Below are 115,343 nucleotides of genomic sequence, written 5' to 3'. Positions count from 1 at the left end.
GCCTCGGAACCGATCCCGCGCTGATCGGCGCGGCCTTGTTCGGCCCGGTCCCCGATTCCGGGGCGCTCCAGGTGGTCGCGGCGCAGCTCGAATGGATCGAATCGGAGGTCGGATGAGACGCCCTCGCCCCACCCTTGTCCGGCCAACGGCAGGCGGGAACTCCCGCGAACCACAGGAGATGCAATGACCAGCACCGAGACCACCCCGACGGCGGAGCAAGCGGGCGCCGCGTTCCACGCTCTGCGCGCCGAGATCGGCAAAGCGGTGGTCGGCAACGACTCCGCGGTCATGTACCTGGTGCTCGCCCTGCTGTGCCGGGGCCATGTGCTGCTCGAAGGCGTGCCGGGGGTGGCGAAGACGCTGCTGGTGCGTGCGCTGGCCACGGCGCTGGACCTGGAGCACGCGCGAGTGCAGTTCACCCCGGACCTGATGCCCGGCGACGTCACCGGGTCGCAGATCTACGATCCGCACTCCGCGGAGTTCACCTTCCGGCACGGTCCGGTGTTCACCAACCTGCTGCTCGCCGACGAGATCAACCGCACGCCGCCGAAAACCCAGTCGTCGCTGCTGGAATCGATGGAGGAACGGCAGGTCTCGGTGGACGGGAAGCCGCAGCCGCTGCCCGATCCGTTCGTCGTGGTCGCCACCCAGAATCCGATCGAGCAGGAGGGCACCTATCCGCTGCCGGAGGCGCAACTGGACCGGTTCCTGTTCAAGGTGGACATCCACCTGCCCGGCCGCGACGACGAGTTCCGCATTCTGCAACGCCACGCCGCCGGCTTCGATCCCCGCGATCTGACCGCCGCGGGCTTGCGTCCCGTGGCGGGCCCCGAGCACATCACCGCCGCCCGCGCCGCGATCGCGCAGACGACGATCAGCCCAGAGGTGCTCGCCTACACCGTCGACGTGTGCCGGGCCACCCGCACCTCGCCCGCCGTGCAGCACGGCGCCTCGACCCGCGGCGCGACCGCGCTGATGGCGGCCTCGCGCGCGTTCGCCTGGCTCAACGGTCGCGGATTCGTCACGCCGGACGACGTGAAAGCCGTCGCGGTCGCCGTGCTGCGGCACCGTCTGCATCTGCGTCCTGAGGCCGAGCTGGACGGCGTGACCACCGAGGGCGTGCTGTCGTCGCTGCTGCTGTCGGTTCCGGTCCCGGTGTAGCCGATGGTCGTCACCGGTCGGCTGGCCGCCGCGGCAGGCGTGGCGGCCCTGTTCGTCACCCTGGTCCTGCCGTCCCTGCTCGGCGTGGTGGTGCTGACCTCCGTCCTGGCGGCCGGGCTGCTCATCGACCTCGCCGCGGCCGGGCGGGCGCGCGACCTGACACTCTCCCGCGAGGCCATGACCACGGTGCGGCTCGGGCGCTCCGCCGAGGTGGAGCTCGTGGCGGTCAACACCGGAACCCGCGTGCTGCGCGGCACGGTGTGGGACGACTGGCCCGACAGCGCACGCGCCGAACACCGTGCGCACCGGCTGGATCTCGCTCCTGGCACCAAGGTCCGGCTGCGCACCACGCTCACGCCCACCTACCGGGGCGATCGGGTCGCGGGCCAGGTCACGGTGCGGCTGCTCGGCCCACTCGGACTGGCGGGCAGGCAGACCAGGCGCAGCGTGCCCGCCCGGATCCGCGCGCTGCCCGCGTTCCGCGCCGAGCGGCTGCTGCGGTCGAAAGTCAAACGGTTGCAGCATCTCGACGGCCGCAATGTGGCCAACCTGCGCGGGCAGGGCACCGAATTCGACTCGTTCCGCGAGTACGTCGCCGGGGACGACGTGCGCGCCATCGACTGGCGCGCCACCGCCCGCGCCACCGACGTCCTGGTCCGTACCTGGCGTCCGGAGCGCAACCGGCACATGCTGATGCTGCTGGACACCGGGCGGGTCAGCGCGGGCCGGGTCGGTGACGGCACTCGCTTGGACGCGAGCATCGAGGCGGCCCTGCTGCTGGGCGGTCTGGCGGCGGCTGCCGGGGACTCGGTCGACCTGCTCGCCTTCGACCGCCGACCGCGCGCCGAGGTCCGTGGCGCCGGTGGAAAAGGGTTGCAGCTGAAACTGATGCACGCGATGGCGGGCATCACCGCGGCCCTGGTCGACACCGACAGCTCCGGACTGGTGCGGGCGGCCATCCAGCGCACCCGCCGGCGCAGCTTGGTCGTCTGGTTCACCAGCCTCGATGGTGCGGCGGTCGAGGAGAACCTGTTGCCCGTGCTGCCGGTTCTCGCGCAGCGCCACCGGGTGCTCATCGTCTCGGTGACCGACCCCGATGTCGCCGCGGCAGCCGTTCGGCGCGACACCCTGCCCGACCTCTACGCGGCGGCCGCGGCCGAATCGGTGCTGGCCGAACGGGCGCTGGTGCAGGAATCGCTACGCCGCACCGGGATCGCGGTGGTGGCGGCGTCCCCGGCACGATTGCCGGAAGCCCTGGCGGACGAATACCTGGAACTGAAGCAGTCCGGCGCCCTCTGAGGAGGATCATGTTCTCATGGCCTCGGATCTCGCCGCCTTCGTCCGCGGATTGCCCAAAGCGGAGCTGCATCTGCATCTGGAAGGGACGCTGGAGCCGGAGCTGAAGTTCCGCCTCGCTCGGCGCAACGGCATCGAACTGCCGGAGAAAAGCGTGGAGGAGGTCAAGCAGACCTATCGATTCCACGACCTGACGTCGTTCCTCCGGGTCTACTACCCCGCGATGGGCGTACTGCAGCGCCCGGAGGATTTCCACGATCTCGCGTTCGACTATCTGCGCCGGGCACACGGGCAAGGCGTGCGTCATGTCGAGCTGTTCTTCGATCCGCAGGCGCACACCGGGCGCGGCGTTCCCTTTCCCTCGGTGATCAGCGGATACCGTTCGGCGATCGCACGGGCGCGGCGCGAGCTGGGGATCTCGGCCGAGCTGATCCTGTGCTTCCTGCGCGACCATTCGGCGGAGTACGCCATGGCGACGCTGCTGGAAGCGCTGCCGTACAAGAGCTGGATCGTCGGCGTGGGGCTCGACTCCGACGAGCGCGGCAACCCGCCGAGCAAGTTCGCCGCCGTCTTCGAGCGTGCCCGTGCGGAAGGGTTCCTCCTGACCATGCACTGCGACATCGACCAGCCGGATTCCGTCGAGCACATCCGCCAAGCGCTGGAGGATATCGCCGTCGACCGCCTCGATCACGGCACGAACATCGTGGCGGACGACCGTCTGGTGGAACTGGCGAAGTCCGGGGGAATCGCGCTCACCTGCTGTCCGGTGTCGAACTCGTTCGTCACCGCGCAGATGAAGTCGGCGGAGATCGTCGGCCTGCTCGATCGCGGCCTGACCGTGACGGTCAACAGCGACGACCCCGCGTACTTCGGCGCGTACGTGGCCGACAACTACCTCGCACTCGCCGAGCAGGCCGGCCTCGGGATCGATCGGCTGGCCGAGTTGGCCAGGAACTCCTTCCGCGCCTCCTGGATCACGCCCGCTCGCCAGGACGCCTTCGTCCGCGAGGTCGACGACTACGTCGCGGCGTACGGCTGACCGGCGCGCGGCGGCAGCGGCGGGAACACCGGGAACACCGGCGGCGGCAGCACCCGGCGCTGTCGTTCGGCGATGACCGCGCCGAGGATCTGTAGCGGCGGACAACCGGTGGGCGGCGCGACACGCAGCCGCCCGCACACCTCGGACACGAGCGCCGTGCCCAGATGATGTTGCGCCGCGGGCGTCAGCGTACGGAAGCGCGTCAGGTACTGCCGCACCGCCAACGCCAGATCCTCCGGTAGCCCGGCCAGATCCAGCTGGGCGCTCCACCCGGTCAGCCACGGCGGCGCGATCGCCAGCGCGGGCGGCGGCAGCGGTCGTTGCGCGTGCACCACCACGGTGCCGGCGAGCACGTCACCGATCCGGCGCGCATGCGGCGAGCACATCGAGGTGAGCACCGCGATGGCGCCGAACCCGCCGAGCATCCAGAAATCGACGATCGCGCCCGCCAGGCCGCGGGTGAGCGCGTGCCGGAAGTCGATCGGCCCGCCGTCCTCGCGCACCACGCGCAGCCCGAGCATCAGTTTGCCCAGTGTGCGTCCCCGCCAAGCGGTCTCACAGGTCACCGGGTAGCCCACCAGCACGGTCACGATGGTGACCAGCATCACCACATCCAGCCAGGCCGAGTCGACGCCCGCGGGCAGCAGCAGCGTGACGATCGCGAACAGCAGCACGAACGCGAGCGTGCACTGGGCCAGCACGTCGATCAGGAACGCGCTGGCCCTCGTGGGGATCCGGGCGATCGGCAGCTCGAGGGCCACTGCTTCGCCGGTGGTGAACTCAGCCATGTCGATAGCATTCTTGCGACCGGCGGGAGTGGGAGGCAACCGAATGGACGTGGACGCATACAGCCTGGCGCACCGCAGGGCGTGGGACCGGCTCGACTACTTGTCCAAACGGAGCAAGCTGACCGGGGCGGAGGCGGACGAACTCGTCATGCTCTACCGCCGCACCTCCCAGCAGCTGGCGCGGCTGCAGTCGCACAGCCCGGACCCGGAGCTGATCGCCGGACTCAGCGCGCTGCTGGCGCGTGCGCGGGGCCGGGTGCTCGGGACGCGAGCCGACACCTGGCAGGAGATCGGCCGGTTCTTCAGCCACCGCTTCCCGGCGGCGCTCTATCGCTCGTCGCCGTGGTGGGTCGGCGTGGCGGCGGTGTTCCTGTTCGTCTCGGCCGGCTTGGCCGTCTGGGTGGACCGGTTCGATTCGGCACGCGAAGTGCTCGGGATTCCGAGCGACACACGGAGTCTCACCGCACCGGGCGGCGCGTTCGAAACGTACTACTCGGAGCATCCGCAGGGGGCTTTCGCCGCGCAGGTGTGGACGAACAACGCGTGGGTGGCGGCGATCGCCTTGTTCACCGGGGTGCTGATCCTGCCCGCGGTCTACCTGCTGTTCATGAACGCACTCAACCTGGGCGTCAGCGCCGGGCTGATGGCCGACGCGGGGCGGCTGGATTCGTTCTTCGGCTTCATCCTTCCGCACGGCACGCTGGAACTGACCGCGGTTTTCGTAGCGGGCGGCGCGGGGCTGAAACTCGGCTGGACACTGATCGATCCCGGTCGGCTCAGCCGGGTGGAGGCGGTGGCCAGGCAGGGCCGGGCGACCGCGACCGTGGCGCTCGGCCTGGTCGGCGTGTTGCTGGTGTGTGGCTTCATCGAGGGGTTCGTGACGCCGAGTCCGCTGCCCGCACCGATACGCATCGCGATCGGGTTCACCGCCGAGGCGTTGTTCCTGGTGTACGTGTTCGGCGTGGGGCGGCGTGCGGTCAGGACGCAGGCGAACCCGGCTGGCGTGACGAGGAGCGATGGACTCTCCACTGTGACGCAGCCAACATTCAGCACACCCTGAGCGACACAGTCGGGACAATCGGCAGCTACGTGGCTTCCAGATCGCTTCGGTACTCCCCCATTTGAGTTCCGCTGGCCGCAGCGAGTCGTGCTCGAGCTGCGGCCAGCGTTACCGTCAACTCTACACAATCGTTATCCCTACGCAACCCTCCCCGCCGAGGTCAAGCGTATAAAGCAGCGCTCCAGCAAACCCTTGCGGAACCACTCTCCGACCCCGTGTCAGCTAACCGCATGCGACCCGCGCGCTCGCCGTTTCGATCGCCCGGCACCGCGTCGGCGAGACCGGCGAAACACTCACCCGGAATCGGCTTCGCAATAGCTCGGAAACTTCTCCGTGCCGTTAGCCGGGCCAGAAGATAGACCTCTCCATGGTTGCTGACAGGGCCTCCCACCTGCACGTTCATTTGCACTAAATGTCAGTTGCTGACACTCCCGCGAAAGAAAGAGACCACAAGTTTGTTTACGCGGTAATAAACCGGGTAAGGACATAGTGGCACGCGAGGAAGACCGGCCAGTTCCCCGACAGGCTCGGGATTAACCGGTCGGAGAAAAGGGGCCGATCCGACCGGTTCGTCCGCTCGATTCAGCACCTCGGCCGCAACCGTAACGAGGTATGTGATCTTCGCCTCACTCCCCTCGCCACAGGCCGGAACCTCGCGAAATCGACACCGCGACACCCGAGTTCGAGAGACGCACGTCACAGTCCGACGACCGGCCGCGACCACCGTCGGGCGGCCCGAGATGTTTCCGCGGCACAACCCGAACGGCGATCCGCGGCCAAAGGCTGAAGGCAGACCGCGGGTCAGCCCACGCGCAGAATTCCGGTGATCGTTCCTTGCAGCAGGTGGCCGTCCTGGGTGATCAGCGGCGCGGTTTGGAGCGGATCGTCGACGATGGTGCCGGGAAGGGGGTGCGAGGCGGTGATCGCACCGGTCTCCGGGTCGAGGGCGGTGAACGTGTACCCGTCGAGGGGCGTGGTGTGGTCGGCTCCGACGCGGGCGACCGTGTACAGCTGCCCGTCCGCGGTGGACAGGCGCGGTACGGCCGCACTGCGAATCGTGTTCTCCCACACCACGCGGCATCCATCGCCGGTCACATCGACGCGCGTCATCCCACCCGTGAACGGCGCGCTCGCCGGCACCGCCGGTCCCGCGCCCTCGGGGAGTGCCGGGTACGGGTATCCGTACGTGCCGGCCACGAAGACCGAACTGCCGATCCCGATCGGCGAGTTCTCGCTGCCGGGGCCGCCTTTGCCGAGCACCGGCGCCGCACATATCAATTGGCCGGTCCCCGAGCGGAATACCAACGCGTGCACCTGTCCGTCGGCGTTGTCGACGATGGTCAGGTAGTCCGCGCCGGTCGCAGGGCCGAAGTAGGTGGGTGTGGAGCCGGTGCCCCAGCTGAGCTGCCCCGGCTTGCGTGCCGATCCGCGGTCGTAGGCCGCGCGCCACACGATCTCCGGAATCCCGGACGTGGCGACGCGCAGTTCGTACAGCGCGTGCGTCGTCGCCACCGCGACATGCCCGCTCGGCGCCGCCGAGATGCTGTTGGCCACGCGTTCTCCGGTGGGCAGCGCCAGCGTCGACACCTGACCGGCGGCGGTGACGAATCCGACCACGCCCTGGCCGGTCGCGAACCACACATTGCCCGACCAATCCGGTACGAGACCGGTCACATCGTCCCCCGGCGGGAGCACCGAGCCGAGATCGGCGGCGTCCTCGCTGATCAGCCGCCAGGCCCCCGCCGCGTCCCGCTCGTGCCGTATCCGGAGCAGCCGGTCGGCGCCGTCCACGACCACCAAGCGGTCGTCCTGGTCGAGGTAGGCATAGACGCCGCCGAGCAAGCTGCCTTTGGTCAACGGCAGCGCCGCGAGCGAGCCCGCCAGCGGCCCCGGTGCCGCGGGATCGAGCAGCTGCACCGTCGGGGTCTGTCCCGCGATCGCGGTGCACAGGGCCACCACGAGACGGTCCGACCCTTCCAGCAGCGTGGGACACGCGGAGGCCAGTGGATACGCCGCGACCGTCGCGGCGCGGTCGCCGGGCCCGGCGAGCGCGGTCACGTCCGAGGACCCCGCGTCGCCGTGCATGGTCGCGGTCCCGGCCGGCCCGAGGAAAGGGTTCGGCGGCGCGAGCGGCCCCCACGGCGCGGCAGCCGATGCGGGCTGACCGGACAGCAGAGCCAGCGCGCAGGCGGCGAAAACGATCATCGGTCGGCGCATAGCGGTCGTCCTTCGCTGGGCAACGCGGTATCCGAACGGATACCAGGGGAACAGTATTCGGACATTTGCCGCGGCGGCCGGTACGGCAGGGCCGATACGATGACGACCATGAACTCCGTTCGCGCCCGCCTGCTGTCCACCCTCGCCGGTCAGCTCGGCAATCCGCACGGCGTGCTCGGCAAAGGTGTCGCCTTCCTGCTCAATCGCGGCAACAAGGTCGCCATCGCCGGGGCGGTCGAGGCCACGGGCGTCGCACCGGGCGCCACCGCCGCCGACGTCGGATTCGGCGGCGGCGCAGGGCTTTCCCTGCTGCTCGATCGGGTCGGCGCGGACGGCGTGGTGCACGGTGTGGAGATCTCGGCCGACATGCTGGCCCGGGCACGCTCGGGCCATGCGAGCGACCTCGACTCCGGTCGCCTGCGCCTGGCCGAGGGTTCGCTCACCGCGCTGCCGCTGGCGGACGACAGCCTCGACGCCGCGATCACGGTGAACACCGTCTACTTCGTGCCGGATCTGGCCGCGGCCTGCGCCGAGCTGTCCCGGGTGGTCCGGCCGGGCGGCCGGTTGGTGATCGGCATCGGCGATCCGGACGCGATGGCGAAACTGCCGTTCACGTCCTACGGCTTCACACTGCGTCCGGTGCCGGAAGTGATCGCGGCGCTGGAACAGGCGGGCTGCGATGTCGAGCACCGGCCGCTGGCGAACAAGCCGATCCCGCATCACCTGCTGGTCGCGACCCGCCGCTGACTACATCAGCGCGCCGCCGTCCACCCGGATCTCGGTGCCGGTCATGTACCGCCCGTCGTCGGAGGCGACCATGGCGACCACTCCGGCGATGTCCTCCGGACTGCCCAGCGCGCCACCATTGAGCCATCCGGTCATCCGGGAGAACAGCTGCGGATCGAACCCCTCGGGCTGATCCAGGATGGACTTCGTCGTGATACCGCTGGTGATGCCCGCCGGAACGATGTTCACCGCGCGCAATCCCTGCTTGGCGTACTCCAGGGCGATGGCGTGGGTGAAGGCGTTGACGCCGCCCTTGGACGCGGCGTAGGAGGCGAGGTAGGGCGCCGCGCTGAAGGCCGCCGTCGAGGAGATGTTGACCACCACGCCGCGTCCGGTGTCCAGCAGAGCGGGCAGCGCGGCCTGGGTCATCAGGAAGGTACCGGTGAGATTCACCCGGATCACCTGGTCCCAGACTTCGAGCGGCATCTCGTGGGTGCGCGCCGGCCGCAGGATGCCCGCGGCGTTGACCAGCACATCCAGCCCGTCGAGGAACTCCAGCGCCTGTCCGGTCGCCGTGCGCACGGACGCCGGATCGGCCGTGTCGACTTCGACGGTTCGCAGGCGTTCGGCGCCGTCACCAGCCTTTCCCGCGGTGGTCGCCAAGCCCGCCGCGTCGATATCGGCGGCGACCAGCTGCGCCCCTTCGTCCAGCAACCGCAAGGCGATGCCCTGCCCGATGCCGGAGCCGGCTCCCGTCACCAGCACGCGGCGTCCGTCAAATCTGCGCATGCCAAAAATTAGAACACGTTCTCGTCGAGCGTCAAGGCACTTCGGTCGCTGCCCGCGATTCGCAGCACCATGGCGGCCGTCGCCGCGCCGTACGCGTGACTGGCCGCCGCGGGACGGCCGGCCGGGTAGTTGGAGCGATGCGTGACCACCACACCGTTGGGCAGGGTCACGGTCTTGTCGGCAACGGTGGCGACACAATTGCCGCCCGCCTTCGCTACGAGATCCACGACGACGGTCCCCGGCCCGAGCAGGTCCAACGCCTCCTGTTCGAGCAGGCGCGGCGCCCGGGATCCGCGGTGCACGGCGGTGCAGACGACGAGATCGGGTCGCGTCGTGGCGAGCGATTCCAGCAGCGCCGCGTTGTCGTCCTGGTTCGGAACGAACTGCCCTGCCCCCGCCTCGAAAGCGGCGTCCCGCTGCGCGAGGCGATTACCGACCGCCGTCGGCTTCTCGTCGTCGAACGTGCGCGCGGCCGCGATCGCGGCGAGCCCGGCCACCCCGCACCCCAGCACGAGAGCACGCACCGGGCGCGTGAGCCGCGGCGCGGCCAGCAGTCGCCTGCCTTCGGCGTAGCCCACCGCGCCCGCGATCCGGCTCATCGTGGACAGCGCATCGAACTCGGTGGTCGCGGCCTCGCGCGGCACCCAGTCGAAGGCGACCGACTCGATGCCGCGGCCGCGCAACCGGTCGATCTCGTCGCGGCGATAGTGCGGATCCTGGAAACCGACCAGCGTGGTCCCCGCGCGCAGCGGCATCGAATCCAATGCGAACGCAGGCGGTTTCACCCAGACCACGATGCCCGCCCGCTCGAAGACCGTCGCGCGATCCGCGACAACGACCGCCCCCGACGCGCGGTAGGCCGCGTCGGCGAAACCCGCGCCCTGCCCCGCGCCTTCCTCCACGACAACCTGCAGGCCAGCCGTCGAAAGCGTGCGCACTCCCTCGGGCGTGAGCGCCACACGGGCCTCCCGCGGAGCCGTCTCGCGCAGCACCCCGACGATCACGGCGCGGCCCGGGGATCGGTGGCCAGGGCGGTCAGGCCCCGAGTGGCGAGCGCATCGCGATAGGTGAGTCCGTCTGCGATGTCGCGGATCAATTGCTCCAGCCGGTCGAACAGTTCCTCGATCAGAGCGGGCGATTCGTGTCGCGGCGCTTTGCGCGGGGCCAGGATGTTCAGCCGGATGCCGGGACGCAGCGAGCCGGTCCGGTCCAGCGCGACGCTGTCGACGCCTGCCACGGCGAGCACCATGTCCTCCACCTGCGCGCTGGTGTGCACGCCCGCCTGGTCGAGGAGCGCGCGATCGAACACGACCGAGACGAACATCCCTTCCGGACTGCCCAGCGGTCGCAGCACATCGGCCCCGAGCCGGGCGTTGATCGCGGCGATATGGCCGCAGGCCCGATCGATCTGCGCGCGCATCAGCGTGTGGTTGCGGTCGAAATAGTCTTCGGGTGTGTGCTCCAGGATCGCGCGCGCCAGGTGGGTGGTCTCGCGCTGGAACGAGATGGTGAGCCGTTCCCGGATCCGCTCCAGCCACGCACTGTCCCCTGTGCACGCCGCGCCCATCTTGCAGGGACCGAAGGCGTTGTAGCCTTTCGAGTTTCCGGTCAGCGTCAGTACCACGTCGTACAGCCGCCGGATGCCCTGCTCGGTTTCCACGTGCAGCGCGGCGATCGGGATGTGCGAGGCCACCAGCCGGTCGAAGGCCATATCGCAGATGACGGGCACGCCGCAGTCGAGCAGAACCCGCCCGATCTGCGCCAGCTCGGCAGCGGTGTAGCCGGCGACCACCGGGTTGCCCGGCAGCGTGAGCAGTACGCCGCACAGTTCGCCCGTCGCACGCAGCTCATCAAGGCAGCGGGCCAAGCGGGCCGGGTCGATCTTGAAGGCGTCGTCCGGAGCCACCGGGCACGACACGATCCGCAAGCCGAACTTCTCCACATGGATGCTGGAGCTCTTGTAGAACCCCTCCGGGCACACGATGACCCCGCCGGGCCTGGCCAGGGTGGCGACGGCTTCCTCGAGCAGCATGGTGCTGGAATACGGGCAGACGATCACCTCCTCCGCGCGCACCCGGACCCCGGGCACCCCTTCCACCGGATGCGACAGGCGCTGGAAAAGCCTGCGGGCCGCCAGCTCGCGCAGGATCAGCGGCTGTCGCTTGTCGTACAGCCGGCCGTCGAGATATTCGGCGGAGGGCGCGATGTGCAGGCTCTCCCGCCACGCACGGTCCAGCGCCGCGACGGCGTGCGCGTCCGGCGCCCGGCCGGTTTCGCCGTGGTAGGCGTCGATGACACCCGTGTAGCGGCGGCCGCCGGTCCCCGCGAACCAGGCGTCCCGGGAAAGGCGCCCGCGCACTTCCCTTTTCCTGGCCTCCGAGCGTTTGGTCAGCGTCGCCAGGTCGGCGAGGGGATCGGTGAGCACCTGGCTCTGAGTCACGGCACCTCGCCTTCTGAAGAGTCCCCTGGTGCGGACATGGCGTTCCACCGCTCCTGCAGTGCGGCGCGGAACAGGCTGCGGCAGTTGCCTTCGGTGAGTCGTTCGAACTCCGCCAACGGCGGTTGCGCGACGATCTGGTCGACCACGATGGCCGTCCCCGCGCGCCTGAGGTCGTAGAGTTTCTCGAACCGCCGGACCGCGAACGCGACGTCGTGCTTCAGCACCGAGAAGCGCGTCGCGACCCTGGCCTGGCGCGAGTAGTCGTACTCGCCCACCGCGACGTAGCGGTCGTCGACCACGAGCATGCTCTGCGCGTTGCGCGCGTACTCGCGCTTGACCAGCACGCTCTCCACGCCCGAGCGGGCCTGTTTCCAGAGTTTGTCGTCATAGGGCCAGACATCCGAGATGTCGTCCAGCACATACATGCGCCGCACATCGATCTTCGGCGGATGGGAGTTGTCGGCGAGGCGCAGGATCGCCGCGTGATAGTCGTCGCCCACGTCACCGCCGATCGTGCCCAGATCCGCGGTGTGGATCGCGCGCACCGACGCGGCGGCCTGCTCCAGGATCGTCAGCCAGTCGGTGACGGTGTTCCATTCCCATACCGTGGCGCTGCGCGACGGAATCTGCGCGAGGATCTCCTCGGCCCGCTCCAACTGCCGATCCGCGATCAGGCGCAGCGGCTCGATCTCCGCTCGCGCGCCGGAGGCGTCGATCAGGCTCTGCGCGATACCCAGTGCGCGCGCGACCGATTCGGGGTCCTTGCCCAGCAGGACGTTGAATCGCATTCGCAGGTCGTAGTAGGCGCTGCCGGCCGGATCGGTGGCGGGATCGGCGCTGCCGTCGGTCGGCAGTTCCGCACCCAGGGCCAGGCTCAGTCGTTCCCGCAGCGCCAGCGGCGGTATGCGGCTGCCGTTCTCGATCTGCTGGATGAGACTGCGGGAGCAGCCGGCTCTGGTGGCGAGCGCCGCCTGGGTGTAGCCGCGTTCTAGGCGTAGCCTGCGAACCAGGTTGCCGACCTGCTCGTGCGAGCCCGAGTCAGCCATGCCGTGTCTCCCATCCTGCACCTTGCATACGCATGCTCACGAAGTGTCACGATGCGACATTCTAATCATCAAGTGTCAAGTGGCGGCTGACGAATCGCGTTCGCCGAATTTCGTTGTCAACGCGAGATCCGGCCGCGCGAGCGGCCTCCCCCAGCCGCGGGAGGCAAGCGCTGCCACATAGGCTCAGAAGCGCGCTCCGCAAGCTCTTCTCACCCCCGAAAACTGATAAGTGCGCAGAAACGCGACAAGCACTGAGCCATAAGGCCATATCAGAGCCTAAAAGCTTATTTAATATCATCACAAAGCGTTAAAGCTTCGTTGACAGCATGAGGTGGCCGTACCTAGCCTGGTTCTCGAAGCCATCGCAATTCGACGTCGGCGCAGAGGTTTTCCGCCCCGCCGGCCTCGGGTGGCCCGATAACTCTAGGGAGGTGCCGGATACGGATACCTCACCATGGCGCGGGCCGGGCCGCGCAGGCATCGCCTGTGGCCGGGTGTGACCATCCCACCGACACCACTCGCGCCGATCTCCCGAAGCATTCGGGCACCCAGCAATTCAGGCACGGACGAATCCACCGCGTTCGGGCCGTGACCGAGCACGGTCACCGCACACCGGCCGACGGTGGGTCCGCGTCATCCCGAAACAGAGTGAATGAGAGCGGATCATGGCACTCGACATCACCCATTCGATCATTACCAGCGACATCACCCCGGAAAGCGCTCGGCTGCTTCCCTTTTCCACCGGCGCGGCCTGGGAGCTCAGCTGGCTGCCCACCGTCACCCTCACCCGCGAGCAGGCCGTGAGCGGGATGGTGCTCGACGAAATGCTCAGCGATCCCGGCACCCTCACCAGCGACCTCGCACGCGAACTGGCTGGCATCCGCGCCGCGGAGCTGGGCATCTCCCTGCGCGATGCGCTCATCCGGCTGTACGTCCGCATCGCGGAGCGCGACAACGAGGGCGCCTGTTACGCGCACACGCCGCTCCCGGCCGCCTGAGCCGACCGGAACGCCGTCGACCGATCGGTTCGCCGACGACTCCGGCCGTTGCCGGGCACTTGCGTGCGGCAACGCAGCGGCGAACGATTGACTGTGCGCCGGCCGCGATCGCGGGCCGTACGGTGTCACACCCGCGGTGGACCACGATGTGACGGCCCGGCGGCACCGCGGAGTGATCACTCCGCCTCAGGAGGAACCGATGTTCATCCAAGTCATTCAAGGCAAGGCCGCCGACCCGGCCCGACTGCGTCAGTGCATGGATCGGTGGAACGAGCAACTGCAACCGGGAGCCGTCGGCTATCTCGGCACGACGAGCGGGCTGTGCGACGACGGGACCTTCCTCGCGCTCGCCCGATTCGAATCCGAGCAGGACGCTCGCCGCAACAGCGAGCGCCCGGAGCAGCGCGCCTGGTGGGAAGAGACCGAGAAGTGCTTCGACGGGCCGGTCACGTTCATGGACTGCGCCGATGTCACACAGTGGATGGGTGGCGGCTCGGACCGCGCCGGATTCGTGCAGGTCATGGCAGGCCACACGCGTAACGCGGGCCGGATGCGCGAGATCCTGACCCAGGCGAGCGATCGCTTGCACGAGGTTCGCCCGGAGATCCTCGGCGGCACGCTGGGGACCTACGGCGACGACGGATTCGTCGAGACCGTGTACTTCACCTCCGAAGCCGAAGCACGCGAACACGAGAAGATGGAGATCCCGGACGATCTGCGGTCGCTGTTCGAGGAGGAGAACGAACTCATGGCCGAGGTCGCCTACTTCGACCTGCACAAGCCGACGTTGACGTCGCCACAGAGGTAACCGGCTTCGCCGCACATTTCGCATCGAACCGAGCCCACCCTCGATCCTTCCCAACACCGAGAAGACCTACCGCCCTATCGGGACCGTCAGATAGGACAATGTCTTCTCTCGGTGTCGTTGACGCAGGGTGAAGGGTTTGCCGCGGTATGGCTCAATCGTTGCGGGTGGATACGGACCTGCTGCGAGCGCTGACCCCGGAACTCGCCGCAATCGCCGACGCGGCACAGCAGGAACTGGCGCGCCTGAAGGACCGACTCGCCACCGAGGGCCAGTGCTGGGGCGACGACGAACCGGGCCGGGTCTTCGGCGACAGTTACGAGCCCGCGGCCGAGAAGGGAATCACCGGATTCGAGAACCTGGTCCACAATCTGCGCGGAATGAGCAGCAGCGTCGCCGCCGCCGGCGACGCTCTGCAGGACCAGGATCAGAACATCGGCTCCCAGCTCCGCAATCAGGATCCATTCGGCTACAACCCTGTCGTCGGCCCTCCCTACGATCAACCGCGATGGCAGAGCCCGGAACCGTTGCGACCCTCCTCCGCGCCGGACGTCGCCGATCCGAATTCCGCTCCCCGCGCCACCGCCCCCGACCAGACGCCCGACCCCGATGCCGCACGGCCATCGGAGCAGCCCGGTTACCAGCCGGGCGGCAACCCGGTCGCGCCCGCTCAGCCGTACCCCGGCGACTACGGCCCGAACAACAGTCCCTACCTGCCCGACCAGCAGGCGTCTCCCGGCGCCACCCCGACGCCTTCGGTACCGGACCGCCCGGCGCCGAACTCGCGAAACGCCGCGCCGACCGGGCAAAAGCCGTCGTCGCCCGCCGCTGCCACACCTTCTGCTGCCACACCTCCCGCAACCAACCCACCCCCGGCCGCGGCAACCCCCAAAGCCGGCGCACCCGATCCGGCGGCCGAGCGACGACCCCCGGAAAACCGACTGTCGAGGCCACCTGCCCAATCACCTTGGCTACGCAACGCCCCTGGTACGCCCTGGTCGCGGAGCGCACCCGGAAGCTCCGGGCCGGGTCAGGTCTATCCACCGCGTCGCAAGGGTCCCGACCCCGGCGCGGCGAGACCGGCCGAACCCGGCAAGGACACCAAACAGCGCAAGCCGAAGCCGGTACCGGCGGAACCGAAGCGCTCCCGCGTGCGAACCGACCCGGATGCCGTGGCCGCCGCGGAAGCGCTTGCCGCGCGCCATAACCTCCGGGTCGTCGGATTCGGCAATTCCGGCGTGGCGAAACACACGGTCGACGAGATCGCGGCAGCCGTCGACCACATCCGGGGCAAGTACCCGTTCGTGCGGCCGGCCGGGATCGAGATCACCGATCTTCCGGACGGCGCCGTGTCCCGTGTGGTGTGGGAGCGCACAATCGACGAGGGGGAAGACCCGGTCGTCGGCGGATGGATTCTGCTCGACCGGGTGACAGCGGCGAATCGTGTGCTGCTGGCCGAAAAAGTCGATGCCGCACTCCGCTCGGGCGAGCGTGTAGCCGGGTCCGACGAGCGACCGATGTATTCGACCGTCGTGCGCGACCTCGGCCGGATTCTCGAAGCGGGGGCCGGTCCTCACGTCCGGCAGTCGGCGCACCGGTCGTTGATCATGGAGTACCGGCGCGTCAGCGGGCCGTGGGATCGCGGCGACACGCTGGCGGGGGTTGTTCGCGGTTACCGGGAGTGGCGCGCCCAGCTGATCCGCGCTTGCTTCTCCGGCGGCGGTTTCGATCCCGTTGCGGCGGTGGTGGAGGCGTTCACCGAGGTCGAGCTGCGTGGTGATGCCGCGTGCGGGCCGGCGAAAGTGCTGCACCGAATGGTCGTCGAACACGCCCGCGGGCAATCGAGCGCCTAGTGGTGCAGATTCCGGACTATTTCCCCCAGTGGCTGACCGATCTGGTGCTGGGGCACTTCCCGGAGGGGGATCCGGAGGCGATGCGGCGCAGCGCCGATGCCTGGTCGGACGCGGCGAACGGGCTGGTCCCGGTGCTGGCCCGGCAGCGAGCGGCGTTGGAGCAGTTGGAGAAGGCGGTCGAGGGTGCGACGGGTGCGGAGATACGGGAGCAGTACCGCAAGATCGTCGCCCACACCCAAAGCCAGATCGAGTTCAACAACGCCATGGCCAAGCAGTTGTACGACAACGCCACGGCCATCGAGTACCAGCAGTACGTCATCATCGGCATCGCGGGAGCGCTGCTGGCCCAGGTGATCATCGATATGGCGCTGCCTCCGCCGGGCAGTATCGCGAAGATGATCGCCGATCGTGCCGAGGCGAAGGTGGGGATGGAACTCGCCAAGCGCGACTTGGTGCTGGTCATGCTGGGAAAGGCCGCGCGGTTCGTCACCGAGCACCCACGACTGGTGCTGGCGGCGAAAGGTGTGTTCTTCGGGACAGCTGTCGGTGGCGGCGTTCCCTATGCCGCGCAAAAGGTTCAGATCGCACAAGGCGAAGCCGACCGCGCCCGCGGTCGACAGGACGATTCCCGAAAGACGGTGGATTGGCAGAAGGTCAAGATCGGAGCGGCGGCCGGCGCCGTGGGTGGGTTGGTCGGTGTCGAGGTCGGCCGTCGCATCGCGCCCGCGGCGATCCGGGCGGGCGGGCGCGTGCTGGGCACCGTCGCCGCCGGCGGCGTGGGCGGTATGGCCGGTGGCTTGGCGGGCGGGGTGACCGCATGGGGATTGACCGGAGGTGAACTGCGCGGCAAGGACCTGGCCGCCATGGTGTGGACCGGGTTCGGCTCCGGCATGGCGGGCTCGATCGGAGCGTCGGTGCGGGCCGCGCGGGCCGGGGCGTACACCGGGACGCCCGAGAATTCGGGGGCACCCCCCGACGCTGCGCCGATGGCCAGGATTTCCGCGCCACGGGATGGTCAGCCACCCCAAACACAGACAGCGGCCCCTGAACCCACATCCACCACCAGTCGGATGGACCCGCCGAGCGGGAGAATTCCCGAGCCGCGCTTGCGGGATGGCTCTACGGGCCGGCCCGAGGACCTGACTCCGGACATGATGGCCGAAGGCGATCAGATCTTCCGCGATCTGTTCGACAACGCTGCCGGACCCGAGCGCGACGCCCTCGTCGCGTTCATGCGAGGCGACGGGCCGGGACAGTCACCGGAGCAAGGCGGCGGAATCACACCGAACGCTCCGGACCACCCATCAGGCGGCCCGAACTCCCCCTCGCACCCCTCCTCACCGGCATCCCCTGGACGCCGCGGCGGGTGGCCCGCGTGGAACATGTCCGAGCCCGCGCAGGGCTCGGTCGCGGTCGCCGCGCCCCCCGAAGCAGGTCCGGCAGCACCGACTCCGTCCCGCCAGTTCCAGATCAGCGAGCCCCAGGTGCGCCCGGAACAGCGGGCCATCGATGTGGTCGCGGGAGAGACGATCGGACAACCGACCAGCGAGATTCTCGTCGGCGACGACGGCAGTGGTGCATACGTGATCGAGCACGGACCTGCCGGGGAGATGCGTCTGGTGGAGCTGGGGCAGGCCGGCGGTGACACCTTCCAAGACGCGCCGAATCCGCGGTCGACCGGCGAAACTCTGGACAAGCCCGGGCCCGTGCGCGAGGAACAACCCGTCCTCGACCCCGATTTCGACTTCGCCCGGCTCGAAGCGGAATTCGCGGAGAACCCGGCGCCGGCTGGTGCGGATACCGCCGCCCCCTCGGTGCACACACCGGCGAAGGCCACGGACTCCGCGCCGTCGCCGCTCACCGCTCCGGAAAACCCCGTGTCGCCCGCGAGCACCGAATCCGCATCGAATGCCGGAACCACGCCGCACGCCGGGAACGACATGCCGACTTCCGGCACGGCGACCAGCGTTCCGAGCCCGAAGGCCGAGCCCGCGCCGAATGCGACCGCAGAACTCAGGAACTCCGCCACCCAAACGAACCCATCGAAGGCGGCGCCGGAGGCGACGCGCTCGACGCCGCCTCCCAGCAGGCCGGAAGCGAGCGGCACCACGCCGCACGCCGGTGGACCGACACCACCTCCGGGGCCCCCGCGAGGCGTAAACCCCCTCTCTTACGCCGCACCGGCAGCGTTGGCGGGCCACGCGCCGGATGTCTACGACCCTGCCGCCCACGCGAACCCGCCGACAACACCGTCTCCGGCCGCAGGGTTCCTGACAACCGATCCCGGAGAAACCTCGCAGAACGCCGTAACCCCACCGGCCCCCGTCGCCGCAACCGGCCGGCCGGGAACCGACGACGAACCCGATGCCGATCCAGAGGAGTTCCCCACACCGCCGGGAACCGTCGTGGACGACCCCCGGGAGCACAACGTCCAGAAAGACCCGCGGGAGCACAGCGTCTGGGAAGACCCGCGGGAGCACAACGTCCAGAAGAAACCGTCTGGGGACTATGTCACCATCCCCGGCGTCTCCTACCCGCTGGAGGACGAACCACCCGCCGACGCCATACCTGTCATACCGCGCCCGCCGGCGTTTACTCCCCTACCCGACGATTCCGTCGGCTTGGCCCGCACCTCCCAGAACCCCGACAACCCCGATCCCGCATCGCCACGCCCCCCGGATGTGCTCAATCCCCTGTCGGATCGTCATCCCGCCGCGCCGGGAACCAATCTGGACGCGGGGCTGGACAAGCCACCCGCAGCACCCGTCATGCCCGCCCGGTACGCGACCGAACCGAGCCCCGATGCCCCCGGCGCGCCGCAGAAACCGGCGAGCCCCCAGCTGAACCCACACTCCCTCGAATACAACGAGGACCCCAGCCGCCTTCCAGCCGTAGGCGGACTCCCACCGTTCCAACCTGCGCCGCAACCGAAGGGAAAGTCGGAACGAAAGCGCCTCGTCACCCGGATGGGTGGCGATCCCGACAACAAACGCAGACGTCCCCGCAAACAACCCCCGCCCGAACCTCCACAGCCACCGCCGAGTGTGCGGTCCGATCTCGAGGACTCCAAGCCACGTCAACAGGAAAATGGTCGGAAACAGTCGAAGCAGGCTGAAGAGCACAGCACCGTCGCCGTCGAGGGCTCCTTCAACCGCATAAGGGATGGAATCACTGCCGCCTATCGTCAATCGGAGGGGGTGGGAGAGCTCCACCCGGTGAGCCAGGCATTAGGGCGAATGGCCCCGGCCGACCTGCTCACTCTCGGCGAGTTGAGTCCGCTCGTTCGCCGCCGCGTAATAGACGCGGCACGCGCGGCACACGAGGGCAAGGAACTCACCCCTCTACAGAGCGACTCGATCCGGACATTCGCCCGCTTGCTGCCGATGGAGCCGCTGGACAGCACCGGCACACTGACCGATCTCGAGCTCACCGAGCTCCGACTGGTTGCGGAGGACAAGTCGCTCCGAGAAATCGGAGTTCTGCTCGGACTGAAGGAAACGACGGTCCGGGCGCACATCGGGCGCATCGAACACAAACTCGGCGCGCAGGATCGGGTAACGGCGGTGGTGGCGGCCCTCCGACGCGGCATCCTGCCGCACACGCAGGAGGAGAACGCCGACCCAGACCATTCAACCCTGCCCGAGTTGACTCCTCGCGAAATCGAAGTGCTGACTCTGATCGCGGATGGCAAATCGAGCACCCAAATCGCGACGGCGCTCGGGCTTTCCGCGGACACCGTGAATGCCCATGCCGACCGCATTGGCGACAAACTCGGCTCGGGCACACGCGCGGGAATGGTCGCGGTGGCAGTGAGCACGGGCATCCTTCCCCGCACGGTGGAAGCAACCGCTCCCAACGCTGTCGCGCCGGAACTGAAGGCTCGCGAAATCGAAGTACTCGCCCTGGTCGCGGCAGGCATGACGAGCGCCGAAATAGCCACGGAACTAGGTCTGACCCAGCAGACTGTGGAGTCCTATGCGTCTCGAACCAACCGCAAACTCGGTGTGGAAACCCGCGCCGCATCGGTCGCGGTAGCCATACGCACAGGAATCCTGCCGACCGGGCCCATCGTCACCGGCGGGTCGGGAGCTGCGGCCGGCAAAGCCGACCTGGCTCCTCGCGAGATCGAAGTACTCACCTACGTCGCAGAAGGCAAGGACGACAACGAGATAGCGGCGGCGCTCGGCGTGACCCGCCAGTCCGCGAAAACCTACGTGTACAACATCAATCAGAAGCTGGGCACTCATCATCGCGCGGGAATGGTGGCGGCGGCGCTCCGCGTAGGCCTTCTCCCCCTCACCGAGTCGTCGGATAGCGCCGCGGCTCATACGCCTCCAAAAGGGGGCGGCGCCGTTCCCGGAAGGAGCCGGCGAACCGGACCACCGCATGGCGCTGTAGACGCCTACTATGACCCGGATCAAGATTCGGCACTCGGACTACCCGCGCGACGCGATGTGACGGCGGGCCATGTACCCAGCGACGTGCCCCGGTGGGCAATGGGCTTCAACCGGAACCCCGACAACGGCGCGGAGTGGGGCCACACCGCAAACCCACCCGGCTCCCGCACACAACAGCCGGACGACGGCACCGACATCACGGTGGAACGAGCTCGAGAATTGCGGCACCAGCTGCAGGACACGGTGATGAGCGATTGGCCGGTCCAGAATCACGCCGAGGCGGCCGAGGTCATGATCGCGGCACTTCTGCGGGCTACGCAAGGGGCCGCGGTGATTCAGGTGACGAACGGCGGGGAGGGAAACGACCGGTGGATATCGGTCGATGTCACCGACCAGAGCCGGGAAACCCCGGCGCGCGACGAGCAGTCGGTTGCATCGACCGACTCCGGTCGAGCAATCGAACTGGTGGAGCGGTTGTCCGGCACATGGGGTTTCGAGTTACGCGCGAACGGGGAACGAACACGGTACTTCACGCTCTTCGCGGCTCCGGGGCAGAACGACCCATCGAAGGTGACGCCCGAGTCGGCAGCGGAATTGGTACTCCAGCGCGGTGAAGTCCAGGCCGGTACCTCTACGGCCCGGCGGATGGCACGCGAGTTGCTGGAGCGCGCAGGCGCGGACGACAGTCTGATCGACGACGTACAGCTGGCGGTGTCGGAACTGGTCGGCAATGTCAGCCTGTATGCCAAGCAGGGCGGCGCGGAGATACGGGCATGGCTGCTCGACGATAAGTTGCGGGTGGAAGTCGCGGACGCGTCACGCGGTCTGCCGAAGTGGCGACCGGAGAGCGACGTCGAGCAGGACGACAACGCGACACCGTTGACCGCGGTCGACCGGGGCGCTCAGGACGCGCTGCTCGCCCGTTTCACCCTCGACGACTTGGACGCCGCCGACTCCGACCCGTTGGGGGAGCGTGCGGACGGAACCCACGGCCGGGGCTCCGGGATCATCGCGGAGCTCGCGACCGCGCGCGGGGTGGACCTGGCCCGTGATGGACGGCCGGGCAAGACGGTCTGGATGGAGGTCCAGTTATCGCGCCCGCCCGTGGCAGACGAGGTGCCCCGCCAACAGGTCACCAACCCACACGTCGAGGATGCGGCCCGATCGTCGGATTCGACCGCGGACGATCCGGACAGTGCTGCCGGGCAGCCGGACACAGGCACAACACCGCCACGGCCACAGCACGGTGATCCGGCGGTGCTTCGATCGCTGCGTAATCAACACGGGCAGAACGTATTCCGTGAGGTATTGGACAGGCTTGGAGTTCCGGCTTCGCCCGTCGGCCGGGATGTCGCGCCGCTGGTGCTGCTGGCGCAAGAGATCAACGGCATCGTGTTCGGGTTCGCGGACAGCCGAGAGTGGCAGGTACCCGAGGGGACGGATGTCGGCGAATGGTTGCGGGGCGTCGCGGGCGAAGTAGTGGACCGGTGGCGCCAACTGAATTCCAACCAGCGCAAGCTCATTCTAGAGGCTCTGAACGCGCGGCGACGTGGCGCAGACATCAGCCTGCTACAGCGCGGCGCGCTCGACAGATTGGCGCTGCCCGCGCCGGTGGAGCGCAACGTCATCGCTCCAGAGCCCGACGTCGAAGACGCCGACGCTGCTCCTGTCACACCCGATCCGGAGGCGACGGCGGCAGCCGTGCGACTGGAGGCCGAGCGCCGAGCGGCCATCGCCGAGGTCGCCGCTGATCTCGGCGTCGGTACCGACATCGTCGAGATGGTGCTGCAGGGCCGGTCCGCGGTCGCCGAGCAAGCCGTTGCCCAGGTGCGGGAGGCGGCCGATCGCCTCGGGTATTGGAACCAGGTCACGAAACCTGACGTGGCCCGCGCCGCGGGCGTCAGCTTGACCACAGTCGACAAGGTGCTGGGCAACGGGCGCGGCACAGTGGACGACCACACCAGACAACTGGTGCTCACGGCAGCCGCGGAAATCGGCTACACCGGCCGGATCACCCGCGCCGCAGTGGCCCGCGCGGCCGGCGTCGGCGTATCGACCGTCGAGAAGGTTCTGCGCGACGGACCCGTGCTGACCTCGGAGACCGCGAACGTCGTTCGCGACGAACTCCGCCGTCGCGGGCTCCTCCAGCCGCCTTCGGACCGAGGCTTGCCCCGCGCCGGCCAGGTGGCTGCCGAGGCAACCGCGGTCGAGGTTGCCGAGCGGGCGGGGGTGTCCCCTCAGAAGGTCTACAGCGTGCTGCGCGGCGAGGGCAGCCGCGATCCGGAAACGGCTGCCCGCGTATTGGAAGAGGCCGATGCGGCTGGATTCCGACCCCAGTCCGGTGGTGCGCCGGAGCTTCGGGCGGTTACCCATGCCGCGCTGCGCCGCGCCACCGAGGACCTTCCCGCCGAGGTGGCGGAGTACGTCACCCTCCGCTATCTGGAGGGTCGCTCACCGGAGGGCACCCGGGCCGCTCTCGGTCCGGACGCGGATATCGACCAGCTACACAGATCCGCCCTCTCCTATCTCGGTGCCTTCTTCGCCGCTGAACTCAGTGAGAACGTCGTGGTGTACGGCACCGTGCGGGAAGCCACTGTCGCGGATGCGGCGTGGCTTGCCGGAACAACCACCGATACGGCGGCCCGCGCGCTCGCGGGCGACGAAGTCAACGAAGAGCCGGCGAACCGAGTAGTGGAGGCGGCAGGGCGGATCGGCCTGCTCGGCGATTCGACTCCGGGCTCCGAGCCGAATGCGGCAACAGGGCTGGTTTTCGAGAAGGAACCGGAGCCGGGTATCGGTCTCCCCGGGGCAGACGTGATGCAGAACCGGGCTGCTCGACCGAAGCTCGCGGACAGTCCGGACCATGCCACATTGGCTCGAGTGGCCCAGGCGGCCGACGTCGACATAGCGACTACGCACTGGGTTTTGCTCGGCGGATCCGGTCCTGGCCCGGACACGGTTCGCCAAGTGCTCGATTCGGCCGATGGCCTCGGGTACCCGTACCGGCCGCAGGCAACCGGGGCGCCGGATCGCGTGGACGGGCAGCGGCCCGTGACGGTGCCGGATGTGGCACAGCGAGCCGGCGTGACCGACATGGAGGTCCAGAGGGTACTCGGCGGCGCGATTGTCGATCCGACCATCACCCGCCGAGTGTGGGACGCCGTCAGCGTACTTTTACCCGAGTCCGCGATGCCCCTACACGCGGATAAGGTCGCTGTCCCACGCGGGGCGCTGGAACGTGCCATCGGCCGGCTTCCGGAGAGGCTGGCTACCTATGTGACGCTGCGTTATCTGGACGGACTCACGCCCGCCCAAGCCACAGCCGCCGTGGGGCTTGCGCCGCAAGCATCCCAACGAATCGGCCAAGCAGCGATTCGTCAACTGTCGGACCACTTGCAAGATGCAATCGATGTGGATCTGCCACGCCAGAGCGCCTTACGACGCGTACGGATCGAAGACGTGGCTCAGGCGGTCGGGGTCAGTAGTATCGCGGTCCACCGCGTACTCCAGGGCAATGAGGTACTCGAGCCGGATATCGCCCGCCGGGTCTGGGACGCGGTGGGCCAACTGGGTTTCCGACAGCTGCGCTATGCGAGCGATCCGGTGCCGAATGATTCCGACGCCCTCACCGGACTGGTTTTCGCGCCCAGCGCAACGGCCGGTCAAAGTCTCAGCGGGAGGCTCCCGCAGACGAGTTCCGGCCCTGAGACGACCCAGCGCCTGGAGGAATGCATCGACCACGTGTCCCGGTCACTGTGGGCACTCGGCTACGACGCCCAAGCACCCACGACAGGCAACAACAACTGGCGCGCACTCGAGGCAGCCATCAAAGCCGGACTGGAAGAAGAACCCACCGACGACCCCATGGGGTCGGTCATTGCCGACATCCGAGACCAGCACACGAAAACCGACACCGCAGTCATCCTCGTCGACAACGGCCAAGAAATGCACGCCTACCTCGTCACCGACGCCGCCGACGAAATAGTCGTCTTCGACATCCTCACCCGCGACGACGAGACCGGCACCCCCGGCATACGCCACCACGACAACTGGACTCCGTCCTACCTGCGCGTCGAAGCAGCATTCGTCGCCAGATTCGAATCCGACAACAGCAAACTCAAAGCCCTCACCCAACCCTCCGGACCCACCCCACAGCGAGCAGTACCCCGCGAAGGCCCCATCACCGGCCCACCCGCCGACAACACCCCAGAGAACGATCGGTTGGGCAGCCCCTATGGTCAGGGCGCCCCAGCTTCGTATGCTGAGCTTCGCGACTGGGCAACCACGCTGCACGTCGAGGACGCACAAGCTCTACTCGCCGACATGCATGCCAGGACGAAGGCTCACCTGGCGGCCTTCAAGGACGGCGACCCGCCGCCGACGGCGGAGATGATCGGCACGGCACGAGCATTGAACGCGCTCGTATGGGAACAGTTGCGGCGGTTTTACGAAAACACGCACACCGGACCCATCGCGGTCTACCCGAAGCTGTTCGATGTCGCACGGGATTTGGCGGCCCGGCTTGCTGAAGCCGAACATCTGTATGCCGCGGCGAGCGATGTGTTCAACGTCGCCGGGACCCTGGTCGAGAACGTTACGGATTATGCGGAGACGACGTTCGACGATCTCGGAAACGAAGTGAACTTCCTCCATAGTCTTCCGCAACACGTGGGGCGCATGGCGCACTATATGAAACGGGCCTTGGACGCCGTGCCGTGGGCTGAAGAGGGCTCGTTCGCCCGCGACGTCGAGCCCAGCGCCGCGCACCACGGTCCACTCAGCAACGCGATCACCCAGATATCCAGCCTTATGCTTTATTTCGAGGCCATTCGGGAGAATTCCGGCACGGACTGGTCGGAGCATCTCGACGGCTATCTCGTCGATCGGTTGGAAACCTCGTTCGACTCCGATCTCCTTCATGCGCTTCGGTCGCTGCCGCTGGAAGCAGCGGCGTTCGCGAACGCGCAGACCGGCGGCGATCAGGCTTTCGCTGCCACCGCGGCACCCTACTTGTCCCACCTGACCACAGCGGTCGAACACTATTTGACGCGCAGCAGGGATGCGGCCCACGCTTTCGAACTCCTGCACCAGGGAGTCGAAGCATTCGCCGCTACGGCGGCCCGCCTGCCGGATTCGCAACCCGCGCGCGATGCCGCCCAGACGATGCAGTCACTGCACGAGCAAATGGCCGATCTGCGCGAGCGGCTACAGCACTACGAGCGAGCGATCATGATCCGTGGTCGCACCAGCGCCCTTCTCGAGGACGACCCGGCATTCGCCGAAGCATTCGGCCGAACGCTGCGCGAGCTCGAGGCCATGGCCATACGCAGCGACGCGCCGCCCGCGCATCCCGAACAAGCAGCCGAAGACCCACGCAGGCCCGAGGACAAGCCTCTGGTCCAGCAACTGCTCGCAGCTGTCGATGCGGAACTGCTGGAATTGGTTCGCGAGGGCGTCAAGGCCGAACGTGATGCCGCTCTTGTCGACGATACGAGCGACGCCGTGCCCCCGGCGGACAAGGCCCGTTTCCGGAGATTGGACGTCATGCTCGGGCACCTCGACGGCTTACGTGCCGTGCTCGGGCAAGCGGAGGTGACTGTCGCACCGGACCGGCTCCGCTTGCTGGTCCACCACTACCATGCCGCCGCCGAATGGCTGGCCGCGCTGCAAGATGCGAACAATGCCACAAACGGGCAGGTGTACCCGTCCCTCGATGAGCAGAAGCGGCTGGCGGCGGGAGCGGTAGCCCGCTATCGAGCGGCCGGCGAGGCGGTCGAGCGAATCATGGCCGAGCTGCTCGCTGCGCCATCGAACTCGTCGCCGAGCTTCGGTTTCCTGGGCTTGCTGGCCACTGTCGACCTGCGCGTCGTCCAGTTGGTGCGCGAAGGCATTCGGGCCGAACATGACGCCGTCCGAGACGCGCACGCCGGTGCGGAATCGGCACGTGCTCAGCAGCTGCGCAACGTGCTGGACCACCTCGATGATCTGGTGATCGCGATGCAGCAGACGAATACGGCTGTGCCACGTGAACGCCTCACGCTCCTGGTCGACCACTTCAATGCGGCGAAGGAGTGGCTGGCCGCGTTGATGGACGCGAGAAACGTAGCCGATGGGCAGGTCTATCCGGACCTCCCGAGAAAAATCCAGTCGGCAACCGAAGCCGTGAACCGCTATCGAGCGGCCGATGTCCGCGTCACCCAGATCCAGGCCGAGCTCCACGCGACAAGGCGGGGTGATATCGAGTCCGGCCGTCGCGGTCCGGCAATGGAAAGCAGAGCCGAGAACGAATCACCCCCCGTGCGTCCGGCACAGGAAGGTCCGCCGCAAACCGACGTACCGCGAGAACGACTGGACGCATATATCAAGCTCGGGGAACTTCAACCCGGTACACCCGAGCATGATCGCCTGGCCACCGACCTAGCTCGACTCGATGCACTGGCCCACCGCTGGCTCACCTTGGAACTCGGCGTGCTCGTCTTGGAGCACCAGCTGGCCGCACCGGATCTCTCCCCGGCCGCTGTGGCCGACCTGACCCATCGACGCGACGAGTTGCGTGCCGAGGTCGATCGCGCAGGCCGGGCGCTGGCCCCGAGGCACACCGACCCGGCCGCTCTGCGCGGGACGCCGCCTCAGGCGCGTGCCGACTCGATCATGCAGCCAGAGGAGGCACGACTGGCGTTCCAGGTGGTCAACGACCGCTACGGACGACAAGTCGTCACCATTCCCACCGGTGTCCGGGATGGAGCTCTCATCCACTCCCGAGGAGATCTCGCGCAGGCAGTGGGTGACGACAACCTGCATCAGCTCACCTCGCTGACCGAAGTCTTCGACCTCGTCGACCAGATGCCCGCCAAAGCGACCGCGATCGTGCGATTGCTGTACGTCGCCAATATCGACGGGGTGCTGGTAATGACCAAGGACAGCGGCGGCCCGGTCATCGAGATCAACCCCGCCGTGGCCCGATTGCGGCCAATCGATCGCGCCACGGGCGCAACACGATTCGATTCGTTCGTCCGTAAAGCCTGGGTTGCCCTGTTCGACGAGAACGGTGTGCTGATTCCCCCTGCGGAGTCGAACCCAGGCGATGGCATTGCTCCGTCAACGGGACCAAGCACACCGAACCCGACGACAAGACCGCCACAGCGCGACCCCCGCATCGCCACGCCCTCGGCATCCCAGCAAGGCGGTGCACCTCACCCTCGCCTCGCGACGCCGCCGGTATCCGCACCCGAACCAGCAGAGGGAGCAAAAGCCCACCTACCGGCTCCGCCGCAACAGGTCGTGTGGCCGACGGCACCCACCGACCCGCCCGAACCAGAAGAGGCAGCACAACCCGACCTGGTGGGTTGGCCCGAGTCAGGACAAGCACAGCCCCCTGGTTCGCCCCACCCGGCCGGTGGGGATCCAGACCAACCACTCGGCTCGCCCAGTTGGCGGGATCATTACGAAGTCGATCTGACCTCAGCCGCCGGCGTGACCGATCGGGGCGGGCAACCCGCTCTGCCTGAGGGCGACGTAGGATCGGTCGAACAACGCAGCGCCCGCGAACGCGACCCGCTCACCCCCACCCGTTTCAGTGCCGCCGGCGCAGCCGACGAGACCACTCCGGCGGACACTTCCCATGACGACCGGGTTCCGGGGTCTCCGGACACAGCGGCGGATGACACAGTGGTCGAATCCGACGAAGACGCTGTGGACATCCCCTTTTACGGCTTGGATCGGAACGGTCGATACGTAGAATTCACCTTTGATCAGGTGCTCATCAAGCCGGTGTTGAACCCCGACGGCCGGCTCAAGGGTATCGTGCTCCCCTCGAGGGGGCGGGATTACAAGATCATTCATGCGTGGGCGGCAGCGGCTGCTGCCGGAGGCGGTTACCGGGAATTCGCGCAGGCGTGGCCCGCATCGAATGTGAGGACCCGGCAGTTGGGAGTAGCGCCAGGCTGGTGGCGGGACACCCAAACCGAGCCGGCCGGGTGGTATGACCCGGAGAACCCGCTGGAGCCGATCATCGTGGTTGGGCATGCATCGGGGAGCGGCTACACGGTCGTGATCAAGGACCCGACGACGCAGCGGTTCCAGACGGTCAAGGTGGACGGAATAATATTCGGGCGGTTGGTCGAGGCCAGCGAGGCGTTCCAGACCGCGTACCGGGAGCATCCAGGCAGCCCGCTGCTGTTGATATCGTGCAGTGCTGCGGCCCCGCACGGACACGCACACCGCCTGATGGCGCGGTACCTGCAGCGCCAAGGTATCAAAGCAGACGTTTGGGCACCTCGGGACTGGGTGTTCACCGGCGCCAACGGCGTACTCGGCGTTCGAATCGAAGTCGCCGACGACGGCACCTTGGTCCCACCGTTCGTAGTCATCCGAGCAGCTCGCGACGCCGAGCATGTCATTCCTGCGATCTCGACCGGCGCCAGCGCACAACCGGCGCCGAAAGGCTATCCGAGCACGCGGGCCGGCTTTCTGGATGCCGATCCGGGACGCGTAGCCCGTGCTGACGGCGCTCCCCTGGAGTCGGCGCCGTTCGGGGGAAGAACAGTGCCCGTCGACGGTCCTCACGTCTTCCACACACCGCACCAGGATGTGCCGGGCGCCGGGTGGTCGGCGTCTCGGCAGATCCACGGTGGTGTCACGGTCGCCGATATCGCCCACGTGGTGTTCCATCGAGAGCCTCCGGACGAGGACCTGCAGGCCGCCCTGACCGAGGCGGGCATCCCTTGGTCGATGGCCTCGGGTTATCGGAGCGAGCCGCGAGAGCTGTCGAACGCTGCACCATCGCACCGCCCGGATCCTCACCCCACCGCCCGCCCGGTCCCTCGACATCAGGGACCCGTGCGCCCCGGGGAGACGATGGAGGGCCCGGCCGTCGTCGAGGCGGTTCCCTCCGCGCGTCTATCTGTGCGCGCAACCGACCCAGCCACAGAGGGTTCCGCGACTCCTAGGGTTTCGGTCCGCCCAGCAGCCGGGCCCTCCTCCGCCGTGGACGATGTCATGCAGGGAACCATCGTCGTTCGAGAAATCGAAGGTTTCGGCGGCGACAACCCGACCTCGGTGGGCGGATTGGTGACCGCAGTGGCTCCGGAAAGCGGTCCGAACCACTTGGTCCTCCACGCGGTGGAAGCACGCGGTCCCGCGCACGGACAGCTGGCCAAAAAGGTCCGGAGTCCGTGGCTGATCAGCGTCGAAACCGAGGGCTGTACCGCGCAGTGCAATATTCGGTGGCGAATTCACGACGACGGACGCCTGCACGGGTTCGTCTCCTACTCCGACCCGGATGTGCACAATCCGCACTTCGACAAAATAGGTAGGTTGATCGACGCCGCGTTGCTGGACCGGTTCCCGGACCGGGTGATCGAGGTCGTCTACAACTTCGACGCCAAAGCTCCGCAGGTGGTGCGGAATCTCGGGCCCGGGACCGCGCCGGAGCATCCTCGGGCCGCTGAAACGCCGTGGAGCAGCCAGAAGCCGCCTGCCCGCGCCGCCGCGGAGCCGGATTCTCCTCGGCCCGGCAGGCCGACGCCCTGGCAGCGAACTGCGTCGGCCGAACCCGGTGTCGCCCCTGTCGAGCCCGAGGCCGCCTCGGCTCCGGCAGCCCGAACCCAAGGGGTCTCGGAGGGCGCTTCCGTCGACCACTCGCCGGACGGCGAGGCGTTGACGGCGGTCAAGGCAGCGGCCAAGGCGGCTCTGGATGCGGCCGCCGACGGGGACAAGCGCCAGCTCAAACGGCTGCGGCGGACCATACGGCAACTCGGCAACCCCGATTATGAGCAGTACCTCGAACTCCGTTTCCTGCAGGGCCTGACGGTTGCCGACGCGACGGCCACGATCAGCGGCGACCGTACGGCCGATGCGGTCAAGTCGCTACGCCGCCGCGCCGTGCGCGCACTCGCCGAGATCCTTCCGCTGACACCGCCAGTGCTGACCGAAATCCTCGATGCGGCAGCGCCGCGGACGGGGCTGGCAGAGCACGCCAGCCGATTCGGCTGGGATAAGACGCTGACCCTACGGTTGCGCGCGACGATTCAGTCGGGTCAGCTGAGTGAAGGGCGCTCGTTGCCTACAGCGATGGCCTTCGCCGAGCATCTGGGCATATCGGAAACCCCTATCGGTAACGCGTATCGGCAGCTCGCCCACGAGGGCTACGTGGTGATCAAGGCTGGTGGCGTCGGAGCAACGGTGGCGAGCCGCGGCAAATGGCCCAGCGCGCCGGAATCGGACGCCGGTTGGCTGGTTACCGCCGAGGAGTTGCTGGAGATCTTCACGGCGACGTCATCGCTGCAGGAACTGGATCGCGCGGCCGAAAGCAGCGAGCAGATGGTTTCCTCCGCTTTGCGCCAGGCGATCCTGTCGAACCAGCTCCGGGAGGGCCAACTGCTGCCCACGACAGAGCAACTCAGTTCCTATCTGCCGATGTCGAGAGGCCCTGTAGCCAGGGCGTATCTACAGCTGAGGATCGAGGGATACCTGGTAACCAATCCCTGGAAGGGCACGACCACGGTGGCGGGGCCGGACCGATGGCCGACCACGTCCACCACGAATCAACCGGCGACGGATGAAGCGCAAGCAGCCCAGGGCGTGGCCTTCCCTGCCTCCGTTCCGGAAAAGTCGAGCCCGCCTTCTGCGCCGATAGCACCGCCCAGAGGGCACGGCCTGTCCGATCTCGACATCAAGGTGCTCGAGCTGGCCGCCCAGGGCCGATCACGCGCGCAGATCGCGGAGGGCGCCGGAATCGACCGGAAGCAAGTGAGCTACCGCCTGGAACGCATTCGGGTCCAGCTCGGGGTCAACGGTGGCCGTGACGAGATCGTGGCGGTAGCCAAGCAGAGACGAATCATCGGCACCAGCGATGACCCGCAAACGCCGAGTGCGCAACGCAACGCCTCCACCACCGCGAATCTCTTCACGCAGAGCAACGCAATGCTGGAGTGCCTCCACTTTGTAGTCGAAATATTGCAGGCACTCGGCCACGACACCGCACTGTCTCCCGACGGCAACGACGCGCGTGCCATGGAAGCCGCCGTGCGGGCACAACTCGTCGAGGTCGACCTTCCCGCCCCGAGCACCGAACAACCCGGTGCGCCCGACCCACTCGCATCCGTCTTCGACGACGTACAGAACAAGCGAGACGGAATAGACACCGTCGCCCTCGTCGTCACCGACGGCCACAAAAACCATGCGATCGTGGCCACGAATGTCGAAGGCACTGTGCTCGTCTTCGACTCCCTCGTCGAAGGCCCACAGAAAATACGCACGCTCGAAACCTGGAAATCTCTCTACACGAACGTCGCCAACGCATGGGTCGCCCGCTTCGAATACACAAGCGGACTGACGCCGCACGCCGAACCTATTCCCGACAACCCCGAACGATCGCTCCCGGAAGGCCCGATCGAAGGCCCGCCCAGCAAGTTCGAACCTCCGCTGCCGGTGAATCCATGGCCGGACGAGGCTGCGGTTGCCGCGGTACGGGATCTGCCGGCGAATACAGTCCATCTCAATCCAGAGCTGACCCTGGATTTCTTTCCGTTCTACGCCTCCGATGGCCTGCGCACCCCGGAGGACGTGGAGGCGGTCGCGGCGGCCGTCGGCGACATGATGCGGGAGCGAGGCTGGCGAGACCGGGCTGGAATCGAAGCCGCATCCGAGTTGGTGCGCGTCGCTGGACTCAACGCGATGACGTATATGGAGACCTATTCCCGCTCGCTGCAGCGGTCTGGTGTCGAGTGGTGGGACGAACAGAGGGCCTTGCAGGACATGAAGGCGAGGCTCAGACTGCGGATGTCCACGCAGGCCGATTCCCGATCGCTGTACGTGGCGTTCGAGGTCGACCAATACCGTCCCGAGCGATTCCCCGAGATCGAGTTGTTCACCTGGTATGCGCCGCTGTTCAGCCATGCCCAGGTCGGAGCCGAGGTGCGGGGACTGCTCGACTCGGCCACCGTGTCGGGCGTCGAGCAGTGGGGTGAGGTCTGGGCCCGATTCGACGAACCGCGGCCGGATCCGATCGGCGACAGCGTCATCGAGCCACAGCCGCAGGGAGATCTCGCGGCGAAGGCTCGCATCGTTCGCAAACTTTACGACGATCACCACATCCGTTTCCTGGGGTGGGAGGACTCGGTGATCACCGTGCAAGCCGTCGAATCCGTCGACCGTGCGCTGCGAGACCGGATCGCGGAGTACGGCGGGCGATTCGCTATCCGGTACTTCAGATTCGACGACGAAATCGAGGGCTTCGGCCTGACCCAGAGTTTCGGCACCACAACTCCTGATACCAAGGATTACTACGTAACGGTCACGCTGAACAGGAAAATCTTCACCGACCCGGAATTCGCGCGGGCGTGGGCGGAGCAGGTTTCGAACCACCGTTGGGCGCAGTCGGCCGAGGACATGATTTACCAGTTGACCCACCATGAGTTCATTCACGTGGTAGCGGACGAGGGCAACTGGGCGCTCCATGATTTGGCACCGCCGATGTTGCGGGCAGCCTACGAGCTATATCGTGAACTGGATCTGATACCGGCCGATGTCGGGTTCACCGAATGGCTTGCCCTGCTGCCCCACTACGCACTGCTGTCGTTCTCGAACCCCGTGACGGATACGTTCGACCCGATCGAGGGTGTGGCGGAGGGGGCCAGGGCCGGTGCAGTCGAATCATCGTTGCCGTTGACTCATCCGGCGCGAGTGCTGCACTGGCTGACGGTGACACGTGACGGATCCTCGCCGGCAGAGTTCTTGGCCCGATGGGCACAGCGGCAAGCGTTTGGCGACCCGGACATATCGCTGCTTTTGCAGGACTTCCGCGACGTCACCGGCCGCGACGACATCGCGATACCATCCCGTCTTCGTCCGGGGGATACGAGAGTGGACGTCCTGGCGGTCGCGACCGGCGGACAGCCGCAGGACTTCACCGACGCCGGGGAGATCGAGGCCCGGTTACGAATGTGGGACGAGTCGTCGGGCAGTCGTGGCGACTGTGTCTCGGTGCTTGTCGTCGCGCCGGGACAAGATCCCCACCTGCTGGTGCGCCGCGCCTCCCCGGACGGGACGACGCGGATCGAATTGCGAAATCCGGTCGAGGGCGTGCTGCATGCCAATCACGTGCCGTCCATGGGATCGCCGACACCACGCGGCGTGCAGGGGATGTTCTTCGATGAGTCCGGCGCGGCAATCACCGTGCCGCTCGGCCCGGGAGCGGAGAAGGAAGGCAACGAGTCCGAAGCGATTGCGGAAGCCACCGCTGATGACCGCACCGCGCCGCAAGCGTCCGCGGCCGAGGTCGAAAGTCGGCACTTCGACCCTCACGTCGACCCCGCCGTAGCGGCCGGGCTCGCCCCCGAGCGCTTCCGCCACCCCGCAGGCAGGCGCAAGTTCGGGATCATTCCTCCTGACGCCCATCTCGCATTCCACCACAACCCCGAAAACGGCCGGGACTGGGGCGACCACGAACCCGGACCGCGAAATCGGCAAACTCCGAACCACACTGAGACACCCCGCGCGACCAACCCCGGCAAAAGTCCGGCGGACAGTTCCGATCCGGCTCCAGCGGCCTCCGCTGTCCAACCCTCCCCGAGTATCCGTCGTGCGCTCGAGACCGCCGAGAGCGAGGCGGACGAGATAGTTGCCGAAGCCTTGTATCAGGCCCGGAAGCTGGGCGTCGATACCACAACGCTGCACCGGAAAGAGCCCGCGGAGATCGAGCAGGCGATCGAAGGTCTGCAGCAGCGGCAACACCGGCGATTCCACGCGGTACTGCGCCGGCTCGTCGCCGACGACGTGCTGGCGCGTGTGCTTGCCGACGAGGAACCCTCGCGCATGCTCCGGCGGCATTACGAAAAACTGGAGCCGCAAATCGAAGCGGTCCGAAGGTATGTGTTCGAAGTGCGCAGGGCGTTGTCGATACTGGCCGCCCGCGACGTGCTCGCAGCCGAAGGAGCGAAGCCATTCGTCGATGACGACGGGAAAGTGATCGAAGGAATCGGAGTGGCGCCGGGAAATCGCGTCGTCGTCGCATCACCGTTCCGAAATCAGCAATTCCTCTTGGACGAACAGGTCCCGGGATTCCGCAAATTAGCGGCGCAGCGCGGGATAACGATCGAGTACCGTCACGTTCTGATCGACGAGAACGGCCGGCTGACCGTCGAACCGATTTCCGGCGTTCACACCGAGCCGGAGCCCGAGATCCACGTCTACAGCGACCGCGCGCATACCGCCTGGCTGAACAGCCTCACTGATGAACGCAGTTTCGCCGAAAAAGTGCAAGATGCGTACGAATCGGGTGAGCTCATGCGTACGCTTCTCAAAGGCGACTCGGGAGACCGAACGATGTCCGAGTCGGTCTGGCTGGTCACCTACCGAAACGGTTACCAGCTGATCGAGAAGACGGTCCGCGATGTGCTACAGGCCGATGCCGAAGAGTTGGGGGCACGAACTCTCGCGGATGTCGGTGCGCGCCCGCCCGGTCTGCTGCGCGCTGCCGAACGGGTACTTCTCGTGGAATACGTGCCCGGTTTCGACGCGGACTCAGCCATGGGGCCGCATGCGGAAGATGCCTGGAATTACTTCTTCTATACTCCGAGCGCGATGCGTCTCGGGTTGGGCGACATGCTGATTCGGCCATGGGACCGGCACGAAGGCAAGAACTGGCGGCTCCAAAGCGGCTTCATCGTTCGTCCTATCGACAACAGCAACGCCTACCAGTACAACAGGCCGCCGGAGGGGTTCACCCTTCATTACGGGGCCACGGACTACAGCGGCGAGATCGTGTGGCGGCAGCACCATATCTCGCGTGCGGAACTCGCGGCCGACCGGCGACGGATAGAAGCGTCGGAACGGGAATACAACAGGCTCGGTCGACGGTGGTGGTATCGCGTAGTGCTGTACACCTTCGCGCAAATCGAGAAGAACGCGGAAGACGACTCCGCACAATCGAGGATCGAACCCGCCAAGGCGATGGAGCTGCTGGAAGAGATCCGCGACCGCCTGGCCGCCAAGCTCCGCCTTCCTGGTCCATACGACGCGAGGACCCAGCAGGAGTGGCGTGCGGCCGTCGAATGGCTGTACAAGCGAACGCGCCGCCTCGACGACACCCGATTCGATACCTCCGCGATTCGCAAAGATCTCTGGACCCTCGACAAGCTGGTCAAACTGCACCTGCACCAGCAGCTGAACGAAGTGAGCGCCGACAAGCTAGACGACAAGTGGGTGAGCGACAACGAAGTCGGCGGGACACCGCCGACGCTGATCGACGCCTACTTGGACGGCCTCGCGCGACGGTTGGCCGATCTGGAGGAAGGAACGCGGTATCCCGACCCGAACGGCGAGTCCGACGCGGAGTGGCAGGCGCGCTTCGAGCGCGAGATCCGGAACACGACGAGTTCGGTGACGCTGCCCGACGGCGCCCTCGGTACCGCGGCCGACTCGCTGCGATCCTGCATCCCCTACCTCGTCCGCCTCGCCGATGCAATCGGCCATGACAACACCCAACCCGTCCCGGACGACGCGAACACCTGGCTCGACCTGGAAACCGGCATCACCGCGCAACTGGTCGAGGTCGCCCCACAACACATCGCCGCCGAGCCCACCGCCGACGAATTCGGACCCGCCGACCCTCTCCGCAGCATCGTCGACACCGTCCGAGACCCCGACCACCCAGCAGACGCGGCGGCGATCGTCGTCGACAACGGCGAGGACGCGCACGCCTACCTCGTCACCACCGTCGACGAGGACGTTTTCGTAATCGACTCCCTCATCCCGAGTCCCGGCATCCGCCCCTACGAACGATGGAGCCCCAGCTACCACCACGTCGAGAAAGCGTTCGTCGGCTACTTCACCCGCGAAAACGGTGCCCTCACACCACTGCACGATCCCATACCGGACCATATCGACCGGTCGCACCCGCAACGCCCGATCACAGGAGCGCCCCGAACACCGGACCACGGGTCGGCCGAGAACGGGAAAGAAACGGCGGTGGCCCGGGACCGGCCGGCGATCGACAAGAACGCATTGCCCAAGGTCAAAGCGGCCTTCGAAGCCGCGCTCGTCGCGGCGGATGAGGATGACAACACGAAGCTCGAACAATTGCACGCCGCCCTCCGCCGGGTCCGCAACGAGGACCAGCGGACTGTTCTCGAGCTCAGGTACCTCCGGCATCTGACCTTCGCTGAGATCGGCGACGAAACCGGCGGATACCGGAGCGAGAACGCGACCAAACACTTGCATCACCGCGGTGTGCAAGCGTTGGCCAAGATTCTCGACGAAGAGGCCGATCCGGAGACCAAACGGCTGACTCCCGCCGAATTGCTCGAGGTCTTCGCCGTGACGTGGACCCGAGAGGAATCGGCGCCGAGTGGCGCCCGCGGGTGGCGGGACACAGTGGTCTCCAAGTTACGCCAGGCGATCCTTTCGGGGAGATTGGCCGAGGGGCGGACGCTGCCCCCTGCGAGCGACCTCGCGGCACAACTGGGCACGTCGTCGGCATCCGCCGTGGCGGCCGCATACCAGGAGTTGGCCGCGGAAGGGTATCTGGTGAGCCGCAGGAAGGCAGGCACCCGGATCACGAGTCGAGATAAGTGGCCCGTCCAGGCTTCCGTCGCCCCCGCGGCCATCGAAGTGGGCGTTACAAACACGGGTTCGCTCCGGCACGTGGTGCCCAGCGACGTGGTCACAGCCGAAGTCGTCGGGAACGAGCACAGCTCCGCACTGAATCTCCGGCGCTGTATGGACCATGCGTTGCAGGCTTCAGGCCAGAGCGGGGTATCGATCCCGACAGGTCCGAACGGCGAACCACAGCCACCCGCAGCGTTGGTCGTGGCCACTGTGCAGACAAAACACTTCACCGGAGTTGCCCTCGGCGAGGCACAAGCGATTCGGGCCATCGGTCTCGACGCGAAGCGGCATGTCGCCCTTCGGACCGACCTGATGCTCAGAATGACTCAACCGGAAGAGCGCTCTCGCATGCGCGAGCTGATGCACACGCTCCCCGCGGTGCACTGGGATCAGGTGCACATCTGCGCCAAGGAGAACGTTCTCGACCTCCACTCGAAGCTGACCGGACACCAGTTACGGCACAACCAGGTGGAAGTCACCTTCCACCCCGATACCGACGACGGCACGACCGGGACGTTCCAGGCGCAATTGCCGGTCGACGCTCGGGCGGCAGTCGACACGGTGTATCAGGGCCGCTTCCGCATACAGAACGGCACGGTCGTCACCGCGATCACGCTGCGAAACGGCGGCGATGCCTCCGAGCATGCGGACGGCCCGGATGGTTCCGGTCGGTCGGCGCCACCGGAAGTGATTGCGGGACCACGAGACACCGAATCCGGTGATTCCTCCCCCGCAGAACCAAGGCCCCAAGGCGGGCCGGTACCGGAAGCGAACGGCGGTGGTCTCGCCCGTGGCGACCAGCCCGCCGCGGCAACGGCGGAACCTACGCCAACAGACAGCGAGCAAGTGACCACCATCGGCGGTCGCGATGCCGACCCCGACGCGGTATCAGCGCTGGATCTCGTATCGCTGACGAGCACGCAACTGATCGAACTGCTGCGCAGCGGCCGGATCACCAGCGTGCAGTTGACCCAGCTGTGTCTGCACCGCATCGAAGCGCTTTCGGCGTTGAACGCGGTGATCGGCATCAATCCACGAGCGCTCGAGGAGGCTGCCCGCGCGGACGAACTGCGCCGAACCGGCGCCGCGCACGGCCCACTGTTGGGGGTGTCAGTCCTGATCAAGGGCAACATCGACATCGCGGGCATGCCGACCACCGCAGGCTCGGCGGCTCTGGCGGACTCGTACCCCGCCACGGACGCCACGCTGGTTACGCAATTGTGTGCGGCCGGCGCGGTGATCCTAGGCCACGGCAATCTCACCGAGTTCGCGTTCTACCTGAGCAGCACGTTGCCTCCTGGATACAGCTCCTATGGCGGTCAGACCCTCAATCCAATCGACTCGTCGCTGATACCGGGGGGCTCCAGCTCAGGATCTGCTGTCGGTGTCGCGGCCGGGCTTGTGCCGCTCGCCGTCGGCACTCAAACAACCGGGTCGATTGTGGCTCCGGCCAACTGGAACTCGATTGTCGGACTCAAACCCACTGTCGGTGCTGTGTCCCGCACGGGCGTCGTACCCATCGCCACCACCCGTGATACGCCAGGAGCGATCAGTCCGGACGTCACCGGAGCCGCGATGTTGTTGACGGCGCTCGTCGGCGTCGATCCGCAAGACCCTGCCACCGCACACAATCCCCTGGCAGGCCACGATTTCACCGCGGATCTCAATCCGGCAGCCCTCCGCGGTGCCCGGATCGGCGTTATGACGTTGGGAATCCCGTCAGAGGATTCCGCACAGCGCCCCTTGTGGGAAGCGGCGCTGAATACGCTGGAGGCCCAGGGCGCAACCCTGATCACCGTCGACCTGGACACCTCACACAGCTTCAACGGCAGCGACCCGGACTGGTCGAGTGTGTTCTCCTACGAATTCAAGCGGGATCTGAACACCTACCTCTCGCGGCTGCCCCCCAACGCCCCGATAAAGAATCTGGCCGGCATCATCGCCTACAACAAGGCCCACGCCGAGAAAGCGCTGAAGTACGGCCAAGACCGCGCCCTCGCCGCGCAGGCGATGGACCTCGACGCCAACAGCATCGACACGGCGAAATACCACGCAGACCTCCAGTTGGACCTCGCCGAAAGCAAAACCCGGATCGACGCGGTGATGGCCGAGCACGACCTCACCGCACTGGTATCCGCATACGACTACGGAACGATCATGGGCGATAAGGCCGGATACCCAGCCATCCTCGTCCCAGCGGGCCGCACTCCGGCCGACCCAGACCATCCAGCCGGAGAGCACGTCAATCTGAGCTTCCGGGCCGCGGCATGGAGCGAACCCACGCTGATCGGCTACGCCTACGCATTCGAGCAAGCCCACGCGGTGCAACGGCCGCGGCCCCAGTTCGCGGATCAGCTGTACCTCCAGGCGACGGCCGAGAATAAGGAAACGACGGTGGCCACCGAAGGTGTCACCGATTCCGATGACCGGCAACCATCCGCAACGGTCGACGGTGAAGCGGACGCAGGGCGGGTACCCGCGGTGGCCGGTGGTCCCGCCGCTCCGATGCGCAGACCTGCCGCTGCCCGGCGCGTCGGCCTGATCGGCGGCGTTCCCGACCTCGCTCGGCGAGGTCAGGTCCCCGGTTTCGGAGCGGAAGCCGGTTTCGGTCTCGATGGACCCGAGCGAAAGAAATGGGATAACGAGGGTGCCGTTCCGCCGCCGCGCGGGCAGCGGTTCGACTTCGGCATGCTGCACGCGGTAGATCCGAACGTGGGGCTGGATGGGCATGCGTTCAGAAGGCCCGGTCGGGAACATACCGATTCCGCAGTTCACGAGACCGAATCCGGCACCGCCGGCAGCGCCGGACAGTCAGGTGCATACGCGGCTACAAGCAACGGCATTCGTATTACTCCCGCCGGCCTGATAGTGCCCGCCGACCCCACCCGCAGCCTGATCGTGCCCGACGTGCACGTGTTGCCCGCCGATCCATCGCTGGAAGAACTCATGGAGCGGTTGCGTCCGTGGAAGGAAATCTTCTGGTATTTCTGGGAATTCCCGCTGCCTCGCGAGGGTGAGCTGTCCGGCCGGAAGTGGATCGAAAGCAGCGAGCGAAAAGCTTGGATGAGGCGGCGGGCGATCCGACGGACTCCGCTGTATGCGGGGGTCGACGCGGCCGTACGGTGGACACTCGGAGCCGAGAGACTGCTGAAGGCGCCCCATGCGACTTCCGGACCGGCGACGCTCCAGCAACGACGGGTCATTCCGGGCCGCGGGGAAATCGATGCCGAGAAGAAGCGGACCATGCGGGTCGACGCGCGGGTACGCGAGTCGAATCGCGCCGATGTGGAGGAGATGACGCCCTTCGAGAAATTCTGGCGGGGCGTGTCCGGGGATGAGCTGCCCCAGACCAAGCAGATTCGCCAGGGAGACATGGCCTACGTCGGGGGACGCCTGCTACGCGCGGAGGGGCACAACCTCATGGTGGCGGGGCGTTATGCCGAAGGCTACAACCTCATGGTGGCGGACCGCGATCCCGTCCTCACTCCCGAAGAGTACGCATTGTGGCTGATGTTCAGCCACGACGCCCTGTGGACTGTGCACTATCCCGGTTGCCGAGAGCTGGAACCGCAGTCCCCCGAGTTCCTACTCACGCGCTATTTGACGGTTGCCATATTCGACAAGATCGCCTCGAAGCCGCTCGAGGTGCAGTACTTGGATGATGTCGTTCGTCCGTACTTGCGTCGTCAGGGTGTAGCAGCCGGCCGGGTTTTGCTCCACGAGCTGTCCCATCACCTGCCGGAATCATGCCGATCCACAGTGGAGCAGCTCGGCATGTGGGTACTCAGAGGCCTGGGCCGGAAGATGGGGGCAGAGGTCGAGGAGCACCTGGACAACTGTGCGGCCTGCCGGAACTCCGCTGCGGCTCTCCCAGTGGTGGACAGCAGGCCGGGCGGCCGCAACCTGATCGTTCCGCCCGGCCCCGCCGGTGACGGCTCCACCGCAAACCTGCCTGCTCCCAAGCACCCGACCGCGCCCGAACCTCGCGATCACGAGCCGGAAACACCAGCCGCGGAACGAGGTGAGGCGGTCGACACCAGCCCGGAGGCCACCCAAAGGATCGGCGCCCTACAGGCGCGGATGGCCGAAATGAACGGGATCACCGTGCGACGCCATCGGGAGGACGAGGCCGTCAGCGCGGATAGGTTGAATCGGGCCTACAACAAGATCGAGGCTGAGCTCGACCGTCTGCGCGCTACCGGAAAGGTGATCGACGACGTGCCGGTCGTCGCCGGCCCGGACCACCAACTGGCGATGGACGCGGTCTTCCATCCCCAACGCGCCTACGAACGGGCCTACCGTGACGCCATGAGCGGACTGCTCGGCTATCCTCTCGTCCGCGCGACCGCGGCACCGGCCGAGGCACAAGACCGGCTGGCCGAGATTCGACGGTCGATCGACCGCGCCGCCGAGCTTGCCGCTGACGCCGGCCGTGCGGAAGAAGTGGGGGAAATCGAGGTCCTCGTAACAATTTTCGAATGGACCGAGCAAGCCGACGCGGGCGGTCGACTGATTCTCCCCGAGAACGAACAGGCAGAGCAGCGGGGTGCCGCCGCTCCCGAAAGAACGGCGGGACAACTGCTCGACTCCGCCGGCAGCGACACAGGCACGGCCACAGAGAACGCTGCGGCGAACTCGATGCCCGCAGGTCACGTTCGGCCGGAACACGACTCGATCGAGTCGCGGCGCGAGCGGGCCCGTCATGGAGGCCACCGAGCCGCGCTGCCGGACGAGACAGTACAAGCTGTCCCCGAACCCGATGAAACCGCCGACCTGGGCCGTGTTGCGAATCTCTATGCCGCGCGGATGCCGGACGGCAGGACCGTTCACTTCCGCCTACTGGGCCATCCATACGGCTACCCGGTCCTACTCTCGCCCGGCACACCGGTCGGAATCGATGGCCCGCTGCCGGATCATCGCCAGCTGTACGACCGCGGATTCACGGTAATCGTCGTGGAAAGACCTGGTTACGGCGACTCGGATCCGCTGCCCGGGCGCACCGTGGCCGATTGCGCCCGCGACATCATTCACATCGCGACCGAACTATTCGCGTTCGACCGCTATTCCGTGCTCGGGCGGTCCGGCGGTGGATCGGTCGCCATCGCGGTCGGCGCGCTGGATCCCGACCATGTCGACCGCGTCGTCTCCCTCGTTGGTACCGCTCCGCGGCTCGACGACATGGGTGAGTGGATGGCAGGCATGGCCGAGGCGAACCAGCGGATCTATGCCAGACCCGACACCGAAGCCATGGCCGCGACGCTGACCCTCATGGCCGAGAACATCGCGCGGGACGGGGAGTGGTTGCTGCGCTACAACCAGGATGCCTTCACCACGATGGACCACATGTGGGTGGGCACACACCGCGATGAGCTCGCACGCGGTTATCAACGCGCGTTGCGCAATTACCTGCAAGCATGGGCCGACGACGCCATTCAGCTGACCGGTCACTGGGGAATCCGGTTCGACCAGTACCGCGTCCCGGTAGACATCGTGCACGGCGCCGCGGATCAATTCTCACCTGTCGACCACAGCCGTAATAACGCCAGGTTGATCCCGACCTCGAAGCTGTATCTCTTCCGCGGCGTTTCCCACATGATGGGCATGGACGCGCTGCCGGTCATAGCGAGCCACTTCCGTGTCGAACGAGACGCGTGGGCGAATAAGGCCTTCCGGCGCGACGAACAGCGAATACAAGCGATCCGGCGCGCCGAATCCGACCCACTGCCATTTCCGAAGTGGATGTACTGGGCGCGCGACCGATGGGACTCGGTACCGGACTACGAGCTGGATCTTCCGCCGCAGCGTGCCCGTGGTATGGATGGGCTGGGTTTCGATCCGATATACCCAGTGGCGGATCCATTCAGCAGAGTGCCACGCGGAGTGCCACGCGGTGCGTTCGCGCATGCCGTCGACCCGAACCTCCGGGAGGACGGCGCTTTCGCGGCAACCGCTCACACCCCGGCGCCAACGGTCGCAGTGCAGTCCGGGGATAAGGTATTGCCTCTGGAAGATCCGAACACCACTCCTAGGGCCGGTAGCCTTCCCGCGCCACTGATCGATTCGGGAGACGTGGCAAACGACCCGAGGACCTCCCGGCAGGCGCCAGCGCTCGGTCCCGGCACGCATGCGCCGCTCGACCCGGCTGCGGTGCTGGATCTTCCACCGCACCGTGCCCGTGGGCTGGATGGGCTCGGTTTCGGTCCGCCACCGGCAGTGGCGGATCCCTTCGGCGGCGTGCCGCGCGGTGTACCCGACGGCGTGGTGGCGCATGCCGCGAATCCGAGTGACCCGGATGGCGGCGCGTTCGGCGGTCGGCGAAGCGAAGCGGAGCGAATTGCCAGCGCTGCGCTGTCGACTTTCCGTGTCGAGGCCACATTCGTCAATCTCCAGAATTGGGCCGCACGCCTCTCCGACGACAACCTCCACCACCTGCTGGTCGGCTTCACCCGCACGGTCACCGAACAGATAGCGGCCATCCATCGCGGCAAACCACCGTTGGTGACAGACAGTGTGATCGATCCGGCGCGTCTGTTGGGCGCGATCGTGACGGAAGCGACTCTCCGGTTCGGCGACAACGTTCCTACCACCGCGCCGACCACCTACCGGGAGTTGTTCGCTATCGGGTCCTGGCTGCGGGCGAACCGTCGCACCGTCGCCGACCTGCACGCCGCCATGACGGCCGTGCTCGACGCCGCGTTCGCTGTGACCCGCACGTCTACAGAGGGCCGTTGGTCGGTGGCTGCTGCGCACCATACGGTCCCTGCGCATATCGCGGAAATTGCACGCTATATCGAAGAAGCCGGCCAGCACGGCATTTGGCCCGAGGAAGGCTCATTCCCGCCTGATGCCGCCCTCACGACGGAGCATGTGCCGCTGGTGGAGTCGTTCCGGCGGAGCGGGGTGCGCGCCAACGCGACGGCTCGAATGGTCACGGACTGGGCAGTGGTTCTGGACGCGCTGCTACGGCAGCGATCCAGTGAACTCTTCTCACCGAGGTACGCCGCAATCTTCGAGTCGCTGCCCATTCACGCCGCGGCGCTCGATCGGGCGCGAACCGGCTCGGACCGGCTGTTCGCCGCGACGGTCGCCACTGCACTGCCGGATCTGCTCGATGCGGCGTTCTACCTGCTCCCCACCAGCAATTCCGCCGCGGGCCTGGACTATCTGAGTCAGGTCGACGGCCTGCTGGCCGAGGCCACCACACGCTTCACAGACAGCTCTGCCATCTACGCGCTCCAAGACGTCGCCGACAAGATACACAGACTGTACGAAGACATCATGGTCGCGGACTCCCGCCGATCGCCCGAAATCCGGTCGCGACGCATACATGAAACCCTGTCGGACTATTTCAGCATCGGCTCGGACTCCGCCATCACCGATTCGTTTTCCTGGGGAGTACGGGCGCTGTGGGGGCTGGGTAGTCAGCAGCCAGGGATCGACTACGCCCCTCTGCGAGACCGTCTGGATGCCGACCTGCCGCGGGACTGGAATACCACCGATGACGAGCGTGCCCTCGTCGCAACCGCGATGGACTTGCTGCGAAACGTCCGGGGATCCGAGGCCGACATTCGGTCATTGCTACGCCAGAACGATCTGTTCGAGGACACCTTCGACAGTGTCGGTGCAAACATGCGATGGTGGTACAGGCTCGGAAGATGGACCAGCGGGACCGTAACGATCGGCAGTCTGCTGGCGGGAGCCACGGACTTCTCGGTGTCGCAGATGCAATTGGCGGTGCTGAGACAGTATCCCCACATCATCGGGGCTGCCCCCGGCATCGAATACCGGGCACGGGATCTGGCGAATCGGCTATCGCTCGCTCGTGACCTCGAATCCTCCCGCGTCGCGCCTGAGCGCAGGGAGGCACTCGACGCGCTTCGCGACCACCTGGCAGAGGTCAGACGTGATGCCCACAGACTCGCCATCCCCGGATCCAGCCCGCCACCGGTGCTGCTGGTCTCCTACGATCCCGTCGCGGAAGGCGGCACGGGCCGGGCTGTCATCTCGATCGGCGAAGCCGACAGCGCAACCTTCATGGCATTCAACGTCATCGGACCCGACACACGTGTAGCCGATCTGTCGCACTGGTCGGAGCGCGCTTGCCAGCAGTACGAGAAAGCGCAGCAGCATGCGCCCCGCGGCGACCGCGTGGCGATCATGTTCACTGTCGGCCTACCGCGTGAGATCGACGCACCTTCGCACACCGCTGAGCCGGACACCACGGCGATGGACAGCGTCGTCGAGGCCCGAGACATAGCCGGGGACCTCGTGGCGCGGGAACTCATCACCTATGACGCAACCCGCGAATTGGCCCTCGACGGCAGCGACGAAATGTGGAATCGAATGGTGCGTCTGGCGACCGTGATCGGGCACGGCGACGGTATCGGTGTGCTGCGCTCGGCCGCCGATACTCTGCATCTGAGTCGAGCTGTGGACCAGATCGTCCTCGTACCCGGCTCCGCCGACGACCGGCTCCCCACCGCCAGTCAGCTCGATATCGGCACCGAGCATGTGTACACGCTCAACCCCCACCGCGACCGGAACGGCGATCCAGATACAATCGGACTGATCATGGTCGGACGCGGCTCCGATATCGAATCCGCACCCGACACCTCCAGCCGATCATCCGCTCCGCTGATCGAGACCCCCACCACCGTCCGCGATCTGTCTCAGCTGCTCCCAGCGCACGAATACCGACCGCTCGAGGGCATCCGGGGATGGACCATGACTCGCGACGAGGGCCTGACGGTGTACCGAGCAGCACAACCACTGCTCCATGATGCGCTGTCGGGCACCTACAACACGACAGTCATTCTCGAAGACCTCGGCTTGGTCCTGCGCATCGGTCAACCCGATAACGGCAGCTACGACCCGCGTTTCGGACCCGAGCACGAAACCCTCCCCGTCATCTCTCAATACGTCCGGAACGCGCCTCAACTGCTGAAAGTCATCACCGGCCGCATGCCGGACGGGCGCTTCATCGACGAATCGACGCCGATTCTCATCGAAAGGCTCGCCAGAGGAGACAATCTCGCCGAGACATTCCGGCGAGCCGACCGGAGAACGATCCGGTCCCATCAGAGCCTGATACTGCGGACCTTCGCGAACGTCCACGAACAGCTGCGCGCGATGCCGGAGGACCATCCACTGCTGGATCGGCTGACACCACCAGGCGTCGCCAGAGGTGACACCGGCGGGTGGTACCTGAACCATATCGATTGGTACACGGTAAATTTCTACCGACAGCACTATGGCCGCTTCGGTCACCTGTTCGATGAGTTCGGCCTGCTCCGCGAAAGTCCTTTCGAACCGCTGATCGATGATGCTCGATCGATGCGGGAGTCCCGCCACCACGTCCTGCATGCCGACCCGAACGAGGGAAACTTCCTCATCAGCAACGAGCTACGCGTAACACTGCTCGACTGGGAGCTCTCCGTCACCGGTCCGAGCGCCTACGACTGGGCCCGTTTGAGCCATCTCATTCCCGGGATCGAGGTGCCTCGCGAACTCGGTGGTCCCGACATGGTCAAATTCGCCCGGCTAGAGAAGTTCAAGCGGGTCATGAACGACACCGTCAAGCTGGCGCCGTTGGCCGCAACCGGACTACTCACGCCTCGAGAGATCGAATTCATCAACACCGAATTCAGCGAGGCCGTGATCCAGGTGCGTCAGCTATCCGGTCACACCAAGCTACTGCCGCCACGCGCGGAACTCGAAATCCTCCGCTCATGGCGCCCGTAAAAGCAGATGGAGGACAGCAGGAACGAACCGGCGTTGCATCGACCAAGACGAGGAGGTCGGCGTCAAGGACACGTCATCTCGCGCCCCGGCTATCTTCGACGTTCGCGTTGCCACCGCAGAAGGACACTGCTTACTCGGCGGTGCACGGCGAGACCAGTGGCTCGATATCGATATGGAGGACGACGTGGCAGCAGAACCCGGTGAGCTGACCGCCGAACACCCGCTCGCTCGTGCGCTGGCGGCGCACGCGCCGACGGGGTGGCAGCGGGTGGACGCGGTGTTCGCGGTCACGGTGGTGGGCGAGATCGCCCAGCTTGTCTATACCGTTGGCGAGCAAGCGATGCCCGTAGACCCGCCGGAGCCGGTGCGTGCCATCGTCCGGGAGCACCGTGCTCTCGCGGCCGGTTCTGGTGCCGAACCGTGGTGGCGGATGATGATCGCGACGACGAGCTCCGGCGAGATCGAGGTCGCGTACGACTATGGCGATGAGCCTTTCCCAGACGGTCACCTGTTCGTCCCGGAGGCATATCGCGCCGACCTCGAGGCGTATCCGCGCCAAAAATTACCCGTGTGGCTGGCCGCCTATATCGGCCATGGTGACCGGCAGCGGCGTACTCCACAGCAGGCCGCCGCCCAGGCGCGCGCCGACCGGGCCGAAAAGGTCTGGGCGGTGCTCGCGGAGAACGAGTTCCCGCCGTTCCCGCAGATGTGGGCCCGGTGGACGACGATCGCCGCTGCGTTCGTGGCCGCGAAGTCGGATTGGGGTCCACGGATGCTGCCCTGGGTCGGGATATTCGAAGGCACCGCACGTGGCGGGTCGACATTGCACGCGCTTCCAGCCGGGCGAGCGGTGTTGTCCGGGGGCGTATGGAATGCGCCGACCTTGGACGCTGTCTACAACGCGGGCGCACCGATGCCGGAGCTGTACGGCGGCGCGCCGGACTGGGTGGCCGATCCGGTGTTGAATCCGCGGGCGGCTTCGGGCCTGCTGTCGTTCTGCTACTGGTGGGAGGCGGGGCGGTGGTACCGCGGGCAGTCGCCGTCGGCACAGGAGTGCGCGCCCGCGGTGCCAGGGGTGTGGACACGCGAGACGGCGATCAAGATCGTGGCGGGCGTAGTCGCGGACAGCCGGGGCGAAGACGTGCCGGAGGCGATAGGAGCATTGCTGTCCGCCGCCGAGGCGGGGAGGGTGACACGAGCGGCGCTGGCCGCCGTCTTCGGAGATGACGGCCGTTTCGATATCGACGGCGCGCTCTACCAGTTCTCGGTGGCCGGACTGTTGTCCACGGTGCCGGAGACGATGCCGCCCGAACAGGCGATCAGCCGGGTACGGGACTACATCACCGGACGGCAGTTCGATACCACCGGGTATCCGCTGTCCCAGCTGACCGCCGAGCGCCTCGGCGTCGGCTGGCGAGTGCACGTGCCGGGGCCCGAGGACGCGCGGTCGCGCCGGGCGATCTTCTACATCGCCGACGACGGCGAGTTCGCGCACTCCTCGTCGGCGGTCGATCAGGCGGAATTCGTCGCAGCGTTCGAACAGCGCTTCGTCGACCGCCACGGTCCGTTGGCCTGAGTCGCGACAAAAGGCGCTGGTCGGGCGGTTCTGTGCGGAGATCGACGCGGGGAACGTCGACGCCATGGACGACTTCGTCGCCGAGGACTGCCTCGAACACTCGCCTCCGCCGTTCCCTGACCGCAAGGGCGTCGAACACGCGTTTCGCGTGTTGTGGACGCCACTCCCGGCGGCACCGAATCGAGGACCAGCTCGCCGAAGGCGACCTGGTCGTCATGCGTTCGGCGCTACACCGGGAATACCGGCGAGCAGGGCATGAACAGCGTTTCCGGCCCCCGACCCGGCACTCGACGAGAAAAGCCGCGTATCAGTACGTACTGATACGCGGCTTTCCCGCTATCTCTGTGGGCGAAGGGGGACTTGAACCCCCACGTCCCGAAGGACACTGGCACCTGAAGCCAGCGCGTCTGCCATTCCGCCACTCGCCCGAGCGACTGGGAGACAGTATCACGGCCTCGCGCCGGATACGAAATCGCCATTTCAGAGGCCTGACCGGGGGGTTGGACAGGCGCGGGAACCCAGGGCTGTCGCCAAGAGTTACAGGTGTGGACGATCGTGGATATCATGCAATGAACGTGGTCGAACAACGACACGCCATACACGCGTGTCGTTGTTACGAATCAGGAAGAGACGCTCACCGAAGGGAGGCCGAGATGGGCATCGTTTCGCGATTCGAGCGTCGCCTGCAAGGCGCCGTCGGTGACGTGTTCGCCAGAGTATTCGGCGGCAGTGTCGTACCGCAGGAGGTGGAGGCGGCGCTGCAACGCGAAGCCGCCGATCATGTCCAAGACGTGGGCGGCGGGCATCTGCTGGCACCCAACAGCTATGTGATCACGATCAACTCTTCCGATCACCAGCAGTTGGATGCCGACCACGACCTCACCACCCGCGCGTTCGCCAAACATCTACAGGACTACATCCGCGAGCAAGGCTGGCAGACCTACGGCGAAGTACACGTGGCATTCGAGGCATCACCTACGCTGCACACCGGACAGTTCAGGGCGAGTGGCCGCGTCGATCCCGACGTCGGACACAGAGCCAGCGCGGCTCGCGGCCCCGAATCACCGCCACAACGACCTGCACACCCGCAACCAGGAGCTGGCCCCATGACGCAGAACTCAGGCTACGACCCGAGCCGTGAGCCCGCGGAGTCCGATCCACGCAACCGCGGGTACGCTCCACCGCCTGCCGGTCGCGGCGGTGCGCAGAACGGCGCGTACCGCGACGACTACGGCCGCGGCGGCGCGTACGGGGCGGACTACCAGGCGCCGGACGCGCAGCAGGGTTACGGCGACTACCAGAACGGTTACGACTACCAGCAGGGCGGCCAGGGCGGCCAGGGCTACGGGCAGCAGGGTTACGCCGAGCCGGGCTACGGCCAGCAAGGCGGCTACGGCGAAGCGGGCTACGGCCAGCAGGGTGGCTACGCCGAGCCGGGCTACGGCCAGCAAGGCTACGCCGAGCCGGGCTACGGCCAGCAAGGCTACAGCGACTCGGGTTACGGCCAGCAAGGCTACGCCGAGCCGGGCTACGGCCAGCAGGGCTACGTCGAGCCGGGCTACGGCCAGCCAGGCTATGGCCAGCCCGGATACGGGCAGTCCGGCTACACCGATCCGAACTACGGGGATCAGAACTACGCCGATCAGGGTGGCTACGCCCAGGAGGAGCCGGGCGGCTATGGCCAGGCGTACTCCCAGCAACCGGGGTACGGCGCCGCGCAGGGTTACGCGGGCGGGCAAGGCTACGGCGCCGCGCCGCAGGCCGGTTCGGGCTATTCGGCGACCCTCCAGCTGGACGACGGCAGCGGCCGGACTTACCAGCTGCGGGAAGGCAGCAACATCATCGGCCGCGGCCAGGACGCGCACTTCCGGCTGCCCGACACGGGCGTCTCGCGCAGGCACATCGAGGTCCGCTGGGACGGACAGACCGCGATGTTGTCCGACCTCGGCTCGACCAACGGCACCCTGGTGAACGGCTCCCCGGTGCAGGATTGGCAACTCGCCGACGGCGATGTCATCCGTGCCGGGCACTCCGAGATCCTGATCCGTATCGTCTGATCCCGTAAGCTCGCGGTGCAGGTCACGACATGGCTCTCGAGGGATTCGTCGGTCTTATCGTGATCGAAATCGACCGACGGCCCTATGATGCTGCCAACACACGCGCGGCGCCGACACCGGGGCCGGCAAGACCAGCAGGCTGGTGGGGGTGGTCGAACCGCACCTACGTACACGGTCGAACAGGAGGTGGAGCGCCGTGCAGGGACTCATCCTGCAATTGACCCGTGCGGGGTTCCTGCTGCTGTTGTGGTTGTTCGTGTGGGCTGTGCTGCGCACGTTGCGCAGCGACATCTACGCGGCATCCGGCATTCGGATTCAGCCCAGGGCCGCGCGCGGTTCCGCGGTGCTGCCATCCTTCAGCCGGGGCCAGAAGGGCGCCAAATTTCTTGTGGTGACTCAGGGTTCACTCGCCGGCACCCGCATCTCGCTCGGCACCCAACCGGTGCTGATCGGGCGTGCGGACGATTCCACGCTGGTACTCACCGATGATTACGCCTCGACCAGACATGCGCGACTGTCGCCGCGTGGTGACGACTGGTACGTGGAAGACCTCGGCTCGACGAACGGCACCTATCTCGATCGCGCGAAAGTCACCACCGCGGTCCGAGTTCCGCTCGGCACGCCCGTCCGTGTCGGCAAGACAGTGATCGAGCTGCGATCGTGACACTTGTTCTCCGCTACGCAGCGCGCAGCGACCGCGGTCTCGTCCGAGGCAACAACGAAGACTCCGTGTACGCGGGCGCACGGCTGCTCGCGCTCGCCGACGGCATGGGCGGCCATGCCGCGGGAGAAGTCGCGTCCCAGTTGATGATCGCCGCGCTCGCCCATCTCGACGATGACGAACCCGGCGACGATCTGCTCGGCAAGCTCGACGCGGCGACCCGAGAGGGCAACGCCGCCATCGCCGATCAGGTCGAGGAGGAGCCCGAGCTCGACGGCATGGGCACCACGCTCACCGCAATCCTGTTCGCGGGCAAGAAACTCGGTCTCGTGCACATCGGCGACTCGCGCGCCTATCTGCTGCGCGGCGGCGAGCTCACCCAGATCACCCGGGACGACACGTTCGTCCAGTCGCTGGTCGACGAGGGCAGGATCACACCGGAGCAGGCGCACACGCATCCGCAGCGTTCGCTGATCATGCGCGCGCTCACCGGCAACGAGATCGAGCCGACGCTGATCATGCGCGAATCGCGCGCGGGCGACCGCTACCTGCTGTGCTCCGACGGCCTGTCCGACGTGGTCAGCGACGAGACCATCGCGAACACGATGCGCGAGGGCAGCACCGACGAGTGCGCCGACCGGCTCATCGAGCTGGCGCTGCGCAGCGGCGGTCCCGACAACGTGACCGTGGTGGTGGCCGACGTCATCGATCTGGACTACGGCCAGAGCCACCCGATCGTGGCGGGCGCCGCGTCCGGCGTCGACGAGGACAGCCCTCCGCCGAACACCGCCGCGGGCCGGGCCTCCGCCCTGCGTCCGCCGCGCGCCGCGCCGCGCCGCGCCGCCGCCGCGCCCGAACCGCCCGCGAAGAAGTCGCACCGGCTGCGCTGGATCGTGCTCGCGCTGGCGCTCGTCGTCGCGGTCTGTGTGGGGCTCGTCGTCGGCTACAAGATGATTCGCAGCAACTACTACGTCGGCGCCGACGACGGTTCGGTCGTCGTCCTGCGCGGGCTGCCCGGGTCGATCCTCGGCTACTCCATCCACGACGTGAACCTGGTCGGGTGCGTGACCCGCAACGGTGAACTCACCCTGACCGAGCCCGGCCAGGACGTGCCGTCCTCGTGCAAGCCGCTGAAGGTCAGTGATCTGAAGCAGACCGGCCGCGATCAGGTGGACAAGGGGTTGCCGCCGGGTTCGCTGGACAAGGCCAGAGACTCGATGACCTACCTCGCCCAGCGCGAACTGCTGCCGCCCTGCCCGGTCAAGGAAGCGGCGCCGCAGCCCGGGGTCGTCCCGTCCGCCGAGCCCGCACCGCCCGCGCCCAACGGCGCCGCGCCCCCACCGGCCACCGGCGCGCCCGCACCGGCGCCGGAGCAGGGTGACGCCAGGGGCACCGAAATCAAGACGCCGACGAAGTCGGAGGCTCCTGCCACGCCGTCGAGCATATCGCCGACCCCCCAGACCACGGGGGAGAGCTGCCGGGTGACGGACTGATGTCCGCGCCGGCACCGCCGTCGGCTGGAGCTTTTCCCAGTCCCCCGGGCGGCTTCGCTCCCGCGCCACCGCCGAGCACCAGACGAAACGTCGAACTGTTGCTGCTCGGGGCCGCGGCGGTGATCACCACCGTGTCGCTCTTCCTGGTCGAGGCCAGTCAGGAACAGTCGATCACCTGGGACATCGCCAAGTACGGTCTGGCCTACCTGGCGTTGTTCGCGATCGCGCACCTGGCCGTGCGGCGGTTCGCCCCGTTCGCCGATCCGCTGCTGCTGCCCATCGTCGCGCTGCTCAACGGCCTCGGCCTGGTGCTCATCCACCGGCTCGACCTGGCCGACCAGCAGACCGCCGCGTACAACTCGTGGGCGACCCCCTCTCCCGACGCCACCCAGCAGATCCTGTGGACCGCGCTGGGCACGCTGGTGTTCATCACGCTGCTGATCGCCCTGCGCGATTACCGCACGCTGGCCCGCTACAGCTACACCCTCGGCCTGATCGGCCTTGTCGCGCTCGCCATCCCCGCTCTGCTGCCCAGCGCGTTCTCCGAGACCAACGGCGCGAAGATCTGGATCCGGCTGCCCGGCTTCAGCGTTCAGCCGGGCGAGTTCGCGAAGATCCTGCTGATCATCTTCTTCGCCTCGGTGCTGGTCGCCAAGCGCGAGCTGTTCACCGCCGCCGGGCGGCACGTGCTCGGCATGGAGTTCCCGCGCGGCCGCGACCTCGGCCCGATCCTGGCCGTCTGGATCGTCTGCATCGGCGTGCTGGTGTTCGAGAAGGATCTCGGTACCTCGCTGCTGATCTTCAGCACCGTGCTGGTGATGCTCTACATCGCCACCGAACGGGTCGGCTGGCTGGTCATCGGCGGCGGACTGCTCGCCCTCGGATTCCTGTTCGCCTACCGGCTGTTCGGCCACGTGCGGGTCCGGGTGGAGACCTGGCTGCACCCGTTCGACGACTACAACAACACCGGCTATCAGATCTCCCAGTCGCTGTTCGGCCTGGCCACCGGCGGCCTTGCCGGGACCGGCCTCGGCAGCGGCAGGCCCAACCAGGTGCCGTTCGCCAAGACCGACTTCATCGTCACCACCATCGGCGAGGAACTCGGGCTGATCGGGCTCACCGCGGTGCTGGTGCTGTTCCTGGTGTTCGTGGTGCGCGGGTTGCGCACCGCCCTCGCGGTGCGCGACAGCTTCGGTAAGCTGCTCGCGGCCGGCCTGTCGTTCACCATCGCGATCCAGCTGTTCGTCGTGGTCGGCGGTGTGACCAAGCTGATTCCGCTGACCGGCCTCACCACCCCGTTCATGTCCTACGGTGGGTCTTCGCTGTTGGCGAACTACGCGTTGCTGGCGTTGCTGATCAAGATTTCCGACGCCGCCCGAGCGCCCGCCCCGGTGCGTAAGAAGGAGCCGGCGCCGCTCGCCGACGCGCAGACCGAACTGCTGCGCCGCGATGCGGGACGACCGGAAGCGGGGCCCCTGACATGAACACTCCACTACGCCGAGTCGCCGTCGCGGTGATGGTGATGGTCGTCGCGCTGCTGGCGAACGCCACGTACGTGCAGGTGATCAAGGCCGACGACCTGCGCTCCGACCCGCGCAACTCCCGCGTGCTGCTGGACGAGTACTCCCGCCAGCGCGGGCAGATCTCCGCGGGCGGCACCGTGCTGGCCAGCTCGATCGCGACCGACGACCGCTACAAATACCTGCGCACCTACCCGACCGAGCCGGAGGCGTACGCGCCCGCGACCGGTTTCTACTCGATGCAGTACGGCAGCACCGGGTTGGAGCGCGCCGAGGACTCGGTGCTCAACGGCTCCGACAGTCAGTTGTTCGGCAGCCGCCTCGTCGACCTGATCTCCGGCCGGGATCCGCGCGGCGGCAACGTGCTCACCACGCTCGACCCGGTGATGCAGCAGGTCGCCTACGACCAGCTGACCAGCAAGGACTACACCGGCTCGGTGGTGGCGATCGAGCCGAGCACCGGCAAGATCCTGACCATGGTGTCCACGCCCAGCTACGACCCGAACCGGTTGTCCGGGCACGACGGCGCACGCGGCACCCAGGCATGGGAAACCCTGAGTGCGGATCCGCGCCATCCCATGTTGAATCGCGCCATCTCCCAGACCTACCCGCCCGGGTCCACGTTCAAGGTCGTGGTCACCGCCGCCGCGCTGGCCAACGGCCTCGCGACTCCCGACGACCAGTTCACCGCCGCGCCGAACTTCACGCCGCCCGGCACCACCGTCCCGATGGAGAACTACAACGGCTCCACGTGCGGTCCGAACCCGACCGCCTCGTTGTTCGAGGCGTTCCGGCGCTCATGCAACACCGCGTTCGCCGAACTCGGACTCAAGGTGGGCTCCGCGCGGCTCAAGGACGAAGCGGCCGCGTTCGGTGTCGGCCCGCACCGCGGGATCCCGATGCCGGTGGCGGAGAGCACCGTCGGCCCGATCGCCGACGAGGCCGCGCTGGCCCAGAGCAGCATCGGGCAGCGCGACGTCGCGTTGACCCCCCTGCAGAACGCGGTCGTCGCCGCGACCATCGCCAACGGCGGCGTCCGCATGGAGCCCTACCTGGTCGATCAGTTGCAGGGCCCGGATCTGAGCGAGCTGACCAAGACCAAGCCGGTCTCGGTCGGCCAGGCCGTCAGCGCCGATGTAGCGTCGACCCTGACCAACCTGATGATCGCGTCGGAGAGCAACACCGCCGGAGGTGGCCAGACCCCTTATCAGATCGCGTCCAAGACCGGCACCGCGGAGCACGGGTCCAACCCGCGCAGCACGCCGCCGCACGCTTGGTATATCGCGTTCGCCCCCGCGCAGAACCCGAAGATCGCCATCGCGGTGATCGTGGAGAACGGTGGGGACCGGGCGCTTGCCGCGACCGGTGGCTCGGTGGCCGCGCCGGTGGCTCGCGCGGTCCTGAACGCCGGTCTTCGAGGGGGCTGAACGATATGGATGTGCGAGTGAAGGTACGGGGACCTCGATGCTGAACAACGGTGCGATGATCGCCGACCGGTACCGGCTGCAGCGGTTGATCGCGACCGGCGGCATGGGCCAGGTCTGGGAAGCGTTGGACACCCGGCTCGACCGCAGGGTCGCGGTCAAGGTGCTGAAGTCGGAGTTCTCGGCCGACCCGACGTTCCGGCATCGATTCCGCACCGAGGCGAAGACCACCGCCCAGCTGAATCACCCCGGTATCGCCGGGATCTACGACTACGGCGAGACCATCGACCCGCAGGGCAGCGAAATCGCCTACCTGGTCATGGAGTTCGTGCAGGGCGAGCCGCTGAACACCGTGCTCAACCGGCTCGGCAGGCTGTCGGTGGCGCAAGGCCTCGACCTGCTCGAGCAGACCGGGCGCGCGCTGGAGGTGGCGCACCGCGCGGGCGTCGTGCACCGCGACGTGAAACCGGGCAACATCCTGGTCACGCCGACCGGCCAGGTGAAGATCACCGACTTCGGCATCGCCAAAGCGGTGGACGCCTCCCCGGTGACCAAGACCGGCATGGTGATGGGCACCGCCCAGTACATCGCCCCGGAACAGGCGGTCGGCGAGGACGCCACCGCGGCCAGCGACGTCTACTCGCTGGCGGTGGTCGGTTACGAGGTGCTGGCCGGACAGCGGCCGTTCACCGGCGACGGCGCGATCACCGTCGCGATGAAGCACGTTCGCGAGACTCCGCCCCCGATGCCGGCCGATCTTCCCGGCAACGTGCGCGAACTGATCGAGATCACGATGGAGAAGGACCCCGCGCGCCGCTACTCCAGCGGTGGCGAGTTCGCCGACGCGGTCGCCGCCGTGCGCGCGGGTCGTCGTCCGCCGTCGCCGAGCGGCGCCCACCCCGCCGCGCCCCTGACCGGCGCCACGCGGGTGCTCCCGCCCGGCCCGACCGCCGTGATTCCCTCCACGCCGAGCGACTTCGACGGTGCGACGGTGCGCTACTCGACGCCCGCGGCAGGGTCGGTGGGCGCGGCGAATCGCGCGGGCACGGTCGCCGCTCCGGCCACCATGCTGAGCCGTGGCGCGGCGGGCGATCAGCCGCCGGGCGACGGCAAGCGGTTCACCTCGACACAGAAATGGTTGGCGGGTCTCGGCATCGGTTCCGTACTGCTCGGCGCGCTCACGATCTTCCTGCTGTTCGGCGGGGACACCAATCCGGATTCGACGCCGTCGCCCACCACGACGATCGCGCCGAACCCCAAGCCCGCCCCGCCGGTGGCCAGCACCACCACCCCCAAGCCCGCACCTCCGCCGGTGGACACCGAGACCTACGAACCGCCCACTACCGAGCCGAAGACCACGACACCGGAGCCGACGACGACCACCCCGCCGCCCAGCACCACGGCACCGAGCACGACGAAGCCGACGACCACCGCGCCCAGCACCACCACCCGGCCGCGCGTTCCGACCCTCGACCTACCGTTCCCGGAGATTCCCGGTGCCCGTGGGCCTTCGGCCACCCGCAGCGGACCCGCTACTTCTTCGCAAGGATTGCCATGACGACCCCGAAGAATCTCTCGTCTCGCTACGAGCTTGGCGAGATCATCGGGTTCGGCGGTATGTCCGAGGTGCACAAAGCGCGCGATATCCGGCTGAGCCGGGACGTGGCGATCAAAGTGCTGCGGGCGGACCTGGCCCGTGACCCCACCTTCTACCTCCGGTTCAAGCGCGAAGCGCAGAACGCCGCCGCGCTCAACCATCCGGCCATCGTCGCGGTCTACGACACCGGCGAGGCCGAGGTGGACGGCGGCCCGCTGCCGTACATCGTGATGGAGTACGTGGACGGCGACACGCTGCGCGACATCGTGCGCGGCAAGGGACCGCTGCCGCCGCGCCGCGCGATGGAGGTCGTCGCGGACGTCTGCGCCGCTTTGGATTTCAGCCACAAGGCCGGGATCGTGCACCGCGATATGAAGCCCGCGAACATCATGATCAACCGGGCGGGCGCGGTGAAGGTGATGGACTTCGGCATCGCGCGCGCGATCGCCGACAGCTCCAACCCGATGACGCAGACCGCGGCGGTGATCGGCACCGCGCAGTACCTCTCCCCGGAACAGGCGCGCGGCGAGACGGTGGACGCCCGCTCGGACGTCTACTCCGTCGGCTGTGTGCTGTTCGAAATCCTCACCGGCGAGCCGCCTTTCACGGGTGACTCGCCGGTCGCCGTCGCCTACCAGCACGTCCGGGAAGACCCGCGGCTGCCCTCCCACGTGCACGCCGGGGTACCGCGCGAGCTGGACTCGGTGGTGCTCAAGGCGATGAGCAAGAACCCGGCCAACCGGTACCAGACCGCCGCCGAGATGCGCGCGGACCTGATCCGGGTGCTCGGCGGGCAGAAGCCCATCGCACCGATGGTGATGACCGACGAGGACCGCACCACCATCATGGGCGCGGACGACCCCGCGCCCCGCGTCTACCGCACCGTCGAGCGCGACGACGACACCGCCGAGCAGGATCCGGCCGAACCGAACGCCGGGCGCCGGACCGCCTACATCGCGCTCGGCGCCGTCGCGGCCGTCGCCGTGGTGTTCGCGCTGTTCTGGGTGCTGCTCGGGCCGGGAAGCCGGCCGGACCAGGTCGCCGTTCCCGACCTGTCCAACAAGTCCTCGCAGCAGGCGCAGGACGCGTTGCAGAAGCTCGGCTTCACGGTGGCGATCCAGCAGAAGCCCGACAGCAAGGTCGCCACGGGCAACGTGATCGCGACCCAGCCCCTCGGCGGCTCACGGATCGACGAGGGCAGTACGGTCACCGTCCAGGTGTCCTCCGGGCCCGCGCAGGTCCAGGTGCCGAAGCTCACGGGACTGACCCAGGAGCAAGCCGAGCAGGTGTTGAACTCCAAGGGTCTGCGGATCAATCCGAACGTCGAGCGCAAACCGTCGAGCACCGCCGAGACGGACCAGGTGATCGAGCAGAACCCGTCACCTGGTTCGAAGGTCGACGTCGACTGGGAAGTCGTCGTCACGATCGGCACCGGCCCGGAGGCGGTCCGCGTTCCTTACGTCGTCGGCCAGATGATCGACGTGGCGCAGCCCAACGTGGAGGGCAACGGCTTCAAGGTGGTCGTCCAAGAGGTGCAGTCCGCCAAGCCCAAGGGTGAAGTGGTCGCTTCCAGTCCGGCGGGCGGCAGCAACGCGGAGAAAGGCTCCACGGTCACCATCCAGGTGTCCGCGGGTGATCTGAAGATGCCGTCGCTGGTCGGTCTCACCGTTTCGCAGGCGGTGGAGAAGCTGCGCGCGGAAGGGTGGACCGGTAGCACCAGCCAGATCAGCCAGTCGCCGCAGGGCACCTTCGACGCGGGCAATGTCGGCCGCATCCTCAGCCAGCAACCGTCCGCGGGCAGTTCGATCCAGAAGAACAGCGCCATCCTGGTCGGTGTGGGGGTGCTGGGCCCGCCGTGACCGGCCCCGTCGCCGGTATCGAGAAAACAAGACCATCCGGTGTGAATTGCGGGAGAATGATGCTGCTCCATCCCAATCAGCGCAGCTGAGCACGAGGAGGTAGCTCATGACCACTGCCAGGGACATCATGAAACCCGGCGTTCAGTGGATCCCCAAGGACACGACGATCGAGCAGGCCGCACGAACCATGGCCGAACTCAACGTCGGGTCTTTGATCGTCTCGGACGAGAACGAGCGGATGTGTGGCATCGTCACCGACCGCGACATCGTCGTGAAGTGCATCGCACAGGGCAAGAACACATCGGCCTGCAAGGTCTCCGAACTGTGCGAAGCGACGCCGCGGTGGGTCGACGCCAACGCCGACATCGAGGAAGTTCTCGACGAGATGGAAAGCAACCGGGTCAAGCGCATGCCGGTGATCGAGAACAAACGGCTGGTCGGCATGATCAGCGAGGCGGACCTGGCCCGGCACCTGGACGACAACCAGCTCGGCGAGTTCGTGACCGCCGTCTACGGACGCCCCTGAATCCAGGGCCGGCGCGGAGGTAGTGCACCGACCACATCTCCGCGTCCACACGAACACTTCGACGCGCCGTCACTCAGGTGGCTCCCGCTCGGCAGGCCGGACCGGTCGGTGCACAGCGGCCGGGCCGGAATGCCACGCGAGTTCGGCCGCGGACGGCCGACGGTCGTCCGCGGTTCGCTCACCCTTCGCGCCGTGGCGCATACGCCGATAGTCGACGTATGGCACCGGCGTCAGTGCAGGTCGTCCGCCTTCGGTAGATAGCGCAACACAGCGACGTCACCGACCTGCGTCACGCCGGTGAGCCGCATTCTGCGATGAGGCGCGCCCGGAAAGTCGGCCGGGTCGAGAAAGCGAGGGGCCGCGACGTCGCCGACCAGGATGGGGGCGACCGCAAGGTGCAGTTCGTCGGCCAGATCGGCAGCGAGAAACGCGGTGTGGATGCGGGTGCCTCCCTCCACCATGAGGCGGTCGACACCTCGCCTGCCCAAATCGTCCAGCAGCGCGGCGAAGTCGAGTTCGGCGCCGAGATCCACCACATCGGCCAGCCCGGCCAGCCGGGTGGCGAGTTTCGCCGCGCCTGCCTCCGTGGTGTAGACGAGCTTGTCGCCGCCGTGATGCCAGAAACGCAGCTCGGGATCCAGATCGCCGCTCGCCGAAACCGTCACCTTCAGCGGATACGCCGGCTTGCCCGCCGCGACGCGAGTCGCCCTGCGATCGGCGCTGTCGACGAGCAGCCGCGGATTGTCACTGCGCAAGGTCTGCGCTCCGACCAGGATGGCGTCGGAGTCCGCGCGGACCTGGTCGACCCGATCGAAGTCCGCCGCATCCGACAGACGCAGCCGCTCGGGGCTCGCGTCATCGATGTACCCGTCGATGCTCATCGCCACCGACAGCAGCACATGCGGACGGGTCACTGCAGCACCAGCGCGGCGACCTCCGCCTCCAGCGTCTGCACCAAGCCCTCGGCCGGACGTTTCCCGCACACGCCGAGCCAGTTCGCCAGCATCCGGTGCCCACCCTGGGTCAGCACCGATTCCGGATGGAACTGCACGCCGTGGATGGGCAGCGTGCGATGACGCATAGCCATCACGATCCCGCTCTCGGTGCGTCCGAGTACCTCGATCTCCTCCGGCAAGGTGTCCTCGACCACGGTGAGCGAGTGATATCGCGTGGCGATGAACGGGTCGGGCAGACCGGCCAGCACGCCTGCGCCGATATGGAAGACCTCGCTCGTCTTCCCGTGCAACAACTCGGGAGCCCTGGTGACGGTAGCGCCGAACGCCTCGCCGATCGCCTGGTGGCCGAGGCACACGCCGAGCAGCGGAACATCTTGCTCGGCACAGGCGCGCACCAACGGGATGCTGGCGCCCGCCCGGTCCGGGGTACCGGGACCTGGGCTGATCAGGATGCCGTCGAAGTCGCGCACGACCGCGCCCACGTCGGCCAGGTTCGGATCGTCGTTGCGCCAGACGACGGCCTCGACACCCAGCTGACCGAGGTACTGCACCAGGTTGAAGACGAAGCTGTCGTAATTGTCGACGACCAGAACACGCATGGCATCGAGATTACGTCCCGTCACGGCACCGCGTCGCATCCATTACCTGTTGGGATAGCCTAGAGACCACGACCTGCCGCCGAATACGAGGACGTCATGCCCAAGTCGAAGGTCCGTAAGAAGACCGACTATACGATCAACCCCGCCAGCCGGACCCCGGTGAAGGTGAAGGCTGGGCCGTCTCCGGTCTGGTACGTCGCCATCATGCTCGGGTTCATGCTCGCCGGGCTGGTCTGGCTGCTCGTCTACTACTTGGCGGCCGAGCAGATCAGCTGGATGAACGACCTGAACGCCTGGAACTTCCTGATCGGCTTCGGCCTGATGGTGGTGGGCCTGATCATGACGATGCGCTGGCGCTGAGCGTGGCGACGTCGACACGGATTACAGACGTGTCATTCATGCACACCTGTGGATGAGCCTGTGGACAACTCGAGGAGCGATGGGGAAGTGCTGTGAGTCCGGAGCCCGCGGTCCCCGGCCCACGGGAGCACGCTGAGCCGAGCCACGCCTGGACCACGCCGACAGCCGCGCTCGTCGCCGTCACGGTGGGTGGCATCGCGCTGGCCATCGCCGCGCTCGTCACCACCGAGGCGGCCAGCCGCCTGCTCGTCGGGCTGGCAGCCGTCGGCCTGCTCGCCCTGGCCGGGCTCGGATTCCGGCAACGCCCGCGGCTGTCCGTCGTGTCCGGTGCGCGACCCCGCTTGGTGGTGCGCACGCTGACCGGGGCGGACGAATACACACCCGATCAGATCGTCCGTGCCCGCGTGGTGAGCTACCGGCGCCTCGGGCGCAAGATGCCCATGCTGGAACTCGACGTCGAGCGCGACGGCGCGGAGCGGCTGCTGATCTTCGGCCGCTGGGATCTGGGCGTCAACCCGGAGATGGTGTACCACGACCTGGTCGAAGCGCTCCGGCTCACCGAGGACAAGACTCGCTGACCCGCGCCCGGGTCGTCGGCACACCCGGACGCGAATGTTTCACGTGAAGCGAATACCGGTGTCAGGCAGTGGAAGTGATAGCCCCCACCGACACCAACGCCAGCGCCGCGATCGCGAGCACCGCCACGGACACCCAGCCGACCGCCCGTGCCGCCTCCGGAGTCTTCACCCGCAGCCAGACCGGCAGGAACAGGATGCCGAGCGTCGCGAGCGTGCCCGCGGCCAGACCACCGAGATGCCCCCAGAGCGAGATGCCGGGCAGCGAGAAACTGATGAAGACATTGATGCCGATGAGGATGAGCATCTGATTCGGGTTCTGCCGCAACCGGATGAGAATGACCGTGATCGCACCGAACATGCCGTACACCGCGCCGGACGCACCCGCCGTGAGACTGTCCTGTGCGAACAGCATGACCCCGGCCGATCCGCCGAGCAGCGACACCAGGTAGACGGCGAGATAGCGCAACCGCCCGAGCACCAGTTCGGCATCCCGGCCCACCACGTACAGGGCGAACATGTTGAGCAGCAGATGGATCGGACCGTAGTGCAGGAACCCGGAGCCGAGCACTCGCCACCATTCGCCGTGCGCGACGGCCGGTGCCCACAGCACCCAGTCCAGGAACAGCGCGGAGCCACGCTGGTTGTCCATCAGACTCTTCGCCTGTGCCGCGGTGATCGCGTAGATCATCAAGTTGATCGCGATCAGCGCATAGGTCACATAGGGTGCGGCCGTCCGGGCCGTCGCTGCGCCCGAAACCGTCCGCACCGGCGCGACGCTGCGCTGATCCGAACGCAGACAGTCGACACAGTGCTGGCCGACGGCAGCGGGACGCAGACACTCCGCACAGGACGGCCGCCCGCACCGCGTGCAGGCCAGGCCGGTCGGGCGATTCGGATGGCGGACGCACGTAGGTGCGGGCGGCTGGGGATTCATAGTCTCATTCGATCGTGATCTTGGTGATGACAACGGGCTCCAGAGGCCGGTCGTTGCGATCGGTCTTGGTGGTCGCGATCGTGTCGACGACCTTCCGGGAATCCGGGTCCACGACTTCACCGAAAATCGTGTGCTTCCGGTTGAGGTGCGGCTGGCGGCCGACGGTGATGAAGAACTGTGAGCCGTTGGTGCCCGGCCCCGCGTTGGCCATCGCCAGCAGGTAACCCCGGTCGAAGCGCAGCTCCGGGTGGAACTCGTCGCCGAATTCGTAGCCGGGGCCGCCACGACCGGTGCCGGTGGGGTCGCCACCCTGAATCATGAAGCCGGCCATCACGCGATGGAACAGGGCACCGTCATAGAACGGGCCGCTACTGCCGCCGCTGGCGTTCGCGGTGGTGTACGGCGCCGAACCGTCGGCGAGACCTAGGAAATTGCGGACCGTCTTGGGCGCGTGGTTACCGAAGAGCGAGAGCTTGATATCGCCGTGATTCGTGTGCAGCGTTGCCACGGATGTCTGATTCGGTGAGGTCACGCCGCCCATCGTGCCACGGTCGGCGGCTCGGCCGCGGAACTGGGCCGGACCGCACTGTGAGCTGGGACTCCTGCGCGAATCGCCGGGCTGTGCATAGAGTGGTTCCCATGACCTCGGGGCGCCTGCATGTCTCTTCGCGTTCACGTAACCGGCTCATCGTCGCGGCCGCCGTCGCGCTGGCCGGTGGCGTGGCTTATTTGATCCGCACCCGCAGGCCTCAGCAGCCCGAACCCGCCCCGGCGCCACCGCGCATCGGATACTCCCGCAATGGCTCCGCGCCGACCTCTTTGGCGGAAGCCGGCGCGGAGCACGATCACTGACCCGGGCGTCGGAGATCAGCGACTGACGGTCTTCTTGTACTGACGCAGAGCCAGCGGCACGAACACCACCAGGATCACCACCACCCAGACCAGGGAGGTGATGACGGGATGCTGCAGCGACCAGGCTTGCGGCGGTGGTGCGAGCGGGTTGGTGTTACCGAACAGATCACGGGTCGCCTGGGTGAGTGCCGACACCGGGTTCCATTCCGCGATCACGCGCAGCACGGGGGGCAGCTTTTCACTGGGGACGAACGTGTTGGCGATGAAGGTGAGCGGGAAGATCACCATGAAGCTGGCGTTGTTGAACACCTCGGGCGTCCGCACCAGCAGACCGACCACGGCCATGATCCAGGACACCGCGTAGGCGAACAGCAGCAGCAGGATGTAGGCCAGCACCGCGTCCAGGAACGATCCGCGGATCCGCCAGCCGACTACCAGACCGGTCACCGACATGACCGTCAGGCTCACCACATTGATCACCACGTCGCTGATCGTGCGGCCCACCAGCACCGCCGACGAGGCCATCGGCAGCGAGCGGAACCGGTCGATGATGCCCTTCTGCATATCCTCGGCCAGGCCCGCGCCGGTGAAGGTCGCGCCGAACACCACGGTCTGCGCGAAGATGCCCGCGATGAGGAACTCGCGATAGCCGCCGGACAGACCGGGCACGTCGATGGCCGCGCCGAAGACGTAGGCGAACAACAGCACGAACATGATCGGCGAGAGCGTGGAGAAGATCAGGACATCGGGCACCCGCTTGATCTTGATGACGTTGCGTTTCGCGATGGTCACGCTGTCGCTGACCACGATGGACAGTCGCTCGCCCAGCGAGGGCCGTGCCAGAGACGGGGCCGTCGCGGTCATCGGATCGTTCCTTCCGTAGCTTCCAGCTTGTCGTTCGCCTTGTGGCCGTCGGCCGACGTCACCGCTTCATGACCGGTGAGGGTGAGGAAGACGTCGTCCAGCGACGGGCGCCGCAGGCCGACGTCGTGGATCTGCACGTTGTGCTCGGCCAGCCGTCCGACCGCCTCGACCAGCGCCTGTGATCCGTCGGCGACCGGGACGATGATCCGGCGCAATCCCGGCTCGAGATGGATCTCGCCGTCGGCCAGGCTCTTCAGTGCGGCCTCGGCCGTGCCGAGATTGTCCGCGCGGTCCACGGTCAGCTCGATGCGGTCGCCGCCGACCATGGTCTTGAGTTCGTCCGCGGTGCCCTTGGCGATCACCTTGCCGTGGTCGATCACCGCGATGGAGTCGGCGAGCCGGTCGGCCTCCTCCATGTACTGGGTGGTGAGCAACAACGTGGTCCCGCCCGCGACGAGTTCCTCGATGACGTCCCAAAGGTCCAAGCGCGCACGGGGATCCAGTCCGGTGGTCGGCTCGTCGAGAAACAGGACGGGTGGATTCGCGACCAGAGCGCCGGCCAGGTCGAGGCGACGCCGCATGCCGCCGGAGTAGCCCTTGACCGGCCGGTCCGCGGCTTCGGTGAGCCGGAATCGTTCGAGCAATTCGCGCGCGCGTTCCTTACTGCGCTGCACGCCCATGTGATAAAGACGTCCCACCATTTCCAAATTCTCGAAACCGGTGAGGTATTCGTCGACCGCGGCGTACTGTCCCGACGCACCGATGTGCGAGCGCAACGCCTGCGGATCGCGCAGCACGTCGATTCCCGCGACCGTCGCGTGTCCGGCATCCGGCACCAGCAGGGTGGTGAACACCCGGACGGTGGTGGTCTTACCTGCGCCGTTGGGTCCGAGCAGGGCGGTGACGGTTCCTTCCGGGACCCGCAGGTCGAGTCCGTCGAGGGCCACCAGCTGGCCATATCTTTTGACCAGACCCTCGGCGACTATTGCGTCGGGCATGATTCTCCTGAGGTTGATGTTCTCTGTGGTCGGCGTGTGACGCCAGGAGTCCCGGGCGCCGATCAATTCGCTGAATCGGGTGACCGGCCGATACCGGGTCAGTATTGTCCCGGCCGCCGACAAATTCATCCGATTTGTTCCGGTGGGCCGGCAACGACCGGGGAAATCGCATCACGCGAGAAGGCCGCATTCCGATCCAGTAGTGCTCGGGGGTACCGGATCGGAATGCGACCGGTTCGATGATCCCGCGTGCCCAGGCCTCGAAGCGTGCGTAGCGGACTACCCGAATCGCGTGAGACCCGTACTCGGACAGCGGAAGCTCGAGCGCACGACGGTGCGCAGAGGTGGTGCGTTCCGCCCGAACTGTCGAGATAGTGGACACGAACGTATGTTCGCATCGGCGTACGACAAGTTCCGATGCGGTGCTCGAATCGCGACACGCGGCAAACCGTTCAGAGGCGGTCGACACGCCCGAAGCCTGCAGGGGATTTGTCGTACGGCGACCGGTCGGCATGGTTCGCAGCCCTCGGCGCCGTAGCAGGTCACATCGACATGGCAGCACGGAACAGCTTGCTCGCCAGGGATTTTGGCAAATATCGGGCCAACGGTCAGGATCGGCGCGGGCGCCCACTCCACCGATGGTGTCGGCTACCAGCGATCCGGAAAGTAATCCCGCCCGAAAAAACTTGGAAAGTGGTAGTCCCCACGCACACACGATCGCACATCATCGAGTAGCATCGTTCACGTCGGCCCCTCCCCCCCGGGCCGACCCTACGCGGGCCTCGGCTAACTCCCCCCCTTCGCCGAGGCCCGCTCCCCATTTCCGGGCCAGGTCAGACCCCTGTTCCGGCTGGTTCGGACGGTTCGACCGCACGCCACGCGGCGGCCAGCCGTTGGCCGCGCACACGCCCGGCGGTCGCGAGCAACGGCCGGTCGCGCTCCCACCGCTGCCGGGTCACCAGGTCCGCTGTCTGCCACAGCGGCTCGAGTCCGGCCAGCAGATCACCGAACGATTCGAAGAGGCCGCCGAGTGCTATGTGGACACCGGGGGAACTCGGCGCATCGATGTCGAGGCCGCGTACGGCGGCCACCAGGGTCAGCAGCCGCTGCCTGCTCGCCTGCGGCCAGTCCGACGCTCGGGCCACCCGCACCAGCCAGCCCAAAGTGGCGGCGAGCACGTGGATGTCCTCGATCGTGCGGAAAGGCTTGAGGTAGTCCAGATACCCGTCGCCGGGAAGCACACGCGCGGGCACGTCGGTCAGCACGACCGAAGAGTGCGCAACCTCGGGCGCGAACGGCAGTGCGGGGTGGTCGGTCCGGCGCACCCCGGCAGCACGAGCCTCGATCATGCAGGCGCGCAGCATATTCCGCTCGTCGGACGATGTGCCGACGCTGGCGATCACCACCAGCCGCCGCGCGAAAGAACCCATGGTCACGAACGATTTCGTCCCGTTGACCACCCAGACGCCGTCCCGTTCGGTGAGTGTGGCGCGGATCGCGGCGGGGTGACCGCCGCCCTCCTCGGTCGCGCACATCGCGACCAGCTCGTCCTCCGGCAGGTCCGGAATCAACGTGCGCAACGCCTCCTGATAACCGGACAGGAAGGCGTACCCGAGCCGATCGGCGCCGAAACCGCCCGCGATCGCCACCTCCACCGGCTGGTCGAATCGATTCGCGGCCACGCGGTGTCGCGTCCACGCCGCGGCGACATCATCGAGCGGCGCCGTCGCCACCGGCTCGGTCACCAGGAAATCGAGCACAGTATCCACCTCAGCACGGTAACCGAGCGGCGACCGACCGGGGCGGCCTCGGCCGAGCGCCCGCCCCTACGCGGAGGGCGCCTGCCAGATCCGGCTGCGCAGATCCATGCCCCGGATCACCTGGACGCGCCACGGCTCCAATCGCAGGATCTGCAGCTGGGGATCCTGCGGCGACCGCCAGAACTGCCCGAGGTCGTAGCCGGCGCCACGCGGACTCGTCTTGCGGTACAACTCCCACACCCGCTGCCGGATCTCGGGGGTGTCGACCCACTCCGCGGTCGCGTCGACCGCGACCGAGTTGTTGGTGCCCTGCGCCCAGTAGGAGAAATTGACATGCGGGTTGTTCGCGATGTGCGCTGCTTTGACCGGCGTCCGGTAGGTGCCCAGCCAACCGAGCGGGCGGCCGTCCATCTTTTCCCAGATCGGGATCAGCACCCTGGTGCGCGGCCGGTTCCGCTTGTCCACCGTCACCATGGTCGAGTAGACGATCCGCCCGACGTAGGCGTCGAACTCCGCCTCGATCTCCGCGAACGCCGTCACCTGCTGGGTCATGCCGCCGCCTCGGCTTCCGCCCCGGCCGCCCCGAGCCCCTGCGCCCAACCACCGTCGACCGGAAGCTCGACGCCCGTGGTGAACGTTGCGTCGAAGGCAAGGAACAGTGCGGCCTTCGCGACCTCGTGCACAGTTCCGTTGCGCCGCAACGGCGTACTGCGCTCACCCTGTTCCAGGAATTCGGCCCGCTGCTGTTCGGTCAGCCCGACCACGCCCATCGTCGTCGTCTCGATGAACCCGGGCGCCACCGAGTTCACCCTGATCCGGCGCGGCAGCAACTCGGCCGCCGGCACCTGGGCGATCGCCCGCAGCGCTTCCTTCGATCCGGAATACGCGCTGAGTCCAGGGAATACGACGTCGTTGGCGACGGTGGTGAAGACGATCGAAGTGTGCTCGTTGCGGCCGGTGAGCACGACCTGCACCCCCTCGTCGAGCAGCGCCTCCACGATGGCCAGCCCCATGCCGTGCGTGCCGCCGGTCACCACGGCCTTCTTTCCTGCGTTCACGATCGGGATCCCTTCTTGGTCAGTTACTTTTCGTAACCGACAGGATCTTGCGTCACCGTCGTGGACCAGCGGAAGACGGCACTTCCGAATTACTCGGTTACCGCGCAGGAACCAACTGCCGCCGCCGCGCGATGGCGATCGATCGGCAACCACCGGCGCTGCGTTGGCGGATTCCGTTGAGAAGCCTGCTTCACTGGGGTGCCGCCCTTACCGGAAGGAGTTCGACCCGTGCCGGAGCTGGAAGAAAGTCGCAAAGAGGCGCTTTTCGACAGCGAGGCCAGACTGTCCTGGGTGCTGGCCGCGCTCGCCGGGCTGATCGGCGCGGCGGCGTTCATGCATACGGCTGGCTATTTCGTCACCTTCATGACGGGCAATACCGAACGCGCCGTCCTCGGGTATTTCCACGACGAGCCGGACATGGCGTTGGCGGCCGCCGGATTGCTGATGTCGTTCCTCTCCGGTGTGGTCGTGGCCTCGTGGTGCCGCAGGCGCTACTGGTCCGGGCACCCGCATGGACCCACCCTGCTCACCACCGTCTGCCTGGCGCTCGCTTGCGTCATCGATATCCTGGAGTACCAGACGACCACCGAGCCGATCGGGCTGCTGCCGATCATGTTCGTCGCCTTCGGCGTCGGGGCGCTCAATACGTCGTTCGTGCAGAACGGTGAGGTGTCGGTGCCGCTCAGTTATGTCACGGGAACCCTGGTCAAGATGGGGCAGGGCATCGAACGTCATATCAGCGGCGGCGACTACGCGGACTGGCTCGGATACTTCTTGCTCTATGCGAGTTTCGCGCTCGGAGCACTGCTCGGCGGTCTGCTGAGCCTGCTGGTCGCCGGCTGGGCCATGCTGATCACCGCGACCGTCGTGTGCCTGCTCGTCACCGGATTCACCTACCTGCATCTGGACCGGCACGGTCCCCTCACTCAGTGAAACCGCTGCCACGCGTCTGCCGGTGCTCGCGACTGTGGTGGCTGTCGAGGAGTTCGAGGAAGTCAGAATCGGCGGGCACCGGTCACCGGCATCGAGGAGAGCGGGGAGGTGGTCACCCCGATGCCATAGGTCGATGCGTGGATGACTTTGCCGTCGCCGGCGTAGAGGGCGGAGTGGCTTCCGCCGTAGTACGAGACCATGTCGCCCGGCTGCAGATCGTCGAGCGGTATCGGTGTTCCGGTGGCGAGCTGGTCGTAGCTGGTGCGCGGGAGTTCTACGCCGGCCTGATCGTATGACCACTGCACCAGGCCCGAGCAATCGAAGGAGTCGGGGCCGACCGCGCCGTAGTTGTAGTCGGCGCCGAGTTTGGTTCGTGCCGCGTCGACTGCCATTTCGCCTGCGGTCTTCTGCGGGATCACCGTGGCGGGCGGGGTGGGCGCCCGGGGCATGATCTGCGGAAGGTCCGAGAGGAAGGGAAGCTCGATTTCCGGAAGCGCGCCCAGCAGCGGGATCTCGATCGCCGGAACCATCGTCGGCAGCGGTACCTCGATCACGGGGACGACCACCGAAACCGGGGACTCGATCGCCGGGCCGAGCGTGGCAGGCGCTATTTCGATTTGCGGAAGCGGAGCGGCGGCGGTGTTCTCGATTTCGTAGATCGCGGGCGTCACCGGAGCGTCGGTGACCGGGAGTATCGCGTTGTGCCGGAACAGTTCTTCCGGTGGGCCGGGCAATGAAATCTCGTCGGAAATCTCGAATGTTCCCACGCCGGGGATGGTCACCGGCTGTGCCGATGCCTCCGCGGCGCTGAACAACATGCCCATGAGGGCGGCCGCTCCGGCGGTGAGTGCCCAGAAAACGGCACTTCGCAGGTAGCGGATATATCGGACGTCGGTCGATGATGCCATGATGCGGTCCTCCGATGTTCATATCGTCGTTCTTCGGCGGGGGGCCCGTACGTCGCCGCAATTCCCGGCGCGACGGACTTCACCAAAGACCTCGAATTGATTCGAAAACCATCACGGTGCTTCGTCAGTCCAGCGGATCCGATCCGAGCGTTCACCTTTCGGCATAGAACACATCACGTAAAGCCCAACACGCGCATATTTCGTAACAAAACCATAACTCGTTTCGCTACAGCTTTCCGAATTATCAATTCGCAATTAGCTAACGCCGCCGGCGTCCGCGCGTCGGGGAACTTCATGCGGTGATCTGCTCCTCGATCTGTTTCGCGATCGTCCGCAGCCGCGCGGCGAATTCACGGGCCGCGCGCGGATCGTCGCTCGATCCCTTGACGACGCGCCTGGTCAGCGCCGCGAGCCGGGATTCCATGGTGCTGAAGATATCCGCCGCACGATCGTTCGGGTCCTCCGGCAGTTCACCGCGTAGCCACGCCTGGAGGCGCTCGACCACCACGTCCTCGTCATAGCGTTCGGGAAGCAGCGCGATCGCTTGCCGGAGCTTTCCCGCGGTCACCTTCACGTCGGCGCCCGCGGCGATCGTGGTGTAGACGGTGACCGCCGCGTCCTCGCCGTATTCGGCTGCGATGGGCAACAATTCACGAACCTGGCCTTCATTGATCGCGGGCGCCACCGGATGCAGCCGGGCAGCCAGCGGCCAAGCGCGAATGAGCTTGTGCGCGTACGACCTCTGCATGTCCCACCGCTGTTCCACGTACTCGTCGAAGGTCTCGTGGCTGTCGCGGTACAGCCGGCCGTCCCGCACGATCTGCAGAGCACGCCCGGCCGCCCAGAATGCGATGCGCAGCGTGTCGATCGACGACTCGCACGCCGTCAGTTGGACCCGTTCCCGATCGCTCAGTGGACCGTCACCCGCGTCCGGCACCGGCATGGTCAGAACATTCGGGCTCACAGCAGCTTTCGGCCGCCGCCATTCGGCATCGCGCAGCGGCGAGACCGGTGGCGTGTGCTCGGCGCCGTCGGATAGCGGATTCGCGCCGCCGATCGAACCTTTCCTGCGTTGCGGAGGCATCAGGCCGACACCTCCATGAGGACGCGGTAGGAGTTCACCAGCTCGTCGCCCACCTTCCGGTACTCGCCCAGATCCTCGATCGGGTTCTCGGCGCCCTCGCCGACCTCCCCGTCGGCCGCCTCGCGATACCATTTCCACGCGCTCAGATAGGAATTGAACACGTCGTATCCCGCGCTTTCCAGGTGCCCCCGCTGCGCCCGGTATTCGGTCGAGACGTTCACGCCTTTCTTCATGATCACCGGAACTTTGGTCATCAGCACTCGCACCCGGATTTCTCGGTTGCTCCCGGCCGCTGCCTCCTCTGCGGCTTTGAAGGTGCTCGGCACACGTTTGACTTCGGACGGGCTCACGCTCGTCAACAGCAGGAGTTCATCGCTCTCGGGAATAGCGGCTTTGAAGATCTCGGCGGACTCGCCCCCGGCGTCCACGATGATGACGTCGAAATCAGCGGCATTGTCGGTGATGCAGTCGTTGACGTGTCGAGAAGGGAACGCAACCAGCTCGAACGGCACTTCGACGCCCCCTTTGACCAGCCGCCGGTGCCAGGAGTATCCCGTCTGGCTGAGCGGGTCGGCGTCGATCACCAGCACCCGCAGTTCGTGAACCGAAGCGAAGTAACTCGCCAAGAAGAACGCCGATGTCGTTTTGCCGACACCGCCCTTCAGATTCCCCAGCGTGATGACCAGGGGTTCGGGCAATTCGAGTGGCGCAACAGAATTCGTCATAGACGGTCCTCCCAGGGTGAGGAGTGCATTACTGTGCTGGGCCAGTCTGGCACAGGCCGAGCGAATATCGTCCGATTAGCACGCTCTGTCGCGGCTGTGCCGCTTGTGCTCTGTGTCCAATTGGACACAAAACATCCGGTTCCCGACCGAGAAATCCATCCACCCGCCGAGGCGCCGACCGGCAGGCACCCATCTCACGTCACGATGCCTCTCGCGTCACGGTGACGGCATCGCCAGAGGCGGAAGACGACCACCCCCCCGGTCGGAAACACCCACGGAAGCCGTCGTCGGCGGCTGGATGATGGACGACGACGGAGACGCAGCCGACTCACTCCGGGAAGTTCACCGGGCACTCGGGGGTACTCCCCCGGTGCCCGACGGCTAGCGGCCGGAAGCCGGTCACGAACGCACGGAACAAGCCCGGAACGACGTATTCGTGGAGCCTAGAGGAATCGAACCCCTAACCCCTGCCTTGCAAAGGCAGTGCTCTGCCAATTGAGCTAAGGCCCCAGTGGGTCAGCGAGTGGTCACCTCGTGCCACATGTCCGCATCGCCGCGCTGGCGCAGCTTGGAGATTCCGAACAGGACCAGGACCACCACACCGGCGGTGAGAAGAATTTTCATGGTTTCCACCCTACTGCGCTGCTGGGAGCCGGCCCAGAAGAAGCCGAGCTCGCACCCCGGTTCGGCACCGCCGCCGGTGGATCCCGGCAATAGCTTATGAGCACGGCATGAACATTTCGTCAGTTATGAAATGCACTTCAATCGACCACTCGAACGGAGGGGAATCGCGGCATGGCCGCACACAGGGCCGACAGCTCGCGGGCGGTGGACTGCACGGCGCCGTCGGGCCGCACGAGTGCGGCACGGGTACCGCCCCGGCGTAGCCAGCGGCCCAGTTCGTCCGCCGAGCCGACGACGACCAGCGCTCCGCCGTGATCGCGGATCCGGGTGCGCTGCGCGGATGTCGGTTCGATCGTGGTGACGATCGCGTACCGGCCCGCGACGACGTCGTCGTAGCGACGGCCGTCGTCCAGCACCGCGTTGGGAACCAGATGGCCCGCGCGGCCGGGCCACGGAACCCGCCGCATGACGAGTTCGGACCGGCACAGCGGCGGTGTGCGGCCGCTGGTCGCGAGGGCGTGAAAACTGGGCAGGCGGCGCAGCTGCGGAGCGAGGAGTCGGCGGATGAGATCGCCCAGTTCACCGCCGTCCGTCATGGCCATTCCGGTGACCTTGGCAAGCCGAATCATGGTCCGCGCGTGCGGCTTTCGTTCGGTCTCGTAGGAGTCCAGGACCCGCTCCGGCAAGCTTCCGGCGAGAACTCCGGCAAGCTTCCAGGTGAGGTTGGCCGCGTCGCGCAGTCCGGCGCCCATGCCCTGACCGATGAAGGGGGGTGTGAGATGGGCCGCGTCGCCCAGCAGGAAGACCCGGCCCGCTCGCCAGCGGTCGGCGAGCTGAGCGCGGAAGGTGTATTCGGCTACCCGGAGCAACTCGAGTTCTTCGGCCGGAACGTCGCCGGTCCAAGGGCGGATCAGCTCGTAGAGCCCGCCGATCCCGTCGTAGTCCGCCGCGGCCTCACCGGGGCGCAGCCGGAACTCCCATCGGTGCCGCGTCGTGCCGATGCGCATGTACGTCGCGGCGCGGACCGGATCGCAGACCTGATGTACGCCCTCCCACGCCCCGATTTCCGCCGTTGTCGCCACGTCCACCACCAGCCACCGTTGCTCGAAGTTCAGGTCACGCATCCGGGCGCCGATGGTGGCACGAACCAGGCTGTTGGCGCCGTCGCAGCCCAGCACATATCGCGCCTGGACCGACTCCGTCGCGCCGGTGGTCCGGTCGGTGAACTCGACCCGGATGTAGCCGGTCTCCTGGGTCACCGCGGTGACTTCGACATCGCCGCGAAGCGTCACCTCCGGATGGCGCTGCACGGCAGTGCGCAGGATCCCCTCCAGCTCCGGCTGGTCGAACATGTTCGCGTCCGGGTGCCCGTTGCGGCCGCCCGCGGGATCGCGGCGGAATTCGGCCAGCACCCGATGGTTTCGGTCGAGCAGCCGCAGCCCCAGGGCGGGCCTCGAGATGGCGTCGAATTCCTCCCCCACGCCCAACCTTGCCAGCAGCCTGCGGATTTCGCCGTCCAAATGCACCGCGCGCGGTTGCGGATAGATGCCTTCCCAGCGCTCCAGCACGAGCGACTCGACACCGTATCGGGCGAGCAGGACGGCCGTGGTGAGCCCGGTCGGACCGGCACCGACGATCACGACCGGAACGTTCATCGGGCGGCTCCGAACTGTGTCACGACGTAGGCGACAGTGAGCAAGCAGCTCACGATCGCGGGAGTGAACGCCCGCACTCCGTCGCCCGCGCGCACGTGGACGACGACGGCGCCGACAAGCAACAGCACCAGGCCGATCCCCGCCGCGGCTCCGAGCGGCCACCAACCGATGCCGAGCAACAGGCCGAGCGCACCGGCGATCTCGGCGGAGCCGATCGCGCGGTAGGCCGTGACGGTATAGCCGACGTGCGCTGCCCGTTCCCGCATAAACGGCACCGCCAGCACCTTCGCCGCACCGAGCGCCGCGAAGAACACCGCCAGGACCAGGGCGAGCACGACAGATGCGACGCTCATCGACGCACCTCTATCTTCCACTCGATCGCGTACCGGCCCAGCACCGCCGCGACGGCGCTTTCATCACCGGTCTCGTCGAGTTCGACAGAGGCGAGGATCGCTCCGTCCTCGACGGTGGCCGCGACGGCGCATACCCCCGTGGCCGCACCGAGTGCGTCCAGGAGCTCGCGGCGCGTGGCGTCGGCGCGCAGCCCGAGCTTGTAGGGCTTGCCCACATCGGTGACCGGCAGCACGTCGAGCACCGTGACCGTCTTCGGCGCGGCGGCACGCTCCGGTACCCGCCGGCCTGCCCATTCGAGCAATTCGGTTTCCCCGACGTCGGCGCCGGTCGCGAGGGTGACGTACGCGACGGGAACCTCCCCGGCATGAACGTCGGGGCGGCCGACCGCGCCCGCCGCGGTCACTTGCGGGTGGGCCAGCAGAGCGTCCTCGATCATGGCCGGGTCGATATTGTGGCCGCCGCGGATGATCAGATCCTTCGCGCGGCCGTGCAGATGGATGAAGCCGTCCGCGTCGATATGGGCGAGGTCGCCGGTGTCGAGCCAGCCGTCGACCAGTGTGCCCATGCCGTCGAGTGCGTGGCCTTGCCGGCCGCGGCCGGTCACGTAGCCGGCGAACACCGTGGGCCCGCCGATGGTCAGCACGCCGGTCTCGCCGGTGGGCAGTTCCGTCCGAGCGCCGTCCGCATCGATTCGGACCACCTTCACCCGCTGGTAGGGCATACGCTGGCCGACCGCCGCCGGACGGGGCAGCTCAGGGAAGCTGCGCGCGCTGGCACAGGTCGCCTCCGTGAGCCCATAGCCCTCGACCAGGGTGATCCCGGTGTGCGTCTGGAAGCTCTCCCGAACCGCGGGCGGCAGCGGCGACGCGCCCACCATCGCGTAGCGCAGACTGCCGATATCGGCGTCGACCGGACATTGCGCGAGCACCGCGTAGACGGTGGGCACCGCGCTCATCGCGGCGAGCCGATAGTGCTCGACGATCTTCCAGAACTCGCCGTAGAGCGCGAGGTCCCGATAGCCGAGCGGTCCGGCCCACACCACCGGCTGCCCCTTGAACAAGGGCGCGAGCAGGGTGACGACCAGCGCGTTGACGTGGAACAGCGGCAGGGCCGCGAACACCACGGCGTCGGCGCCGAGCAGGGAATCCGCGGCGATCATCCACGCGTTGACGACTTCGTTGGCATGGGTGTGCGCCGCCAGCTTCGGCACACCCGTGGTGCCACCGGTGTGGAACAACGCGGCGAGGTCCTGCGCGAGCGGCGGCTCCCCGGCGAAGCCGACCGCATCGTGCGCCGCGGCCAGCTCGTCGAGATAGCCGACGCGCACGCCGTCGATGGGCTCCAGCGGCTCCGGGTCGGCCGCGCCGGTCGGTCGCAGCGCGAGCACCGCGTCCACCATGCCGTCGGCGGCCAGGCCTCGCGCGGTACCCCAAGCGGCGGCGGATAACTCGGGTCCGGCGGTGACGAGCACGCGGGCTCCGGTGCGCTGGAGCAATTCGGCGATGTGCCGCCGGGACAGTCCACTGTTGATCGGTGCGGCGATTCCGGCGAGCTGCGCGGCGAGAGTCGCCGGGATCAGCTCGGCGCAGTTCGGCGCGATCAAGGCCACCGCGTCGGTGCGGCGCACGCCGATTTCATACAGCAGGTTCGCGTATCTGTGCACATCGCCGAGCAGCTGGCCGAAGGTGCGCCGCAACGGTTCCCGCCACCGCGCCGCTTCCGGCAGCACGGTGACCGCGGTGCGCTCCGGCCGTGCTCGCGCGGCTCGCACCAGCAGGGCGTAGGTCGATTCCGGCAGGCCGCGCTCGGCCAGTGGCACGGATTCGATCTCGGGGAGGTCGGCCGGTTCCGCGTAGCGGGGCCACAGGAGGTCCTCGGTCACCGGTACCTCACCGTGGTGCGCTGGCGGCCCAGATCGATGGCGCCGTCGTCGGTGGACACCGTCGCCTCGATGACATCGCCGTCGTGCAGGTACTTCATATTCTTCGCCTGGCGTTTGAAGAACAGCTTCCACTTCGTCGCAGGCGGCAGCAGCGAGCCGATGATCTCGACCGGTTTGGGCGGGGCACTGATCGCCGTGCCGACAGGGGTTCCGGTGAGCAGCAGGTCGCCCGCGTCCATGCGCTGGAAACCGGTCAACACGCGCAGGGTTTCCAGCGGCCGGTAGATCATGTCGGCGACGGTCATGTCCTGCCGCAGCCCGCCGTTGACCCACAACCGCAGCCGCAGATCGGTGAACCGCTTCAGCTCGTCTGCCTCCAGCAGCACCAGCGCGGGCCCGACCGGGGTGAACGTCGGATACGACTTTGCCTCGTAGAACTGGGTTTTCGGCAGCTGGACGTCGCGGGCGGAGATGTCGTTGGTGACGACCAACCCGGCTATGTAGTCGGCGACGTTCGCTTCGGTGATCTCGGAGCCGACCGGCATCTCCCGACCGAACACCAGCCCGATCTCGACTTCGTAATCCAGCAACCGCACGTGCGACGGCCGAATGACGTCGTCGTGCGGGCCGCTGATCGAACCGGATGTCTTGCGGAAGAACGTCAGCGGCACCGTGGCCGGATCTCCGCCGGAATCCTGCACGTGCGAGGCGAAGTTCGTCATCTGCGCCACCACCCGGCACGGCGCGGTCACCGGCGAGACCAGCGACAGGCTCTCGACCGGCACCACCTCGGCGCTCGCGGACGCCGCGCGAATCGCCTGCCGGTCGGCCAGCAGTTGCCCGGTGGTGGTCGCGGCGGTATCGACCTTGGCGGCGCCCGCGGGTGTGGACACCCACCAGGCGTCGGAGGTACGGAGAACGGAAATGCTCATGAGCTGGCTACTTTCAACAGGCCGCGCAGGCGACGGAAATCGAATTCGTTGTCCTCGCGCAGCGCGTCGACCATCGCGCGCAGCTCGCGAACGGATTCTCGGCCCGGTTTCATGCCGAGGAAGTCTTTGCTGGCCGGCGGCCCCCACTGCGCCAGCCCGGAGGCGGTGAACGGCGCCCAGCCGGGTTCCACCGTGCAGTCGAACATGTCGCCGTCGCTGAAATGCTCGACCAGCAACCCGTCCGGATCGCGCCAGTAGTCGAAGATCTGGCTGCCCTGGATATGCCTGCCGATCCCCCACGACCGGTAGTAGCCGTGATCGCGCAGGTACTCCCCGCCCGCGGCCATGGCGTCCAGGTCGGCGACTTGATAGGCCGAATGCACGTATCGGTTCGCCGGCCCGAGCGCCAACGCCAATGTGTGGTGGTCGGCAGGTGTCCGGCCACGATCGCAGCGGATGAAGCTCATCGCCGGGCCGCGCTCCCGTTGGCCCGGGTAGTAGAGGAAGTCGCTGACTATCAGGCCCAGATGCCGCAGATACCAATCCAGCGTTTCGCGGTACCTGGTGGTCTGCACCACCACATGCCCGAGCCGCTGCACGCGTGCCGGCACGCGGGGCGGCCGCTGCGTCCGGTTCACGCGGGCGAGTTCGTGCCCGAAGTTGAGCCTGTGCGGCGGCTGTGCGGGGAGGACGGGCAAGGTGTGGGTATCGGCGACCACCCGCACGCGCAATCCGCTCGGGTCGGTCAGATCTACGGTCGATCCGCCCAAGCTCTCGGGCAAGTTCACCACCGTGCTGCTTCCGGCCCGGGCCAACCGGAGCAGGTCGGCGGTGTCCGCCGCGCGAAAGGCGGGGCCGACGAACCGCGAGCGCACGCCCCGGCGAATCACCACACACGGCGCCCCCGGATCCGCGCCGCGTAAGTACAGCTCGTCGGCCGTGCGCAGCGAGGTCGAGAAGCCGAACGCGTGCCCGAAGACCTCGGCGCGCTCCAGGTTCGGCTTCTCGAACTCCAGCCATGCCAGATCGTGCACTTTGACGATCGGATCGCGCGCCCGCCCCGGATGCTCGCCCGCCACCGCGCCGCGTTCGCTGTGCAATCCGGTGTGCGGGTCGTGCTGGTCGCCCATCGACCGCTCCCTCCATTGACTGACGATATCGTCACATACGACGCAACATTCAGTCAAGCAGCTTTGATGAATTCGTCATAACTGAGTTGCGGCGCTACCATGGTCGAGGCACCGACAGGGAAAGGAGCGGGCATGACAGCGCACACCGGGGCGGAGCCCAACCGCTTGCAGCGCCGCAAGGCCCGTACCCGCGCAGCCCTCGTGTCCGCGGCCCAGTCGTTCATCGCCACCGGGAAAGCGAACGCGCCGATCCTGGAGATCACGCAGGCCGCCGACGTCGGCATGGGATCGTTCTACAACCACTTCCAAAGCCGCGAAGAACTCCTACAGGCCGCTGTCGAGGAGGCGCTCGATCAGCACGGCGCGGTACTCGACCGCCTCTGCGCGGACATCGACGACCCGGCCCACGTCTTCGCGCAGAGCTTCCGGCTCACCGGCCGTATGCACCGGAGAATCCCCACGCTGAGCAAGGTGCTGCTCAACAACGGGCTGACGCTCACCGCCTCCGAGAAAGGTCTCGCACCTCGGGCTCGTCGCGATATCGAGGCCGCCGCCCGTACAGGCCGGTTCCAGACGCGCGACGCGGAACTGTCGATGACGATCGTGGCCGGGGCAGCGCTGTGCCTCGGCCAGTTGCTCCACGACCACCCCGACCGTGACGACGCGGCCGCCACCGATCAGGTCACCGAGGACCTGCTACGGATGTTCGGCGTCCCCGCCGACGAGGCGCGCGAGATCTGCTCGCTTCCCCTGCCTTCCCTCGACGGCGTGCCGGGCGACGCCGCCTGATCGGGCGCGGTGACATCAACCGGCCGCGCTGCCGACGGTGCTCGGGGTGAACTCCTTCTCCAGTTCGGCCCCCTCGATATCGAGATCAGGGACATAACGCCCGAACCAGCGCGGGTGGTACCACATCCGCTCACCGACCAGCGCCATGACGGCCGGAATCAAAGTCAGGCGCACCACGAAAGCGTCGAGGACGACGCCGACCGCCAGCGTGAACGCCAGTGGCTTGACGACCGGATTGTCCACCCAGGTGAAGGCCACGAAAACGGCGAACATGATCAGCGCCGCCGCGCTCACCACCCGGGCCGAATGCGCGACTCCGTTCCGCACCGACCCGTTCGCGTCCCCCGTGCGGCTGTATTCCTCCTTGATCCGGGAGACGACGAAGATCTGGTAGTCGCTGGAGAGCCCGAAGATGATCGCGAGAATGATGATCGGCAGAAAGCTCAGCGTCTGCGCAGCGGTCACATCGAAGAAGTTCGCTCCCCAACCCCATTGGAACACCGCGACTTGGACGCCGAGCGCCGCGAAGACCGACAGAATGAAGCCGACGATGGAGGACAACGGCACCAGCACGGTGCGGAAGGCGATCGTCAGGAGCACCAGCGCCAGGCCGACCACCACCAGCAGGAAGATCGGTAGCGCGGCGGCCAGCCGGTCGGAGGTGTCGATATTCGCGGCCGTCGTACCGCCGATCAGAAAGGCGGCCCCGGTGTTCGCCTCGAGGCGGTCGCGGTTGTCGCGCAGCCGGGTGACCAGTTCCGCCGTCGCTTCGTCGTCCGGCCCGGTCTTGGGCACGACCTGGATGAGCACCAAACGATCCCCGCTGCCCGCCGGCTGCACCGCGGCGACGTCGGGTTCGGCGCGCAGCCGGTCTATCAGCGTCTGCGCGGCGTCCGGCCCGGTGGCCCGGGACAGATCGGTCACCATCAACAGGGGGCCGTTGAAGCCGGGACCGAACGAGCGGCTGACCAGGTCGTAGGCCTTGTGAGCGGTACTCGACTCCGGTTGCGACTCCCCACTGGGCAACCCGAGCTGTATCCGCGTCGCCGGCACCGCCAAGACGACGAGCGCCGCGACGCCGAGTACGAGCAGCGGCACCCGGTAGCGCGTGACGAACCGGCCCCAGGTGTGCCCCATGGTGCGCTCCGGCTCGTACGCCGCGATCCGCGCCACCTCTTCCGGGCGTCCCGGATGCAGCGGTGGCGAGATGAAGCGGGCGACCGTGCCACCGGCGAATCCGAGCAGCGCGGGCAGCAAGGTCAGCGCCACCAGCATCGCCACCAGCACCGCGCCCGCCGCCGTCAGACCCATGACCGTCAGGAACGGAATACCGGCCACCGCCAGACCGCACAGCGCGATGATCACGGTCACCGCGGCGAACACGACCGAGCTTCCCGCCGTGCCGACCGCCAGCGGTATCGACTCCTCCGCGGGAAGACCCAGCACGATGTTGTGCCGGTGCCGGGACAGGATGAACAGCGCGTAGTCGATCCCGCACGACAATCCCAGCATCAATGCCAGTGAGGTCGCTGCCGCAGGCACGTCGACGAACGCCGCTATGCCGAGGATTCCGGTCAGACCGATCGCCACGCCGACCAACGCCGTGACGATGGGTAGGCCCGCGGCCACCACCGCCCCGAACGTGATCAGCAGGATGACGAATGCCGCGGCGATGCCGAGGAGTTCCGGTGTTTCGGGCACTTCGGCGGTGAAGCCGGGGTAGACGGCTCCGGAGAACTCCACTTCGAGACCTGCCTCGCGCGCTGGTACGGCGACGCGGTCGACCTCGTCCAACGTCTCCTCGGTGACCTCCCCCACCGGGACCGAGAACTGCACACTGCCCAGCGCGACCCGCTGATCGGGTGCGATCGCTCGAGCCTCGAATGGGTCGACCACCGTGGCAACCTGGGGCAACCCGCGCAAACCCGCCATGACCTGCTGGATTCGATCGCTCGGCTGCGGGTCGGTCACCTTCGCCATGCCGGGAGTGGCGAAGACCACCTGCATCTGGGCGCCGCTGTAGGCGGGCATCCGCTGCTTCAGCAGCGAAACCGCATCCTGCGACTCGGTGTTCGGAATGGTGAAGTTGTCGGTGGTCTTGCCACCGCTCGCCGCCGCGAACACGATCGCGCAGGCGAGCAGCAGCAGCCACACGGCCAGCACCCACCAGCGCAGCTGAGCGACCTGACGGCCGAGGGCGAACAGATACCGAGACATGCGGGTCCTCTCATCGAGCAACCAACGACACATCGAGAAACCGGATCATGACGCTGCGACCACCATAGGCGGCGATCCCGGCCCGCACAGCCGACATCGCCCGAATGCGGCCCTGGCCCCGCCGCCGCATCCAGCCGTTTTGACCATGTCAACGGCGAGAAGGTACCGTTTTGGAGGCGTCTGTACACGCAAGCCGTGACGAACGGTGCCGGGGCCTTAGCTCAATTGGCAGAGCACTGCCTTTGCAAGGCAGGGGTTAGGGGTTCGATTCCCCTAGGCTCCACAAACGGAAAGGGCGAGTGCTTCTGAGAAGCACTCGCCCTTTCCGTTTTCCCTGAAGCTCTTGCTCCGGAAGCGGCGGCTCCGGCCACGAGACCATGACCGATGACGAACCGATGCGCTCCGCAAAGGGCTCTGAGCACTGGATCGAAGAGAATTTTCGAATGGTCGATGACCACATCAGGAGGATGGGTGGGCCTAGGAGGACTTGAACCTCCGACCTCTTCGTTATCAGCGAAGCGCTCTAACCGCCTGAGCTATAGGCCCGTACCTGGTGTCGTTCGCGGTGAACAACAACGTGTAGAGACTACACAACACCTCTCCACTGAACCAAAACGGCTGGTAGAAGCCCTACTTAGCCTCGCTTGCGGCCGCAAGTGCCGGTCCACATCGTCGGACGGCACGAACGGAAACGGCCGGTACCCCCTTGGTGGGAGTACCGGCCGTTCGCAACGCCGTACTAGTCGGGGTCGGCCAGGGTGACCTGGATGCCGCCGACGAGATCGCAGCACTGGTTGTAGATGAAGGTGCCGACGGTGCCGAGCGCGGTGAACAGCACGACGTTGATCAGGCCGATCACGCCCGCGTAGCCGAAGACGGTGCCGGCGTCGATCAGCCCCACCGAGCCGCTGTCCTGGGACACCATGTCGGTGAACGTGTTGTTCAGCCGCTCCCACACGCCCATGCCCTCGAGCACGATGTACAGCAGGCCGACCGCCAGCATCCACACGAAGAACATGGCCACGCTGATCACCAGCGAGATCTTCAGCGTCGACCAGGGGTCGATACGACGGATCTGCACCGTGGCCCGCAGCGGCTCACCGGCGGCGACCGCGGCGGCCACCGCGACCGGAACCGCGGGCGAGACCGGCCCGGACTGCGGGCTCCCGGGAGCTTCGCTCGGCGGCAGCGGATGCCGGATCTCGGACAGGTCCGGCATGTCCTTGATCAGCTCCGGTCTCGCGATGCTGCGGGTGGGCCCGTCGATACCGACCGACTTCACCATGGCAGCTTCCTTGCGTGCCGCCTTGGCCGCCAAGTCGGCGGTGGTGCGCGCGTTGGACGTGCCGCCGCCGAGACCGCCCCCGCCGCCCGAGTTCGGGCGGCCGGTGACCGGCGCCTGACCGGGACGGTACAGATTGGACTGCGGCTCCCGCTGCGGCAGCTGCGCCCACCCGTCCTGGTACGGCGACTGCGGTCCGCCGTTGGCGGCCGCGCCGACCGGCTGCTTGTCCTCGCTCTCGGGCGCGGACTGCGGAGCCTGGTTGCTGATCCGCGCCGTCTTCTGGTCGAAACGATCCTGGCCGTCACCATCGGGCGCCTGGTTCGGCCCGCCCTGCTGCGGCGCGAAATCACCCTGCTGCTCGCGAATCTCGTGCGGCTGGGCGTTCGGCTGGTTGCCGCCGGGCTGGTTACCCGGATGCCCGCCGGACTGCGGCCCGTTCGGCTGGCCCGGGTGTCCACCCGGCTGACCGCCACCGGGGTGGCCGCCGGGTTGTCCGCCACCAGGGTGACCGCCCGGCTGGCCGCCGCTTTGCTGGCCGCCGCCGGGCTGACCGTTCTCGGCCGAGGCGACCGGCCGTGGGATCGGCCGCGGCGGGATCGGTGACGGTGCGATCCGCTCGGTCACACCGTTCGTCTGGTGCCGCTCGTCATTCGGCTGATTCGGAGTGGTCAATGGGAATCCTTAGATCCGTTCGTTGCCGCCGCTGATGGATTAATTCTCGGAGGAGCCGGTGTCGCCGCCACCGAGGACCTGATCGGGATCGGGCTCGTCGGCATTGCGCGCGATCGCAAGCAAGGTATCGCCATCTGCGAGGTTCATCAATCGCACGCCCTTGGTCTGTCGTCCAGCCTTACGAACCTGCTTCGCCGCCGTCCGGATGACGCCGCCCCCGGAGGTGATCGCGTACAACTCGTCGTCATCGTCGACGATGAGCGCCCCGACCAGCGTGCCACGTTTCGCGTCGAACTGGATGGTCAATACGCCTTTACCGCCACGGCCCTGCGCGGTGTACTCCTCGATCGCGGTCCGCTTCGCGTAGCCGCCGGACGTCGCGACCAGCAGATATGTGCCGTCGCGAACCACATTGAGGGACAGCAGTTCATCGCTGGTGTTGAACCGCATGCCCTGCACGCCGGAGGTGGCGCGCCCCATCGGACGCAACGCCTCGTCGGTCGCCGAGAAGCGAATCGACTGTCCGAGCGCGGAAACCAGGAGCAGGTCTTCGTAGGCCGAGCAGAGCACGGCGCCGACCAACTCGTCCTCGTCGCGCAGATTCACCGCGACGATGCCGCCGCTGCGGTTGGAGTCGAAGTCGGTGAGCTTGGACTTCTTCACCAGGCCGTTCTTGGTGGCGAGCACCAGATACGGGGCGTCTTCGTAGGACTTGATCTGGATGATCTGGGCGATCTTCTCGTCCGGCTGGAAGGCCAGCAGGTTCGCCACATGCTGCCCGCGCGCGGTGCGGTTGGCCTCGGGCAGTTCGTAGGCCTTGGCGCGGTAGACCCGGCCCTTGTTGGTGAAGAACAGCAGCCAGTCGTGCGTCGAGGTGACGAAGAAGTGCTTGACGATGTCGTCCTGCTTGAGGCCCGCGCCCTGCACGCCCTTGCCGCCGCGCTTCTGGCTGCGGTAGAGATCGGTCTTGGTGCGCTTGGCGTAGCCGGTCTCGGTGATCGTGACGACCACGTCCTCGCGGGCGATCAGATCCTCGTCGGCCACGTCGCCGTCCGCCGCGATGATGCGGGTCCGCCGGTCGTCGCCGTACTTGTCGACGATCTCGGCCAGTTCGTCACGAACGATGGCGCGCTGGCGCTCCGGCTTGTCCAGGATGTCTTTCAAGTCGGCGATCTCGGCCTCGATTTTGGCCAGCTCGTCGATGATCTTCTGCCGCTCCAGGGCGGAGAGGCGACGCAGCTGCATGTCGAGAATCGCCGTCGCCTGGATCTCATCGATGTCCAGCAGCTCCATCAGCCCGAGCCGTGCGGTGTCGGTGTTGGCCGACCGCCGGATCAGTGCGATGACCTCGTCCAGCGCGTCGAGCGCCTTGACCAGACCGCGCAGGATGTGGGCCCGTTCCTCCGCCTTGCGCAGCAAGTAGCGGGTCCGCCGGACGATGACGTTCAACTGGTGCTCGACGTAGAACCGGATCATCTGGTCGAGCCGCAGTGTCCGCGGCACACCGTCGACGATCGAGAGCATGTTCGCGCCGAAGCTCGTTTGCAGCTGGGTGTGCTTGTAGAGATTGTTCAGCACCACCTTGGCGACGGCATCGCGCTTCACCGTCACCACGATCCGCATGCCCACGCGGTCCGAGGACTCGTCGTGGATGTCGGAGATGCCCGCGATCTTGCCGTCTTTCACCTGCTCGGCGATCGAGTTGATGAAGTTGTCGGTGTTGACCTGGTACGGGAGCTCAGTGATGACAATCGTCGTCCGGCCCCGGTTGTCCTCTTCGATCTCGACGACGCCGCGCATCCGGATCGAGCCGCGACCGGTCGTGTAGGCGTCGTGGATGCCCTGACCGCCGACGATCAGTCCGTGCGTGGGGAAGTCCGGGCCCTTGACGCGCTCCATGCAGGCCGCCAGCGTGGCTTCCTCGTCCGCGTCGTAGTTGTCCAGAGCCCAGTAGATCGCCTCCGCGAGCTCGTTCAGGTTGTGCGGCGGGATGTTGGTCGCCATGCCGACCGCGATGCCGTTGCTGCCGTTCATCAGCAGGTTGGGCACCCGGCTCGGAAGCACCACGGGTTCCTGGGAACGGCCGTCGTAATTGGGTGTGAAATCGACCGTCTCATGGTCGATTTCCCGCAGCAGTTCCATCGCGAGCGGGGTCAGTCGGCACTCGGTGTACCGCATCGCGGCGGCGCCGTCGTTACCGCGGGAACCGAAGTTGCCCTGCCCGTCGACGAGCGGATAACGCAGCGACCACGGTTGGGCCATGCGGACCAGCGTGTCGTAGATCGACGCGTCACCGTGCGGGTGATAGTTACCCATGGTCTCGGCGACCGGGCGGGCGGACTTCACGTAACCGCGGTCCGGGCGGTAGCCGTTGTCGTACATCGCGTAGAGCACGCGCCGGTGCACCGGCTTGAGGCCGTCGCGCACATCGGGCAGCGCGCGGCCGACGATCACGCTCATCGCGTAATCGATGTAACTGCTCTGCATCTCGTTCTGAATATCGACCGGTTCGATACGGTCGCCCGCACCGCCGTTCGGGGGCAGCGTGGTCTCGGTCATGCGGTCTCCTTACCGGGCCTGACGTCAATAGGGGCTGTGCAGCAGTGGCACGCCGGCCTATACGTCGAGGAAGCGAACGTCCTTGGCATTGCGGGTGATGAAGCTGCGACGCGCCTCGACGTCCTCGCCCATCAGGACCGAGAACAGTTCGTCCGCAGCAGCCGCGTCGTCGAGCGTCACTTGACGAAGCACCCGCACCGCGGGATCCATGGTCGTCTCCCACAGCTCCTTGGCGTTCATCTCACCGAGGCCCTTGTAGCGCTGCACGCCGTCGTCCTTGTTGATCTTCTTGCCCGCGGCGAGCCCCGCTTCGAGCAGACCGTCGCGCTCGCGATCGGAGTAGGCGAACTCCGGATCGCTGCGCTGCCACTTGAGCTTGTAGAGCGGTGGCTGCGCCAGGTACACGTGCCCGTGCTCCACCAGCGGGCGCATGAAACGGAACAGCAGCGTGAGCAGCAGCGTCGAGATGTGCTGGCCGTCGACGTCGGCGTCGGCCATCAGCACGATCTTGTGATACCGCAGCTTGCCGATGTCGAACTCGTCATGGATACCCGTGCCGAACGCGGTGATGATCGACTGGACCTCGTTGTTCTTGAGAACCTTGTCGATGCGCGCCTTCTCGACATTGATGATCTTGCCGCGCAGCGGCAGGATCGCCTGGTACATCGAGTCGCGGCCGGACTTGGCCGAGCCGCCCGCGGAGTCACCCTCGACGATGTAGATCTCGGACTTGCTCGGATCCTTGGACCGGCAGTCGGCCAGCTTGCCGGGCAGGCCGCCCAGGTCGGTGGCGGACTTGCGCCGCACCAGTTCGCGGGCCTTGCGCGCGGCGACGCGGGCCTGCGCCGAGGACACCGCCTTGTTCACGATGGTCTTCGCGTCAGCCGGGTTGGCCTCGAACCAGTGGGTGAGGTGTTCGTTGCAGGTGCGCTGCACGAACGACTTCACCTCGGTGTTGCCGAGCTTGGTCTTCGTCTGGCCCTCGAACTGCGGCTCGCCGACCTTGACGCTCACGATGGCGGCCAGGCCCTCACGGATGTCGTCACCGGTGAGGTTGCCGTCCTTCTCCTTGAGGAGCTTCTTGTCCTTCGCGTACTTGTTGACCACCGTGGTCAACGCCGCACGGAAGCCCTCTTCGTGCGTGCCGCCCTCGTGGGTGTTGATGGTGTTGGCGAAGGTGTGCACCGACTCGGAGTAACCGGAGTTCCACTGCATCGCCACCTCGAGTTCGTGGCCGGTGCCCTTGCCGGTGAACCCGACGACCGAGTTGTGGATCGCCTGCTTGGTGCGGTTGATGTGGCGGACGAAGTCCTCCAGACCGCCCGGATAGTGGTAGGTCCGGGTCTTCACCTTGTGCTCGGCGGGCGCGGCGCTCTCGTCGGCGTGCTTGGGCGCTTCGGCGGTCTCGCTGACCACCTCGTCGGTGACGTCGGAGTCGCTGACGCGTTCGTCCGTGAGCTTGATGGTCAGTCCCTTGTTCAGGAATGCCATCTCCTGCAGCCTGCGGGCCACCGTCTCGAAGTTGTAGGTGGTGGTCTCGAAGATCTCGGGGTCCGCCCAGAAACGGATGGTCGTACCGGTCTTCTTGGTCGGCTCACCCTGGACCAGCTTGCCGGGGGTGGAATCTTTGTAGGTCTGGCTCCAGTGGTAACCGTCGCGGTCGATCTCGGCCTCCAGCCGACTCGACAGGGCGTTGACCACGGAGATACCGACGCCGTGCAGACCACCGGACACCGCGTAGGAATCCGAGTCGAACTTGCCGCCCGCGTGCAGCTGGGTCATGACGACCTCGATGGTCGGCACGCCCTGGGCGTGCATCGCCACGGGGATGCCGCGACCGTCGTCGACCACTTCGACGCCGCCGTCGGCCAGCAGGGTGACCTCGACCTTCGTCGCGTACCCGGCCATCGCCTCATCGACGGAGTTGTCGACGACCTCCCAGATCAGGTGGTGCAGACCACGCTCACCGGTGGAGCCGATGTACATGCCCGGACGCTTGCGAACCGCCTCGAGCCCCTCGAGAACCGTAATGGAGGAGGCACCGTAGTCCTGCTTCCCGGTCGCTCTGGTCGAACCCGATGCGGTGGAGTCTTTGGCAGCCACTGGTCGGTAGCTCTCCTTACTTGCTGATCCCGGCATAGAGCGATCGGACAGCGCGCGTGAGGCCCCGATATACCTGCTCGAGAATTAGGGTCCACGCGCGGACTGTGCGGAACGCGCCGAAGGTGTCGCCGCTAGTTACGTCACCATCCTACTGGTACACCCAACTTACAGCCCACCTACGACACCCCTCACAGCGCCGTGGATGCGAGAAAACGGATCTCGGCGACTCGGATCAGCCTTGCGGCATTTTTGATCCATCAGAAGTGGGCTGAGAGATGCGTGGCGAGTCGTCGGCCCGGATCAACGCCCGGCGTCGATCCGAGCGACGAACGCGGCGGTGTGCCGCGCCAGTTCCGCCGGGTGTGAGATCGGCGACCAGTGCCGCGCCGGTATCTCCACCCGGGACAAACGCGGGACCCATCGGTCGGCCTCGGCGTTCACCACCGGCCGCACGGCACGGTCGCCGGTGGCGACGATCAGCTGGACGGGCACCTCGATCGGACGCGGGCGCGGATGGCGCAGGCGGGAGCGGATGTTCGCACGGTAGAGCTTCAGACTGTTGATCATATCGGCGCGCAGCGTCGGCGCCGTCTCCACCAGCGCGGGGTCGAGGCCGTCGAAGAACGCGAGGAAGCGCGGCCAGCGGCCGGACAACAGCCGCAGCACCGGATCCGGCAACTTGGGGATCTGGAACGCCACGGTATAGGCCGAAGCGACGGCTTGGCCCAGCGCGCCGCGCAGCCGCGCCGCGGTAAGAGGACCGCGCAAGTAGGCGCCGAGGAAGTCCAGATTCGGACCCGACACCGAGGTGAACGACGCGATTGCCGAGGCGGCCTCTGCGGCGGCGACCACCTCCCACCCGATCACCGATCCCCAGTCGTGTCCGAGGACGTGCACTCGTTCGCCGGGCGCCACCGCGTCGATGACCGCGCGAACATCGGCCGCGAGCTCCTCGATCCGGTAGGCCTCGACCGCGGTCGGCGTCGAACTGTCGCCCGCGCCCCGGTTGTCGAAGGCGATCACGCGGTACCGGCCGCCGAGCAGGGCGGCCACCCGGCTCCACAGCACATGGGTATCGGGCCACCCGTGGATCAACAGGACCGGCACCCCCTGGGGATTGCCGCATTCGAAGACCGCGAGTTCGACGTCGCCCCGGCTAACGGTCCGGGTCGCGGTCGCCGGAAATGGACCGACCGACGTGGTGATGGTCATCGAACCCCTTCTGCTCGGACGATTCCGATCCGACGCGGGCGAGTTCCGGGCGCGACGTCGGGCGAGCGTTCCACGTGAAACGCTGACAGGAGGTAAACGTAACACCAAGTATCAGATACTGCGCGGGGTGGTCATCCGTAGGTGTCGCGCGGTCCGCGACCTTTGATATGACGCTCGCCCTTGCGCCAGCTCGGCGCGGCAGGCCCGGAGATCTTCAACGAGGTCACCACGCCCTGGCCGACGGCGGCGTTGATCTTCGCGAGGATCTGGCCCTGCAGCATGCGCAACTGGGTCGCCCAGGCGGTCGACTCGGCGGCGATGCTCAACACGCCGTCCTTCAAGGTGACCGGTGTGGCGTGCGCGGCGATGTCGTCGCCGACCACTGCCGCCCAGCGGCCGAACACCATGCCCTCGGCCACCTTGTTCGACCACCCGCGATTCTTGGCGATGGAGCCCGTCAGCTTGAACAGCGGCTGTGGATCACGGTCGTCCGGGCCGGCGCCGGACCATCCGGTCCGCCTGCGACCGCCGGCCCGCAGCCTGCGCTGAGGCGACGAACGCCCCTGCCCGACCGCCTTGCCGCTCGCCCGTGCCGCGGCGCGCGCCTCCTCCAGAGCACGCCGAGCCAGATCGATCCCGCGCAATTCAGGCTCCGGGCCTGCGGATTCAGGCTCCGCGGGCTGATCGCTCATCGCCCCTCTCCCTCCGCGGCCGGTGGTTTGTCCCCAGTTTTGTTCAAGTTGTCCCCAGCCTGTACGGAAGGTTGCCGGCACCGGAGCACATGTGGGCCGACCATTGATCCGGCGTGCCAAAACTCCCTGTTCGACGCCCAAAGAGCCGGATTTCGGAACGACACTGGTCGCTTGCTCGACTGTTGCCGAATCACGTTCCACAGAATCGTTCCGTCACGGCCGAAGAAGTTTTCCACAGGTGTTAGGGAATCGGATTCGGCTGGTGAAAGCTCGACCGGTCTTCCCGACGACAGGTCACTGTAGTGGACGGGAGCGGCCGACGCCGACGCTCGGTTCACCTGTCCATTCCTCCTGTGGATAACTATGGTGTGCGGGATTCCGGCGCACCGGTGAGCGGATCTCCCTCTCGCCCGAGCGGCGGATACTCGGCATCGTCGTTCCCCGGTTCGCCGCTCTCGGACCAGCCCGGCGCGACGATCCGCGAAACACGGCTATCGGGGCCGCCCGCGGTTTCCACCCGCAGCGGCACGGCAGCCAGCTCGGCGGGCACGTCCTCCGGCACGGCCGCCGTGATCAGCACTTGCTCCGCGTCCGCCGCGACGGCCGCGAGCGCGGCGCGGCGACGGCGATCGAGTTCGGCGAACACATCGTCGAGCAGCAGTACCGGTTCGGCGCCGGTGGCACGCAATAGTTCGAACGCGCCCAACCGAAGGGCCAGCGCGAACGACCAGGATTCGCCGTGGCTGGCGAATCCCTTCGCGGGGGAATCCCCCAGCATCAGGTCCAGTTCGTCGCGATGCGGGCCGACCAGGCACACCCCGCGCTCGAGTTCCTTCGGTCGGGCGGCGGCGAGTTCGCGCAGCACGATCGCCTCCAGTTCCCCGGTGTCCTCCGGGCGTGGCGGTCTGGCCGGATCCAGGAACTCCGGGGGCAGCGCCGCACTGCGATAGACGATCGAGGCCGGCCGCGACTCCGGAGCGATCGAGGCATAGGACCGGGCGAGATAAGGCGCGAGATCGTGCACCAAGCGCAGCCGCTGTGCGAGCAGGACGGCGGCATGCTCGGCCAGGTGGCCGTCCCAGACGTCGAGGGTGCTGAGATCCGCCTTCGACCTGGCTTGCCGCCCGGCGGTTTTCAGCAGCGCCGAACGCTGGCGCAGGACCCGGTCGTAGTCGCCACGGACCGCGGCCAATCTGGGCAGGCGGGTTGTGCACAACTCGTCCATGAATCGACGGCGTTCCCCGGGATCGCCGCGTACCAGTGCGAGATCCTCCGGAGCGAACAGCACCGTCTGCAGAATCCCCAGGATCTCCCTGGTCCGGCGGACCGGTGAGCGGTTGATCTGCGCGCGATTGGGGCTGCCCTGGTTCAGCTCGACATCGATGCGCAGCTCGCGGCCGGCGTTGACCACCGTGGCGCCGATCCGGGCCCGCTCGGTCCCGGTGCGGATCAACGGAGCTTCCGTCGCGACACGATGGGACCCCAGGGTGGCCAGATAGCCGATCGCTTCCAGCAGGTTTGTCTTACCGTTGCCATTCGATCCCAAGAAAACGGTTCGACCTGGGGATAATTCGAGTTCCGCATACTCCCACGAGCGGAAGTCACGCACCGACAGAGTTCGGACGAACATCCGCTATCGTGCCCCTGCCTGGGCCGAAGCGGACATTTCCGCCGAACGGCACGTCGGCGCCGCGTCCGACGGATGCCGTGCGGTGTGCCGCACCCCTGTGGAACACCTGTGGATAACGTCTGCCCCCAGACCCGCCGAAACCGAGTTCTCCGACGTCGCTGAGGATTCTCCAGCGACGTGGCCGCTCACCCGCACTGGATCACGCGGCGCGGATCCGCACGATACCCGGTCGTGCACAGGCGATCAGCCCGGGAGCCGGACCGGCATCAGCAGGTAGATGTACGGACTCGCCAGCGCCGCGAACGTCCCGGAATCGAGCACCTCGGGCTCTTCCTCGGACGCGGGCAGCAGCACGGCCGGCCTGCTCGGTGTGGTGAATCCGAAGGTGACCCGATCCGCGTGCAACGCGGACAAGCCGTCGATGAGGTAACCGGGATTGAACGCGATGGTGAGCGATTCGCCGCGGAAATCGGCCTCCAGCCACTCCTCGGCCCGCCCCGCGTCGTCACCGCCCGCGGACAGCAGCACGCCGTCGGTGGAGAACTCCAGCCGCACCTGGGCGCCTCGCTCGGCGACCAGCGCGACGCGCTTGATCGCCTCGGTGAGCGCGGCCACGGCGAGGGTGGCGATCGAGGTGTGCTCTTTGGGGAGCAACTGGCGGAACTTGGGGAATTCCGCGTCGAGCAGGCGGGTGGTGGTCCGGCGGCCCGCGTTCACGATGCCGAGCAGTCCGTCCGACCCCGCACCGGAGCCGAGGGACAGCTGAACGGGCGCGTCGGAGGGGCCGAGCGTCTTGGCGGCCTCCGACAGCGTCCTGGCCGGGATGAGCACCGAAGTCTCGATGTCGGCGCGGGCGGGCTGCCATTCGATGTGCCGGACGGCGAGGCGGAACCGGTCGGTCGCCGCGAGAACGACCTGCGATCCCTCGATCTCCACCCGGATACCGGTCAGCATGGGGAGGGTGTCGTCCCGGCCCGCGGCAACGGCGACCTGGCCGACCGCCTCGGCGAAGACCTCCACACTCAGTTCACCGGTCTGCTGCGGCACCTCGGGCAGCTGGGGATAGTCCTCGACCGGCATGGTGGGCAGGGAGAACTTCGCACTGCCACAGGCGATCAGGACGCGGGTGCCGTCCACCGAGACGTCGACCGGTTTGTTGGACAGCGCCTTGGTGATGTCGGCCAGCAGACGACCGGAGACGAGCACCTGGCCGGGGCCCGCGACCTCGGCCGCGACCCGCACCTGCGCGGAGACCTCGTAGTCGAAGCCGGACACGGTGAGACCGTCCTCGTCGGCGACCAGCAGTACACCGCCGAGTACCGGAACCGGAGGCCGGGACGGAAGACTGCGCGCCACCCAGGCGACGGACTCGGCGAAATCCTCGCGGGCGACCCGAAACTTCATGCTTGCAAGCTCCATGGCCCGATCTGTCCTCTCCCGGTTCCGTGATCTGTTGTCGGCTCGTCAGTGTCGGTGCTCGAAAGGGTCCTGCCGAATCGGCCGCCTTCGCAGTCTGGCACAGGCGACCGACATCAAACCGTACCCGCGCGGGGCACGCGCACCTAGCCCGACCCTCCGGCGGTACGGACGGCGCGTGCGGAGCAGGGACGAGAGGGCAGCCACGTGGGGATCGCGCACGCGCCGTGCCGAGGCGGATCGCGTACCTCGATCGCCCGTCGGATCGATGAGTCCGTGTTCCGTCCGCGCTGTCGTCCTTGCGGGAAACCCGGCCGGCTCCGAAGGTGCGCTGCTCGACCGACTTTCCACACACCCTGTTTTGAAGAGAGATCTCTAATGAGAAGAACTGAAGTAGTAGTAGGCACTGTGGATTCTGTGGACTGCGGCCGAATCCGCTGGTCAGGCGGCGTGGTGCCGTGGGGATGGCTACGGGGTGTCTCGAGGATGAACACGAGGCGTCTGTGGAGTTCCCAGGTTGTCCCAGATTCATCCTCGAGCAGTCCTCGAGTTGTTCCACCGGATTCACCCGGTTGTTCACATATGTGCACGAAATCGTGGATAGCTCGAGGATTCCTCGAGGACTCCACATGGACTCCTCGAGGAATCCACAGGGTCTGATCCGGACACTTCGCTGGTCAGCGCCTGTGCGCAATCGAGCCTGGGGAAACTGTTGAATTCGGCCTGTGGGGGAACTAGCGGGGGCCATCGCCCCAGCCTGTGCACGAATCGGTGGACAAACCAGTGGATTCCTCGAGGACTCCACAAGGATTCCTCGAGGAATCCACAGGCCACAAAAAAGCACCGCCCCAGGTCAGGGGCGGTGCTCAGGTGTGTATAGAGCTCAGCGGGAGCGCTGCTTGATCCGGGCTGTGAGTTCCTGCACCTGGTCGTAGACGCGGCGGCGCTCGGTCATCTCCTTGCGCACCTTCTTCTCCGCGTACATCACCGTGGTGTGGTCGCGACCGAACGCCTGCCCGATCTTCGGCAGGGACAGATCGGTCAGCTCGCGGCACAGGTACATCGCGATCTGCCTGGCCTGCGCCAGCGGCCGCGCTTTGCCGGGACCGGTGAGCTCTTCCAAGGTGGTGTTGAAGTACTCCGCCGTGACGGCCATGATGGTGGCCGCGTTGATCTCCAGTGTCGCGGTGTCCGGCATCAGATCGCGCAACACCACTTCGGCCAGCGGCAGATCCAGGGGCTGACCGTTCAACGAGGCGAACGCGGTCACCCGGATCAGCGCGCCCTCCAACTCCCGGATATTGCGCTCCACCCGGCTGGCGATCAGCTCCAGCACGTCGTGCGGCACATCGAGCCGGTCCATCCGCGCCTTCTTGCGCAGGATGGCGATGCGCGTCTCCAGCTCCGGCGGCTGCACGTCGGTGATCAGACCCCACTCGAATCGCGTCCGCAGCCGCTCCTCCAGCGTGGCCAGCTGCTTGGGCGGACGGTCCGAGGAGACGACGATCTGTTTGTTCGCGTTGTGCAGGGTGTTGAAGGTGTGGAAGAACTCTTCTTGGATGCCTTCCTTGCCCTCGATGAACTGGATGTCGTCGACCAGCAGGATGTCGGTCTCGCGGTAGCGGCGCTTGAACGCCACCTTGCGGTCGTCGCGCAGGCTGTTGATGAAGTCGTTGGTGAACTCTTCGGTCGAAACGTATTTGACCCGCATCCCGGGAAACAGACGCTGCGCGTAGTGGCCCGCCGCGTGCAGCAGGTGGGTCTTGCCCAACCCCGAAGCGCCCCAGACGAACAGCGGGTTGTAGGCGCGGGCCGGCGCTTCGGCGATGGCGACGGCGGCAGCGTGGGCGAAGCGATTGGACGCGCCGATGACGAAGGTCTCGAAGGTGTACTTCGCGTTCAGGCTGGCCGAGGACGTCGAAGGAGCAGGCGTTTCCTGCGACTTGGCGAAGTAGGTCGGCCAGGAGTTACGGACGTTCACCACGGGCTCGTCGTCGTGATCGCCGCGCGGGTGGTCACCCACGGGCTCACGCACCGGATCGTGTGCCAGACCCGTGTCGTCGTCGGTGTTTTCGCGTACTTGAGCACGGATCGGATTGCGCATGCCGCCCGGGGACGGTTCGGGATTGAACAAAGACTCCTGCCCCGGCGGGATGGCCGGCTCCCGGCGCGGCGGAAGTCCGGGTTCGCGGCGGGGGGCGACGTCCGGCCCGGACACCGTCGGCAGCTCGGCCGTCGTGGAGTACTCGCCGCGCGGCGGGTAGTCGGCGTGGGAGTAATCGGACTGGCGGTACTCCTCCGGCGGTGCGAAGTCCTGGCCGTATTCGGTGCCCGGGTAGTCGGAGCCGTCGTGATACGGCGACGCCTGTGCGAAGTCGGCGGGCTGTGCATAACGCGGCCCCGGGTAGGCATCCCGGCCGGGGAATTCCGAACCGGGATAGGCGGCGGGACCGCGGCCTTCCCTGGTGCGCTCGGGCCTGCTCGTCATCCGCGCATGCCGTGGCGTGTTGCTCTGCCGGTCGACGGTCGGGGTGGTCGGGGCGGCGATGCGGACACCGAGTCCTTCCACCTGAGGACCGAGCCGACGGGCGAGGGAACGGAGGATGGGCTCGCGCAGATCGCGTTCGATGGCCTCCTGGGCCAGTGACGAGGGCACCGAGAGCAGGGCGAACCCCTGTGCGACCGTCAGCGGCTTGACCAGCTTCAGCCAGGCCTGCTGTGCTCGGGTCACCGGAGGAATCGCGCCGTCGGGTGAGCCGGTGGTCAGCTCGGTGACAACCTCGGGCCATACGGTGGCCAACACGTTCTGCTCGTCGTCCATGCAGTTTCCTCCCCGGAGTAGGTCGATAGGAGCAGACGGCCGGGGCACGCGTGGAGTGCGACGCTCTTGGTCGGTCCCGTGATCCTGCGTACGTCCGTAACCGGTTCGGACGCTGCCCGGGTCCCCCATCTGGACAGCGGCGTGGCACCGTCGGCCCTACGAATATGCCACTCCAGGGGTCTTTCCACACAATTATCCACAGATGTGGAGAACCCTGGGGAGCTGTGGAACGCGCGTACGCGCGAGAGGAGCAACGCCACGACCTGCGGTTCTGTAGCAATCGCCTGGCTAAGCAGCCTACTGGCCCCGGCCGCGCGATGGCTAGGGGTGTGGACGAGGTCACGGTCATTGCCAAAACGCCTGACGCGGGAACCGGTTCTGCCTGGTCGCCGGGCCCGAGCCGATGGGGTGGGGCGAGTTTGACCCGACCCGAGCCGATCAGTACCCTCGTACAGTCACCCCTTGGTGCGGTGGCGGTCTTGTGCTGACCGCGTTTAGGTCGTGATCGACCGACTGTGCGCCAGGACCGACGCGCGCCGATGATGACCAGACCTGCGATTCATTCGCGCATACACGTATCACCGACAAGCTTCGGGCACTACCTGGTGCCCGCCTACTCGAGGAGTGTTGACCGTGGCCAAGGGCAAGCGGACGTTCCAGCCGAACAACCGTCGTCGGGCGCGGGTTCACGGCTTCCGCCTCCGGATGCGCACCCGTGCGGGCCGCGCCATCGTCTCGGCGCGTCGCCGTAAGGGCCGCGATTCCCTCACTGCCTGATCTTCGCTCTCGGACGCTCGGGTGTTGCCTGAGCCGTATCGGTTGCATCATCGTGCCGACTTCTCCCGGACGGTGCGCCGCGGCCAGCGAATCGGGAGGCGTGATCTGGTCGTGCATGCGCTCGCGCACGGGTATGACGGAAGTGTGGGCGCGAAGGGACGACATGATCAGATCCCGGACGACGTGCTGGTTCGCGTAGGCGGACCGCGCTTCGGGTTGATCGTCAGCAAGGCGGTGGGCAACGCGGTGATTCGACATCGCGTGGCCCGCCGCCTGCGTCATATGTGCGCCCAGGTGGTCGACGAAGTGCCGCCCGGGACCGATGTCGTGATCCGTGCGCTCCCGGGCGCGGCTACGGCGTCGTCGGAGGACCTGCTGCGCCAACTGCGCACCGCGCTGCGCAAGCTCGGCGTCGGCGCCGCACCGGGCGTGGCAACGGGTGGTTCGGCATGAGCCGCTCCGCGACGATCGCCAGACTGCCCGCGAACGTGCTGGTCTTTCTGATCGAGCTGTATCGGACCTACGTCTCCCCCACCCGCATGCCGGTGTGCCGATTCACACCGACCTGTAGCGAGTACGCGGTGACCGCACTACGCACCCGAGGCATGTTCATCGGGCTCGGACTGACGGTCGTGCGCTTGGCCAAATGCGCGCCCTGGCACCCTGGTGGGTGGGACCCCGTCCCGGAACGGAAGCGGAGCACGGTGCGCGCCGATCCGGCGGACGGGGCAGCGACCGACACGGCGCCGCAGGACCCGAGCCTGCTCGCCGGACCTCGGTCGGAGCCGAACGCTTGTAAAGGATCGCCGCACGCGGTGATCGGCGACACGAACGACGGGAGTGCATAGAGCCGTGCTCGACTTCATTTATTACCCGGTGTCCTGGATCCTCTGGTTCTGGCATCGGGTCTTCGGGTTCGCGTTCGGCGCGGACAACGGTCTCACCTGGGCGCTGGCCGTGGTGTTCCTGGTGTTCACCTTGCGTCTGGTGCTCTACAAGCCGTTCGTCAAGCAGGTGCGCACCACCAAGCAGATGCAGGAACTGCAGCCGCAGATCAAAGAGCTGCAGAAGAAGTACAAGAACGATCGCCAGAAAATGGCGCTCGAGATGCAGAAGCTGCAGAAGGAGAACGGCTTCAACCCGCTGATGGGTTGCCTGCCGATCCTCGCCCAGGTGCCGGTCTTCCTCGGACTCTTCCATGTGTTGCGCTCGTTCAACCGGACCGGTCACGGCTTCGGGCAGTTGGGCCTCACGCCCGAGCAGAACGCGAACACCGCGAACTATGTGTTCAGCGCCACCGACGTCCAGTCCTTCCTGAGCGCGCGCATCTTCGGCGCACCGATCTCGGCGTTCATCACCACACCCGTCAGCGAGTTGCAGGCGTTCGCCGATTACGGCGGCGTGCCGAGCCGGTTGAGCATCGCACTCGTCGCGATCCCTTTGATGGTCATCGCCGGTCTGGCCACCCACTTCAACGCGCGCGCTTCCGTGGCGCGGCAGACACCGGAAGCTGCGGCCAACCCTCAGGCCGCGATGATGAACAAGCTCGCGCTCTGGGTGTTCCCGCTCGGCGTGCTCGTCGGTGGTCCGTTCCTGCCGATCGCCATCCTGCTCTACTGGGTCGCCAACAACATCTGGACTTACGGGCAGCAGCACCTCGTCTTCGGTCGCATGGAGAAGGAAGAGGAAGCCAAGAAGCAGGCGAAGCTGGAGCAGCGCGCGCAGAACGCGCCGAAGCCCGGCGCCAAACCGGTCAACGTCAAGAAGAAGCCGGCATCCGCCGCCACCGACACCGCATCGGACGAGGACACCGCTGCTCCGTCGACGAACGGCACCGCTAAGCCGCCGAAGCAGGCATCGGGGCAACGCCGTCCAGCGGGCCAGAAACGGCCGGGCAACCGGGGCAGGGCGAACCAGAAGCGCAGGCGCTGACCTCATGATCGGCGGGACGAGCCGCCCGCCTGGAGCACTGAGCAACCCTTGATCGCGAATACCGCCCGGCGGCGATTGCCCGGCGCGCGCGATGAGCAGATGAAGGAAATCAAATGACTGTGGAGACCGACGGAGGGGACGCCACCGTGGCGACGACGATGGTGAACGCCGGGGCGGACACCGGCGATGCCGTGAGTGATACCGAGGAAGCTCTCATCGAGGAAGGCGAGATCGCCGGCGACTACCTCGAGCAGTTGCTCGACGTGCTCGACTTCGACGGCGACATCGATCTCGACGTCGAAGGCGACCGTGCCGTGGTGAGCATCGACGGCGGCCGTGACCTGACGAAGCTCGTCGGACGCAACGGCGAGGTGCTCGACGCCCTGCAGGAACTGACTCGCCTCGCCGTCCAGCAGACGACCGGAGTGCGCAGCCGACTGATGCTGGACGTGGCGGGCTGGCGGGCGAAGCGGCGGTCCGAACTGAGCGAACTCGGCGCGGCTGCGGCGCAGCGCGTGCTGGAGTCCGGTGAGCCGGAGCCGCTCGCGCCCATGACTCCGTTCGAGCGCAAGATCGTGCACGACGCCGTGGCCGCGGTGGAAGGCGTCAGCAGCGAGAGCGAGGGCGTCGAACCGAACCGCCACGTGGTGGTCGTTCCCGGCTGAGCGACGGTATTCCCGAAGCGGGCGGCATGTTTCGCGCCCCGCCTGGGTAGTGGTTGGATAGGGCCTCTGGTCTCCGGACCGGGGGCCTTGTTCGTGTCCGGTGCCCGATTGCTCGCACGTAGATGACCCGAGTTCGGAAGGATGTTTCACGTGGAACGAGATCTCGGTGGAACCACCGCGGTGCCCGCGGAGTCGGAGCCACCCGTGTCGGCGGCCACCGTCTTCGGCGACCGACTCGATCTCGCGCGTCGATATTGCACGGCACTCGCGACCGCGGGCGTGGAGCGCGGGCTGATCGGTCCGCGCGAGGTGCCTCGCCTCTGGGATCGCCATATCCTCAACTGCGCGGTACTCGGTGAGTTGATCGCCGAAGGCGCGTCCGTAGTCGATATCGGCAGCGGCGCTGGATTGCCCGGCATCCCGCTTGCCATCGCGCGGCCGGACCTTCGGATCACCCTGGTCGAACCACTGCTGCGCCGAACCATCTTCTTGAGCGAGTTCATCGAAGCCGTCGGCCTGGACGTCACTGTGGTACGCGGGCGCGCCGAACAGTCCGGTGTGATGAAGGAAGCCGGCGGCGCGGATGTCGTCACGTCCCGTGCGGTGGCTCCGCTCGGGAAACTCGCCCAGTGGTCCCTTCCCCTCCTCCGCGACCACGGGCACATGCTCGCGCTCAAGGGCGCTAGCGCCGCAGAGGAACTCGCGCGCGATGGCGAGGCCCTGGCGAAAGCCGGGGCCGGCAATGCGGTCGTGCTGGAATGCGGCGCCGGCCTGGTCTCCACGCCGACCATGGTGATCAGCGCCGAGCGGCTCCCGCGCGCCGAGCGCACTTCGAGGCGGCGCGCCGAACGAGCGGTCGAACGCGGCGAGAAGGCGGCCCGAGCCGCAGCGACGGAGAGCGGGCGTACCAAGAGGGCTGCGCGGAAGGGCGAGTAAGACCTGCTGGGTAGTCGAGGCGGGCGCGGGGGTCGCTCGGGCCGGTGGGCTACTGCCCGCTACCTGTTTATCCGCGCTCGATCGCGAAGGTCGCGGCTTCGGCCTGGAGCTTGGGGTCGTTTCGTCACATTGACGGAATGACGCGGGGTTGCAGGCCGTGAGGTTAGCGAGCAAGTTCGGAATTTGCTCGATTGCAGGCACGATGATGGTCGCGGGCTGCAGGCGGATCGAGAGCGGAATTGCGCGAGGGCCCTGCGCTTACGTCCAATGCGCCCGGCGTCCTCGTCCTGCCGCTGGCTGAAGACCGGGCGCACATCCGTCGCAAATCCATCGCCTGTCCGTACGACCGCGAGCGGTGGCAGCGGGAGACCGGCGACCGCTTGACGTTGATCGGTTCCGTGTCGGCCTTCCTCACGTCCTGCTCGAACTTCGCCTCTTTCTGGAGTGCACCAGGTTAGGTTCCTGGGCCGCCTGTCCATACTCGCCGCATCGGTGGCAGCGCTGCGACTGCGAGAACCCGAAGACCGGTCCACGACCCTTCGATGTTTCACGTGAATCAAGGCGCGCCGAACCGTCGACGGTTAGAGACCTTCAGAGGCCCCCCGTCTCGGATGTTTCACGTGAATCGAGACTGGCTCGGCAGCACTGGCGACAGTGGCGATCCTCGCGTCGATCCCGCCCGCGAGACCGGTAGCGCCCAATCGCAGGCCGAGCACCCGAGAGCGTCAGACCACGTGGTGGCACATCCATTGCCTGGCAGTACGGACACCCCGGCCGTACACCCATGATCCAGCGCATGCCGACCACCAAGGCGCCCGCCTACTAGGGCACCGGCCGATCGTCATGACTTCGCGAGTGCAGCGGCGAAGTCCCGCCCCATGCATGCAGCCCGCGTGCATCTCAGCCAGCGCGCATGCGCCACAATCGCGCAGCGCGATCATCGTTCACTGGAAGAGTCGACCACCCCGGTGAACCAGCTATCGCTCCGCCCGGGGCGCTTGCAGTTGTATCTCCGGCTGATCGCGTTGAAAGAGACATCGAGGGAGCCCGGGTTGCGGACCACCTCGTCCGCGTGCGGGTTGTCCATCCGGCTCCTGCGGACGACAGCGCCGAACCATGGCGCCGTTGCACCCAGCCCCCCGAAAGCTAGGTCAAAGAGAATGACTTCAGCTGGAGGCAAGACGACCACGGCATGTCCGTCGAGTCGCGAAAGCGAAACCGCCTCGGCCTTCCAACCTTCTCGAGGCGGATCCGGCGGACGATGTTTCACGTGAAGCGCGCAGTGCGATCACTCCTCCGCCGTGATAGCAGCACCCCAAGGAGGCGCCCGTCCGGACAACTCGGTTGCAACGTACGAACGTGACGCCTCCACTGCGTTCCCAAGCGTCGTCCTCCGCTGCGGCGCGCAGAACCCCTCGACGCCTCCGGTTCCTACCCAGTTGCAAGCTCAAACCGCAGCCACAGACGACCCCGCCTGTTGGACCACCCGGCGAACACAGACGCCCCGGTGGACCCGACCACCGGGCCCATGAAGAGCACCCGAGGCATCCAGACACACGGCAACCGCGATGCGCGCCGACGATGTGGAACACGCCGATCCGGCGCACGACAATCAGAAGCCCAGGCCCATCACCCGCTACAGGCCGATCACGGGCGCTACCTCATAGGTGCGCTCCATTACGTGTGCAGACTGAACCCAGCCGCAGGCTGATCGCGAACTCCCCCCCGGACCACCTGGCGCACCCCAACCATCCAGTCGCACGACTACGCGGTACGACTAGTCCTTCTTCTGTCAGGTCGCGAGCGAACCCGCGACATCGCCGTGGATGTTTCACGTGAATCAGAGCGCGGCGGCCGTTCGCGTTGCGGACCCGCGCTCACAGTCGCGTCGGCCGACAAGCCCCGGCAGGTCGACTCTCCCCGCGGGACGGGCACAGCCAATCGATGAAGCCATCCCACCGAGCGCAACGGGTTCTCTTGAGCGCAACGGGTTCTCTCGAGCGCAACGGGTTCTCTTCATCCCGTTCCCTGGCTATCGCCTCGTGCGGAGAAGGCCGCGTTTCCTGCGGCGTTGCGCGGCGGAATCATCAGGGCCGGCCAGTGGCGCAGATGCCGAATCTCATCGCCACCAGCCCTCGCACTGAGGTGACACAGTCAGTGCGAGGGTTACTTCGACAGCACCTTGCGGCGAACGCTCTTCAGACGAGATCAGCGCGTCGGGCGGCCCACCGAGGTCACCTCGGTGAACGTGGCACCGCCGAGTCGGTGTTCTCCACTGCGTGGGGAGTTGGGAGGGCGAGGAGGCGGGATCTGTGCCGAGGGAAGCGCAACGCTCTGGAACCACCGGAAGGCGCTTCGTTCGTACGGTACAACCGAGCGAGCAGACCGGTCGCACGTCGCGCGACCGGCTCGGGTGCTTCTGCTCAGAGGTTCAGGAGGATCGCACTGCATGATCCACGTGAAACATCGCCAGCGGAACTACCGCGAGAGAGTCGGAGAAGCGGACGCGGCTCTCGCTTCCTCGGCTCGGAGTCTGCCGATGTTGGCTGGCCACCAGCTGAGGTCAGCTTCCTTGACCTAGCTTTCAAGAGCCGCTGGTTGCCCGGCCGACCGCCACCGTTCGGCGCTGTCGTCCACACGATCCGAAAGGAGCGCCTTGGTGTCCGCGACCGCGACGGCCGTCGGGGGCACCGGATGGTCCCCGGACACCGCTTTCGTTCGTACAGTCGAGGATCGGAGTATCGCGATCAGGTGCAGTCGCAGCCATGACATCGTTGCGCGGTCTCTGGACCGGAGGATGCGAACCGAGTACACAAAGGCAGCACAACCAAACCGGCGCTGCGAGTAGCTATCCGGTATCCGACGATCGAATGCAGTCCGGGCAGCTGCCGATCCGCCGGGAACATCGGTCCACGGGCAATGTTTCATGTGAAACAGCGGGCGCGTTGGAGTGAAATCGTGCGGTTTTGCGTGTCGCTTTGCGCCTCGCCGCGATTCAGCTTTCGTAAAGCGCTCAGTGCTGGCAAGCTAGTGGTCGTCGGGCGTGAGCGTGGATGCCACGGAGGGATCTGGTTGTCACAGCGGCGAGCAGCTCCGCTCGGTCGATCGGGCGCCGCGGACCCGGTTGTGCATCGTGTTCGATCCGACAAAGGCTGTTGCTGGCATGGTGTCGACCCGTCCCGTCGGGCGCGCGTGTTCTGAAGTTTCTCGGGTTAGGAGCTGTCTATGTCGAGCGGTCCGGCGAATGTTTCACGGGAAACGACGTCGCGCGTGCCGGGGATGCTGGACTCCAGCAATCTCGACGCGGAGGCATTCGGAAGCACACCGTTCGGGCACATCTCCCCCAGTGAGACCCCGATAGCTGCCGAAGCGCAACGTGCAAGTCAGGTACTCCATCCAGGAAAGGTGACTGTGCCGAAACCGCACGAGCAACGCATCATCACCATCGCCAATCAGAAAGGCGGTGTCGGGAAGACGACCACCGCCGTGAATCTGGCGGCCGCCCTGGCACACCAGGGGATGACGGTTCTCGTGATCGATCTCGACCCGCAGGGCAACGCCAGTACCGCCCTGGGTATCGAGCATCATTCGGGTGTTCCCTCCAGCTACGAGTTGCTCATCGGCGAGGTCTCGGTCCGGGACGCGATCCAGACGAGTCCGCACAGCGACCGCCTCCTCTGCATCCCCGCGACCATCGATCTGGCGGGCGCCGAGATCGAACTCGTGTCGATGGTGGCCAGGGAAGGTCGGCTGAAAGCCGCCATCCAGGAGGCGAATATCGCCGGATACGACATCGATTACGTGATGATCGATTGCCCGCCTTCGCTGGGGCTGCTGACGGTGAACGCCCTCGTCGCGGCGAAGGAGGTGCTGATCCCGATCCAGTGCGAGTACTACGCACTCGAGGGCGTCGGCCAGTTGCTCCGCAATATCGGCTTGGTGCAGGCGCACCTGAATCCGGAACTCCACGTCTCGACCGTGATCCTCACGATGTACGACGGCCGCACCAAGCTGGCCGACCAGGTCGCCGAGGAGGTCCGCGGACACTTCGGTGACGTCGTGCTGCGGTCGGTGATCCCGCGCAGCGTAAAGGTGTCGGAGGCGCCGGGTTACGGCATGACGGTGCTCGATTATGATCCAGGCTCCCGGGGCGCGATGAGCTACCTGGATGCCGGACGTGAGATGGCGGCCCGCGCGATAGCTCCGCGCGCCGCCGCGGCGAAGTCGGCGGAGTGACTCGGTCAGCCGAGTCGACGCTCGGCACAGTCCGGTTTGGTGGCGGAACGAGGAAGGGGTCGGTAGACCGATGAGTCAGGCTAAGAAGGGTGGGCTCGGGCGCGGTCTTGCGGCGCTGATCCCGACGACACCGACGGCCACGCCGGGTCTCAGCAGCGCCGCTGCGAGTGTCATCGGTCTGGATCCGATCGGGCCGCAGCCCCCCTCCGCCTATCTGCATCGGGTACCCGATCCCGCGGACAATGCCGAACTCGAGGTCGGCGGCGCCAGCTACCGGGAGATCCCGCCGGACCAGATCGAGCCGAACCCGAAGCAGCCGCGCACGGTCTTCGAAGAAGACGCACTGGCCGAGCTGGTGCATTCGATCCGTGAGTTCGGGCTGATGCAGCCGATCGTGGTGCGCCGGACCGAACCGGGCGTGGACCGCTATCAGCTGGTCATGGGTGAGCGGCGCTGGCGGGCCTGTCAGGAGGCCGGCCTGGCCGCCATCCCGGCGATCGTCCGGGAGACCGCGGACGAGTCGATGCTGCGCGACGCCCTGCTGGAGAACATCCACCGGGTGCAGCTGAATCCGCTCGAAGAGGCGGCGGCCTATCAGCAGTTGCTGGAGGAATTCGACGTCACCCACGAGGAATTGGCTGCCCGAATCGGCCGCTCTCGCCCGGTGGTGACGAATATGATCCGTCTACTGAAGTTGCCGATCCCGGTGCAGCGCCGGGTCGCGGCGGGCGTACTGTCCGCCGGGCACGCGCGAGCACTGCTCGGTCTCGAAGCGGGTGCGGACGCTCAAGAGGTGCTCGCCGCCCGAATCGTCGCCGAGGGACTCTCGGTCCGGGCTACCGAGGAAGCCGTCATGCTGGCGAACCGAGAGCAGGACGCGGCCGCGCCCTCTCCCGTCGCCCGGCGCAAGCCGATCGAGATGCCAGGCTTACAAGCCGTGGCCGATCGACTGTCCGGCTCCTTCGACACCCGGGTCCTCGTGAGCATGGGCAAGCGCAAAGGCAAGATCGTCGTCGAGTTCGGGTCGGTCGAAGACCTCGAACGCATCGTCGCCCTGATGGAGCAGAACGCACCCAACGTGTGACAGAAGTGACGAAATTCAACTTGTGGTTTCGATAGGTGTGGATACCGGGCCGAAACGTCACTGTGACGGCATGGATTCCCGCGGCCGCGGAGCGCGAATCGCCCGCGGCGAAGCAACACAAGTTCTTCTGACCAACAGCACAGCGACATGGAATGAGGCGGGTTCCCGTTGATCGCTTATTCTTGCTGGCGAGCAAACTTTGATGCGACGTGAGCGTGGATGAATCGGACAGCTGGAGGCTGAGCAGAGCGGTGTCGACCAGCGTCACAGCACTAACCCTCGGCGGACTGGAAATGCTTCCCGCGCATGCGCGCCGCTGTGTGTTCTGGGAGATGGACCCCGCGGTGGCGGAGGATTCGCGTAACTTCAGCGATCCGGTCTTCGAGAAGGAAGCCTGGCTGTCCACGGTCATGCTGGAGTGGGGGTCGTGCGGGCAGGTAGCGACCGTGGACGGCAACGTGGCCGGCTGTGCCCTCTACGCACCGCCGAGCGCGGTGCCGAGGTCGACGCTCTTCCCCACCTCCCCCGTGAGCCCGGACGCGGTCCTGCTGACCACGCTGCGGGCCGAATTCCCCTACCATGATGCCGACGTTGCCCACCGCCTGATCCAGGCCGTGGTAGCCGATCTGGTGCGACGCGGCGTGCGCGCATTGGAGGTATTCGGCATCCGCACCGAACCACCGACGCATGCGCTGGCCGAGCGGTTCGGGTCGATGACTTTGCTGGAGCGGATCGTCGCTCCGATCAAGGGGGCGAGCGCGGCGGGTGCTGCGACCGAATGCTCGCCCGAGGGCTGCATGATCGACGCCGACTTCCTGGAAGACGTGGGCTTCGAGGTCGTGGCCCCGCATCACCGCTTCCCGCGCCTGCGGTTGGAGCTCGACTCCGACCACGGCTGGAAGGAAGACGTCGAACGGGCGCTGGACCAGCTGCTCGCGGCGGCATCCATGACCGCGCCGACCCGCATCGGGGCGCGCTGAGGTAGACATCGAAGCGCCCCCTGCCGATTCCGAAAGGCAGGGGGCGCTTCGCGTTGCGGAGAGGACCGGGCTACATCCGGTCGGCGGCGGCCAGCTCTTCGGCCAGCAATTCCGCGAAAGTGTATGTGCCGGTGGGCTGGTCGTCCTGGCCGAGCAGGTACAGCCGCTTCACCGAGACGAGAATGGCTTCGGCGATCACGTCGCGCATGCGCGGGTTGGTGAGCACCGAGGCGTCGTAATCGTTCGTCAGATAACCGATGTCGACCTGTACGGTGGGCATCTTGGTGAGGCGCAACAGATCCCAGGTCCGCGCGTGGGTACGGCAGTCCTGCAACGAGGTTCGCGCGACGACTTCCCGCTGGATGAAGCCGGCCAGCACCTGGCCGATCATGGAGACCGAGCCGTGCGAGTTGCCGAAGTAGAACCCGGCGACGCCGTTGGCCAGCGGACTCGGATTGGTGGCGCAGCGCAGCGAGATCATCAGGTCGGCATCGAACGCGTTGGAGGTGTCCGCGCGTTCGGCGTCGGTGGGGTTGGCACCCCACGGACGGGACAGGAAGGTTTCCATCCCCGTGGCCGCCATCCGCCCTTCCAGACGGCTCGCGAGGTCCCACAGGATTTCCGACTCGTAGACGTCGCCGTATTCGGTGGGCACGCCGAACCCCTTGTCCGGACCGCCGAGACCAGGGTCGATGACGATCCGCTTGCCGGTCAGCTGCGGACCAGCGCGGTGCACGACCTCTTCCTCGGCGATCCGGTGCGGGTTGCCACCGGTCACCCTGGCGCCGAGCAGGTCGAGCGAGCGCAGCGTATCGGGACCGCAGATGCCGTCGGCTGAGAGCCCGATCTCGCGCTGGAACGCGGTCAACCCGTCATGGGTATGCGGACCGAAGTAGCCGTCGACGCGGTGCACGTAGAAGCCGAGGTCCTGCAGCCTGCGCTGGAGCGTGGCCACATCGTCGCCGTACAGCGGCGCGGACAGCTGATAGATCAGCGTTCGCGCGCCGAGCCGATAGGACGCCTCCTTCAGTGCCCGGTAGGTCGCCGGGCCGACCACGCCATCGACGAGCAGACCGCGATGCTGCTGGAAAGCGCGAACCGCGGAGTCGAGGTAGTGATCGAAGGAGACTTCGGTGTCCTTCCAATACTCGCGTGCGTCCGACTGGTCGGTACCGACGTGCGCGTGTAGGAACCCGAGGCTTGCCAGGGTGCTCCGAACCTCTGCTACGGCTGGACCGGAATCGCCGTGACGAAGTCGGTGCATGCGTGAGAGCCCTTTCCTTCCGTCAACCCGCGGGTACCCACTCATGCGATGGGATACACCTTCGCACGACCGGAGCGTCGGTCGATTGTCTCAGACCCGGACCGGGTTTCGAGAATCCCGGGTCCAGGCATCCTACGGCGCGTCGTCGGATCGCGTCGTCAGATGATGTCTTCGAGTTCGCGCAGAAGAGCCGCTTTGCCCTTCGCTCCGACGATCTGCTTGACCGGCTTACCGCCGCGGAACAGCATCATAGTGGGCAGCGAAAGGACTTGATAATCGCGGGCGGTGCTCGGGTTGGCGTCCACGTCCAGCTTCGCGATGGTCAGCTTGTCCGCGTGCGCGCCCGCGATCTCCTCGAGGACGGGCGCGACCATCTTGCACGGCCCGCACCAGTCGGCCCAGAAATCGACGAGGACGGGCTTCTCACTCAGCAGCACGTCGTCGGCGAAGGACGCGTCGGTGACGACGACCGTGTTGGCGGACTTGGACATGAATGTTCTCCTTGCGATACAGCGAAACGGAAGATCAGCAGCTCGGACGGCGCGAGCTCAGTTGGCGGGGACGGCCACCGACTCACCCGCGTGATCGAGGGTGTTCGAGGTGATGTCGCCCTGCTCGGCCAGCCAGCGCTCGGCGTCGATGGCCGCTCGGCAGCCGGTGCCCGCGGCGGTGATCGCCTGGCGGTAGGTGTGGTCGACCAGATCACCCGCGGCGAAGACGCCCGGGATGTCGGTCACGGTCGTCGGGTGCTGCACCAGCACGTATCCTTCGTCGTCCAGCGCTACCTGGCCCTTGACGAGCTCGCTGCGCGGGTCGTGGCCGATCGCGACGAACAGGCCGGTGGCGGGCAGGTCGGAGGTCTCGCCGGTCCGGGTGTCGCGCAGGGTCAGGTGGGTGACGCTGCTGTCACCGTGCACCTCGGCCACTTCGGCGTTGAGCAGGAACTTGATCTTCTCGTTCGCCTTCGCGCGCTCCAGCATGATGCGGGAGGCACGGAATTCCTCGCGGCGGTGCACGATGGTGACGCTGGAGGCGAACTTGGTGAGGAAGGTCGCCTCCTCCATCGCGGAGTCGCCGCCGCCGACCACCACGATGTCCTGGCCCTTGAAGAAGAAGCCGTCGCAGGTGGCGCAGGCGCTGACGCCGCGGCCGAGCAACCGCTGCTCACCCGGAACGTTCAGGTAGCGCGCGGCCGAGCCCATGGCGAGGATGACCGCATAGGCCTCGAAGGTTTCCCCGCCGACGACGACCTTCTTGACGGGGCCGGTCAGGTCGATGGCGTCCACGTCTTCGGTGCGGATCTCCGCGCCGAACCGTTTGGCCTGCTCGCGCATCTCCTCCATGAGATCCGGGCCCATGATGCCCTCGCGGAAGCCGGGGAAGTTCTCGACCTCGGTGGTGGTCATCAGCGCACCGCCGAACTGGGTCCCCTCGAACTGCAGCGGCTGGAGCTCGGCGCGGCCCGCGTAGACGGCGGCCGTGTAGCCGGCAGGTCCAGAGCCGACGATGATCAGGTCGCGAACTCGCGTGCCGGTGTCGCTTGTTCGCTCGCTACGCTCGCTCATGGGGCCCTTTCGGGAAGATTCGTTCGGACGTGTCGGTCAACAACAGGGTAATGGCTGTTGTTCCCGCGTTGCCGGGGTCACACCGCCCACGTGGTCCAGGTCGCAACGTCAGCCGATGTCCTGCAGCGCTCTACGCTGTGGATCACCTGTACCGCAACCGGTTCCGACGACCAGCGCGGTGATCTTGGGCGGGCGTGGGCCGTTGAGCAGGATGAGCACCGCGTTGCCGCCCTGGAACCTGATGTCGGTCGAACCGAGCACCGTGCGGTCGAGTCCGTTCGCCAGAACACAACGCTCGAGCGCCCCCGGGCCGGCCAGCGAGCCGGTGACGTTGTGGCGGCCGAGCGCGCTGAGGGCGGCTGTGACGGTGAGGTCCTCGCCCAGATCGTCGTTGCCGGTGGTGGGCGCGGGGGCGTCACCGTCGCGCATCGTCGAAACGAACACACCCGCGCACGCCACTGTGACAATCGTCGCGGCTGCCGCGGCGAACCAGCGCAACCTGCCGCGGCGACGCTCGTCGAGAGCGATCGGCGCGGATACGGAATCTCTTGGTTCGCCCTGGGATTCGCCTACCGACGCGCGCGGCAGCTGGTGAACCGAAGCATCCTGCGGCGGCGCATCCTCGGGTGGTTCGAGCTGGTCGATGAACAGCGCGAGCCTGGTCACCACGTCCTCCGGCATCGGATGAATGATGCGCTCATCCTGGCCGAGCGTGCGTAACTCGGCGCTCACCTCGTCTAGTGAACGCAGGAAACGCATGGCTTCCGGATCACGCGAGACCGCAGGCCACAACTGCTCGCGCTGCTGCGGCGTCACATTGTCGGCGTGCAGGTCAGCCAGCAATTCGGACGCGAACGGGGGCTGCGGCACGGACCTGGTCGCCATCGCACCTCCGTTGTTCGCATCTGACATCGCGGGAAGCCCCTCGCCGTCGGGAGCTGCCTGTGAATCGTTCAGTGGTTCGTCACTGTTAATGACGCATCCCAACTACCTCCGGTTCCCCGGATCACGCAGAAATTCCAATCGCTCTTTCAACCGCTGCCGCGCGCGGGCGCACCGGCTCTTGATCGTTCCCTCGGGCACACCGAGCAAGGCGGCCGCCTCGGCCACGCTATACCCCTCCACATCGACCGCGACGAGCGCGGTCCGCTGATCCGGAGGCAACGAGAACAGGGCGCGGTCGATGACCATCGACATCTCCACCTCGGCCATCTCGTCGCGGTCGTGCTTGGGCTCGGGCATCGTCTCCGGCGACAGCGACAACGCGCGCCTGGTCTTGTTGCGCCGGATCCGGTCCAGGCAGGCATTCACCACGATCGTGTGCAACCAGCTGCGCACCTCCGATTCCGCGCGGAACGAGGCAGCCGTGCGATGCGCCGACAACAGCGCGTCCTGCAGCGAATCGGCCGCGTCCTCGCGCGTGTAGGACGTGCGCAGCGCGGTCTGCCACAGATGATCGTTGTGCCTGCGCAGCAGCTCGGCGAACGCGTGCCGTTGACCGCGGACATGCGCTCGCAAGAGTTCTACATCGGTGTACTCGTCGGGTGAGAACGAACGCTCGTGACACACCACCGGCCGCGACGTCCCCCCGCCGAACTCCTCGTTCACTTCGGACGACAAATGCCAACCCCTTGGACAGCTCTCACGGCGGCAACGGGCACGGTTTGACCGTCACCGAAATCTCGCAGCATCCAGGATCGAAACACCGGAACCTGGGAAGCTCCCCTGCTGAGAGCGCCCGAAGATCATAGCGTCCGTAACGATTTGGCAGCAACCAGCTGATCGAGGCCGGTAACGGCGGAATGCGCGCCGGTCGGCGTCGCGCGGTGCGCGGCCCGCACGAACGAGGGTGCGGCCGCGGCGGAGCCGGCCTAAGAGGCGGCGTCGAAGCGAATATCGGCGATAGCGGTCTGGAACTGTCCTCCGGAGTTCCCCAGTCCGGTGATCCAGACGAGAACGTAGCGGGCGGCCTGGTCGGCACGCACCGGGATGTCGGTGACGCCGTCGTCCAGCCGTGCGGAACCGATCAGCTGGGTCTGATCCAGCGTCGGCGAGCCGGTGGGCGAGGTACGGATCTCCACCGACGTGCCCGCGCTGGGCGAGTTGATCGAGACATTGGTGAGCTTGGCGGGGGCGGGCAGCGTCGCCAGCAGCCCGACCCCCTTCTTGAGTGCCGGGAACTGCTGGAAGTACTGATCGGTGCGCCACTGGGTGCCCGGGTCGTTGTCCAGCACCGCCTGGACGTTGGCGACGCCGTCGGCGGTGCCCTCCGGCGAGAACACCGACACACCGGTCACCGGGACCGGCACACCGGCCGGCGTGAGGTTCGGACCCGCCGCCGCTGGCGTCGGCGCGGGCTGGTTGTTCGTGGTCAGGCCGATGTTGCGCTGTTCGTTCAGCGGCGCGTCCGAAGCGCCGGGCGCGAACACACTGACCATCCACCAGATCACGATGCCGACCACCAGCGCGGCGAGGATGCCGAGGCCGACCATGATCCACATCATCCGCTGGGAGCGTTCGCGTTCGGCCGCGAGCAGTTCCGGATCGGCGAGCGAGTCGTCCATATTCGAGGGTGGGCGCTGGCCGAGCCGGAGCACCGGGATGAAATCGGTCTTCTGATCGACCACCGACGCCTGCTCCAGCACGTGCTGAACCGTGGCCGCGGTGCGCACGCCCTTGTTCGACTCCAGCGAGCGCACGGCGACCGCGGAGATCTCGAACGGCACTTCCGGACGGATCTGTCTCGGCTCCACCGGAGTGCCGTCCGGACCGAATTCGGCCAGCCGCAGCCCGCCCACCGTCGCAGCGGCGCCGGTGACACCGCCGGAGCGGATCGGCCAGCGCGCGGTGATCAGCGCGTAGAGCATCGCACCGAGGCCGCGCACGTCGGACTGCGCGTCGGAGTCGGACAGGGTGCCCGGGAAGGCCAGCACCGCGTCACCGGAGGCGCTGATACGCACCCGGTCGGGATGGTCGATGGACAGCGACCCACCGCCGCGGTGGGCCAGTTCGGCCGCCGAGGCGAGGGCGCGGATGGCGCGCGCCGCACCGATCGGCGACGGCACCGTCTCAGCCATCTCCCGCAGCGAACGGCCCGGGGTCCACTCCGCCACCACGATGCCGCCGGAGCTACCGCGTACGACGTCCAGAACGCGGGCCAGACCCGGCGAGTTGATCCGGCCGAGACGCAGCGTCCGGGACAGGATCGCCTGGGGGCCGTCCTGGCCGGAGTTCTCGGTCGCCTTCTGGTCGGCGTCGACGAAGGTCAGCGCGACCTCGCGATCGAGCTTGATGTCCAGCGCCTGCCAGAACTTCAGACCGCGGGCGCCGCCGTGACCGGCCAGTAGGCGGTAGCGCCCGCCGGCCACCGAGGCGCCCGGAATCAGCTTGGGGCCGCGCGGTATCCGGCGGGCGCCCAGGTTCTCGCCACCCATCGGCGGCATCTCCGGCGAGCCGATGGGGATCATCCCCGTGTCGTACATCGGATCGCGCGGCGGTAGCTGGTTGTCCTGCGGTCTGGCCGCGTCCTGATCCGGTGCGCCCATGCCCGACTCCTTGTTCGCGTACGCGGGATCCAACGGCTCCCCCGCGGTCGGCGGAACATCGGTAAACAGTCCGCCGGGCGTGGTCACAGAAGAATCGGCGGCTGGGACGCCGCCCACCGCGTCGTCGCTCACCCTCGGTCCTCCTTCGCCCTGATATGTCGAGGTTCCGGCGAATTCGCCACTTGTGCTTCTCTGCCGAACAGGGTACGGGAACTCACCCATGCCGGTGCGGTCAACGGCATCAGGTCTGATCACGGGCAGCACCATGGTCTGGGCGTCCATGTACGGATCGAACCGCGGGTAGTCCAGATACGAGTCGGGCCTGCGCAGTACCTGCGTGACGTAGGGATCTTCGACCGGGCTTTCCAGGTCGAGATCCGGCGCGGGCGGGGTCCAGCCGAGGCGCCGCGAGATGGCCACGGTGATGGCGACGATCTCCGGGATACCGGCGAGTCGCATCAGACCGAAGGCCACCGCGAACATGACGATCGCGGTGATCGCCACCCGGATCAGCGAACCCGGTCCGTGGAAGGACGCGGTCAGGCGATCCAAGCCGAGTACCCGATCCACGATCCACATCACCGCGCCGCCCGCGAGCGACGCAAGTACGACACGCGTCACCGTACGGCCGACATTGGCCATCCGGAGATCACCCAGACTGCGGTGCAGCAGGTAACCGCCCACCACGGCGCCGACCGCGAAGCCGAGTCCGTTCGCGACGCCGAGCGCGATCACCACGTGCTCCGCGTCGGTGAGCACCGGAGCCAGCGCCGAGAAGACGATCTTGGCGGCGGTGATGCCGAGGATGATCCAGGTCGGGATCCACGCCTGCTCCCTGGCGTAGAACACCCGCAGGTGGATCAGCACGAGCGAGTACGGGATCAGCGCGAACGCCGACCAGCTGACCGCGAGCCCGAGACGTTCGGCGTCGGATCCGAAGTTTCCGTAGCCGTAGAGGGCCTGCCCGACCTGCGGACCGGCCAGCGTGAGGAAGGCGACTACCGGGACCAGCGCGATCATGGTCAACCGGGTGGCGGCGGAGAGATCGTCGACCACCGCGGGCGTGTCGTCCGCGGCGGCATTGCGGCTCAGCCGCGGCATGATCGCGGTGAGCACGGTGACACCGAGCACGCCGTAGGGCAGTTGCAGCAGCAGCCACGCGTTGTTGTAGATCGCCGGACCCGCCTCGTCGGCATGCGCGGAGATCCGCGTGGCGAAGACGAAGCCCGCCTGGCTGATCAGCACGTACAGGATGATGGCCGCGCCCATCCCGCCGAACTGCTTGAGCCGGGCGTCGATCCCCCACAGCGGGCGCAAGTCGATGCCTGCCCTGCGGATCGCCGGGACGAGGCTGACCGCCTGCACCACCACGCCGATCGTTACGCCGACGCCGAGCACCAGTAGCTTCGGGTCGCTCATCCGGACCGGATCGAGCGTGATCTCCCCTGGCATCAGGACGTACAAGCCGAGCACGGTCAGCACGACCAGGTTGTTCAGCACCGGGGCCCACGCGCCGGGCTTGAACATCTGCCGGGTGTTGAGGATCGCCGTGAGTAGCGCCGACATGCCGTAGAACAGGATCGCCGGCAACAGTAGGAACGCCAGCGCCGTGGTGAGCGCTGTGTTGACCTGGCCGTCGTCGGGCAGGAAGACGTGTGTGGTCAGTACCGGCGCCGCGGCCGTCGCCAGGAGTGCGGCGGTGGCCAGGACCACGAAAGCCGCGGTCACCAAGCGCCGGACGAACGCCGCCCCGCGATCGGGATCCTCTTGCTCCGCGCGCACCAGCGTCGGCACCACGATCGCGGTGAGCACCGCGCCGAGCACCAATTCCGCGATCATGTTCGGAATCTGGCTGGCGACGGTGAACGCACTGGCGATCGCGGGGCCGAGCACGGTCAGCAGCATCAGTTGCTTGCCGAAACCCGTGATTCTGCTGATCAGCGTCGCGAACGCGATCGATCCCGAGTCGCTGAGCAGCCGGGAGCTCGCACTCTGCTTCGAATCGTCCGCCTTGGTCGGTGCGGCGGTTCCGGTGGCGGGCCACTCGCTGGTCCGGGGGCGATCCGGTTCCGCAGGCTCGTGCCGGACCGGAGCGGCGGG

Annotated in this window: 71 protein-coding genes and 4 tRNA genes (1 of these 75 running past the window's edge); 34 read left to right on the top strand and 41 right to left on the bottom strand. The window is 67.0% G+C overall.

All coding sequences use genetic code 11. The annotated features are described in order from the left end of the window. From ON19_RS00380 to add, 4 genes are all read left to right on the top strand, one after another. On the top strand, window positions 1-116 hold the 3' end of the coding sequence (locus tag ON19_RS00380; protein ID WP_083899055.1) for a DUF4129 domain-containing protein. Its footprint begins 967 nt before the window's first position; only the last 116 of its 1,083 coding nucleotides appear in the window; its start codon lies beyond the left edge, outside the window; it ends in the stop codon at window positions 114-116. 67 nt (window positions 117-183) lie between these two features. Continuing rightward, window positions 184-1,161 (top strand): AAA family ATPase, encoded by a 978-nt coding sequence (locus ON19_RS00375; protein WP_043684502.1) that lies wholly within the window; start codon window positions 184-186, stop codon window positions 1,159-1,161. A gap of 3 nt (window positions 1,162-1,164) precedes the next feature. Beyond that, the gene (locus tag ON19_RS00370; RefSeq protein ID WP_043684498.1) at window positions 1,165-2,460 is read left to right on the top strand and encodes a DUF58 domain-containing protein; all 1,296 of its coding nucleotides are present in this window, start codon (window positions 1,165-1,167) and stop codon (window positions 2,458-2,460) included. A 16-nt stretch (window positions 2,461-2,476) separates the two neighbouring features. After that, entirely contained in the window at window positions 2,477-3,496 is a 1,020-nt protein-coding gene (gene add / locus ON19_RS00365) for an adenosine deaminase (RefSeq protein ID WP_043684495.1), read from the top strand. Here add and ON19_RS00360 read toward each other — a convergent pair. Continuing rightward, window positions 3,475-4,284 carry an RDD family protein gene (locus ON19_RS00360; RefSeq protein WP_043684491.1) on the bottom strand — a complete coding sequence of 270 codons (810 nt, stop codon included), beginning with the start codon at window positions 4,282-4,284 and terminating at the stop codon, window positions 3,475-3,477. The genes add and ON19_RS00360 overlap by 22 nt on opposite strands. A 43-nt stretch (window positions 4,285-4,327) precedes the next feature. Here ON19_RS00360 and ON19_RS00355 point away from each other — a divergent pair, with 43 nt between their 5' ends. Beyond that, the gene (locus ON19_RS00355; protein ID WP_043684487.1) at window positions 4,328-5,344 is read left to right on the top strand and encodes a stage II sporulation protein M; all 1,017 of its coding nucleotides are present in this window, start codon (window positions 4,328-4,330) and stop codon (window positions 5,342-5,344) included. An 801-nt stretch (window positions 5,345-6,145) separates the two neighbouring features. Here the strand turns inward: ON19_RS00355 and ON19_RS00350 are convergent. Continuing rightward, window positions 6,146-7,561, bottom strand: a complete 1,416-nt coding sequence (locus ON19_RS00350) for an NHL repeat-containing protein (protein WP_043684483.1) — start codon at window positions 7,559-7,561, stop codon at window positions 6,146-6,148. A 108-nt stretch (window positions 7,562-7,669) separates the two neighbouring features. Here ON19_RS00350 and ON19_RS00345 point away from each other — a divergent pair, with 108 nt between their 5' ends. Further along, the gene (locus ON19_RS00345) at window positions 7,670-8,308 is read left to right on the top strand and encodes a methyltransferase domain-containing protein (RefSeq protein WP_043684592.1); all 639 of its coding nucleotides are present in this window, start codon (window positions 7,670-7,672) and stop codon (window positions 8,306-8,308) included. Here the strand turns inward: ON19_RS00345 and ON19_RS00340 are convergent, their stop codons facing one another. The 4 genes from ON19_RS00340 to ON19_RS00325 are packed head-to-tail and all read right to left on the bottom strand — an operon-like array spanning window position 8,309 to window position 12,562. After that, on the bottom strand, window positions 8,309-9,076 hold the full coding sequence (locus tag ON19_RS00340) for an SDR family NAD(P)-dependent oxidoreductase (protein WP_043684481.1): 768 nt from the start codon (window positions 9,074-9,076) through the stop codon (window positions 8,309-8,311). A gap of 8 nt (window positions 9,077-9,084) precedes the next feature. Continuing rightward, window positions 9,085-10,068 carry a Rossmann-fold NAD(P)-binding domain-containing protein gene (locus tag ON19_RS42755; RefSeq protein WP_227954960.1) on the bottom strand — a complete coding sequence of 328 codons (984 nt, stop codon included), beginning with the start codon at window positions 10,066-10,068 and terminating at the stop codon, window positions 9,085-9,087. A gap of 8 nt (window positions 10,069-10,076) precedes the next feature. Beyond that, window positions 10,077-11,516 (bottom strand): pyridoxal phosphate-dependent aminotransferase, encoded by a 1,440-nt coding sequence (locus tag ON19_RS00330; protein ID WP_043684473.1) that lies wholly within the window; start codon window positions 11,514-11,516, stop codon window positions 10,077-10,079. Beyond that, window positions 11,513-12,562, bottom strand: coding sequence for a helix-turn-helix transcriptional regulator (locus tag ON19_RS00325; RefSeq protein ID WP_043684470.1), 1,050 nt, complete (start codon window positions 12,560-12,562; stop codon window positions 11,513-11,515). Before ON19_RS00325 ends, ON19_RS00330 begins: the two co-directional genes overlap by 4 nt. Window positions 12,563-13,227: 665 nt before the next feature. Here ON19_RS00325 and ON19_RS00320 point away from each other — a divergent pair. The 5 genes from ON19_RS00320 to ON19_RS00300 all read left to right on the top strand — a co-directional run bounded on the left by ON19_RS00320 (window position 13,228) and on the right by ON19_RS00300 (window position 48,540). Further along, the gene (locus tag ON19_RS00320) at window positions 13,228-13,560 is read left to right on the top strand and encodes a hypothetical protein (protein ID WP_043684465.1); all 333 of its coding nucleotides are present in this window, start codon (window positions 13,228-13,230) and stop codon (window positions 13,558-13,560) included. 199 nt (window positions 13,561-13,759) lie between these two features. Beyond that, window positions 13,760-14,368 (top strand): hypothetical protein, encoded by a 609-nt coding sequence (locus ON19_RS00315; protein ID WP_043684588.1) that lies wholly within the window; start codon window positions 13,760-13,762, stop codon window positions 14,366-14,368. A 146-nt stretch (window positions 14,369-14,514) separates the two neighbouring features. Further along, the gene (locus ON19_RS00310; RefSeq protein WP_043684462.1) at window positions 14,515-16,218 is read left to right on the top strand and encodes a WXG100 family type VII secretion target; all 1,704 of its coding nucleotides are present in this window, start codon (window positions 14,515-14,517) and stop codon (window positions 16,216-16,218) included. Next, window positions 16,218-46,964, top strand: coding sequence for an alpha/beta fold hydrolase (locus ON19_RS00305; protein ID WP_043684458.1), 30,747 nt, complete (start codon window positions 16,218-16,220; stop codon window positions 46,962-46,964). Before ON19_RS00310 ends, ON19_RS00305 begins: the two co-directional genes overlap by 1 nt. 184 nt (window positions 46,965-47,148) lie before the next feature. Beyond that, entirely contained in the window at window positions 47,149-48,540 is a 1,392-nt protein-coding gene (locus ON19_RS00300; RefSeq protein WP_227954534.1) for a hypothetical protein, read from the top strand. Between the two features lie 345 nt (window positions 48,541-48,885). Here the strand turns inward: ON19_RS00300 and ON19_RS00295 are convergent. Then, window positions 48,886-48,968, bottom strand: a tRNA-Leu gene (locus ON19_RS00295). A gap of 225 nt (window positions 48,969-49,193) precedes the next feature. Between ON19_RS00295 and ON19_RS00290 the strand changes: the two genes are divergently transcribed. From ON19_RS00290 to ON19_RS00255, 8 genes are all read left to right on the top strand, one after another. Continuing rightward, window positions 49,194-50,597, top strand: coding sequence for an FHA domain-containing protein (locus ON19_RS00290; protein ID WP_043684452.1), 1,404 nt, complete (start codon window positions 49,194-49,196; stop codon window positions 50,595-50,597). Between the two features lie 196 nt (window positions 50,598-50,793). Continuing rightward, window positions 50,794-51,261 carry an FHA domain-containing protein FhaB/FipA gene (locus ON19_RS00285; protein WP_014980860.1) on the top strand — a complete coding sequence of 156 codons (468 nt, stop codon included), beginning with the start codon at window positions 50,794-50,796 and terminating at the stop codon, window positions 51,259-51,261. Continuing rightward, window positions 51,258-52,751 carry a PP2C family protein-serine/threonine phosphatase gene (locus ON19_RS00280; RefSeq protein WP_043684448.1) on the top strand — a complete coding sequence of 498 codons (1,494 nt, stop codon included), beginning with the start codon at window positions 51,258-51,260 and terminating at the stop codon, window positions 52,749-52,751. The genes ON19_RS00285 and ON19_RS00280 overlap by 4 nt, the downstream gene beginning before the upstream one ends. Next, complete coding sequence (locus ON19_RS00275; protein WP_043684445.1) at window positions 52,751-54,235, top strand: FtsW/RodA/SpoVE family cell cycle protein; 1,485 nt, start codon at window positions 52,751-52,753, stop codon at window positions 54,233-54,235. Before ON19_RS00280 ends, ON19_RS00275 begins: the two co-directional genes overlap by 1 nt. Beyond that, on the top strand, window positions 54,232-55,698 hold the full coding sequence (locus ON19_RS00270) for a peptidoglycan D,D-transpeptidase FtsI family protein (protein WP_043684442.1): 1,467 nt from the start codon (window positions 54,232-54,234) through the stop codon (window positions 55,696-55,698). Before ON19_RS00275 ends, ON19_RS00270 begins: the two co-directional genes overlap by 4 nt. A 37-nt stretch (window positions 55,699-55,735) precedes the next feature. Beyond that, window positions 55,736-57,253 (top strand): protein kinase domain-containing protein, encoded by a 1,518-nt coding sequence (locus ON19_RS00265; protein ID WP_043684438.1) that lies wholly within the window; start codon window positions 55,736-55,738, stop codon window positions 57,251-57,253. Then, window positions 57,250-59,151, top strand: a complete 1,902-nt coding sequence (pknB, locus tag ON19_RS00260) for a Stk1 family PASTA domain-containing Ser/Thr kinase (protein ID WP_043684435.1) — start codon at window positions 57,250-57,252, stop codon at window positions 59,149-59,151. Before ON19_RS00265 ends, pknB begins: the two co-directional genes overlap by 4 nt. 106 nt (window positions 59,152-59,257) lie before the next feature. After that, window positions 59,258-59,677, top strand: coding sequence for a CBS domain-containing protein (locus tag ON19_RS00255; protein ID WP_043684432.1), 420 nt, complete (start codon window positions 59,258-59,260; stop codon window positions 59,675-59,677). Window positions 59,678-59,907: 230 nt separating this feature from the next. Here ON19_RS00255 and ON19_RS00250 read toward each other — a convergent pair whose 3' ends face one another. After that, complete coding sequence (locus tag ON19_RS00250) at window positions 59,908-60,591, bottom strand: RibD family protein (protein ID WP_043684429.1); 684 nt, start codon at window positions 60,589-60,591, stop codon at window positions 59,908-59,910. Further along, window positions 60,588-61,232, bottom strand: a complete 645-nt coding sequence (locus tag ON19_RS00245; RefSeq protein WP_043684427.1) for an aminodeoxychorismate/anthranilate synthase component II — start codon at window positions 61,230-61,232, stop codon at window positions 60,588-60,590. The genes ON19_RS00250 and ON19_RS00245 overlap by 4 nt, the downstream gene beginning before the upstream one ends. A 96-nt stretch (window positions 61,233-61,328) precedes the next feature. Here ON19_RS00245 and crgA point away from each other — a divergent pair, with 96 nt between their 5' ends. Beyond that, window positions 61,329-61,592 carry a cell division protein CrgA gene (crgA, locus tag ON19_RS00240; protein WP_040871406.1) on the top strand — a complete coding sequence of 88 codons (264 nt, stop codon included), beginning with the start codon at window positions 61,329-61,331 and terminating at the stop codon, window positions 61,590-61,592. Window positions 61,593-61,684: 92 nt separating this feature from the next. Continuing rightward, entirely contained in the window at window positions 61,685-62,170 is a 486-nt protein-coding gene (locus tag ON19_RS00235) for a PH domain-containing protein (protein WP_051168381.1), read from the top strand. A 61-nt stretch (window positions 62,171-62,231) separates the two neighbouring features. On the opposite strand, the gene ON19_RS00230 is transcribed toward ON19_RS00235, so the two are convergent. Continuing rightward, window positions 62,232-63,104, bottom strand: coding sequence for a rhomboid family intramembrane serine protease (locus ON19_RS00230; protein WP_043684425.1), 873 nt, complete (start codon window positions 63,102-63,104; stop codon window positions 62,232-62,234). A gap of 4 nt (window positions 63,105-63,108) precedes the next feature. Then, on the bottom strand, window positions 63,109-63,636 hold the full coding sequence (locus tag ON19_RS00225; RefSeq protein WP_043684581.1) for a peptidylprolyl isomerase: 528 nt from the start codon (window positions 63,634-63,636) through the stop codon (window positions 63,109-63,111). Window positions 63,637-63,743: 107 nt separating this feature from the next. Between ON19_RS00225 and ON19_RS00220 the strand changes: the two genes are divergently transcribed. Continuing rightward, window positions 63,744-63,956, top strand: coding sequence for a hypothetical protein (locus ON19_RS00220; protein WP_043684422.1), 213 nt, complete (start codon window positions 63,744-63,746; stop codon window positions 63,954-63,956). Window positions 63,957-63,971: 15 nt separating this feature from the next. Here ON19_RS00220 and ON19_RS00215 read toward each other — a convergent pair whose 3' ends face one another. From ON19_RS00215 to ON19_RS00195, 5 genes are all read right to left on the bottom strand, one after another. Then, entirely contained in the window at window positions 63,972-64,820 is an 849-nt protein-coding gene (locus tag ON19_RS00215) for an ABC transporter permease (protein ID WP_051168380.1), read from the bottom strand. After that, a complete protein-coding gene (locus ON19_RS00210) occupies window positions 64,817-65,818 on the bottom strand; it encodes a daunorubicin resistance protein DrrA family ABC transporter ATP-binding protein (RefSeq protein ID WP_043684575.1) in 1,002 nt (333 codons plus the stop codon). The genes ON19_RS00215 and ON19_RS00210 overlap by 4 nt, the downstream gene beginning before the upstream one ends. An 833-nt stretch (window positions 65,819-66,651) precedes the next feature. After that, window positions 66,652-67,587: an acyl-CoA dehydrogenase family protein gene (locus ON19_RS00205; RefSeq protein ID WP_043684419.1), complete on the bottom strand. Its 936-nt coding sequence runs from the start codon at window positions 67,585-67,587 to the stop codon at window positions 66,652-66,654. Window positions 67,588-67,644: 57 nt separating this feature from the next. Then, window positions 67,645-68,130, bottom strand: coding sequence for a pyridoxamine 5'-phosphate oxidase family protein (locus ON19_RS00200; protein ID WP_043684417.1), 486 nt, complete (start codon window positions 68,128-68,130; stop codon window positions 67,645-67,647). After that, window positions 68,127-68,636: an SDR family NAD(P)-dependent oxidoreductase gene (locus ON19_RS00195; protein ID WP_218006357.1), complete on the bottom strand. Its 510-nt coding sequence runs from the start codon at window positions 68,634-68,636 to the stop codon at window positions 68,127-68,129. Before ON19_RS00195 ends, ON19_RS00200 begins: the two co-directional genes overlap by 4 nt. Before the next feature lie 228 nt (window positions 68,637-68,864). Between ON19_RS00195 and ON19_RS00190 the strand changes: the two genes are divergently transcribed. Beyond that, window positions 68,865-69,569 (top strand): YoaK family protein, encoded by a 705-nt coding sequence (locus ON19_RS00190; RefSeq protein ID WP_083899052.1) that lies wholly within the window; start codon window positions 68,865-68,867, stop codon window positions 69,567-69,569. A 62-nt stretch (window positions 69,570-69,631) separates the two neighbouring features. On the opposite strand, the gene ON19_RS00185 is transcribed toward ON19_RS00190, so the two are convergent. The 9 genes from ON19_RS00185 to ON19_RS00140 form a co-directional block, all read right to left on the bottom strand. Further along, a complete protein-coding gene (locus tag ON19_RS00185; RefSeq protein ID WP_438803606.1) occupies window positions 69,632-70,153 on the bottom strand; it encodes a C40 family peptidase in 522 nt (173 codons plus the stop codon). Window positions 70,154-70,769: 616 nt separating this feature from the next. Continuing rightward, on the bottom strand, window positions 70,770-71,561 hold the full coding sequence (locus ON19_RS38590; protein ID WP_051168379.1) for a hypothetical protein: 792 nt from the start codon (window positions 71,559-71,561) through the stop codon (window positions 70,770-70,772). Next, window positions 71,561-72,286 carry a ParA family protein gene (locus tag ON19_RS38585; protein WP_086006574.1) on the bottom strand — a complete coding sequence of 242 codons (726 nt, stop codon included), beginning with the start codon at window positions 72,284-72,286 and terminating at the stop codon, window positions 71,561-71,563. Before ON19_RS38585 ends, ON19_RS38590 begins: the two co-directional genes overlap by 1 nt. 437 nt (window positions 72,287-72,723) lie before the next feature. After that, window positions 72,724-72,796, bottom strand: a tRNA-Ala gene (locus ON19_RS00170). Between the two features lie 251 nt (window positions 72,797-73,047). Beyond that, on the bottom strand, window positions 73,048-74,565 hold the full coding sequence (gene mhpA, locus ON19_RS00160) for a bifunctional 3-(3-hydroxy-phenyl)propionate/3-hydroxycinnamic acid hydroxylase MhpA (protein ID WP_043684409.1): 1,518 nt from the start codon (window positions 74,563-74,565) through the stop codon (window positions 73,048-73,050). Next, a complete protein-coding gene (locus ON19_RS00155; RefSeq protein WP_043684406.1) occupies window positions 74,562-74,918 on the bottom strand; it encodes a DoxX family protein in 357 nt (118 codons plus the stop codon). The genes mhpA and ON19_RS00155 overlap by 4 nt, the downstream gene beginning before the upstream one ends. Continuing rightward, window positions 74,915-76,801 carry an acyl-CoA synthetase gene (locus ON19_RS00150; protein WP_043684402.1) on the bottom strand — a complete coding sequence of 629 codons (1,887 nt, stop codon included), beginning with the start codon at window positions 76,799-76,801 and terminating at the stop codon, window positions 74,915-74,917. The genes ON19_RS00155 and ON19_RS00150 overlap by 4 nt, the downstream gene beginning before the upstream one ends. Beyond that, window positions 76,798-77,733, bottom strand: a complete 936-nt coding sequence (locus ON19_RS00145) for a fumarylacetoacetate hydrolase family protein (protein ID WP_043684399.1) — start codon at window positions 77,731-77,733, stop codon at window positions 76,798-76,800. The genes ON19_RS00150 and ON19_RS00145 overlap by 4 nt, the downstream gene beginning before the upstream one ends. Beyond that, on the bottom strand, window positions 77,730-78,863 hold the full coding sequence (locus ON19_RS00140) for a VOC family protein (protein ID WP_043684396.1): 1,134 nt from the start codon (window positions 78,861-78,863) through the stop codon (window positions 77,730-77,732). The genes ON19_RS00145 and ON19_RS00140 overlap by 4 nt, the downstream gene beginning before the upstream one ends. 132 nt (window positions 78,864-78,995) lie before the next feature. Between ON19_RS00140 and ON19_RS00135 the strand changes: the two genes are divergently transcribed. Beyond that, window positions 78,996-79,652 carry a TetR/AcrR family transcriptional regulator gene (locus ON19_RS00135; protein WP_043684393.1) on the top strand — a complete coding sequence of 219 codons (657 nt, stop codon included), beginning with the start codon at window positions 78,996-78,998 and terminating at the stop codon, window positions 79,650-79,652. A gap of 15 nt (window positions 79,653-79,667) precedes the next feature. Here ON19_RS00135 and ON19_RS00130 read toward each other — a convergent pair whose 3' ends face one another. After that, a complete protein-coding gene (locus ON19_RS00130; RefSeq protein ID WP_043684388.1) occupies window positions 79,668-81,869 on the bottom strand; it encodes an MMPL family transporter in 2,202 nt (733 codons plus the stop codon). A 210-nt stretch (window positions 81,870-82,079) separates the two neighbouring features. On the opposite strand from ON19_RS00130, the gene ON19_RS00125 reads away from it, so the two are divergent. After that, a tRNA-Ala gene (locus tag ON19_RS00125) sits at window positions 82,080-82,152 on the top strand. Window positions 82,153-82,341: 189 nt separating this feature from the next. Here the strand turns inward: ON19_RS00125 and ON19_RS00120 are convergent. The 9 genes from ON19_RS00120 to dnaA all read right to left on the bottom strand — a co-directional run bounded on the left by ON19_RS00120 (window position 82,342) and on the right by dnaA (window position 96,259). Further along, window positions 82,342-82,415, bottom strand: a tRNA-Ile gene (locus ON19_RS00120). 193 nt (window positions 82,416-82,608) lie between these two features. After that, window positions 82,609-83,826: a DUF3566 domain-containing protein gene (locus tag ON19_RS00115; RefSeq protein WP_043684381.1), complete on the bottom strand. Its 1,218-nt coding sequence runs from the start codon at window positions 83,824-83,826 to the stop codon at window positions 82,609-82,611. Window positions 83,827-83,865: 39 nt separating this feature from the next. Further along, on the bottom strand, window positions 83,866-86,385 hold the full coding sequence (gene gyrA / locus ON19_RS00110; protein WP_043684377.1) for a DNA gyrase subunit A: 2,520 nt from the start codon (window positions 86,383-86,385) through the stop codon (window positions 83,866-83,868). A gap of 57 nt (window positions 86,386-86,442) precedes the next feature. Beyond that, a complete protein-coding gene (gene gyrB / locus ON19_RS00105) occupies window positions 86,443-88,488 on the bottom strand; it encodes a DNA topoisomerase (ATP-hydrolyzing) subunit B (protein ID WP_043684374.1) in 2,046 nt (681 codons plus the stop codon). Window positions 88,489-88,788: 300 nt separating this feature from the next. Further along, on the bottom strand, window positions 88,789-89,700 hold the full coding sequence (locus tag ON19_RS00100) for an alpha/beta fold hydrolase (protein WP_043684371.1): 912 nt from the start codon (window positions 89,698-89,700) through the stop codon (window positions 88,789-88,791). Window positions 89,701-89,831: 131 nt separating this feature from the next. Continuing rightward, window positions 89,832-90,392, bottom strand: a complete 561-nt coding sequence (locus ON19_RS00095) for a DUF721 family protein (RefSeq protein WP_043684369.1) — start codon at window positions 90,390-90,392, stop codon at window positions 89,832-89,834. A 361-nt stretch (window positions 90,393-90,753) separates the two neighbouring features. After that, window positions 90,754-92,022, bottom strand: coding sequence for a DNA replication/repair protein RecF (recF, locus tag ON19_RS00090; protein ID WP_083899051.1), 1,269 nt, complete (start codon window positions 92,020-92,022; stop codon window positions 90,754-90,756). Window positions 92,023-92,265: 243 nt separating this feature from the next. Next, window positions 92,266-93,441 carry a DNA polymerase III subunit beta gene (gene dnaN, locus ON19_RS00085; RefSeq protein WP_043684366.1) on the bottom strand — a complete coding sequence of 392 codons (1,176 nt, stop codon included), beginning with the start codon at window positions 93,439-93,441 and terminating at the stop codon, window positions 92,266-92,268. An 880-nt stretch (window positions 93,442-94,321) separates the two neighbouring features. Further along, window positions 94,322-96,259: a chromosomal replication initiator protein DnaA gene (gene dnaA / locus ON19_RS00080; RefSeq protein WP_043684363.1), complete on the bottom strand. Its 1,938-nt coding sequence runs from the start codon at window positions 96,257-96,259 to the stop codon at window positions 94,322-94,324. Window positions 96,260-96,892: 633 nt separating this feature from the next. Between dnaA and rpmH the strand changes: the two genes are divergently transcribed. From rpmH to ON19_RS00035, 9 genes are all read left to right on the top strand, one after another. Further along, a complete protein-coding gene (gene rpmH / locus ON19_RS39855) occupies window positions 96,893-97,036 on the top strand; it encodes a 50S ribosomal protein L34 (protein ID WP_003942540.1) in 144 nt (47 codons plus the stop codon). 21 nt (window positions 97,037-97,057) lie between these two features. Then, entirely contained in the window at window positions 97,058-97,489 is a 432-nt protein-coding gene (gene rnpA / locus ON19_RS00075) for a ribonuclease P protein component (RefSeq protein WP_043684360.1), read from the top strand. Beyond that, window positions 97,486-97,884 carry a membrane protein insertion efficiency factor YidD gene (gene yidD / locus ON19_RS00070; RefSeq protein WP_043684357.1) on the top strand — a complete coding sequence of 133 codons (399 nt, stop codon included), beginning with the start codon at window positions 97,486-97,488 and terminating at the stop codon, window positions 97,882-97,884. The genes rnpA and yidD overlap by 4 nt, the downstream gene beginning before the upstream one ends. Before the next feature lie 4 nt (window positions 97,885-97,888). Then, on the top strand, window positions 97,889-98,968 hold the full coding sequence (yidC, locus tag ON19_RS00065; RefSeq protein WP_043684354.1) for a membrane protein insertase YidC: 1,080 nt from the start codon (window positions 97,889-97,891) through the stop codon (window positions 98,966-98,968). Between the two features lie 158 nt (window positions 98,969-99,126). After that, window positions 99,127-99,633 (top strand): Jag family protein, encoded by a 507-nt coding sequence (locus ON19_RS00060; protein ID WP_051168384.1) that lies wholly within the window; start codon window positions 99,127-99,129, stop codon window positions 99,631-99,633. Window positions 99,634-99,774: 141 nt separating this feature from the next. Next, on the top strand, window positions 99,775-100,569 hold the full coding sequence (gene rsmG / locus ON19_RS00055) for a 16S rRNA (guanine(527)-N(7))-methyltransferase RsmG (RefSeq protein ID WP_083899050.1): 795 nt from the start codon (window positions 99,775-99,777) through the stop codon (window positions 100,567-100,569). 3,279 nt (window positions 100,570-103,848) lie between these two features. Next, window positions 103,849-104,805, top strand: a complete 957-nt coding sequence (locus ON19_RS00045; protein WP_227954959.1) for a ParA family protein — start codon at window positions 103,849-103,851, stop codon at window positions 104,803-104,805. A 70-nt stretch (window positions 104,806-104,875) separates the two neighbouring features. After that, entirely contained in the window at window positions 104,876-105,889 is a 1,014-nt protein-coding gene (locus ON19_RS00040) for a ParB/RepB/Spo0J family partition protein (protein ID WP_043684343.1), read from the top strand. A gap of 251 nt (window positions 105,890-106,140) precedes the next feature. Continuing rightward, entirely contained in the window at window positions 106,141-106,869 is a 729-nt protein-coding gene (locus ON19_RS00035; RefSeq protein WP_043684340.1) for a hypothetical protein, read from the top strand. Window positions 106,870-106,939: 70 nt separating this feature from the next. On the opposite strand, the gene ON19_RS00030 is transcribed toward ON19_RS00035, so the two are convergent. From ON19_RS00030 to ON19_RS00005, 6 genes are all read right to left on the bottom strand, one after another. Beyond that, window positions 106,940-108,133 carry an N-acetylmuramoyl-L-alanine amidase gene (locus ON19_RS00030; RefSeq protein ID WP_043684337.1) on the bottom strand — a complete coding sequence of 398 codons (1,194 nt, stop codon included), beginning with the start codon at window positions 108,131-108,133 and terminating at the stop codon, window positions 106,940-106,942. Window positions 108,134-108,291: 158 nt separating this feature from the next. Beyond that, the gene (trxA, locus tag ON19_RS00025) at window positions 108,292-108,624 is read right to left on the bottom strand and encodes a thioredoxin (protein ID WP_043684334.1); all 333 of its coding nucleotides are present in this window, start codon (window positions 108,622-108,624) and stop codon (window positions 108,292-108,294) included. A 57-nt stretch (window positions 108,625-108,681) separates the two neighbouring features. Continuing rightward, window positions 108,682-109,698 carry a thioredoxin-disulfide reductase gene (trxB, locus tag ON19_RS00020; RefSeq protein ID WP_043684332.1) on the bottom strand — a complete coding sequence of 339 codons (1,017 nt, stop codon included), beginning with the start codon at window positions 109,696-109,698 and terminating at the stop codon, window positions 108,682-108,684. A gap of 108 nt (window positions 109,699-109,806) precedes the next feature. Then, window positions 109,807-110,583: an RsmA family anti-sigma factor gene (locus tag ON19_RS38580; protein ID WP_157229544.1), complete on the bottom strand. Its 777-nt coding sequence runs from the start codon at window positions 110,581-110,583 to the stop codon at window positions 109,807-109,809. Window positions 110,584-110,685: 102 nt separating this feature from the next. Next, a complete protein-coding gene (gene sigM, locus ON19_RS00010; protein WP_051168383.1) occupies window positions 110,686-111,267 on the bottom strand; it encodes an RNA polymerase sigma factor SigM in 582 nt (193 codons plus the stop codon). A 302-nt stretch (window positions 111,268-111,569) separates the two neighbouring features. Beyond that, the coding region (locus tag ON19_RS00005) for a murein biosynthesis integral membrane protein MurJ (protein WP_063709370.1) at window positions 111,570-115,343 on the bottom strand (3,774 nt) is incomplete at its 5' end.

Source organism: Nocardia abscessus NBRC 100374 (assembly GCF_000308455.1).
Lineage (GTDB): Bacteria > Actinomycetota > Actinomycetes > Mycobacteriales > Mycobacteriaceae > Nocardia > Nocardia abscessus.
Note: the sequence above shows the minus strand (reverse complement) of the source record. Positions and strands in the feature narration are given on the sequence as shown.

Bases quoted from the DNA above. Each gene is read 5' to 3' on its own strand.
- ON19_RS00375 (WP_043684502.1), top strand. From the start codon at position 184: ATGACCAGCACCGAGACCACCCCGACGGCGGAGCAAGCGGGCGCCGCG.
- ON19_RS00370 (WP_043684498.1), top strand. From the start codon at position 1,165: ATGGTCGTCACCGGTCGGCTGGCCGCCGCGGCAGGCGTGGCGGCCCTG.
- add (WP_043684495.1), top strand. From the start codon at position 2,477: ATGGCCTCGGATCTCGCCGCCTTCGTCCGCGGATTGCCCAAAGCGGAG.
- ON19_RS00360 (WP_043684491.1), bottom strand. From the start codon at position 4,284: ATGGCTGAGTTCACCACCGGCGAAGCAGTGGCCCTCGAGCTGCCGATC.
- ON19_RS00355 (WP_043684487.1), top strand. From the start codon at position 4,328: ATGGACGTGGACGCATACAGCCTGGCGCACCGCAGGGCGTGGGACCGG.
- ON19_RS00350 (WP_043684483.1), bottom strand. From the start codon at position 7,561: ATGCGCCGACCGATGATCGTTTTCGCCGCCTGCGCGCTGGCTCTGCTG.
- ON19_RS00345 (WP_043684592.1), top strand. From the start codon at position 7,670: ATGAACTCCGTTCGCGCCCGCCTGCTGTCCACCCTCGCCGGTCAGCTC.
- ON19_RS00340 (WP_043684481.1), bottom strand. From the start codon at position 9,076: ATGCGCAGATTTGACGGACGCCGCGTGCTGGTGACGGGAGCCGGCTCC.
- ON19_RS00325 (WP_043684470.1), bottom strand. From the start codon at position 12,562: ATGGCTGACTCGGGCTCGCACGAGCAGGTCGGCAACCTGGTTCGCAGG.
- ON19_RS00320 (WP_043684465.1), top strand. From the start codon at position 13,228: ATGGCACTCGACATCACCCATTCGATCATTACCAGCGACATCACCCCG.
- ON19_RS00315 (WP_043684588.1), top strand. From the start codon at position 13,760: ATGTTCATCCAAGTCATTCAAGGCAAGGCCGCCGACCCGGCCCGACTG.
- ON19_RS00310 (WP_043684462.1), top strand. From the start codon at position 14,515: ATGGCTCAATCGTTGCGGGTGGATACGGACCTGCTGCGAGCGCTGACC.
- ON19_RS00290 (WP_043684452.1), top strand. From the start codon at position 49,194: ATGGGCATCGTTTCGCGATTCGAGCGTCGCCTGCAAGGCGCCGTCGGT.
- ON19_RS00275 (WP_043684445.1), top strand. From the start codon at position 52,751: ATGTCCGCGCCGGCACCGCCGTCGGCTGGAGCTTTTCCCAGTCCCCCG.
- ON19_RS00270 (WP_043684442.1), top strand. From the start codon at position 54,232: ATGAACACTCCACTACGCCGAGTCGCCGTCGCGGTGATGGTGATGGTC.
- ON19_RS00265 (WP_043684438.1), top strand. From the start codon at position 55,736: ATGCTGAACAACGGTGCGATGATCGCCGACCGGTACCGGCTGCAGCGG.
- pknB (WP_043684435.1), top strand. From the start codon at position 57,250: ATGACGACCCCGAAGAATCTCTCGTCTCGCTACGAGCTTGGCGAGATC.
- ON19_RS00255 (WP_043684432.1), top strand. From the start codon at position 59,258: ATGACCACTGCCAGGGACATCATGAAACCCGGCGTTCAGTGGATCCCC.
- ON19_RS00245 (WP_043684427.1), bottom strand. From the start codon at position 61,232: ATGCGTGTTCTGGTCGTCGACAATTACGACAGCTTCGTCTTCAACCTG.
- crgA (WP_040871406.1), top strand. From the start codon at position 61,329: ATGCCCAAGTCGAAGGTCCGTAAGAAGACCGACTATACGATCAACCCC.
- ON19_RS00230 (WP_043684425.1), bottom strand. From the start codon at position 63,104: ATGAATCCCCAGCCGCCCGCACCTACGTGCGTCCGCCATCCGAATCGC.
- ON19_RS00220 (WP_043684422.1), top strand. From the start codon at position 63,744: ATGACCTCGGGGCGCCTGCATGTCTCTTCGCGTTCACGTAACCGGCTC.
- ON19_RS00215 (WP_051168380.1), bottom strand. From the start codon at position 64,820: ATGACCGCGACGGCCCCGTCTCTGGCACGGCCCTCGCTGGGCGAGCGA.
- ON19_RS00210 (WP_043684575.1), bottom strand. From the start codon at position 65,818: ATGCCCGACGCAATAGTCGCCGAGGGTCTGGTCAAAAGATATGGCCAG.
- ON19_RS00200 (WP_043684417.1), bottom strand. From the start codon at position 68,130: ATGACCCAGCAGGTGACGGCGTTCGCGGAGATCGAGGCGGAGTTCGAC.
- ON19_RS38590 (WP_051168379.1), bottom strand. From the start codon at position 71,561: ATGCCTCCGCAACGCAGGAAAGGTTCGATCGGCGGCGCGAATCCGCTA.
- ON19_RS38585 (WP_086006574.1), bottom strand. From the start codon at position 72,286: ATGACGAATTCTGTTGCGCCACTCGAATTGCCCGAACCCCTGGTCATC.
- mhpA (WP_043684409.1), bottom strand. From the start codon at position 74,565: ATGAACGTTCCGGTCGTGATCGTCGGTGCCGGTCCGACCGGGCTCACC.
- ON19_RS00155 (WP_043684406.1), bottom strand. From the start codon at position 74,918: ATGAGCGTCGCATCTGTCGTGCTCGCCCTGGTCCTGGCGGTGTTCTTC.
- ON19_RS00145 (WP_043684399.1), bottom strand. From the start codon at position 77,733: ATGAGCATTTCCGTTCTCCGTACCTCCGACGCCTGGTGGGTGTCCACA.
- ON19_RS00140 (WP_043684396.1), bottom strand. From the start codon at position 78,863: ATGGGCGACCAGCACGACCCGCACACCGGATTGCACAGCGAACGCGGC.
- ON19_RS00135 (WP_043684393.1), top strand. From the start codon at position 78,996: ATGACAGCGCACACCGGGGCGGAGCCCAACCGCTTGCAGCGCCGCAAG.
- ON19_RS00130 (WP_043684388.1), bottom strand. From the start codon at position 81,869: ATGTCTCGGTATCTGTTCGCCCTCGGCCGTCAGGTCGCTCAGCTGCGC.
- gyrA (WP_043684377.1), bottom strand. From the start codon at position 86,385: ATGACCGAGACCACGCTGCCCCCGAACGGCGGTGCGGGCGACCGTATC.
- ON19_RS00100 (WP_043684371.1), bottom strand. From the start codon at position 89,700: ATGACCATCACCACGTCGGTCGGTCCATTTCCGGCGACCGCGACCCGG.
- ON19_RS00095 (WP_043684369.1), bottom strand. From the start codon at position 90,392: ATGAGCGATCAGCCCGCGGAGCCTGAATCCGCAGGCCCGGAGCCTGAA.
- recF (WP_083899051.1), bottom strand. From the start codon at position 92,022: ATGTTCGTCCGAACTCTGTCGGTGCGTGACTTCCGCTCGTGGGAGTAT.
- dnaN (WP_043684366.1), bottom strand. From the start codon at position 93,441: ATGGAGCTTGCAAGCATGAAGTTTCGGGTCGCCCGCGAGGATTTCGCC.
- dnaA (WP_043684363.1), bottom strand. From the start codon at position 96,259: ATGGACGACGAGCAGAACGTGTTGGCCACCGTATGGCCCGAGGTTGTC.
- yidD (WP_043684357.1), top strand. From the start codon at position 97,486: ATGAGCCGCTCCGCGACGATCGCCAGACTGCCCGCGAACGTGCTGGTC.
- ON19_RS00060 (WP_051168384.1), top strand. From the start codon at position 99,127: ATGGTGAACGCCGGGGCGGACACCGGCGATGCCGTGAGTGATACCGAG.
- rsmG (WP_083899050.1), top strand. From the start codon at position 99,775: ATGTTTCACGTGGAACGAGATCTCGGTGGAACCACCGCGGTGCCCGCG.
- ON19_RS00045 (WP_227954959.1), top strand. From the start codon at position 103,849: ATGCTGGACTCCAGCAATCTCGACGCGGAGGCATTCGGAAGCACACCG.
- ON19_RS00040 (WP_043684343.1), top strand. From the start codon at position 104,876: ATGAGTCAGGCTAAGAAGGGTGGGCTCGGGCGCGGTCTTGCGGCGCTG.
- ON19_RS00030 (WP_043684337.1), bottom strand. From the start codon at position 108,133: ATGCACCGACTTCGTCACGGCGATTCCGGTCCAGCCGTAGCAGAGGTT.
- trxA (WP_043684334.1), bottom strand. From the start codon at position 108,624: ATGTCCAAGTCCGCCAACACGGTCGTCGTCACCGACGCGTCCTTCGCC.
- trxB (WP_043684332.1), bottom strand. From the start codon at position 109,698: ATGAGCGAGCGTAGCGAGCGAACAAGCGACACCGGCACGCGAGTTCGC.
- ON19_RS38580 (WP_157229544.1), bottom strand. From the start codon at position 110,583: ATGGCGACCAGGTCCGTGCCGCAGCCCCCGTTCGCGTCCGAATTGCTG.